Annotated in this window: 105 protein-coding genes and 2 riboswitches (2 of these 107 only partly in view); of the genes, 65 read left to right on the top strand and 40 right to left on the bottom strand. The window is 71.8% G+C overall.

Translation table 11 applies throughout. The features are described from left to right. The 3 genes from KY498_RS15245 to KY498_RS15235 all read left to right on the top strand — a co-directional run. On the top strand, positions 1-711 hold the 3' portion of the coding sequence (locus KY498_RS15245; protein WP_061782049.1) for a mannitol-1-phosphate 5-dehydrogenase. The gene continues 438 nt to the left of window position 1, outside the view; only the last 711 of its 1,149 coding nucleotides appear in the window; its start codon lies beyond the left edge, outside the window; the stop codon is at positions 709-711. 45 nt (positions 712-756) lie between these two features. Continuing rightward, complete coding sequence (locus KY498_RS15240; RefSeq protein WP_191008955.1) at positions 757-1,506, top strand: alpha/beta hydrolase; 750 nt, start codon at positions 757-759, stop codon at positions 1,504-1,506. A gap of 495 nt (positions 1,507-2,001) precedes the next feature. Beyond that, on the top strand, positions 2,002-2,916 hold the full coding sequence (locus tag KY498_RS15235; RefSeq protein ID WP_191008956.1) for a type IV toxin-antitoxin system AbiEi family antitoxin domain-containing protein: 915 nt from the start codon (positions 2,002-2,004) through the stop codon (positions 2,914-2,916). A gap of 60 nt (positions 2,917-2,976) precedes the next feature. On the opposite strand, the gene KY498_RS15230 is transcribed toward KY498_RS15235, so the two are convergent. The 8 genes from KY498_RS15230 to KY498_RS15195 form a co-directional block, all read right to left on the bottom strand. Further along, positions 2,977-4,092: an adenosine deaminase gene (locus KY498_RS15230; RefSeq protein ID WP_060960983.1), complete on the bottom strand. Its 1,116-nt coding sequence runs from the start codon at positions 4,090-4,092 to the stop codon at positions 2,977-2,979. A 42-nt stretch (positions 4,093-4,134) separates the two neighbouring features. Further along, positions 4,135-5,442: a thymidine phosphorylase gene (locus KY498_RS15225; RefSeq protein ID WP_191008957.1), complete on the bottom strand. Its 1,308-nt coding sequence runs from the start codon at positions 5,440-5,442 to the stop codon at positions 4,135-4,137. Next, positions 5,439-5,840: a cytidine deaminase gene (locus KY498_RS15220; protein ID WP_060960985.1), complete on the bottom strand. Its 402-nt coding sequence runs from the start codon at positions 5,838-5,840 to the stop codon at positions 5,439-5,441. Before KY498_RS15220 ends, KY498_RS15225 begins: the two co-directional genes overlap by 4 nt. 8 nt (positions 5,841-5,848) lie before the next feature. After that, positions 5,849-7,144 carry an ABC transporter permease gene (locus KY498_RS15215; protein ID WP_060960986.1) on the bottom strand — a complete coding sequence of 432 codons (1,296 nt, stop codon included), beginning with the start codon at positions 7,142-7,144 and terminating at the stop codon, positions 5,849-5,851. Beyond that, positions 7,141-8,472: an ABC transporter permease gene (locus tag KY498_RS15210; RefSeq protein ID WP_191008958.1), complete on the bottom strand. Its 1,332-nt coding sequence runs from the start codon at positions 8,470-8,472 to the stop codon at positions 7,141-7,143. The genes KY498_RS15215 and KY498_RS15210 overlap by 4 nt, the downstream gene beginning before the upstream one ends. After that, the gene (locus KY498_RS15205) at positions 8,469-9,983 is read right to left on the bottom strand and encodes an ABC transporter ATP-binding protein (RefSeq protein ID WP_191008959.1); all 1,515 of its coding nucleotides are present in this window, start codon (positions 9,981-9,983) and stop codon (positions 8,469-8,471) included. Before KY498_RS15205 ends, KY498_RS15210 begins: the two co-directional genes overlap by 4 nt. Positions 9,984-10,084: 101 nt before the next feature. Beyond that, complete coding sequence (locus KY498_RS15200; RefSeq protein ID WP_060960989.1) at positions 10,085-11,215, bottom strand: BMP family protein; 1,131 nt, start codon at positions 11,213-11,215, stop codon at positions 10,085-10,087. A gap of 161 nt (positions 11,216-11,376) precedes the next feature. Then, a complete protein-coding gene (locus KY498_RS15195; protein ID WP_191008960.1) occupies positions 11,377-12,492 on the bottom strand; it encodes a mannose-1-phosphate guanylyltransferase in 1,116 nt (371 codons plus the stop codon). A gap of 239 nt (positions 12,493-12,731) precedes the next feature. Here KY498_RS15195 and sdhC point away from each other — a divergent pair, with 239 nt between their 5' ends. The 7 genes from sdhC to trpS all read left to right on the top strand — a co-directional run bounded on the left by sdhC (position 12,732) and on the right by trpS (position 19,492). Next, positions 12,732-13,166, top strand: a complete 435-nt coding sequence (sdhC, locus tag KY498_RS15190) for a succinate dehydrogenase, cytochrome b556 subunit (protein WP_005048122.1) — start codon at positions 12,732-12,734, stop codon at positions 13,164-13,166. Beyond that, the gene (locus KY498_RS15185; RefSeq protein ID WP_060960991.1) at positions 13,166-13,636 is read left to right on the top strand and encodes a succinate dehydrogenase hydrophobic membrane anchor subunit; all 471 of its coding nucleotides are present in this window, start codon (positions 13,166-13,168) and stop codon (positions 13,634-13,636) included. Before sdhC ends, KY498_RS15185 begins: the two co-directional genes overlap by 1 nt. A gap of 39 nt (positions 13,637-13,675) precedes the next feature. Beyond that, entirely contained in the window at positions 13,676-15,502 is a 1,827-nt protein-coding gene (sdhA, locus tag KY498_RS15180; RefSeq protein ID WP_191008961.1) for a succinate dehydrogenase flavoprotein subunit, read from the top strand. Continuing rightward, positions 15,502-16,275: a succinate dehydrogenase iron-sulfur subunit gene (locus KY498_RS15175; RefSeq protein WP_060960993.1), complete on the top strand. Its 774-nt coding sequence runs from the start codon at positions 15,502-15,504 to the stop codon at positions 16,273-16,275. Before sdhA ends, KY498_RS15175 begins: the two co-directional genes overlap by 1 nt. A 69-nt stretch (positions 16,276-16,344) precedes the next feature. Beyond that, positions 16,345-17,535 (top strand): YihY/virulence factor BrkB family protein, encoded by a 1,191-nt coding sequence (locus KY498_RS15170; RefSeq protein ID WP_060960994.1) that lies wholly within the window; start codon positions 16,345-16,347, stop codon positions 17,533-17,535. Positions 17,536-17,587: 52 nt separating this feature from the next. Continuing rightward, positions 17,588-18,421 carry an exodeoxyribonuclease III gene (locus tag KY498_RS15165; protein ID WP_191008962.1) on the top strand — a complete coding sequence of 278 codons (834 nt, stop codon included), beginning with the start codon at positions 17,588-17,590 and terminating at the stop codon, positions 18,419-18,421. Positions 18,422-18,487: 66 nt separating this feature from the next. Then, the gene (trpS, locus tag KY498_RS15160; RefSeq protein WP_082734301.1) at positions 18,488-19,492 is read left to right on the top strand and encodes a tryptophan--tRNA ligase; all 1,005 of its coding nucleotides are present in this window, start codon (positions 18,488-18,490) and stop codon (positions 19,490-19,492) included. A gap of 118 nt (positions 19,493-19,610) precedes the next feature. On the opposite strand, the gene KY498_RS15155 is transcribed toward trpS, so the two are convergent. Then, positions 19,611-20,441, bottom strand: a complete 831-nt coding sequence (locus KY498_RS15155; RefSeq protein ID WP_191008963.1) for an endonuclease domain-containing protein — start codon at positions 20,439-20,441, stop codon at positions 19,611-19,613. Between the two features lie 284 nt (positions 20,442-20,725). On the opposite strand from KY498_RS15155, the gene KY498_RS15150 reads away from it, so the two are divergent. After that, positions 20,726-21,289 carry a GNAT family N-acetyltransferase gene (locus KY498_RS15150; RefSeq protein WP_101306749.1) on the top strand — a complete coding sequence of 188 codons (564 nt, stop codon included), beginning with the start codon at positions 20,726-20,728 and terminating at the stop codon, positions 21,287-21,289. Positions 21,290-21,322: 33 nt separating this feature from the next. After that, positions 21,323-22,186 carry an Fpg/Nei family DNA glycosylase gene (locus KY498_RS15145; protein WP_191008964.1) on the top strand — a complete coding sequence of 288 codons (864 nt, stop codon included), beginning with the start codon at positions 21,323-21,325 and terminating at the stop codon, positions 22,184-22,186. A 57-nt stretch (positions 22,187-22,243) separates the two neighbouring features. Here the strand turns inward: KY498_RS15145 and KY498_RS15140 are convergent, their stop codons facing one another. Then, the gene (locus KY498_RS15140; protein WP_191008965.1) at positions 22,244-23,995 is read right to left on the bottom strand and encodes a glycerol-3-phosphate dehydrogenase/oxidase; all 1,752 of its coding nucleotides are present in this window, start codon (positions 23,993-23,995) and stop codon (positions 22,244-22,246) included. A 131-nt stretch (positions 23,996-24,126) separates the two neighbouring features. Beyond that, positions 24,127-24,283, top strand: a riboswitch (FMN riboswitch). A 71-nt stretch (positions 24,284-24,354) separates the two neighbouring features. On the opposite strand from KY498_RS15140, the gene ribD reads away from it, so the two are divergent. Genes ribD through ribH form a run of 4 tightly spaced genes read left to right on the top strand, consistent with a single transcriptional unit; the run spans position 24,355 to position 27,825 of the window. Continuing rightward, positions 24,355-25,434 carry a bifunctional diaminohydroxyphosphoribosylaminopyrimidine deaminase/5-amino-6-(5-phosphoribosylamino)uracil reductase RibD gene (gene ribD, locus KY498_RS15135; protein ID WP_061782047.1) on the top strand — a complete coding sequence of 360 codons (1,080 nt, stop codon included), beginning with the start codon at positions 24,355-24,357 and terminating at the stop codon, positions 25,432-25,434. After that, positions 25,434-26,078, top strand: a complete 645-nt coding sequence (locus KY498_RS15130) for a riboflavin synthase (protein ID WP_101306752.1) — start codon at positions 25,434-25,436, stop codon at positions 26,076-26,078. The genes ribD and KY498_RS15130 overlap by 1 nt, the downstream gene beginning before the upstream one ends. Continuing rightward, a complete protein-coding gene (gene ribA, locus KY498_RS15125) occupies positions 26,075-27,355 on the top strand; it encodes a GTP cyclohydrolase II (protein ID WP_191008966.1) in 1,281 nt (426 codons plus the stop codon). The genes KY498_RS15130 and ribA overlap by 4 nt, the downstream gene beginning before the upstream one ends. Beyond that, complete coding sequence (ribH, locus tag KY498_RS15120; RefSeq protein WP_060961003.1) at positions 27,352-27,825, top strand: 6,7-dimethyl-8-ribityllumazine synthase; 474 nt, start codon at positions 27,352-27,354, stop codon at positions 27,823-27,825. Before ribA ends, ribH begins: the two co-directional genes overlap by 4 nt. A gap of 112 nt (positions 27,826-27,937) precedes the next feature. Here ribH and KY498_RS15115 read toward each other — a convergent pair whose 3' ends face one another. Next, on the bottom strand, positions 27,938-28,222 hold the full coding sequence (locus KY498_RS15115; RefSeq protein WP_191008967.1) for a GIY-YIG nuclease family protein: 285 nt from the start codon (positions 28,220-28,222) through the stop codon (positions 27,938-27,940). Positions 28,223-28,396: 174 nt separating this feature from the next. Between KY498_RS15115 and KY498_RS15110 the strand changes: the two genes are divergently transcribed. Beyond that, positions 28,397-28,747 (top strand): hypothetical protein, encoded by a 351-nt coding sequence (locus KY498_RS15110; protein WP_060961005.1) that lies wholly within the window; start codon positions 28,397-28,399, stop codon positions 28,745-28,747. A 157-nt stretch (positions 28,748-28,904) separates the two neighbouring features. After that, entirely contained in the window at positions 28,905-30,299 is a 1,395-nt protein-coding gene (locus KY498_RS15105) for an MFS transporter (RefSeq protein WP_191008968.1), read from the top strand. A gap of 82 nt (positions 30,300-30,381) precedes the next feature. Here the strand turns inward: KY498_RS15105 and KY498_RS15100 are convergent, their stop codons facing one another. The 3 genes from KY498_RS15100 to KY498_RS15090 are packed head-to-tail and all read right to left on the bottom strand — an operon-like array spanning position 30,382 to position 33,016. Further along, positions 30,382-31,209, bottom strand: coding sequence for an ABC transporter permease (locus KY498_RS15100; protein ID WP_060961007.1), 828 nt, complete (start codon positions 31,207-31,209; stop codon positions 30,382-30,384). Then, positions 31,206-32,078 (bottom strand): ABC transporter permease, encoded by an 873-nt coding sequence (locus tag KY498_RS15095; RefSeq protein ID WP_060961008.1) that lies wholly within the window; start codon positions 32,076-32,078, stop codon positions 31,206-31,208. Before KY498_RS15095 ends, KY498_RS15100 begins: the two co-directional genes overlap by 4 nt. Continuing rightward, positions 32,075-33,016: an ABC transporter ATP-binding protein gene (locus tag KY498_RS15090; RefSeq protein ID WP_060961009.1), complete on the bottom strand. Its 942-nt coding sequence runs from the start codon at positions 33,014-33,016 to the stop codon at positions 32,075-32,077. The genes KY498_RS15095 and KY498_RS15090 overlap by 4 nt, the downstream gene beginning before the upstream one ends. A gap of 199 nt (positions 33,017-33,215) precedes the next feature. Between KY498_RS15090 and KY498_RS15085 the strand changes: the two genes are divergently transcribed. Further along, the gene (locus KY498_RS15085) at positions 33,216-35,132 is read left to right on the top strand and encodes an ABC transporter ATP-binding protein (RefSeq protein WP_061782046.1); all 1,917 of its coding nucleotides are present in this window, start codon (positions 33,216-33,218) and stop codon (positions 35,130-35,132) included. 60 nt (positions 35,133-35,192) lie between these two features. Here KY498_RS15085 and KY498_RS15080 read toward each other — a convergent pair whose 3' ends face one another. The 6 genes from KY498_RS15080 to KY498_RS15055 form a co-directional block, all read right to left on the bottom strand. Next, entirely contained in the window at positions 35,193-35,390 is a 198-nt protein-coding gene (locus KY498_RS15080) for a CsbD family protein (RefSeq protein WP_036314858.1), read from the bottom strand. A 75-nt stretch (positions 35,391-35,465) separates the two neighbouring features. Next, entirely contained in the window at positions 35,466-36,026 is a 561-nt protein-coding gene (locus KY498_RS15075; protein WP_191008969.1) for a hypothetical protein, read from the bottom strand. After that, a complete protein-coding gene (locus KY498_RS15070) occupies positions 36,023-36,625 on the bottom strand; it encodes a DUF6286 domain-containing protein (protein ID WP_191008970.1) in 603 nt (200 codons plus the stop codon). The genes KY498_RS15075 and KY498_RS15070 overlap by 4 nt, the downstream gene beginning before the upstream one ends. Continuing rightward, a complete protein-coding gene (locus KY498_RS15065) occupies positions 36,622-36,933 on the bottom strand; it encodes a hypothetical protein (protein WP_061782043.1) in 312 nt (103 codons plus the stop codon). The genes KY498_RS15070 and KY498_RS15065 overlap by 4 nt, the downstream gene beginning before the upstream one ends. A gap of 2 nt (positions 36,934-36,935) precedes the next feature. Beyond that, positions 36,936-37,133: a DUF2273 domain-containing protein gene (locus tag KY498_RS15060; RefSeq protein ID WP_191008971.1), complete on the bottom strand. Its 198-nt coding sequence runs from the start codon at positions 37,131-37,133 to the stop codon at positions 36,936-36,938. Next, the gene (locus tag KY498_RS15055; protein WP_191008972.1) at positions 37,130-37,549 is read right to left on the bottom strand and encodes an Asp23/Gls24 family envelope stress response protein; all 420 of its coding nucleotides are present in this window, start codon (positions 37,547-37,549) and stop codon (positions 37,130-37,132) included. The genes KY498_RS15060 and KY498_RS15055 overlap by 4 nt, the downstream gene beginning before the upstream one ends. 261 nt (positions 37,550-37,810) lie before the next feature. Between KY498_RS15055 and KY498_RS15050 the strand changes: the two genes are divergently transcribed. The 3 genes from KY498_RS15050 to KY498_RS15040 are packed head-to-tail and all read left to right on the top strand — an operon-like array spanning position 37,811 to position 39,263. After that, positions 37,811-38,356 carry an RNA polymerase sigma factor gene (locus KY498_RS15050; RefSeq protein WP_060961017.1) on the top strand — a complete coding sequence of 182 codons (546 nt, stop codon included), beginning with the start codon at positions 37,811-37,813 and terminating at the stop codon, positions 38,354-38,356. Positions 38,357-38,361: 5 nt separating this feature from the next. After that, positions 38,362-38,934 (top strand): hypothetical protein, encoded by a 573-nt coding sequence (locus KY498_RS15045; protein ID WP_061782042.1) that lies wholly within the window; start codon positions 38,362-38,364, stop codon positions 38,932-38,934. Then, positions 38,931-39,263 (top strand): hypothetical protein, encoded by a 333-nt coding sequence (locus tag KY498_RS15040; RefSeq protein ID WP_060961019.1) that lies wholly within the window; start codon positions 38,931-38,933, stop codon positions 39,261-39,263. The genes KY498_RS15045 and KY498_RS15040 overlap by 4 nt, the downstream gene beginning before the upstream one ends. A 6-nt stretch (positions 39,264-39,269) precedes the next feature. On the opposite strand, the gene KY498_RS15035 is transcribed toward KY498_RS15040, so the two are convergent. After that, on the bottom strand, positions 39,270-41,162 hold the full coding sequence (locus tag KY498_RS15035; RefSeq protein ID WP_191008973.1) for a phosphoenolpyruvate carboxykinase (GTP): 1,893 nt from the start codon (positions 41,160-41,162) through the stop codon (positions 39,270-39,272). A gap of 121 nt (positions 41,163-41,283) precedes the next feature. On the opposite strand from KY498_RS15035, the gene KY498_RS15030 reads away from it, so the two are divergent. From KY498_RS15030 to efeB, 4 genes are all read left to right on the top strand, one after another. Further along, entirely contained in the window at positions 41,284-42,726 is a 1,443-nt protein-coding gene (locus tag KY498_RS15030; RefSeq protein WP_060961021.1) for an XRE family transcriptional regulator, read from the top strand. A gap of 169 nt (positions 42,727-42,895) precedes the next feature. Further along, positions 42,896-43,825, top strand: coding sequence for an iron uptake transporter permease EfeU (efeU, locus tag KY498_RS15025; protein ID WP_061782041.1), 930 nt, complete (start codon positions 42,896-42,898; stop codon positions 43,823-43,825). Next, positions 43,822-45,051 carry an iron uptake system protein EfeO gene (gene efeO / locus KY498_RS15020; protein ID WP_060961023.1) on the top strand — a complete coding sequence of 410 codons (1,230 nt, stop codon included), beginning with the start codon at positions 43,822-43,824 and terminating at the stop codon, positions 45,049-45,051. The genes efeU and efeO overlap by 4 nt, the downstream gene beginning before the upstream one ends. Next, complete coding sequence (efeB, locus tag KY498_RS15015; RefSeq protein WP_191008974.1) at positions 45,048-46,349, top strand: iron uptake transporter deferrochelatase/peroxidase subunit; 1,302 nt, start codon at positions 45,048-45,050, stop codon at positions 46,347-46,349. Before efeO ends, efeB begins: the two co-directional genes overlap by 4 nt. Positions 46,350-46,362: 13 nt before the next feature. Here the strand turns inward: efeB and KY498_RS15010 are convergent, their stop codons facing one another. Next, positions 46,363-47,436 carry a winged helix DNA-binding domain-containing protein gene (locus KY498_RS15010; RefSeq protein WP_191008975.1) on the bottom strand — a complete coding sequence of 358 codons (1,074 nt, stop codon included), beginning with the start codon at positions 47,434-47,436 and terminating at the stop codon, positions 46,363-46,365. A gap of 123 nt (positions 47,437-47,559) precedes the next feature. Here KY498_RS15010 and KY498_RS15005 point away from each other — a divergent pair, with 123 nt between their 5' ends. Continuing rightward, positions 47,560-49,590 (top strand): primary-amine oxidase, encoded by a 2,031-nt coding sequence (locus KY498_RS15005; RefSeq protein ID WP_082734233.1) that lies wholly within the window; start codon positions 47,560-47,562, stop codon positions 49,588-49,590. A gap of 5 nt (positions 49,591-49,595) precedes the next feature. Then, positions 49,596-51,278, top strand: a complete 1,683-nt coding sequence (locus KY498_RS15000) for an amidohydrolase (RefSeq protein ID WP_219879421.1) — start codon at positions 49,596-49,598, stop codon at positions 51,276-51,278. Here the strand turns inward: KY498_RS15000 and KY498_RS14995 are convergent. Then, positions 51,266-51,880, bottom strand: coding sequence for a TetR/AcrR family transcriptional regulator (locus KY498_RS14995; RefSeq protein ID WP_060960435.1), 615 nt, complete (start codon positions 51,878-51,880; stop codon positions 51,266-51,268). The two genes, KY498_RS15000 and KY498_RS14995, sit on opposite strands and share 13 nt — an antisense overlap. Positions 51,881-52,110: 230 nt before the next feature. On the opposite strand from KY498_RS14995, the gene KY498_RS14990 reads away from it, so the two are divergent. From KY498_RS14990 to KY498_RS14970, 5 genes are read left to right on the top strand one after another with little or no spacing between them, the layout of a single operon-like run. Next, positions 52,111-53,124 carry an ABC transporter substrate-binding protein gene (locus tag KY498_RS14990; RefSeq protein ID WP_101306765.1) on the top strand — a complete coding sequence of 338 codons (1,014 nt, stop codon included), beginning with the start codon at positions 52,111-52,113 and terminating at the stop codon, positions 53,122-53,124. Next, on the top strand, positions 53,124-53,897 hold the full coding sequence (locus KY498_RS14985; protein ID WP_191008977.1) for an ABC transporter permease: 774 nt from the start codon (positions 53,124-53,126) through the stop codon (positions 53,895-53,897). The genes KY498_RS14990 and KY498_RS14985 overlap by 1 nt, the downstream gene beginning before the upstream one ends. Beyond that, positions 53,897-54,736 carry an ABC transporter permease gene (locus KY498_RS14980; protein ID WP_101306767.1) on the top strand — a complete coding sequence of 280 codons (840 nt, stop codon included), beginning with the start codon at positions 53,897-53,899 and terminating at the stop codon, positions 54,734-54,736. The genes KY498_RS14985 and KY498_RS14980 overlap by 1 nt, the downstream gene beginning before the upstream one ends. Beyond that, positions 54,733-55,536, top strand: coding sequence for an ABC transporter ATP-binding protein (locus KY498_RS14975; protein ID WP_191008978.1), 804 nt, complete (start codon positions 54,733-54,735; stop codon positions 55,534-55,536). Before KY498_RS14980 ends, KY498_RS14975 begins: the two co-directional genes overlap by 4 nt. After that, positions 55,537-57,852, top strand: coding sequence for an arylsulfatase (locus KY498_RS14970; RefSeq protein WP_191008979.1), 2,316 nt, complete (start codon positions 55,537-55,539; stop codon positions 57,850-57,852). 26 nt (positions 57,853-57,878) lie between these two features. On the opposite strand, the gene KY498_RS14965 is transcribed toward KY498_RS14970, so the two are convergent. After that, positions 57,879-59,366, bottom strand: a complete 1,488-nt coding sequence (locus tag KY498_RS14965) for an APC family permease (RefSeq protein WP_060960431.1) — start codon at positions 59,364-59,366, stop codon at positions 57,879-57,881. Between the two features lie 333 nt (positions 59,367-59,699). Between KY498_RS14965 and KY498_RS14960 the strand changes: the two genes are divergently transcribed. From KY498_RS14960 to KY498_RS14940, 5 genes are all read left to right on the top strand, one after another. Then, on the top strand, positions 59,700-60,698 hold the full coding sequence (locus KY498_RS14960) for a sugar ABC transporter substrate-binding protein (RefSeq protein WP_191008980.1): 999 nt from the start codon (positions 59,700-59,702) through the stop codon (positions 60,696-60,698). A gap of 82 nt (positions 60,699-60,780) precedes the next feature. Further along, positions 60,781-62,241, top strand: coding sequence for an ATP-binding cassette domain-containing protein (locus KY498_RS14955; protein WP_191008981.1), 1,461 nt, complete (start codon positions 60,781-60,783; stop codon positions 62,239-62,241). Positions 62,242-62,246: 5 nt separating this feature from the next. Continuing rightward, positions 62,247-63,269 (top strand): ABC transporter permease, encoded by a 1,023-nt coding sequence (locus KY498_RS14950; RefSeq protein WP_258186423.1) that lies wholly within the window; start codon positions 62,247-62,249, stop codon positions 63,267-63,269. Between the two features lie 47 nt (positions 63,270-63,316). Next, the gene (locus KY498_RS14945) at positions 63,317-63,910 is read left to right on the top strand and encodes a TetR/AcrR family transcriptional regulator (RefSeq protein ID WP_061782036.1); all 594 of its coding nucleotides are present in this window, start codon (positions 63,317-63,319) and stop codon (positions 63,908-63,910) included. A 132-nt stretch (positions 63,911-64,042) separates the two neighbouring features. Beyond that, positions 64,043-65,035: a helix-turn-helix domain-containing protein gene (locus KY498_RS14940; protein ID WP_258186422.1), complete on the top strand. Its 993-nt coding sequence runs from the start codon at positions 64,043-64,045 to the stop codon at positions 65,033-65,035. 19 nt (positions 65,036-65,054) lie between these two features. On the opposite strand, the gene KY498_RS14935 is transcribed toward KY498_RS14940, so the two are convergent. Then, positions 65,055-65,864, bottom strand: coding sequence for an SDR family NAD(P)-dependent oxidoreductase (locus KY498_RS14935; protein ID WP_191008983.1), 810 nt, complete (start codon positions 65,862-65,864; stop codon positions 65,055-65,057). Between the two features lie 38 nt (positions 65,865-65,902). Next, a complete protein-coding gene (locus tag KY498_RS14930; protein ID WP_219879420.1) occupies positions 65,903-66,625 on the bottom strand; it encodes an SDR family NAD(P)-dependent oxidoreductase in 723 nt (240 codons plus the stop codon). 211 nt (positions 66,626-66,836) lie between these two features. Between KY498_RS14930 and KY498_RS14925 the strand changes: the two genes are divergently transcribed. Both KY498_RS14925 and KY498_RS14920 read left to right on the top strand, forming a co-directional pair. Further along, positions 66,837-67,676, top strand: coding sequence for a molybdenum cofactor biosynthesis F family protein (locus KY498_RS14925; protein ID WP_191008985.1), 840 nt, complete (start codon positions 66,837-66,839; stop codon positions 67,674-67,676). Position 67,677: 1 nt separating this feature from the next. Beyond that, positions 67,678-69,321: an amidohydrolase gene (locus KY498_RS14920; protein WP_191008986.1), complete on the top strand. Its 1,644-nt coding sequence runs from the start codon at positions 67,678-67,680 to the stop codon at positions 69,319-69,321. 72 nt (positions 69,322-69,393) lie between these two features. Here KY498_RS14920 and KY498_RS14915 read toward each other — a convergent pair whose 3' ends face one another. Next, positions 69,394-70,836 (bottom strand): aldehyde dehydrogenase family protein, encoded by a 1,443-nt coding sequence (locus KY498_RS14915; protein ID WP_082734230.1) that lies wholly within the window; start codon positions 70,834-70,836, stop codon positions 69,394-69,396. Positions 70,837-71,099: 263 nt separating this feature from the next. Here KY498_RS14915 and KY498_RS14910 point away from each other — a divergent pair, with 263 nt between their 5' ends. Together KY498_RS14910 and KY498_RS14905 are read left to right on the top strand one after the other, a co-directional pair. Then, positions 71,100-72,764 (top strand): thiamine pyrophosphate-binding protein, encoded by a 1,665-nt coding sequence (locus KY498_RS14910; protein WP_191008987.1) that lies wholly within the window; start codon positions 71,100-71,102, stop codon positions 72,762-72,764. Positions 72,765-73,009: 245 nt separating this feature from the next. Then, positions 73,010-74,773, top strand: a complete 1,764-nt coding sequence (locus KY498_RS14905; RefSeq protein ID WP_101306778.1) for a Na+/H+ antiporter — start codon at positions 73,010-73,012, stop codon at positions 74,771-74,773. Between the two features lie 88 nt (positions 74,774-74,861). On the opposite strand, the gene KY498_RS14900 is transcribed toward KY498_RS14905, so the two are convergent. Together KY498_RS14900 and KY498_RS14895 are read right to left on the bottom strand one after the other, a co-directional pair. Continuing rightward, positions 74,862-76,757 (bottom strand): FAD-dependent monooxygenase, encoded by a 1,896-nt coding sequence (locus KY498_RS14900; RefSeq protein ID WP_191008988.1) that lies wholly within the window; start codon positions 76,755-76,757, stop codon positions 74,862-74,864. An 18-nt stretch (positions 76,758-76,775) separates the two neighbouring features. After that, the gene (locus KY498_RS14895; RefSeq protein ID WP_060960420.1) at positions 76,776-78,164 is read right to left on the bottom strand and encodes an MFS transporter; all 1,389 of its coding nucleotides are present in this window, start codon (positions 78,162-78,164) and stop codon (positions 76,776-76,778) included. A 112-nt stretch (positions 78,165-78,276) separates the two neighbouring features. Between KY498_RS14895 and KY498_RS14890 the strand changes: the two genes are divergently transcribed. The 13 genes from KY498_RS14890 (at position 78,277) to KY498_RS14830 (ending at position 90,150) form a co-directional block, all read left to right on the top strand. Next, on the top strand, positions 78,277-79,821 hold the full coding sequence (locus KY498_RS14890; protein WP_191008989.1) for a fumarylacetoacetate hydrolase family protein: 1,545 nt from the start codon (positions 78,277-78,279) through the stop codon (positions 79,819-79,821). Further along, the gene (locus KY498_RS14885) at positions 79,818-80,486 is read left to right on the top strand and encodes a GntR family transcriptional regulator (protein ID WP_191008990.1); all 669 of its coding nucleotides are present in this window, start codon (positions 79,818-79,820) and stop codon (positions 80,484-80,486) included. The genes KY498_RS14890 and KY498_RS14885 overlap by 4 nt, the downstream gene beginning before the upstream one ends. 22 nt (positions 80,487-80,508) lie before the next feature. Next, entirely contained in the window at positions 80,509-82,029 is a 1,521-nt protein-coding gene (gene hpaE / locus KY498_RS14880) for a 5-carboxymethyl-2-hydroxymuconate semialdehyde dehydrogenase (RefSeq protein ID WP_060960417.1), read from the top strand. Between the two features lie 29 nt (positions 82,030-82,058). Continuing rightward, positions 82,059-83,222: a 3,4-dihydroxyphenylacetate 2,3-dioxygenase gene (gene hpaD, locus KY498_RS14875; protein ID WP_191008991.1), complete on the top strand. Its 1,164-nt coding sequence runs from the start codon at positions 82,059-82,061 to the stop codon at positions 83,220-83,222. A 2-nt stretch (positions 83,223-83,224) separates the two neighbouring features. Then, positions 83,225-84,007 (top strand): 2-keto-4-pentenoate hydratase, encoded by a 783-nt coding sequence (locus tag KY498_RS14870; RefSeq protein WP_375140944.1) that lies wholly within the window; start codon positions 83,225-83,227, stop codon positions 84,005-84,007. Next, positions 83,992-84,795 carry an HpcH/HpaI aldolase/citrate lyase family protein gene (locus tag KY498_RS14865; RefSeq protein ID WP_191008992.1) on the top strand — a complete coding sequence of 268 codons (804 nt, stop codon included), beginning with the start codon at positions 83,992-83,994 and terminating at the stop codon, positions 84,793-84,795. The genes KY498_RS14870 and KY498_RS14865 overlap by 16 nt, the downstream gene beginning before the upstream one ends. A 303-nt stretch (positions 84,796-85,098) precedes the next feature. Continuing rightward, positions 85,099-85,896, top strand: a complete 798-nt coding sequence (locus KY498_RS14860) for a transglutaminase family protein (protein ID WP_061781833.1) — start codon at positions 85,099-85,101, stop codon at positions 85,894-85,896. A 52-nt stretch (positions 85,897-85,948) separates the two neighbouring features. Then, a complete protein-coding gene (locus KY498_RS14855; RefSeq protein ID WP_191008993.1) occupies positions 85,949-86,401 on the top strand; it encodes a MarR family winged helix-turn-helix transcriptional regulator in 453 nt (150 codons plus the stop codon). Beyond that, complete coding sequence (locus tag KY498_RS14850; RefSeq protein WP_191008994.1) at positions 86,398-87,087, top strand: NAD(P)H-dependent oxidoreductase; 690 nt, start codon at positions 86,398-86,400, stop codon at positions 87,085-87,087. The genes KY498_RS14855 and KY498_RS14850 overlap by 4 nt, the downstream gene beginning before the upstream one ends. A 12-nt stretch (positions 87,088-87,099) precedes the next feature. Further along, positions 87,100-87,543, top strand: coding sequence for a hypothetical protein (locus KY498_RS14845; RefSeq protein WP_191008995.1), 444 nt, complete (start codon positions 87,100-87,102; stop codon positions 87,541-87,543). A gap of 117 nt (positions 87,544-87,660) precedes the next feature. Further along, the gene (locus tag KY498_RS14840) at positions 87,661-88,515 is read left to right on the top strand and encodes a transporter substrate-binding domain-containing protein (protein WP_191008996.1); all 855 of its coding nucleotides are present in this window, start codon (positions 87,661-87,663) and stop codon (positions 88,513-88,515) included. A 22-nt stretch (positions 88,516-88,537) separates the two neighbouring features. Next, complete coding sequence (locus tag KY498_RS14835; protein ID WP_101306785.1) at positions 88,538-89,395, top strand: amino acid ABC transporter permease; 858 nt, start codon at positions 88,538-88,540, stop codon at positions 89,393-89,395. Then, the gene (locus tag KY498_RS14830) at positions 89,392-90,150 is read left to right on the top strand and encodes an amino acid ABC transporter ATP-binding protein (protein WP_191008997.1); all 759 of its coding nucleotides are present in this window, start codon (positions 89,392-89,394) and stop codon (positions 90,148-90,150) included. Before KY498_RS14835 ends, KY498_RS14830 begins: the two co-directional genes overlap by 4 nt. A gap of 37 nt (positions 90,151-90,187) precedes the next feature. Here KY498_RS14830 and KY498_RS14825 read toward each other — a convergent pair whose 3' ends face one another. Further along, the gene (locus KY498_RS14825; RefSeq protein WP_223848977.1) at positions 90,188-90,838 is read right to left on the bottom strand and encodes a GntR family transcriptional regulator; all 651 of its coding nucleotides are present in this window, start codon (positions 90,836-90,838) and stop codon (positions 90,188-90,190) included. Positions 90,839-90,842: 4 nt separating this feature from the next. Then, entirely contained in the window at positions 90,843-91,793 is a 951-nt protein-coding gene (locus KY498_RS14820; RefSeq protein ID WP_191008999.1) for an EamA family transporter, read from the bottom strand. 151 nt (positions 91,794-91,944) lie between these two features. Between KY498_RS14820 and KY498_RS14815 the strand changes: the two genes are divergently transcribed. Then, positions 91,945-92,787, top strand: coding sequence for a cytochrome c oxidase assembly protein (locus KY498_RS14815; protein WP_223848978.1), 843 nt, complete (start codon positions 91,945-91,947; stop codon positions 92,785-92,787). Between the two features lie 36 nt (positions 92,788-92,823). On the opposite strand, the gene KY498_RS14810 is transcribed toward KY498_RS14815, so the two are convergent. Both KY498_RS14810 and glyA read right to left on the bottom strand, forming a co-directional pair. Beyond that, positions 92,824-93,708 (bottom strand): bifunctional methylenetetrahydrofolate dehydrogenase/methenyltetrahydrofolate cyclohydrolase, encoded by an 885-nt coding sequence (locus tag KY498_RS14810; protein WP_219879419.1) that lies wholly within the window; start codon positions 93,706-93,708, stop codon positions 92,824-92,826. 120 nt (positions 93,709-93,828) lie between these two features. Then, positions 93,829-95,103 (bottom strand): serine hydroxymethyltransferase, encoded by a 1,275-nt coding sequence (gene glyA, locus KY498_RS14805; protein WP_061781839.1) that lies wholly within the window; start codon positions 95,101-95,103, stop codon positions 93,829-93,831. Positions 95,104-95,169: 66 nt separating this feature from the next. Then, a riboswitch (ZMP/ZTP riboswitch) is annotated at positions 95,170-95,253 on the bottom strand. Positions 95,254-95,374: 121 nt separating this feature from the next. On the opposite strand from glyA, the gene KY498_RS14800 reads away from it, so the two are divergent. The 5 genes from KY498_RS14800 to KY498_RS14780 all read left to right on the top strand — a co-directional run bounded on the left by KY498_RS14800 (position 95,375) and on the right by KY498_RS14780 (position 102,162). Then, on the top strand, positions 95,375-96,985 hold the full coding sequence (locus KY498_RS14800; protein WP_191009001.1) for a family 20 glycosylhydrolase: 1,611 nt from the start codon (positions 95,375-95,377) through the stop codon (positions 96,983-96,985). Further along, positions 96,982-98,118, top strand: a complete 1,137-nt coding sequence (gene nagA / locus KY498_RS14795) for an N-acetylglucosamine-6-phosphate deacetylase (protein WP_191009002.1) — start codon at positions 96,982-96,984, stop codon at positions 98,116-98,118. The genes KY498_RS14800 and nagA overlap by 4 nt, the downstream gene beginning before the upstream one ends. A 456-nt stretch (positions 98,119-98,574) precedes the next feature. Beyond that, complete coding sequence (locus KY498_RS14790) at positions 98,575-100,326, top strand: sigma-70 family RNA polymerase sigma factor (protein WP_191009003.1); 1,752 nt, start codon at positions 98,575-98,577, stop codon at positions 100,324-100,326. A 38-nt stretch (positions 100,327-100,364) separates the two neighbouring features. After that, positions 100,365-100,787 carry a YrdB family protein gene (locus tag KY498_RS14785; RefSeq protein WP_191009004.1) on the top strand — a complete coding sequence of 141 codons (423 nt, stop codon included), beginning with the start codon at positions 100,365-100,367 and terminating at the stop codon, positions 100,785-100,787. 13 nt (positions 100,788-100,800) lie between these two features. Beyond that, positions 100,801-102,162 carry an FAD-binding oxidoreductase gene (locus tag KY498_RS14780; RefSeq protein ID WP_191009005.1) on the top strand — a complete coding sequence of 454 codons (1,362 nt, stop codon included), beginning with the start codon at positions 100,801-100,803 and terminating at the stop codon, positions 102,160-102,162. A gap of 82 nt (positions 102,163-102,244) precedes the next feature. Here the strand turns inward: KY498_RS14780 and KY498_RS14775 are convergent, their stop codons facing one another. The 6 genes from KY498_RS14775 to KY498_RS14750 all read right to left on the bottom strand — a co-directional run bounded on the left by KY498_RS14775 (position 102,245) and on the right by KY498_RS14750 (position 108,418). Then, the gene (locus KY498_RS14775) at positions 102,245-103,024 is read right to left on the bottom strand and encodes a glucosamine-6-phosphate deaminase (RefSeq protein WP_191009006.1); all 780 of its coding nucleotides are present in this window, start codon (positions 103,022-103,024) and stop codon (positions 102,245-102,247) included. Then, entirely contained in the window at positions 103,017-103,961 is a 945-nt protein-coding gene (locus KY498_RS14770) for an ROK family protein (protein WP_101306794.1), read from the bottom strand. The genes KY498_RS14775 and KY498_RS14770 overlap by 8 nt, the downstream gene beginning before the upstream one ends. Next, positions 103,961-104,800, bottom strand: coding sequence for a carbohydrate ABC transporter permease (locus tag KY498_RS14765; protein ID WP_060960741.1), 840 nt, complete (start codon positions 104,798-104,800; stop codon positions 103,961-103,963). Before KY498_RS14765 ends, KY498_RS14770 begins: the two co-directional genes overlap by 1 nt. Then, entirely contained in the window at positions 104,800-105,759 is a 960-nt protein-coding gene (locus KY498_RS14760) for a carbohydrate ABC transporter permease (RefSeq protein ID WP_060960740.1), read from the bottom strand. Before KY498_RS14760 ends, KY498_RS14765 begins: the two co-directional genes overlap by 1 nt. Before the next feature lie 140 nt (positions 105,760-105,899). Continuing rightward, positions 105,900-107,177 carry an extracellular solute-binding protein gene (locus KY498_RS14755; protein WP_060960739.1) on the bottom strand — a complete coding sequence of 426 codons (1,278 nt, stop codon included), beginning with the start codon at positions 107,175-107,177 and terminating at the stop codon, positions 105,900-105,902. A 62-nt stretch (positions 107,178-107,239) separates the two neighbouring features. Beyond that, entirely contained in the window at positions 107,240-108,418 is a 1,179-nt protein-coding gene (locus KY498_RS14750) for an ROK family transcriptional regulator (protein WP_061781844.1), read from the bottom strand. Positions 108,419-108,530: 112 nt separating this feature from the next. Between KY498_RS14750 and KY498_RS14745 the strand changes: the two genes are divergently transcribed. Both KY498_RS14745 and KY498_RS14740 read left to right on the top strand, forming a co-directional pair. Further along, positions 108,531-108,977 (top strand): hypothetical protein, encoded by a 447-nt coding sequence (locus KY498_RS14745; protein ID WP_191009007.1) that lies wholly within the window; start codon positions 108,531-108,533, stop codon positions 108,975-108,977. Between the two features lie 93 nt (positions 108,978-109,070). After that, positions 109,071-110,576, top strand: coding sequence for a L,D-transpeptidase family protein (locus tag KY498_RS14740; RefSeq protein WP_101306795.1), 1,506 nt, complete (start codon positions 109,071-109,073; stop codon positions 110,574-110,576). A gap of 196 nt (positions 110,577-110,772) precedes the next feature. Here KY498_RS14740 and KY498_RS14735 read toward each other — a convergent pair whose 3' ends face one another. Next, positions 110,773-112,989, bottom strand: coding sequence for an NADP-dependent isocitrate dehydrogenase (locus KY498_RS14735; RefSeq protein WP_191009574.1), 2,217 nt, complete (start codon positions 112,987-112,989; stop codon positions 110,773-110,775). Between the two features lie 186 nt (positions 112,990-113,175). Here KY498_RS14735 and KY498_RS14730 point away from each other — a divergent pair, with 186 nt between their 5' ends. Continuing rightward, a complete protein-coding gene (locus KY498_RS14730; RefSeq protein ID WP_060960738.1) occupies positions 113,176-113,628 on the top strand; it encodes a GNAT family N-acetyltransferase in 453 nt (150 codons plus the stop codon). 128 nt (positions 113,629-113,756) lie between these two features. Then, on the top strand, positions 113,757-113,901 hold the start of the coding sequence (locus KY498_RS14725) for a LacI family DNA-binding transcriptional regulator (protein ID WP_191009008.1). 872 nt of this gene lie beyond the right edge of the window; 145 of the gene's 1,017 nt are visible here — the first part of the coding sequence; it begins with the start codon at positions 113,757-113,759; its stop codon lies off the right edge, out of view.

Here is a 113,901-nt window from a genome sequence, read left to right as displayed (position 1 = left end):
GGACGCGCGGTCTTCGCCAACACCGCGGTGGACCGCATCGTGCCGGCCCAGCCGGAGGGGGCGGGGATCGACGTGACCGTCGAGCCCTTCTTCGAGTGGGCGATCGAGCGCCCGCCGTTCGGCGACGACCCGCCGCACATCCCCGGGGCGCATTTCGTGGACGACCTCGCGCCGTACATCGAGCGCAAGCTGTTCACCGTGAACACCGGCCACGCCGCCACCGCGTACTTCGGCGCCCAGGCCGGCGTCGACAAGATCTCCGACGCACTGGCCGAGCCGGTCATCGCCGCGAAGGTCGCCGCCGCTCTCGAGGAGACCTCGGCACTGCTGGTGGCCGTCCACGGTTGGGATGCCGCGGACCTCGCCGACTACCGGGCGACGATCCTCCGTCGGTTCGCGAACCCGGCCCTGCCCGACACGGTCGGCCGCGTCGGACGCCAGCCGCTGCGCAAGCTGTCACGCCACGAGCGTTTCGTCGGTCCGGCCGCCGCGGCGGCGGAACGCGGGCTGTCGACGTCGGCGCTCGTCGCGGCGATGGCCGCCGCCCTCGAGTTCGACGTCGCCGACGACGAGCAGTCCGTGGAACTGCAGCGACGGCTCCGCGAGGAGGACCCCGCGACGTTCACCGCCGGGGTGACGGGCCTCGAGCCCACGCATCCCCTCTTCGCATCGGTCGAGGACGTGGTGCGCGCGCGGCAGGCGCAGCTCTGACCTGACCCGGCGATCGCGCCGGCAGGTCCCGCCTAGACTGGACGCATGACTGCCCGGACCCGCCGCCGCCGCGTGTGGCGGTGGGTCTTCGGCATCCTGGGCGGCCTCGTGGTCGCCGCCGTCGCCGGCGTGCTGGTGTGGAGCCAGGTGGGCGTCATGGCCGCCGAGGCCGAACCGCTCGCCGCCGTGCGCGCGGATGAGCGCATCGCCATCAGCGACGACGCCGCCGGGATCGTGCTGGCCCCGGCATCCGGCGCGAGCGGCGAGGGCCTCGTGTTCATCCCCGGCGCCAAGGTCGACCCGTGGGCGTACGCCGCGATCCTGTCCGGGCTGGTCACCGAGGACGATCTGACCGTCGTGATCACGAAGCCGTGGCTGAACCTGGCGTTCTTCGATCCGCGTTCCCTGTCGACGTTCACCGATCTCGCCCCGGGCGTGGGCAGCTGGCTGGTCGGAGGGCATTCGCTCGGCGGCGTGCGCGCGTGCCAGCTCGCCCCCGATGCCGCCGGACTCGTGCTGTTCGGCTCGTACTGCGCGAACGACCTGTCGCAGTCGGGACTGCCCGTCGTGAGCATCAGCGGCTCCGAGGACGGCTTGTCGACGCCGCAGAAGATCGCCGACGCCCGCCCGAACCTCCCCGCCGACGCCGTGATGGTCGAGATCCCGGGCGCTGCGCACGCGTCGTTCGGCGCCTACGGCCCCCAGGCCGGCGACGGCACCCCGACGGCCACCGCGGCCGAGGTGGAGGCCGTCGTGGTCCAGCAGGTGGGCGACCTGGCCCGCGCCCTCCGCTGACCCGCCCCTCGAGCCTCGACACCCGCCGCCCCTGCCCGGCGCGGCGCCCCCTCGACTCCCCGGCCCGGCGCCCGTCGAACCTGCCCGGCCCGCCCCGGCCCGAACTCCTCCATCTCGCGCGGCAACGGCCACCTGGAGCCGGCGCGGCCCCGGCGACGGACCTGCTGGAGGAGTTCGGGCCCGGCGCCTCCGCGCCTCCCCGGCCCGGCGCCGCGGCGCCTCCGACCCGCCGCCGATCGGGCTCCCGCCCCGCCCCGGCCGGCCGCCCGTCGAACCTACGCGGCCCGGCGCGGCCCGAACTCCTCCATCTCGCGCGGCAACGGCCACCTGGAGCCGGCGCGGCCCCGGCGACGGACCTGCTGGAGGAGTTCGGGCCCGGCGGCGTCCCCGACACCCCTACCTCGAAGTCTCCTCCCCACCAGCGAGTGCCGCGGGGCTGTCCACAGATCACGTCGGGGCGCTTCTCCGCGGCGACCGCCGTGGTGCGCTGACGGGATGCCCTCGCCTCGCGACCTCGCATCCGTCCTCCTCCGCAGCCGCAGCTGGACCACCGCGCAGTTGCGTCGGCACGGCATCGGCAAACGCGATCTGCGCCGCATGGTCGACGGCGGAGCGATCCTTCGCGTGCGGCAGGGACGCTACGTCCCGGCCGACACCGATCCCGCCCTGGTCGCGGCGGCCCGGCTCGGAGCCCGGCTCGGCTGCATCTCGCTGCTGTCGGCGCTCGGCGTCTTCGTGCGCGACACGGCGACCCTGCATGTGCACATCGATCGCGGAGCGAGTCGCCTGCCCCCGCGGGATGCGCGCATCGTCGCGCACTGGCGCGAAGCGGATGCCGACGGCGAGGGCGCGCTGACGGTCGATGTCGTCAGCGCGCTCGTCCAAGCCGTGCTCTGCCAGTCCCCGCGGGATGCCGTGGCCACCCTCGACTCCGCCTGGCACCACGGCCTCGTCGACGAGGGCGGCATCGCCGAGGTGTTCCGGCGCCTCCCCCACCGGCACCGGGCGCTGCGCCCTCTCGTCGACCCGCGGAGCGAGGCGGGGACGGAGACCCTCATGCGATTGCTGCTGCGGACGCTCGGTCACGACGTGCAGGTGCAGGTGGAGATCGCCGGCGTCGGCCGCGTCGACTTGCTGGTGGACGGATGGCTGATCGTCGAGTGCGACAGCCGCGGGTTCCATGCGGACTGGGCCGCGCGGCGGCGGGACCTGCGGCGTGACCTCGCGGCGGCGCGGCTCGGGTACACGACCGTGCGGCCGCTGGCGGAGGACATCCTGTTCGCGTACGACGACCTGGTGGCCGCGATGCGCGACGTGCTCCGTCACCCCCGGGCCGCGTCGGCGCGCGGCGTCCCGAACTCCTCCAGATCGCGGCGCTCACGGCGCCGACCCTCCCCCACCGCCGAATGAACCAAGGGATGGAGGAGTGCGGGCCGGGCCCCGGAGCGCAGCCGCGCTCACCCCGCGGGGTCAGGCGTCGAAGCCCTCGCCGATGAGCTCGATGAGCTCCTCGCGCTCCTCGACCGAGAGGAACGCCCCCGCGGCGGCGTTGAGCTGGAACGCCTCGAGGTCCTCCAGGCTGTACTCGAACGTCTCCGCGAGCAGCGCCAGCTCGCGCGTCAGCGAGGTCCGGCTCATCGTGCGGTTGTCGACGTTGACCGTCACGGCGAAGCCGAGCTGGTACAGCAGGTCGAACGGGTGGTCCTCCAGGCTCGTGCCCCACGCGGCGATCGCGCCGGTCTGCAGGTTGGACGACGGCGAGAGCTCGAGCGGGATCTCGCGGTCGCGCACCCACCGGGCGAGGTCGCCGAAGGTGACCAGCACCTCCTCACCCTTCTGCTGCACGACCTCCAGGTCCTCCGCGATGCGCACGCCGTGGCCGAGGCGCAGGGCGCGGCCGTCCAGCAGCGCCGAGCGGATCGAGTCGAGACCCGCGGCCTCGCCGGCGTGCACCGTCACGGGGAAGAACTCCGACGCGAGGTAGTCGAACGCGGCGCGGTGGCGGGACGGGAGGAACCCGTCCTCCGCTCCCGCGATGTCGAAGCCGACGGCGCCGCGCCCGCGGAACGCCACGGCGAGCCGGGCGATCTCCAGCGACCGGTCGGCGTGGCGCATCGCGGTGATCAGCTGGCCGACGCGGATGTCGCGACCCGAGCGGTCGACGGCGTCCTCGCCCTCCTCGATGCCCTCCTGCACGGCTTCGACGGCCTCCTCGAGGCTGAGGCCTCCGCCGAGGTGCTGCTCGGGAGCCCACCGCACCTCGCCGTAGATCACGCCGTCGGCGGCGAGGTCCTCGACGAACTCCTTCGCGACGCGCCGCAGCCCGTCGGCGCTCTGCATGACCGCCGTCGTCAGGTCGAAGGTCTTCAGGTACTCCACCAGCGAGCCGGAGTCGCTCTGGTCCTCGAACCAGTCGGCGAGCTCGTCGGCATCCGTCGACGGGACGTCGAGACCGATCTCGTCGGCGAGCTCGATGATCGTCTGGGGGCGCAGGGCGCCGTCGAGGTGGTCGTGGAGCGACACCTTCGGGAGCGACCGGATCGAGACGCCTTCGATCTTCGGGTCTGCGTGCGGGTCGATGGCCATGAGGGCTTCCTTCTGGTGGGGTGACGCGGAGGGGGCGACGGGTCAGGCGGTGATGCGCTCGAGGACGATCGGCGCGGATGCCGGGGCGTCCGTTCCGATCTCCCAGGCGCCCTCGAGGGCGTCGAGGGCGCGCTCGAAGCGCTTCCCATCATCCGCCAGGAGGGTGAACAACGGCTGACCGGCGGTGATCGGCGCGCCGGGCTTGACGTGCAGGTCGATGCCGGCCGCGTGGACGACCGGGTCCTGGGCGCGCGCACGACCGGCGCCGAGGCGCCACGCGGCGATCCCGAAAGGCAGCGCCTCCAGACGGGTGAGCACCCCGTCGCGCGGCGCCGTGACGGTGTGGGTCTCCCGCGGGGTCGGCAGCGGCGCGTCGGGATCGCCGTCCTGGGCGCGGATCATCTCCCGCCAGGCGTCCATGGCCCGGCCGTCGCGGAGCGCCGCCTCGACGTCGGCGTCGGGCTGTCCGGCGAGGGCGAGCATCTCGCGGGCGAGCGCGACGGTCAGCTCGACGATGTCGGCGGGACCGCCGCCGGCGAGCACCTCGACCGACTCCCGCACCTCGTTGGCGTTGCCGATGGCGAGGCCGAGCGGCGTGTTCATGTCGGTGAGCAGCGCCGTGGTCGCAACTCCGGAGTCGGTGCCCAGGGCCACCATGGTGCGGGCGAGCTCGCGCGCCTTGTCGACGTCGCGCATGAACGCGCCGGAGCCGAACTTGACGTCCAGCACGAGCGCGTCGGTGCCCTCGGCGATCTTCTTGGACATGATGCTCGAGGCGATCAGCGGGATGGCCTCGACCGTGCCGGTGACGTCGCGCAGGGCGTACAGCCGCTTGTCCGCCGGCGCGAGGCCGGAACCGGCCGCGCAGATGACGGCGCCGACGTCGCGCAGCTGCGCGAACATCTCGTCGTTCGACAGCGCGGCGCGCCATCCCGGAATGGACTCGAGCTTGTCGAGCGTGCCGCCGGTGTGGCCGAGGCCCCGGCCGGACAGCTGCGGCACGGCGACGCCGAAGGCGGCGACGAGCGGCGCGAGCGGCAGGGTGATCTTGTCGCCGACCCCGCCGGTGGAGTGCTTGTCGACGGTGCGCTTGCCGAGTCCGGCGAAGCTCATCCGCTCCCCCGAGGCGATCATCGCGTCGGTCATGACGCGGATCTCGTCGCGGTTCATGCCGTTGAGCAGCACCGCCATCGCGAACGCGGCCATCTGCGAGTCGGCGACGTACTCACGCGTGTAGGCGTCGATCATCCAGCGCAGGGCGTCTTCGGGCACCGCCCCGCCGTCGCGCTTGGTGCGGATGACGTCGACGGCGTCGAACGGCTCCACGGCGGCATCCGTCGTCGAGCTCATCGCGACACCTCCTCGAGGTCGCGGGGGCCGAACGCGTCGGGCAGCACCTCGTCGATCGTGCGGATGCCGGAGACGGTCTCCAGCAGCATGCCGGGAAGGGCGAACTCGTTGAGCAGCTGGCGGCATCGCCCGCACGGCATGATCGTCTCGCCGTCGTTGTTGACGCACACGAACGCGACGAGCTGGCCGCCGCCGGACATGTGCAGATCGCCGACGAGCGCGCACTCCGCACACAGGCCCACCCCGTAGGACGCGTTCTCGACGTTGCATCCCGACACGATCCGCCCGTCGCTGACGAGCGCCGCGGCGCCCACCCGGTAGCGGGAGTACGGCGCGTAGGCGCGCTGCATCGCGTCGGTGGCGACGGCGCGCAGCTCGTCCCAGTCGATGTCGGTCATGTGAGAGGTCACTCCTTGATATAGGGCTTGCCGGATGCCGCGGGCCCGCGGATCTGGCCGGCGAAGCCGGCGACCGCGAGGATCGTCACGACGTAGGGCAGCATGAGCATGAACTCGCTGGGGATCGGTGTCTTCAGGATCGTCAGCAGGTTCTGCAGGTTGGTCGCGAAGCCGAACAGCAGCGCGGCGAGGGTCGCGCGGATCGGGTCCCAGCGACCGAAGATGACCGCCGCGAGGGCGATGAAGCCGAGTCCGGCGGTCATGTCCTTGCCGAACTGCGGCACCGAGACGAGCGTGAAGTACGCGCCGCCGATGCCGGCGATCGCGCCGGCCAGCGACACGTTCCAGAACCGGGACGTGTTCACCTTGATGCCGACCGTGTCGGCCGCCTGCGGGTGCTCGCCCACCGCGCGCAGGCGCAGGCCCCACCGCGTCCGGTAGAGGCCCCAGGCCACGAGCGGCACCGTCACGAACATGAGGTACACGATGAAGGTCTGGTTGAACAGCACCGGGCCGAGGATCGGGATCTCGCTCAGCACCGGGATCTGGATGCGGCCGAAGCGCTCGGGGGTGTTGAGCTGCTGCTCGTTGGGAGCCAGCAGCGCGCCGTACAGGAAGCCGGTCAGACCGGTCACGAGGACGTTCAGCACGACACCGACGATGACCTGGTCGACGAGGTACTTGATCGCGAACGCCGCGAGCACGAACGAGACGAGCACGCCTCCGACCATGGCGCCGAGCAGCCCGATGAACGGGTTGTGCGTGATGCTGGAGAGCACGGCGGCCGAGAACGCGCCGAGCAGCAGCTGCCCTTCGATCGCGACGTTGACCACGCCCACGCGTTCGCCGATCACACCGCCGAGCGCACCGAAGACGAGGGGCACCGAGAGCGAGACGGCGCCGAACAGCAGGCTCGAGACGGGCACGAATCCGTCGGCGGCGGCCCACACCAGGAACGCCACGACGCCGAGGACGCCGAACGCGATCGTCAGCCACAGGGACGGACGCCGGTAGGTCCACGCCCGCCAGGCCGCACCGAGGGTGAGCACGATCAGCACGGCCCACAGCGCCCAGGCGGTCGGCGCGGTGGGGACGCCCACGTCGGGCAGGCCGAAGGACTGCGACGGGTCGCCGAGGCGGAAGGTCGAGATGCCGTCGCGCGGAGCCAGGCCGAACAGCGCCGCCAGCAGCACGACGATCACCGCGAGGACGATGGGCGCCTTGAAGTGGCGCTCCCGGACGACGGCCAGCTGGATGGTGCCGTCGCTCTGCTCGATCTGGGCTGCCGGTGTCGAGGCGCTCATGCGGCCACCGCCTTCTTCGCGGCCTTCGCTCGCGCTTTGGCCGCCTTCTCTGCGTCGGTCTTGGGAAGGAAGAACACGGCGCGCAGCAGCGGCGGCGCCGCGATGAACAGCACGATCAGCGACTGCACGACGAGCACGATGTCCACGGGGATGCCCTGGGCCTGCATCGAGAAGGATCCCGCCTTGAGTGCGCCGAAGAGGATGCCGGCGGCCAGCGTCCCCCACGCGCGGCTGCGCCCGAGGAGGGCGACGGTGATCGCGTCGAAGCCGATGCCGGCGTCGATCGTCGCGCCGAAGCCCGTGGTGACGGTGCCCTGGACCTGGTTCATGGCGGCGAGTCCGGCCAGACCGCCCGCGAAGAGCATCGCGTAGATGTAGAGGCGGTCCACGCTCATGCCCGCGGCCCGGGCGGCGCGCGGGTTCTCGCCGACGGCGCGCAGCCGCAGGCCGAGGCTCGAGCGCTCGATGAGCCACCACACGAACACGGTGGCCGCGAGCACCACGACGAAGCCCCAGTCCAGCTGCGGGAAGAGCGGGCCGAGGAGGTCGGGGAACTGCGCGGAGGCGGGCGTGGGCCTCGTCTGCGGCTGGTTGGTGCCGGGCGCCTGCAGCAGCCCGGGCGTGCGCGTCATCCAGAGCAGGAGGTAGAACGCGACGTAGTTGAGCATGATCGTGAGGATCACCTCGTGCGCCCCGGTCTTGGCCTTCAGCAGGCCCACGAGGCCGCCCCAGAGCGCACCGCCGACGATGCCGGCGAGCAGCGTGAGGGGAAGGTGCAGCCACATCGGCAGATCGAGGTTGAAGGCGAACAGGCCGGCGAAGATCGCACCGACGAGCATCTGACCGCGTGCGCCGATGTTGAACAGTCCCGCACGGAAGGCGAGAGCGACGCCGAGGCCGGCCGCGATGAGCGGCGTCGCGAACCCGAGCGAGTTGGTCAGGGGGCGGATCTGCGCCGCGAAGTCGGCGCCGCGGGCGTTGAACACGGCACCCCGGAAGAGCGCCTCGTAGCCGTTGTAGACGGCCTGCCAGATCGCGACGAGGGTGTCGCCGGGCCGCGCGAAGAAGTAGGAGGATGCCGCCTGCACGTCCTTGTTGGTCACGGCGATGAGGATGCCGCCGACGATCATGGCGAGCACGATGGCCAGGAAGGTCGTCACCGCGCTGCCGCGCAGCAGCTCCTTGAGGAAGACTCCCGACCGCGTCGGAGGGAACTCCTCTCCCTCGCGGGGTGCGGGCTCGCCGGTCAGCGGACCGGTCGCGCGGGGCAGCTCGGCGTCGCCGTGCGGCGCGCCCGCGCCGTCGTTGATGGGCGTCGATCCGCTCATGCGGCCACCTCCGGGTCGTGTGCTCCGGCCATCATGAGACCGAGGGTGTCGCGGGGCGTGTCACCGGGGACGACGCCGACGATCGTGCCGCGATACATCACGGCGATGCGGTCGGCGAGCGCGCTGACCTCGTCCAGCTCGGTGGAGACGACGATGACGGGGATGCCGGAATCGCGCGTCTCGATGATGCGACGGTGGATGAACTCGATCGAGCCGACGTCGACACCGCGGGTCGGCTGGGCCACGACGAGCAGGCGGAGCTCGCGGCTCATCTCGCGGGCGATGACGACCTTCTGCTGGTTTCCGCCCGAGAGGGTGCCGGCGAGGGTGTCCGGTCCCTGCGTGCGGATGTCGTACTCCTGGATGCGGTCGCGGGCGAACGCGTCGATCGCGCCCCGGCGCAGCGTGCCGGCGGCGGCGAAGGCCGACTCCGCGGAGCGGTCCAGGATGAGGTTCTCGGCGACGGAGAACCCGCCGACGAGGCCGTCCTCCTTGCGGTCTTCGGGGACGAACCCGACGCCTTCGTCGAGGATCGCACGGACGTTCTTGCCGACGAGTTCGGTGCCGTCGAGGCTGATGGAGCCCTCGACGCGGGCGGCCAGCCCGACGATCGCCTCGACGAGCTCGGTCTGCCCGTTGCCCTGGACGCCGGCGACGGCGAGCACCTCACCGGGACGCACCTCGAGGTCGACGTCGTCGACGACGATCGCACCGGATGCCGTGAGCACGCGCAGCCCGCGCACGCTCAGCCCGCCCTCGCGCGTCCGCGGCGCCTCCTTGTGCACGGTCAGCTCGACGGCGCGTCCGACCATGAGGGAGGCGAGCTCGGCGTTCGTCGCGGTGGGCGACGCCTCGCCGACGACCTTGCCGAGGCGGATGACGGTGATGCGGTCCGCCACTTCGCGGACCTCACGCAGCTTGTGGGTGATGAAGACGATGGAGGTGCCCTCGTCGCGCAGCTGGCGCATGATCGCCATCAGCTCGTCGGTCTCCTGGGGAGTCAGCACGGCGGTCGGCTCGTCGAACACGAGCACCTTCGCGTCGCGCGAGAGCGCTTTGATGATCTCGACGCGCTGCTGCACGCCGACGGGGAGGTCGCCCACGAGGGCATCGGGGTCGATCTCGAAGCCGAAGCGCTGCGCGACGCTGCGCACGTGCGCACGGGCGGCGTTGAGGTCGAGGCGGCCGAAGGCCTTGGTGTCCTCGTGGCCGAGCATGACGTTCTCGGCGACGGTGAAGACGGGGATGAGCATGAAGTGCTGGTGGACCATGCCGATGCCCGCGGCCATGGCGTCGCCGGGGCCGCGGAAGTGCTGCGCCTGGTCGTCGAGGAGGATCTCGCCCTCGTCGGCGCGATAGAGGCCGTACAGCACGTTCATGAGCGTGGACTTGCCGGCGCCGTTCTCGCCGAGGAGCGCGTGGATCTCCCCGGATTCGACCACGAGATCGATGTGGTCGTTGGCGACGAGGCTGCCGAATCTCTTCGTGATCCCGCGGAGCTCGAGCTTCATAGATGCACCCTACCTGGGTCGGAATTTCTGGCGGAAGGCGGACGAACGGAACTCGGGGCGAGCAGCTTGCGGCTGCTCGCCCCGAGTGCGTCCGCGTCAGATCAGGAGCCGGCGGGCGAGTTCTTCGACTCGACCTTGATGGTCCCCGCGATGATGTCGTCCTGGAGCTTGGTCAGCTCGTCGGTGAGACCGGCCGGCAGCTTCGACTCGAAGTCGTGGAAGCTCGAGAGCTTGACGCCCTCGTTCTTCAGCGTGCCGACGTAGGGGGTCGGGTCGAACTCGCCCTTGGAAGCCGCGATCGTCGCATCGTACACGGCGACGTCGATGGCCTTCATGATCGAGACGAGGGTGACCGAGGCGACGTTCGGGTCGGCGACGGCGAGGTCGCTGTCGACGCCGAGCATCAGGGTGTCCTTGCCGCTGTCGGCGATCGCCGCCGCTGCGCTCTTGTAGATGGGTCCGCCGACGGGGAGGATGACGTCGACGCCCTGGTCGAGAACGCCCTGCGCGGTCTGCTTGGCCGTGTCGTTGGCGTCGAAGGCCCCGGTGAACGAGCCCTTCTGCTCAGCGCTGTCCCAACCGACGACCTGGACGTTGGCGCTCTTGTCCTCGTTGTACTTCTTCACGCCCTGCTCGTAGCCGTCCATGAAGACCGCGACGGAGGGGATCTGCATGCCGCCGAAGGTGCCGACCTTGTTCACGCCGGCCTGCGCCGACCATGCCGCGGCGGCGTAGCCGCCCAGGTAGGCCGCCTCGGCGGTGTTGAAGACGAGGGGCTTGATGTTCGGGGCGTCGGTCTTGCCGTCGAAGTCGGTGTCGGCGTAGTCGTCGATGATCGCGAAGTCCAGCGTCGGGTTCGCCTTGGCGGCCTCGACCGTGGCGGCGGCGAGCTTGAAGCCGACCGAGATGATCAGGGTGCAGCCCTCGGAGATGGCGGTCGTCATGTTCGGCGCGTAGTCGTTGTCGTTGGTCGACTCGAACTCGACGGCCTGGATGCCGAGCTCGCCGACGGCCTTGTCCATGCCGTTCTTGGCGGACTCGTTGAACGACTTGTCGTCCCAACCGCCCGCGTCCGAGACCAGGCAGGGCTTGAAACCGTCGACGACGGTGCCGCCCGCGGCTCCCGTCCCGGTGCTCGCGGCGTCAGGGGCCGAGCCGCAGCCGGCGAGGGCGATGATGAGCCCCGCGGCAGCTGTGATGCCGGCGAGCTTCTTGGTGGTCGAGATGGTCAATGCAGCCTCCACATTGATAGACCCACGGATTTCGCGGGCGCACGGATCGAAGTTACCTACTGTGACGTGGGATTTGCACGCTGCACACCCGGGTGCGGGCGAAAGGTTACAAAGACGCAATCAAGCGGACACGCAGGCGGCATCCTGCCCGTCGCCGCGACTCAGAGGACGTCGCCGCGACCCGTCAGCTTCAACGCGTCGACGACGCCCTTGACGCGCTGGGCGTGCTCGCTGGTGGTCACCAGGAGCGCGTCCGGGGTGTCGACGACGACGATGTCCTTCACGCCGATGAGGCTGATGACGCGGTTGGTGTGGCTGACGACGATGCCGCTCGCGGCATCCGAGAGGATGCGGGCGTTCTCGCCGAGGATCGCCAGATCGTTCTTGCGTCCCCCGCTGTTGAGCTTCGCAAGGCTGGCGAAGTCGCCGACGTCGTCCCAGTCGAAGTGCCCCGGCACGACGGCCAGCCGCCCCTTCTCGGCCGCCGGCTCCGCCACGACGTAGTCGATCGCGATCTTGGGCAGCTTCGGCCAGATCCGGTCGACGGCGGGTCCCCGCCGCTCGCGGTCGTCCCATGCCGCGGCCAGCTCGAGCAGTCCCGCGTGCAGCTCGGGGTTGTTGGCCGCGATCTCGGCGAGCAGCACATCGGCGCGCGAGATGAACATGCCCGCGTTCCAGAGGTAGTCGCGGTCGGCGAGGTACTTCTTCGCCGTCTCGAGGTCGGGCTTCTCCACGAAGCGCTCGACCAGCGACGCGTCCCGCGCCCCGTCGACGATCAGCTCACCGCCGCGCTTGATGTAGCCGAACCCCACGGCGGGCTCCGAGGGGGCGATTCCGACGGTGCAGATGTAGCCCTCGCGCGCGACCTCGACGGCGTCGCGGACCGCGAACTCGAACACGCGCGTGCCGCGGATCACGTGGTCGGCGGCGAACGAGCCGATGATCACGTCGGGCTCGCGGCGGTGGAGGATCGCCGCGGCCAGGCCGATCGCGGCCGCCGAGTCGCGCGGCTCGGACTCGAGGAAGACGTTGTGGTCGGGGATGCCGGGAAGCTGCTCCTCCACCGCGGCGCGATGCGCGCGCCCCGTGACGACCGCGATGCGGTCGGCGCCGGACAGCGGCGCGAGGCGGTCCCACGTGTCGCGCAGCAGCGAGTGGCCCGACCCGGTGAGGTCGTGCAGGAACTTGGGCGCATCCGCACGGGAGAGGGGCCACAGGCGGCTGCCGACACCCCCCGCGGGGATCACGGCGTAGAAGTCGTCGATCGGATCGGCCATGCAGACAGGCTAGCCGTCGGCGGGTGACGCACCCGTTTCCGAAAGAAGGCGGTTTCATTCCGGTTCTCTCGATATCGAGAGAACTTAGGGTCGCCTTCCTCGCCCATGTCTCGAACGCCGACCTAGGATATGAGTGCGCCCGTGTGCGACGCCGAGGGTCCAGTGCCGTTGTGAACCCCGGGGCCGAAGTCCTGCCCCCGCCGTACCGAGGTGTCCGTTCACACCAAGGGAGGACGACCGTGTCTGCACCAGCACGCGTCACACCGTCGGTAGCACAGACCACGTCCAAGACGCCGCGCGGAACGCTCTACCGCGGCAACGAGGGCATGTGGTCCTGGGTTCTGCACCGCATCACCGGCGTCGCCATCTTCTTCTTCCTGCTCGTGCACGTGCTCGACACCGCGCTGATCCGCCTCTCCCCCGAGGCGTACGACGCGGTCATCGGCACGTACAAGAACCCGATCATGGGCTTCGGCGAGGTCGCCCTCGTCGCGGCGATCGTCTACCACGCCTTCAACGGCCTGCGCATCATCGCGGTCGACCTGTGGCCGTGGGCGACCCGTCACCAGCGTCAGCTGTGGTGGGGCGTGCTGGGTCTGTGGGTCGTGACCGTGGGCGGCTTCGCCGCACGCCACATCCCCATCGTGCTCTCGAACATCGGAGGCGGTCACTGATGTCCACCCTCACCCCGAGCGACGAGCAGGCCATCCCGGCGCCGCGCACCCCTCAGGTGCGCAAGAAGGGCGCGAACCTGGAGAAGGCCGGCTGGATCTACATGCGCGTGTCCGGCGTGCTGCTGGTCGTGCTCATCTTCGGCCACCTCTTCGTCAACCTGATGCTGGGCGAAGGCATCCACGGCATCGACTTCGCGTTCGTGGCGGGCAAGTTCGCGAGCCCGTTCTGGCAGGTCTGGGACGTGCTGATGCTGTGGCTCGCCCTCATCCACGGCGCGAACGGCATGCGCACGATCGTCAACGACTACGTCGTCGGCGCCACCACCCGCAAGGTGCTCGTCTGGGCGCTCTGGGTCGCCGCAGGGTTCCTGATCCTGCTCGGCACCCTCGTCGTGTTCACCTTCGACCCGTGCCTGGGCGTGGAGAACTCGACGACGGACTGGCTCATCCAGATGTGCGCCGCACGCTGACACCGCACAAGACGACGCAGAAGACAAGGCATCCCTGACGTGACTACCCAGCATCCCGAGGCCGTCCTGAAGGACGGCGTGTACTACCACGAGTTCGACATCGTCATCGTGGGCGCCGGCGGCGCCGGCATGCGCGCCGCGATCGAGGCCGGGCCCGGCGCCCGCACCGCCGTCATCACCAAGCTGTACCCGACCCGCTCGCACACCGGTGCGGCCCAGGGCGGCATGGCGGCGGCGCTCGCGAACGTCGAAGAGGACTCCTGGGAGTGGCACACCTTCGACACCGTCAAGGGCGGCGACTACCTCGTCGACCAGGATGCCGCGGAGATCCTCGCCCGCGAGGCCATCGACGCCGTCATCGACCTCGAGAACATGGGCCTGCCGTTCAACCGCACCCCCGAGGGCAAGATCGACCAGCGCCGCTTCGGCGGGCACACGGCCGACCACGGCAAGACCCCGGTCCGCCGCGCGTGCTACGCCGCCGACCGCACCGGACACATGATCCTGCAGACGCTGTTCCAGAACTGCGTGCGGCTCGGCATCAACTTCTTCAACGAGTACTACGCGCTCGACCTGATCACGGTGAAGGATGCCGACGGCAACACCCAGGTCGCCGGCGTCGTCGCCTACGAGCTGGCCACGGGCGACCTGCACGTCTTCCACTCCAAGGCCGTCATCTTCGCCACGGGCGGTTTCGGCAAGATCTACAAGACGACCTCCAACGCGCACACCCTCACCGGCGACGGCGTGGGCATCGTGTGGCGCAGGGGCCTGCCGCTGGAGGACATCGAGTTCTTCCAGTTCCACCCGACCGGTCTCGCGGGTCTCGGCATCCTGCTCACCGAGGGCGCCCGCGGCGAGGGCGCGATCCTGCGCAACGCCTCCGGCGAGCGGTTCATGGAGCGCTACGCGCCGACCATCAAGGACCTCGCCCCGCGTGACATCGTCGCCCGCTGCATGGTCAAGGAGGTGCTCGAAGGCCGCGGCGCCGGTCCCCACAAGGACTACGTGTACCTGGACTGCACCCACCTCGGGGCCGAGGTGCTGGAGACCAAGCTCCCCGACATCACCGAGTTCGCGCGCACCTACCTGGGCGTCGACCCCGTCACCGAGCCGGTGCCGGTCATGCCGACGGCCCACTACGCGATGGGCGGCATCCCCACCAACAACAACGGCGAGGTGCTGCAGGACAACGACACCGTCGTGCCCGGCCTCTACGCCGCCGGCGAGTGCGCGTGCGTGTCGGTGCACGGCGCCAACCGCCTGGGCACCAACTCGCTGCTCGACATCAACGTCTTCGGCAAGCGCAGCGGCCGCAACGCCGTCGAGTACGTGCAGACGGCCGACTTCGTGCCGCTGCCCGAGGACCCGGCCAAGGAGGTCCGCGAGATGCTCGAGGGCCTGCGCGCGAACGCGGGCACCGAGCGTGTCGCGGTGTTGCGCAAGAAGCTGCAGGAGGAGATGGACGCCAACGCCCAGGTCTTCCGCACCGAGGAGACCCTCACCAACGTGATGGGCACCATCCACGACCTGCGCCAGCGCTTCAAGAACGTGCACATCGACGACAAGGGCAAGCGCTTCAACACCGACCTGCTCGAGGCCGTCGAGCTCGGCTTCCTGCTCGACCTCGCCGAGATCGTCGCGTACGCCGCCCGCAACCGCCGCGAGAGCCGCGGCGGCCACATGCGCGAGGACTACCCCGACCGCAACGACGAGCAGTACATGCAGCACACGATGGCCTACCTCACGGGCGACCCGCACTCCCCCGACCCCGAGGACCACATCAAGCTCGACTGGAAGCCCGTCGTGTTCACGAAGAACGACAAGGGCGAGTTGAACTACCCCCCGATGGAGAGGAAGTACTGATGACGACCGCCATCGTCGAACAGGACGTCGTCGCCGAGACGACCGGTGAGGCTCCGATCCAGTCGTACCTCGTCACCTTCATCATCCGTCGCTTCGACCCCGAGACCGACAGCGAGCCGCGCTGGGTCGACTACGACGTCGAGATGTACCCCACCGACCGGGTGCTCGACGCGCTGCACAAGATCAAGTGGGAGGTCGACGGCTCGCTCACCTTCCGCCGCTCGTGCGCGCACGGCATCTGCGGCTCCGACGCCATGCGCATCAACGGCCGCAACCGTCTGGCCTGCAAGACGCTGATCAAGGACCTCGACATCTCGAAGCCGATCTACGTCGAGGCGATCAAGGGCCTGCCGCTGGAGAAGGACCTCGTCGTCGACATGGAGCCGTTCTTCGCGTCGTACCGCGAGGTGCAGCCGTTCCTCATCGCCAACAGCAAGCCCGAGGCCGGCAAGGAGCGCATCCAGTCGATCGTCGACCGCGAGATCTTCGACGACACCACCAAGTGCATCCTCTGCGCCGCGTGCACGTCGTCGTGTCCCGTGTTCTGGACCGACGGGCAGTACTTCGGCCCGGCCGCGATCGTCAACGCGCACCGCTTCATCTTCGACTCGCGCGACGACGCGGCCGATGTGCGCCTGGACATCCTCAACGACAAGGAAGGCGTCTGGCGCTGCCGTACGACCTTCAACTGCACCGAGGCGTGCCCCCGCGGCATCGAGGTCACGAAGGCCATCGCCGAGGTCAAGCAGGCCGTGCTGCGCGGCGGGCGCTGAGACGACCACGGATGCCGGGTCCCGCGCCCCGGCGGGGGCCACGGCATCCACGATCGCTAATCTGAACGAGTGACGGATTCGTCGGAACGCGCGGACGCCGTGTGGCGCGCGCGCTGGGAGCAGTCGCCGCTGCGCGAGCGGCTGGACGAGCCGATCGAGCGCGCGACGAAGATCACGCGCAAGACCCTCGCGTGGTTCCCGATCCGCGTGTGGCGCCACTTCCTGAGGGCGAACGGGTTCCTGCTGGCGGCGGCGATCAGCTACCAGTCGCTGTTCGCGATCTTCGCGGTGATCTACTTCGGCTTCGCGATCGTCGGCATCTGGCTCGGCGGCAGCGAGCAGGCGATCGACGGCCTCATCCAGATCGTCAACCTGTACATCCCCGGACTCATCGGCGCGCAGGACGGGCAGGGCCTGGTCAGCGAGGCGGACGTCGCGCAGATCGCCCAGGAGTCGGCGAGCGTGCTCGCCATCACCGGTGCGGTCGCCTTCGTCGCCGCCCTGTGGACGGCGATCGGGTTCGTCACCTTCACCCGCCGCGCGGTGCGCGACATCTTCGGCCTCCCGTTCGACACCCGCAGCTACGTGCTGCTGAAGGCGCGCGACTTCCTGGCCGCCGCCCTGTTCGGTCTGGCCCTCGTCGTCGGCGCGGTGCTGGCCACCATCGCGGCCGGGGCGATCGAACTGCTCTTCCGGCTGTTCGACTGGCCCGACTACTCGGGGTGGGTGTGGGGCACCGGCCGGGTCGCCTCGGCGGCGGTCGCCTTCGCGATCAACACCGCGGCGATCGCCGCCCTCATCCGTTTCCTGACCGGGACGTCGCTGCGGTGGCGGCTCATCGCCCCGGGCGCCGCGCTCGGCGGCGCGGCGATGGTCGTGCTGCAGTACGGCGCCGGCATCCTCCTGTCGTACTCCCCCTCCAACCCGCTGCTGGCCACGTTCTCCGTGTTCGTCGGCTTCCTGCTGTGGTTCCGCCTCGTGGGGATCGTGATCCTCGTCGCCGCCTCGTGGGTGGCCCTCACGGCCCAGGACGCCGACGTCCCGATCGAGCAGCTCAGCGAGGACGAGCAGCGCCGCCGCGAGCACGCCGCACTCCTCCTCGCGGCCCGCATCCGCGTGCGCGACGCGCATCTGGCGCGCGGCGAAGCGCCCTGGTGGGGCCGGTGGAGCGCCACCCGCGAGCTGCGGCGCGCCGAGGACGACCTCGCCCGCATCGAGGCGGACACACCGCCGCCGCGCCGCGGGCTGCTGCTGGACTGACCTCGGCGTCGCCCGAGCCGGCCGTGTCGGAGACGCTGGTTAGGGTGGTCTGGTGCCTCGAAACCTCCGCGTCGCCTCGGTCAACGTCAACGGCATCCGTGCCGCCGCCCGCAAGGGGATGCGTCCCTGGCTCGAGTCCGCCGGCGTCGACGTGCTCACCCTGCAGGAGGTGCGCGGTGAGGCCGCACATCTGGCCGAGGCGCTGCCGGGCTGGCACGTCGTCAACGACGAGGCGCTGGCGAAGGGCCGCGCCGGGGTCGCGATCGCGGCGCGCGAGCCCATCGACGTCTGGCGCGTCGAGCTCGGAGACGAGGCGCTCGACTCGCGGGGCCGCTGGGTGGAGGCCGACATCGACGTGGACGGCGAGCGCCTCACGGTCGTGAGCGCGTACGTCCACACCGGCGAGGCCGACACCGCGAAGCAGCTCGCCAAGTACGCCTTCCTCGACGCGATGGAGGCGCGGATGCCGCAGCTCGGCGCGCTCGCGCTGATCACCGGCGATCTCAACGTCGGTCACCGCGAGCTCGACATCCGCAATTGGCGCGGCAACGTGAAGAAGGCGGGCTTCCTGCCGCGGGAGCGCGCGTACTTCGACCGGTTCCTCGGCCCGGCCGGTGCCGAGGTCGCCTGCATCGACGGGACCACCGGCACCGGCCTGGGCTGGGTCGACGTCGGCCGCCGCTGGGCGGGCGAGGTCGACGGACCGTACTCCTGGTGGTCGAACCGGGGGAAGGCGTTCGACACCGACACCGGATGGCGCATCGACTACCACCTCGCCAGCCCGGCGCTCGCGGAGCGGGTGGTCGACTACCGCGTGGTGCGCGCCCCCTCCTGGGACACCCGGTGGAGCGATCACGCGCCCGTCATCGCCGACTACTCGTTCTGACGGGGGCGCGGCGGGGCGGCGGCCGTCGCGGGCGGGGACCCGGCATCCGTTCTCTAGACTTGGACGATGACCAGGCCCCGCCTCTACTCCGGAATGCAGCCCTCCGCCGACTCCCTCCAGCTCGGCAACTACATCGGGGCTCTCCTGCAGTGGCGTGACCTGCAGGAGGCGTACGAGGCGTTCTTCTCGGTCGTCGACCTCCACGCGCTCACCCAGCCGAACGACCCGGCGGAGCTGCGCGAGAAGACCCGCCGCACGGCGGCGCAGTACATCGCGGCCGGCATCGAGCCGTCGAAGTCGACCCTCTACGTGCAGTCGCACGTGCGGGCGCACGCCGAGCTCGCATGGGTGCTGTCGACGATCACCGGCTTCGGCGAGGCCGGCCGCATGACGCAGTTCAAGGACAAGTCTGCCCGGTACGGCGCCGATCAGACGAATGTGGGCCTGTTCACCTATCCGGTGCTGATGGCGGCCGACATCCTGCTCTACCAGACCGACATCGTGCCGGTCGGCGACGACCAGAAGCAGCACGTCGAGCTCACCCGCGACCTCGCCGAGCGCTTCAACGGCCGGTACGGCGAGACGTTCCGGGTGCCGATGCCGGTGATCCAGAAGGACACCGCCCGCATCTACGACCTGCAGAACCCGACGTCGAAGATGAGCAAGTCCGCCGAGTCCGACGCGGGTGTGCTGTGGATGCTGGACGACCCGGCCGTGTCGGCGAAGAAGATCATGCGCGCCGTCACCGACAGCGAGGGCGCGGTGCGCTACGACAAGGAGAACAAGCCCGGCGTCTCGAACCTGCTCGTGATCTACGCGGCCCTGACCGGTCGCCAGATCCCGTCGATCGAGGACGAGTACGCGGGCCGCGGCTACGGCGACTTCAAGAAGGGTCTCGCCGAGGTGGTCGTGAACGAGTTCGGGCCGGTGCGCCGGCGCGCGCTCGAGCTGCTCGACGACCCGGCGGAGCTGGATCGCGTGCTCGCCGCCAACGCCGACCGCGCCGCGGAGGTCGCCGACGCGACCCTCGCGGACGTCTACGCCAAGGTCGGACTGCTGCGCCGCGGCTGAGCCCCCCTCCCCCGGCACCCGCCCCGCGAGCAGGCGTCGCGGGGTGGGTGCCGGTGTGGTCTGCACAACTCCGCCTGCGCGGTCACTGTAGAGGGCTGGATCCCTTCCGGCGCCCCGCTCAGGCGGAGTTGCGCCGGGACGCGGCCGCCGGTCGCCCACCCTGCACGAGGGCGCGCAGCGCGGTATACACCTCGTCGGGACGGTAGAGGATCTGCGCTGCCGTCAGGCGGAGGGTGAGGTATCCGCGGGCGGCGAGCGCGAGATCCCGTTCGCGGTCCTTGACCTGCTGACGCCAGTCCGAGTGGAACTCCCTGCTGTCGCACTCTATGACGAGCCATCCGTCGACGAGGAGATCCACGAAGCCCACCCCGCGGAAGTAGACCTGCGGGACGGCGCGCGCACCCAACTTCCAGAGCATCACGCGGACCAGACTCTCGGTGCCCGCCTGCGCGCGACCGTCGAGATGCCGGCGCAGCGTGCGATACCGCCTCGGCAGGTGCGAGAACAGCGCATCGAGGTCACTGCGACGGATCAGTCCCTTGTTGAGGGCGGAGTCCAGAGTCGCGACGGCATAGCGCGGAGGCTGGCAGAGCACGGCGTGGACCAGCGCGTCGAAGACACCCACGCACACGGTGTCGGCGTCCTCCGGACGTGCCAGCGGCATCCAGTGAAGACGCAACCCACGGCGGTCGGCCCGCTGCGGCAGCGGGCGCCGACGATCGTCGGGGGCTCGCAGTCGGCTGGCTCCGCGGGTGACGTGCACATGGAGCGCGTCGTCGGCGAACACGAAGACGCCGCGCGTCGCCAGCGCGCTGAGACAGGTGAGACGTCCACCGACGCGCACCGCCTCGACGGCGGCCGCCGGAGCCGTTGCCGGGAGATAGTGATCACGGCGGGCACGGACGATCTGGCCGCGTCGCACGGCTTCAGCGATGCGGTGTCGGGTCATTCCCCTCTCCAGGAGCTCGCGTGCGGAGAGACAGACGACCTGATCCATGCCGCAATGCTGACCAGCCTCCGGCGGCTCGCGCCCGCTGCGGAAGAACTCCTGGGCATCCGGGCGACAGGGCCGCGCTGTGGAGGATGCGGCACTCATCCGCATGACTCCATCGGAACCGGCGGCGGGTGGCCCCTGAGCAGCCCAACGGGCGACTCCGGCGGAGTCATGCAGGGCGAGGGCCCGGAGCGGGGCCCAGGGCGGGGTCCGGGGAGGGGGCGGGATAGGCTCGCTGCATGCAACCGGTGACGCTGAGGACGCAGCGGCTCGAGCTCTCGATCCCGACGGACGGCGATGTCGACGCGATCTTCGCGGCCTGCCAGGACGAGCTGATCCAGCGGTTCACCACCGTCCCCTCGCCGTACGAGCGCTCGCACGCCGAGGGGTTCGTCCGCAAGGCCGCGGGGTGGTGGGATGCCGGGACGGAGGCCACCTGGGCCGTGCGCCATGACGGACGACTGGTCGGCATGATCGGGCTGCACCGTCTGGCCGCGGGCTCCGGCGAGCTGGGCTACTGGATGACCGCGGACGCGCGTGGACGGGGGCTCGTGGTCGAGGCCGCCCGCGCGGTGCTCGACTGGGGTTTCTCGCCCGACGGCCTCGGACTCGTCCGCATCGAGTGGCGCGCCGTGGCGGAGAACCCCGCATCGCACCGCGTCGCGCAACGTCTCGGGTTCCGGTACGAAGGGCGTCAGCGCTCGGCGCTGGTCAACGGCGCGGGGATCCGCAGCGACGGCCTCGTGGCGGGTCTGCTCGCCGGCGACGATCGGGCGCCTCAGGCCTGGCCGGCATCCCCCTGACGCCGCGTCCGGGGGCCGTGGCAGGATGAGGTCATGCCCGAGATGCCGGAGGTGCAAGGTCTCGTCGACTTCCTCGGCACCCGCGCGTCCGGGCGCACCATCGTCAAGATCACGGTCGCGAACATCGCGGCCCTGAAGACCTACGATCCGCCGATCGACGCCCTCGTGGGAACGACGATCTCCGGCGCGACACGGCGCGGGAAGTTCGTCGATCTCGCGACGGATGCCGGCAGCCATCTCATCTTCCACCTCGCGAAAGCGGGCTGGCTGCGCTGGTACGACGCCGTGCCCGACACGGTGATCCGCCCCGGCAAGACGCCCATCGCGCTGCGCGTCCGCCTCGACGACGGGTCGGGCTTCGACCTCACCGAAGCCGGCACCAAGAAGTCCCTCGCGGTCTACGCGGCGCGCGAGCCCGCCGACGTCCCCGGCATCGCGCGCCTGGGACCGGACCCGCTCGCCCCCGACTTCACGCGCGACACGCTCGCCTCCCTGCTGGCGGGCCGGCGCACCCAGATCAAAGGGGTGCTCCGCGACCAGTCGATCGTCGCGGGTATCGGCAACGCCTACTCGGACGAGATCCTCCACGCCGCGCGCATGTCGCCGTACGCGCTGGCGGCGAGTCTCACCGACACGGATGTGGACCGCCTCTACGACGCGATGCGCACGACATTGACGGATGCCGTGGCCACCGCATCCGGCAAGCCTCCGGCCGACCTCAAGGATGCGAAGCGACGCGGCATGGCCGTGCACGGCCGCCGCGGCGAGGCCTGCCCGGTGTGCGGTGCCGAGGTGCGCAGCGTCTTCTTCGCCGACAACTCCCTCGAGTACTGCCCCACGTGCCAGACGGGTGGCAAGCTACTGGCCGATCGGCGGCTGTCGCGACTGCTGAAGTGACGCGACGTCCGGGAACGCGAGCGCCGTAGCGGCGGAGCCGGTGCGGTCGCCGCGCGCTCAGCGCGCCACCGCCGGCTGCCAGGCCGGATCGGCGGCGTGCACCGCGGCGAGCGCGCGATCGACCTCGGCCGCCTGCGCGGCGGCATCCCACCCCATGACCGGTGCGATCGCGTCGGCGATCTCGACGGCGACGGTCCGGTCGGCGCGGCCCCGGAAGGCGAGATCGGTGCGACGCAGGAGCACGTCCTCGAGGTGCACGACCAGTTCGGTGCGGGCGAGGTGACGCAACTCGTCGCGCGTGTAGTCCGGCGCCGTCCGCAGGGGGACGTCGTCGGCGCCCGTCGCGGCGATGACCTCCGCGGCGATCGTGCCGTAGCGATCGAGGAGGACGGCGACGCGCGCCGGGTCCACCGCGCCGGCGTGCGCCAGCACCCACTGTCGGCGGGCGCGCTCGGACGTCGGATAGCCGACGCCGCCGCCGATGGCGAGCCCCTTCGTCGTTCGTGTCCGCGGGCGGGCGAGCACCTCCAGCACCCGGTCGGTGAGGTGGGCGGCCGAGGCGCGGAAGGTGGTCCATTTGCCGCCCACGAGACTGAGGACGGTCGGCGCGTCGCTGCCGGGCATCAGCTCGGCCTCGATCCGGTAGTCGCGCGAGACGAAACCGGGGGCCACGTCGCCGTGTCCGGGCAACGGGCGCACGCCGGCGAAGCGGTGCACGATCTGCGAGCGATCGACGGCGATCGTGGGGAAGACGTGGCCGATCAACTCGAAGAAGTAGTCGATCTCGTCGTCGGTGCAGACGATCGGCGCGCCCATGTCGTGCTCGAGGTCGGTCGTGCCCACGAGCACGCGTCCCTTCAACGGGTAGATGAGCACGATGCGGCCGTCGGAGTGCTCGAAGAACAGTTCGCGGCCGGCGGTCGCCTCGAGCAGTTCCTCGTTGTCCAGCACGATGTGCGAGCCCTTGGTCCCGCCCATGTCATGCGTGTCGTCGCCGAGGACGCGATTGGTGAGGTCGGTCCACGGTCCCGACGCGTTCACGACGACGGATGCCGAGAACACGAACTCCGCTCCGGAATCGGCGTCGCGGAGCACCACCTTGCCGTCGTCGTGGCCGACGGCGGCCGTGTAGGTCGCGACGCGCGCCCGGTCGCCCGCCGCTCCGGCGCGCAGCCCGTCGCGCAGGACGTCGATCGCGAGTCGCTCCGGGTCGTGGAGGGAGGCGTCCCAATACGTCGCGGTGTAGCGGGTGGCGGGGTTGAGCCGCGGCAGCTGCCGAAGCGAGGCGGACCGGCCGTGGAACGCGTGGCGCGGCACCGCGCCTCCCCCGAAGAGTCCGCCGCCGCGGGAGAACGAGTCGTAGATCACGAGGCCGATCTTGATGAGCACCGCTCCCCGCTCCCGGCGCTTCCCGGCGCCGTGCCGGAGGAACCGCAACGGAGCCGACAGGACACCGGAGAAGGTCGAGCCGATCGGGATGGTCGTCTGCAGCGGCCGGACGTAGTGCGCCGCGGTCCGCAGCAGCGCGTTGCGCTCGGTGACGGCCTCGTGGACGAGGCGGAACTCGCCGTTCTCGAGGTAGCGGATGCCGCCGTGGATCATGTGGCTCGAGGCCGCCGATGCTCCCGAGACGACGTCTCCGCGCTCGACGAGAGTCACGTCGACGCCCTGCAGTGCGAGGTCGCGGAAGGTCGCGAGCCCGTTGATGCCGCCGCCGATGATGAGCACGTCGGCGAAGGGGCGCTCACGAAGACGAGCCGCCCCGCGCACATCGTCGCTCCCCTGCGTGCCGCTGGTGTCGTGAGCCATCGTCGCCTCCCCGTCGTGTGTGCCTCCAGGCTAGGCCGCGGGGCGGGGAGATCGCTGGGCGGCCGCGCGGAATCCTCCGACCGACACGGAATGAAATCCGCATCCGCGCGTTGACTAGGATCAAGTGCAAGAAACGTGCTCCGGGGTCGGTGTGAATCCGAACCGGCGGTGACAGTCCGCGAGCCCCCTCTCACCAGGGGGTTGATCCGGTGGGATTCCGGAACCGACGGTGATGTGCGAAGGCCCTGCGGGGCCCGAGCGCTAGTCCGGATGGGAGGCAGCACGGACGACGATCCGTACGCGGACGCGTCGTCTGCGGTGTCGAACGCGCCCCCGGAGCCTCAGGTGGAGGACGACGGATGGCAGCGACAGACCGCGACGACACGGTGATCGACCGTGCCATGCGGCGCGCCCTGGAGATCGCACGGCGGGGCCCGCGAGGGGTCAATCCCCAGGTGGGGGCCGTCATCCTCTCTCCCGACGGACAGGTGCTCGCCGAGGGCTGGCATCGCGGGGCGGGCACGGCTCACGCCGAGGTGGACGCGCTCACCCGACTGACCGCACGCTCCGGCGCGGATGCCGCGCGCGGCACCACCGCCGTGGTCACCCTCGAGCCCTGCAATCACACGGGCCGCACGGGCCCGTGCAGCGAGGCGCTCATCGCTGCCGGCGTGGCCCGCGTGGTCTATGCCGTCGACGATCCCGGCGAGCAGTCCTCGGGGGGTGCGCAGCGGCTGCGCGCCGCGGGCGTCGAGGTGATCCGCGGCGTCGGCGGGGACGAGGGCGAAGCGCTGCTCGACTCGTGGTTGACGGTGCAGCGCCTCGGCCGACCGCACGTGACGCTCAAGTGGGCACAGTCCCTCGACGGGCGCGCGGCGGCCGCCGACGGCACGAGCCAGTGGATCACCGGTGCGCAGGCGCGGGCCGACGTGCACCGCCGCCGGAGCGTCGCCGATGCGATCCTCGTCGGCACGGGCACGCTGCTCGCCGACGACCCCGCGCTGACGGCACGCCGGCCCGACGGCACGCTCTACGACGACCAGCCGCGACCCGTGGTCGTCGGCACGCGCGCCACGCCCCTGGATGCCCGCGTCCGGCGGCATCCGCGCCCGTTCATGCAGGACGAGGGCGATGACCTCGCCGACCTGCTCGACCGGCTCCGCGAGCTGGGCGCGCACCGCGTCTTCGTCGAGGGCGGACCGACCCTGGCGTCGTCGTTCGTCCGCGAGGGGCTCGTCGACGAGCTGCTCGTCTACATCGCGCCCACGCTGATCGGCGGACCGCGGCTCGCGGTCGGCGACATCGGCGTCGCGACGATCACGGGGCAGCGCCGGCTGGCCACGGCATCCGTCGAACGGCTCGGCGACGACCTGCTCATCGTCGGGCATCTGCGCTCGGCGCACGAGGCCCACACCGCGACCACGGAGGAAGAGGACTGATGTTCACCGGAATCATCGAAGAGCGCGGCGAGATCGTCGCGGTGGAACCGTCGGGCGACGGCGTGCGGATGACCGTGCGGGCGCCGCTGTCGGTGTCCGACGCCGGCCACGGCGACTCGATCGCGGTCAGCGGCGTGTGCCTGACCGTCGTCGACCAGGGCGACGACTGGTTCACGGCCGACGTCATGCGCCAGAGCCTCGACATGGCGACGCTGGGCGCTTTCGGCCCGGGAACCCGTGTCAACCTCGAACGCGCCATGGCCGCGCACGGGCGCCTCGGCGGACACATCGTGCAGGGGCACGTCGACGGCACCGGGACCGTGCTCGAGGTGCGGCCGGGTGCCGAGTGGCGCGTCATCCGCATCTCGCTGCCCGCGGAGCTCGCACCCCTCGTCGTCGACAAGGGGTCGATCGCGGTCGACGGCGTCTCGCTCACGGTGTCGAACGCCTCCGATGCCGCGGCCTCCGAGGCCTGGTTCGAAGTGTCGCTCATCCCCGAGACGCTCGAGGCGACGACGCTCGGCGACCGGGTGGCCGGCGACCGCGTCAACCTCGAGACCGACATCCTGGCGCGTCACGTCCAGCGCCTCCTCGCTTTCACCCCGACCTCTCCCGAGAACACGAACGAAGGGGGCTCACGATGAGCCTGTCGACCATCCCCGAAGCCCTCGATGCCCTCCGCGCGGGGCGGCCGGTCATCGTCGCCGATGACGAGAACCGCGAGAACGAGGGCGACATCATCCTGTCGGCGCAGCTCGCGACGCCCGAATGGCTGGCATGGACCATCCGCTGGTCGAGCGGGTTCATCTGCGCGCCGATGCCCGCCGAGTGGGCGGACCGTCTCGACCTGCCGCCGATGGTCGCGGTCAACGAGGACGCCCGCGGGACCGCCTACACGGTCAGCGTCGACGCCGCCGACCGTGTCTCGACCGGGATCAGCGCCACCGACCGCTCGCACACCCTCAACGTGCTCGCCGACCCGGCATCCGTGCCGTCGTCGGTGATCCGACCGGGGCACATCCTGCCGCTGCGCGCCGTCGACGGCGGCGTGCGCGAGCGGGCCGGCCACACCGAGGCCGGAGTCGAGCTCATGCGCCTCGCGGGCCTGCAGCCGGTCGCCGCGATCGGCGAGGTGGTCGCTGAGGACGGGTCGATGATGCGGCTTCCGGGTCTGCTCGAGATGGGCGCTCGCGAAGGCGTGCCCGTCATCACGATCGAGCAGCTCATCGGCTACCTCGACGAGGTCGAGCCCGCGGCCATCGCGGCGCCCTCTCCCGCGGCGCAGAAGCGCCGGGTGAGCCTGCGCGCCGAGGCGACCGTTCCCACCTCGCACGGCACGTTCCGCTTCCTCGCCTACAAGGATCGCGTCACCGGCACCGACCACATCGCCGTCGTCTCCGGCGACCTCACCGAGGACGCCCCGCTCGTGCGCGTGCACTCGGAGTGCCTGACGGGCGAGGCCTTCGGCTCGCTCAAGTGCGAGTGCGGACCGCAGCTGGACGCGGCGCTGGATCGCATCGAGAAGGACGGCGGGGTCGTCGTCTACATGCGCGGACACGAGGGCCGGGGCATCGGTCTCATCAACAAGCTGCGTGCGTACAGCCTGCAGGAGCGGGGGCTCGACACCGTCGACGCGAACCTGGCTCTGGGACTTCCCGCCGATGCGCGCGACTACGCGGCGGCCGGCGGCATCCTCGCCGATCTGGGCGTGGACCGCATCCGCCTGCTGACGAACAACTCCGACAAGGTCAAGCAGCTGCGCGAGCTCGGACTGGATATCGTCGAGCAGGTGCCGCTGCTGGTCGGCGTCGGCGCCAACAACCACCAGTACCTGGCCACCAAGCGCGATCGCATGGGCCACATCATCAGCGCGGACGAGCTCGACGCGGCTCTCGCGCACAGCACGGAGGAGCACGCATGAGCGGCCACGGAGCCCCCCAGACCGCCCCGATCGACGCCACGGGACTGCGGGTCGTCGTCATCGCGGGCCTCTGGCACGACGTCATCACCGACGGCCTCATCGCCGGCGCGGAGCGCGTGCTCTCGGCATCCGGCGCGTCGTGGAGCCTCGAACGCGTCCCCGGCTCGTTCGAGCTGCCCGTCGCGGCGAAGGCGGCGCTGGACGCCGGTGCCGACGCGGTGGTGGCGCTCGGCGTGATCATCCGTGGCGGCACGCCGCACTTCGAGTTCGTCTCGTCCGCGGCCACCGACGGGCTCACCCGCGTCGCCCTCGACACCGGCAAGCCGGTCGGGTTCGGGGTGCTCACCCTGGACGACGAGCAGCAGGGCCTCGACCGCGCGGGTCTTCCCGCGTCGAAGGAAGACAAGGGCGCCGAGGCGGCGGATGCCGCGCTGCGGACGGCCCTGCTGCTGCGGCGCCTGCGCGGCTGACGCGCTGCGCGGGGGAACGCGTTTCGACTCGCTCCGCTCGCTCAACGACCGGGGGTGCGGACCTCTCCCCCCGGTCGTTGAGCGAGGCCCGCAGGGCCGAGTCGAAACGCCCTCAGTCGCCGCGATGGCGGGCACTCCACCGCCGCACCGCCTCGATACCGCCCTCGGCGTAGGCGAGACGTTTCGCGTGACTCCACCCCTGCAGCCGCTTCTCCCAGGCGAACGCGTCCGCGACGCGCGCCATCTTCTCGCTCCAGATCAGCTCCACGGGCAGACGCCGGCGCGTGTACACGGCTCCCTCTCCCGCCGCATGCTGCGCGACGCGCCGATCGAGATCGATCGTGCTGCCCACGTAGAGCGTGCCGTCGGCGCACCGCAGCATGTAGACGAACGGCATCCCGCGACGGTACCGGGGGCCGTGCGGATGCCGGGAGCGTTGTCCACAGCCCGGGAACGCGTTTCGACTCGCTGCGCTCGCTCAACGACCGGGGAGAGGGAACACGTTCGACTCGCTGTGCTCGCGCGGCGGGCGGGGGGCGCGGATCCGCACGCCATCAGTTAGGCTGAAGGCATGGAGATCCTGCGTCACGCCGTCGTCCTCGTCCACCTCACCGGTTTCGCGATCCTCTTCGGCGCCTGGGTCGTGGAGGCGGTGGGCCAGCGGCGCATCACGCGACTGATGACGTGGGGCATGGTCATCGCCGCCGTCGCGGGGCTCGCCCTCGCCGCCCCGTGGGGCATCGACCACCCGCTGAACTACACCAAGCTCGGCGTGAAGCTCATCGTGCTGCTCGCGATCGGCGCCGTCCTGGGCATCGGCACCGCGCGCCAGCGCAAGGCCGGCGCGGCACCGGCGGCACTGTTCTGGCTCGTCGGCATCCTCACCTTCCTCAACGCGGCCCTGGCCGTGCTCTGGCGCTGACCCGGCGTAGACTCGATGGCCGTGCGCCGGGAACCTGCCGGCGCCCCGGTGCCCCCATCGTCGCGGCGCCCGCCGCACACACCCCTGCCCCGGACGCCCACCACCGGCGCGTCCCACGAGGACCTTCGACACCCCATCGATAGGTAGCTCACTCCGCATGTCCGCAGCCACCGCGGCCCCCGCCGCACCCGCCAACTCCCGCGCCCGCGTCATCACCGCGAGCCTCGTCGGCACCACCATCGAGTTCTACGACTTCTACGTCTACGCGACCGCCGCGGTTCTCGTGTTCCCGGTGCTCTTCTTCCCGACCGGCGACGAGACCACCGCCCTGCTGTCGTCGTTCGCCGTCTTCGGCGCCGCGATGATCGCCCGCCCGATCGGCGCCGTCGTCTTCGGTCACTTCGGCGACCGCTTCGGCCGCAAGGCCACGCTCGTCGCGTCTCTGCTCACGATGGGCATCGCGACCTTCCTCATCGGATGCCTGCCCACCTATGCCGGCATCGGCTGGTGGGCGGCCTTCCTGCTGCTGATCCTGCGCCTCTTCCAGGGCTTCGCCCTCGGCGGCGAGTGGTCGGGCGCCGCCCTCGTGGCCACCGAGAACGCCCCGAAGGGCAAGCGCGCGTGGTACGGCACGTTCCCGCAGCTGGGCGCCCCCATCGGCTTCATCATCGCCAACACCCTGTTCCTCGTGATCAACTTCGCCCTCCCCCACCCCGACGGCCCCCTGCAGCGCTCGGACGCCTTCCTCTCCTGGGGCTGGCGCGTGCCGTTCCTGTTCTCGGCGGTGATGGTGATCATCGGTCTCTGGGTGCGTCTGAAGCTCGTGGAGTCGACGACGTTCACCGCGGCCGAGAAGAAGGGCGCGATCCGCCGGTTCCCGCTGGGCGAGGTCGTCCGCGGGCACGGGAAGAACCTGGTCCTCGGCACGTTCATCATGCTCGCCACCTACGTGCTCTTCTATCTGATGACGAGCTTCACCCTCGCCTACGGCACGAAGGCCGCCGACGCCCCCGTCCCCGGGCTCGGCTTCGGCTACACCGACTTCGTGATCATGCAGATCATCGGTGTCGTGTTCTTCGGCGTCTTCACGCTGCTGTCGGGTCCCATCGCGGATGCCGTGGGGCGGCGGAAGCTCCTCATCTGGGTGACCGCGCTGATCGGTGTGCTCGGACTCACCTTCAACGTGTTCCTCCTCCCGGCCGTCGACCCGAAGTTCACCGGCGCGCTCGTGCAGGCCTTCCTCGTGTTCGGCTTCATGCTGATGGGGGCCACCTTCGGGCCGATGGGCGCCGTGCTGCCGGAGCTCTTCCCGACCAATGTCCGCTACACCGGCTCGGCGATCGCGTACAACGTCTCGTCGATCCTCGGCGCGGCCATCGCCCCCTCGATCGCTCTCGCCCTCTGGGCCGCGGCCGGCGGCGAGCCGTGGCTGGTCGGCCTGTATCTGTCGGGCTCGGCGGTGCTCACCCTCATCGCCCTGGTGCTGTCCCGCGAGACCAAGGACGTCGACTACGAGACGAACATCGGCCTGGGCGAGACCGGCTCGCTCTGAGCCTTCGGCGACGACCGGCGGATGCCGCGGCCCGGGGGGACCGCGGCATCCGTCGTCTCACGTCGTGCGTGCCGCGGCGAGCTCAGTCGAGGAACAGCGCGCGCAGCCGTTTGGTCGTGAACACGAGCCCGATCGCGATCATGACGAGGTAGTAGAGCACGTGCCAGAGCATGTCGACGCTCAGGATGCCGGTCGTGAGCCCGCGGATCAGCTCCACCCCGTGCCACAGCGGCAGGGCCATGACGATCTGCTGCACCCAGCCGGGGTAGACCGTGATCGGGTAGAACGTGGCGGAGAACAGGAACATCGGCAGGAGCACGAAGTTGATCCAGTCCATCTGCTGGAACGTCTTCATGTAGCTCGTGACGGCCATGCCGAGGCTCGCGAAGCCGAAGGCGATCAGCACGACCGCGGGCAGGGCGAGCACCGCGGTCCAGGCGAGGTTGAGCCCGAGGACCTGCATGATGATCATGAACCCGGTCGCGTAGGCGAGTCCGCGCAGCAGCGCGTAGAGGATCTCGCCCAGGGCGACGTCGAGCGGTCCGAGCGACGTCGCGAGCATCCCCTCGTAGAGCTTGCCGTAGTTGAGCTTGAAGAAGACGTTCCACGTGGAGTCGTAGATGGCGCCGTTCATCGCCGACACCGCCAGCAGCGCCGGGGCGATGAAGGCGGCGTAGCTGACGCTCGCGCCCTGGGTGGTCTCGACGTCACCGATGAGCGCGCCGAGGCCGATGCCCATCGAGGCCAGGTAGAACACCGGCTCGAAGAAGCCGGAGAGCACGACCGCCCAACTCGACGACCGGGCCGCGATGAGCCCGCGTTGCACGACGGCGCCCGGGTTGCCCGCCCACAGCGCGCGGACGCCGCCGCGGCGGGCCGCGGTGGAGGGCACCTCGACGACGGCGCTCATTTCGCGAGCCTCTCGGTGAAGACGCGGCGGGCGAACAGGTAGCCGACCACCGCGAGGGCGAGCAGGTAGACGAGGTGGACCGCGACCATCACCGGGTCCACCGCCGCACCGTAGGTGGCGACGCGACCGAGTTCGGCGCCGTGCCAGAGCGGCGAGACCCACCCGATCCACTGCAACCACAGCGGCAGCGAGTCCAGCGGGTAGAACGTGCCGGAGAACAGGAACATCGGCATGAAGAGGAAGCGCTGCACGAGGGCGAACTGCCCCTTGTCGTCTTCGATCGACCCCGCGTACGCCATGAGCGGGATGCCGAAGGCGAGCCCCGCCAGCACACCGGCGAACACCGCGAGCCACCCCGTCGCGGGATGCGGCACCGCCCCGAACGGCAGCAGCCAGACGATCAGGTAGTACGCGGCCGAGGCGACGACCATGCGCGCCGTCGCCCCCGCGACCACGCCGTTCGCGATCTGCGGGCTCGACAGCGGCGACGCGTTGAAGCCGTAGAAGTAGCGCCGCCACTTGAAACCCGCCATGACCGGATACGTCAGCTCCTCGCTGGCCACCGAGATCGTCGCCGTCGCCAGCAGCGCCGGCGCGACGAACATCAGGTAGCTGACCTCCTGCCCGTGGTCGACGATCGGCACGCGGATGAGCGCGGCCAGGCCCACCGCGAGGCCGAGGAGGTACAGGATCGGCTGCCCGACGGCGCCGACGATGATCGTCCAGCCGTAGGCGCGCATCGCGCGCACCATGTGCTCCGTGACGTACCAGCTGCCGCGCCGGCGGGGCTTGCGTCCCCACGCCATCGCCTCGGCACGCAGCTCGTCGAGGCTCGGATGCGTCCCGGCATCCGTCTGCGGCGCGCTCATTCGATCAGCGACCTTCCCGTGAGCCGCAGGAACACGTCCTCCAGCGACGAACGACGAACGAGCGAGGTGATCGGCTCCAGACCCTGGGCGGTGACGCGCTCGAGGGCCGCCTCGCCGTCGTCGGCGTAGATCAGGATGCGGTCGGGGAGCACCTCGACGCGGTCGCCGATGCCGGCGAGGCTCTCGGCGACGACGGCGTTGCGATCGGAGCCGAAGCGCACCTCCAGCACCTCGCGGCTCGAGTGCGCGCGGATGAGGGATGCCGGGGTGCCCTCGGCCATGATGCGTCCCTTGTCGACGACGATGAGCCGGTCGCACAACTGCTCGGCCTCGTCCATGTAGTGCGTGGTCAGCACGAGTGTCGTGCCGCGCTCCTTGAGACGGAACAGGCGATCCCACAGCACGTGGCGCGCCTGCGGGTCGAGGCCCGTCGTCGGCTCGTCCAGCAGGAGGATGCGAGGGTCGTTGATGAGTCCGCGGGCGATCGTGAGGCGGCGCTTCATGCCGCCGGAGAGCTGGTCGACCTTGTTCTTCGCCTTGTCCTCGAGCTGCGCGAAGGCGAGCAGCTCATCGGCCTTCTCGTGGCAGACCTTGCCGGGAAGACCGAAGTACCGCCCGTAGATGTAGAGGTTCTCGCGGGCGTTGAGCTCCCCGTCGAGGTTGTCCTGCTGCGGGACGACGCCGAGCCGCGAGCGGATCTCGGGGCCGTATCGGTCGGGGTCGAGTCCGAGGATCTGCAGCTCGCCCGCGGTGCGGGTGGAGACGGCGCCGATCATCTTCATGGTCGTCGACTTGCCGGCCCCGTTCGGGCCCAGCAGACCGAACGACTCCCCCGGCGCGACCTCGAAGCTGAGACCGTCGACGGCGACGAAGTCGGGCTTCCCCTTGACCTTGTAGGACTTCACGAGGTGACGAGCGGAGATGACAGGAGCGGGCACCGGTCCACCCTATCCGCGGCCTCCGACAGGGCACGCACCGTTCATCCGTCCCGCGATGTCGCGAGCGACGGCGGGTGGCGACACCGGGGGACGGATGGGCGTCACTCGGCATCCGGATGTGCGGGAAGCGGGAGGGTGACCCCGCGCGGCGCCGCCGAGAGAGAAGATAGAGGCACCCGAACACCGCCCGAAAGCTCCCATGTCTTCTGCCAGCACCACCCGCCCGTCCCGCAGCCGCCGCCGTCCCGCCGACGATGGGCCCCGCGCGAGCCTGCGACAGCTCCTCCCCTTCGTCTTCGAGCAGAAGGGTGTGCTCGTCGTCGTGGCCGTGCTCAGCGTGCTCGCCGCGGTCGCGACGCTCGCCCAGCCGCTCGTCGTCGGCCAGGTCATCGACCGGGTGCAGAAGGAGGATCCGCTCGGGGTGCTCGTCTGGGTGCTGGTGGGCCTCGTCGTCGCGTCGTCGGTGATCAGCGGCATCCAGCACTTCCTGCTGCAGCGCACGGGCACCGCGGTCGTCTACTCGAGCCGCCGCCGCCTCATCGCCCAGCTGCTGCACCTGCCGGTGCAGGAGTACGACGCGCGTCGCACGGGAGACCTCGTCTCGCGCGTCGGCACCGATACGACGCTGCTGTACGCCGTGCTCACCCAGGGCCTCGCCGACTCGATCGGCAATGCGCTCATCTTCGTCGGCGCGATCGTCGCGATGCTCATCATCGATCCGGTGCTGCTGGCGCTCATCCTCGTCGTCGTGGGGGCGTCGGTCGCGGTCGTGGTGGCCCTCAGCGGGCGCATCCGTCGCGCGACCGCCGTGCAGCAGGAGAAGGTCGGCGAGCTGGCCTCGGGCGTCGAGCGCGCGGTCGGATCGATTCGCACGATCCGCGCTTCGGGGGCCTCGGAGCGCGAGCGCGAGAGCATCGAGCACACCGCGCGGGGCGCGTACGAGGCCGGCGTGCAGGTCGCGAAGGCGTCGGCGTTCGTCGTGCCGGTCGCCGGCGTCGCGCTGCAGCTGTCGCTGCTGGTGGTCCTGGGCGTCGGCGGGTTCCGCGTCGCCTCGGGCGCCATCACGATCGCCGGGCTGGTCACGTTCGTGATGTTCCTCTTCTTCCTCGTCCAGCCCCTGGGCTCGTTCTTCGGGGCGATCACCTCCGTCGGACAGGCCCTCGGCGCGCTGGGGCGCATCCAGGAGGTGCTGGATCTGCGCACCGAGACCGCGTGCGACGCGGAGGTCGCGGCATCCGTCGCCGTCGGCACCTCGCCGATCTCGACGGCCGCCGCGCACGAGGACCAGACGCCGCCGGCGACGATCGAGTTCCGCGACGTCCGGTTCTCCTACCCGGATGCCGTGGTCAGCGCGCGCCGCCGCTCGGAGGCGGAAGCCGCGGCCCTGCTCGCCGAGGCGCACGCCGACGCCACCGTCGAGGTGTCGGACACCCCGGGCGAAGTGCTGCGGGGCGTGTCCTTCCGTGTCCCGCGCGGCGCCCGCGTCGCCCTCGTCGGGCCGTCCGGAGCCGGCAAGTCGACCACCCTGGCCCTCATCGAACGCTTCTACGACCCCACCGGCGGGGCGATCCTGCTCGACGGCGTCGACCTCCGCGGCATCGACCGCACGCGACTGCGTGCCCAGCTCGGCTACGTCGAGCAGGATGCGCCGACCCTCGCCGGCACCATCGCCGACAACCTCCGGCTGGCGTCGCCGACGGCCTCCGACGAGGACTGCGAGCGGGTGCTGCGCGCCGTCAACCTCGGCGACGTGCTGGAGCGCTCCCCCCTCGGACTCGAGGCCCCCGTCGGCGAGGCGGGCGTCATGCTCTCCGGCGGCGAGCGCCAGCGCCTCGCGATCGCGCGGGCGCTGCTGGCCGCTCCCCCGGTGCTGCTGCTGGACGAGTCCACCTCGTCGCTGGACGGGCTGAACGAGCAGCGCATGCGCGAGGCGATCGACGCCGTCGCGACCGGCCGCACGCTCGTGGTCATCGCCCACCGCCTGTCGACCGTCGTCGACAGCGACCTGATCGTGGTGATGGACCACGGCCGCGTGGTGGGCCAGGGCACGCACTCCGAGCTCGTGGAGACCGTGCCGCTGTATCGCGACCTGGCGAAGCACCAGCTGCTGGTCTGATCCGCCGACACGACGAAGGGCCCGCCGACGTCGGCGGGCCCTTCGCGTGTCACGGTCGGCTCACTTGCCGCCGAGCGCGTCCTTCGCGTCCTTCGCCGCGTCCTTGACGTCGGCGGCCGCGTCCTTCGCGTGGGCCTTGACCTGGTCGGCCTTGCCCTCGGCGACGAGCTTGTCGTTGTCGGTGAGGTTGCCGATGGCCTCCTTGGCCTTGCCGGTCAGGTTCTCGGCGGTGTTCTTGATGTCGTCTGCGAGGCCCATGGGGGTCTCCTTTCTCTGTGGTGGTTCTGGGTGTTCTTCTCAGGGATCCCCGGCAGTCGGGGACGTTCGACGGCGTCAGGCGACGCGGCGCTCGTGGGCGAAGGCGGACCGCAGCCCGCCCGTGAGCTGGACGACCAGCGGGAGGGCGAGCCCCAGGCGCCGATCGGTGTCGGCCACGGCGGCGGACACGCGACGCTGGACGAGTGCCAGGTCGGCGCGGGGGCGCACCTGCACGCGGACGCGCACGAGACGGCCGCGACGACGACGGAGGGTGACCGCCGACACCGTCAGCACATCGGGCACGTCGGCCAGCGAGCGCCGCAGCAGGTCGGCGACGACGCCGTCGTCGATGGCGATCCCCCCGTCGTCGACGGCCGCACGCACGTGGCGCTCGCCACGGGTGAGGACGATCGCGAGAGCGATCACGACGCCCAGGGCCAGGATGCCGGCGGCGATCCCGGCCTGCGCGCGGGGAGCGAGCCCCATGCTGCGGACGGCGTCGGCGATCGGTGCCAGCAGCGGCATCGGCTGCCCGCCCGCCAGGACAGGCCAGGCGGCGGTGACGGCGACCGCGCCGGCGACGAGTGCGAGCAGGAGCAGGATCGCGCGATTGAGGACGCGGGCCCCGAGAGTCATGAGAGTCGTCCTTCCGCGGCGACGTCGATCCGCGCCGTCAGACGCGGCGCGGCGCCGAGTTCGGTGAGCAGGTCGTCGGCCGCGCGCGACACCCGCTCACGGTCGACCGGGAAGCCGGTGGACGGGGCGAGCGAGACCCGGGCGCGGCGACCGCCGAGCCGGGTGGTCACGTGGGAGGCGGCCACCGCCGCGGCGCTGCCGGCCGTGCGGGACAGCGCGCCCGCCATGACGGCGTCGTCGACGACCAGGGGCACCCGCCCGGCGGCGAGGGCCCGGCGGTGCGTGCGCCCGGGGGCGAGTGCACCCCAGAGGCACAGGAGGCCGAACACCGCGGCGGTCGCGGCGACGATCGTCCCCGTCGTCCCGCCGCCGGTCAGCGCGGCGCCGATGGCGTCCGGGGCGACGAGCGCGGGCGGCTGCCCGAGCGCGGCGAGCACCGCCTCCACGGCGAGCAGGACCGCGACCGCGGCGGCGACCAGCAGCGCGACGGCCACCCAGACGGCGCGCGAGCGCCCCTGCAGACGCTTCGCAGCGGCCCGCTCGACGCGGTCGGGACGTTCCGCCGGGACGGCGTCCGCCGTCGTCGGTGTCGTGTTCACGAGCCGCTCCTTTCTTCGGTCACGAGATGTGTGATGCGCAGTCGGATCTCGCCGACGCGGGCACCGGTGAGCTCGGTCACGCGCTCGCCGGTGCGGGTGCGCGCCGATGCGGCGCCGGTGGCGATGGGCTCGGCGTCGCCGCGGATGCCGCTGGTGAGATCCAGGGCGAGCGCCCCGCCCGCGTCGCGCACGCTCGCGCGGGCCGCGCGAGCGGGGACGCCCAGCTCATCGGCGAGCACCGCCGCCGCGACGCGCTCGTAGGCCCGTGTGGCGATGGTGACCCGACCGGGGATCCGTGCGGCATCCATGATCAGCCCACCCGCCGTCCGCGGGCCGCGTCGATCGCCGCGCGCAGGTCGATGCGGCCCGACACCGCGGCGCCGATGAGACCGCCGAGGGCGGCGAGCACCGCCACGAGCACCATGCCCCAGAACCCGTACGCCAGGACGGCGAAGGCCAGGACGGCGCCCGCGACGGCGCCCCACACCGTGGGGCTCGCGCCGGTCACTGGACGCGCTCCGGGGCGGGCGCGTCGTCGTCACCCGGGATGTGGACGTCCACGACGGTCACGTTGACCTCGGTGACCTCCATGCCGGCCAGCTCCGTGATGGCGTCGGCGACGGCCGCGCGGACGCCGGAGGCCACGCGCTGCAGCTGCTCGGGGTACTCGGCGACGATCGTGATGTCGGCGGCGACCTGCTTCTCGCCGACCTCGACGTTCACGCCCTGGCCGAGGTCCTTCGCGCCGACGGCCTCGCGGATGCTGCCGATCACGCGGGCGGCGCCGCCGCCGAGGGCGTGCACGCCGGGGACGGAGGATGCCGCGATGCCGGCGATCTTCGCGATCACGGGGTCGACGATGACGGTCTTGCCGCCGCCGGCGACGGGAGCCGCGTTCGGGGTGGGGGTGGTCGTGGTGGCCATGATCTGTGTCCTTTCCGCACCCTCGGGTGAGGGCGTTCACGAGTGTGACGGGCGCCGCGGCCCGATCGTCACGGTCGATTCCCTGGCAGTTCGCTGAGTGCCGTGACGCCGATGCCGGACGCGACCCCGACACCGTCCGCATAGACGCTGCGGGAGGCCGCGCGCAACCCCTTGGCGCGCCGCCGCGTTCGTGGCACGGTCGTCGTAGACCGGGGGGACCGTGCCGCTGCGGCACGAGGGAGCACAGGGGAAGGAGCGCGTGTGGAGACGCTGACGCTCGTCGAGGACGGCGTGCTCGCGGCGCGCGCCGCCGACGGGGACGAGCGCGCCTTCGCCGTGCTCGTGCGTCGCCACAGCGGGTACCTGATCGGCTTCGCGACGCGCCTGCTCGGCTCGCGCGCCGACGCCGACGACTGCGTGCAGGAGGCGCTCATCGTCGCCTGGCGGCGACTGCCCGAACTGCGCGAGCCCGCACGCGTGCGCTCCTGGCTGTCGACGATCGTGGCCCGCAAGGCCACCGACCGGCTGCGCTCGGCGCGCCCCTCGACGCCCATCGAGGATGCCGAGCCCGAAGCGCTGCAGCCGACGCCCGACGAGTCCGCCGTGGCATCCTCTCAATTGGACACGCTGCGGCGCGTGCTGGACGACCTGCCGGTCGAGCAGCGCACCGTGTGGCTGTTGCGCGAGGTCAGCGGGTACGGCTACGACGAGATCGCCCGCGAGCTCGGCGTCTCGGCCACGGCCGTCCGCGGCCGCCTGGCGCGCGCACGCGCGACCATCTACGACCGCATGCAGGACTGGAGGTGAACGAGATGACACGCGAGGAGATCGGAGAGTCGGGCCACACCCTCGAGGAGCTCGCCGCGTACCACGACCGTGGGCGCACCCCGGCGATCGCCGCCATCGAGGGCGATCCGCAGTGCCGCGCCGTCCTCGACTCGATGGATCGGCTCGGGGCGCTGTCGCGCGAGCTGGTCGAGCACGACGCCCGCACCGACGTGTCGGAGTCATGGTTCCAGCAGATCCTCGGCGAGGTGGCTCGCGAGTCGCGGGCCGGACGCGACCTGCCGCTGATCGACGACGAGCCCGTTCGCATCGTCGTCACCGAGGGCGCGGTGCGCGGACTCGTCCGCGACGCGGGAGACGACGTGGAGGGCGTGCTCGTGGAGCGCGTCGACGTGGACGTCGACACCGCCGCGCGGGTCGACGTGCGGATGACGATCAGCGTGCTGCACGCCGTCGTCCTGCGCGGCGACGGGCTGCCGGGCGTCGCCGACCGGGTGCGCACGCGCGTGCGGCACGCGCTGGAGGAGTACGCCGAGTGGACGGTGGGCGAGATCGACGTGGTCGTCGACTCGCTGCGGGTGCGGGAGGACGAGCGATGAGCGACCTGTCGATCCCCGCGGCGGACGGCCTGCGCCCTTCCGACCTGGCGGCGACCGTGGATGCCGCCGCGCGCGCCGTCGCCGGCGTCGCGGAGCTGTACTACGCCGCGCCCCTGCCCGCACGCCTGTGGCGGGCGACCGTCGCGCCGGACGGCGCCTACAGCGTCGTCGTGCGTCGTGCCGACGCCGTCGAGGCGACGGTGAGCATCGGCGTGACCGGGGGGCGCGTCGCCGAGGTGTCCCGCGAGGTCGCCGCACGCGTTCGCGACGCGATCGGCGACCCCGATGCCCGGGTCACGGTGCGCGTCAGCCGGATCACCCCCGGCTGAGCCCGCTCACGCCTCCCGCCGGAGGCGGTAGCGCAGGGCCGCGAGCTCGGCGTAGAGCGCGGCCGGGACGCGGCCCTCGAAGGTGCGGTAGAACTCCTCGGTGAGGTCGGTCTCCTGCAGCCACAGGTCGCGGTCGATCTCGAAGAGGGCGTCCAGATCGCGCTGCGGCACCTCGATGCCGGCGAGGTTGAGGTCGTCCGTGAGCGGCAGCCGCCCGATGGGGCTGTCCACGGCGGACACCCGGCCCTCGATGCGGCGGATGATCCAGTCGATGACGCGCGCGTTGTCGCCGAAGCCGGGCCAGAGGAAGCGGCCGTCGTCGCCCTTGCGGAACCAGTTCACCTGGAAGATGCGCGGCGCGCGGTCGAACCGCAGCTGCTGGCCGACCGCGAGCCAGTGGCCGAAGTAGTCCGCCATGTTGTAGCCGCAGAACGGCAGCATCGCGAAGGGATCGCGGCGCAGCTCGCCGACGGTCCCCTCGGCGGCGGCGGTGCGCTCGGAGGAGATGTTGGAGCCGAGGAAGACGCCGTGCGTCCAGTCGGTGGCCTCGACCACCAGCGGCACGTTGGTGGCCCGGCGTCCGCCGAAGAGGATGCCGTCCAGCGGCACGCCCTCGGGGGCCTCCCAGTCGGGAGCGATCTGCGGGCACTGACCCGCGCTCACCGTGAAGCGCGAGTTCGGGTGCGCCGCGGGCCGCCCGGACGCGGGCGTCCAGGGGTTGCCCTCCCAGTCGGTGAGCTCGTCCGGCACCTCGTCGGTGAGGCCCTCCCACCACACGTCGCCGTCGGGGCGCAGCGCGACGTTCGTGAAGATCGTGTTGCCCCAGAGCGTCTCCACGGCCGCGACGTTCGTCGACTGTCCCGTGCCGGGCGCGACCCCGAAGAAGCCCGCCTCGGGGTTGATCGCCCAGAGCCGGCCGTCCTCGCCGGGGCGCAGCCACGCGATGTCGTCGCCCAGGGTCTCCACGCGCCAGCCCGGGATGGTCGGACGCAGCATCGCGAGGTTCGTCTTGCCGCACGCCGAGGGGAAGGCCGCCGCGAGGTGGAAGCTGCGCCCCTCCGGGCTGATGACGCGGATGAGGAGCATGTGCTCGGCGAGCCAGCCCTCGTCGCGTCCGATGACGGAGGCGATGCGCAGGGCGAAGCACTTCTTGGCCAGGATCGCGTTCCCGCCGTAGCCGGAGCCGAACGACCACACCTCGAGCGTGTCGGGGAAGTGCACGATGTACTTCTCGTCGTTGCACGGCCACGGCACGTCCTGCTGGCCCGGGGCCAGCGGGGCTCCGACCGAGTGGACCGTCTTCACCCACGGCTTGCCGTCGGCGATCTGCTCCAGCACGGCGGTGCCGACGCGGGTCATGATCCCGATCGAGGTGACCGCGTAGGCGCTGTCGGTGACCTGGACGCCGATGTGCGAGAGCGGCCCGCCGACGGCTCCCATCGAGAAGGGGACGACGTACATCGTGCGCCCGCGCATCGATCCCTCGAACAGCGGCGTGATCGTCGCGCGGATCTCCTCCGGGGCGACCCAGTTGTTCGTGGGGCCGGCATCCTCCTCCCGCGCCGACGCGATGAAGGTGCGCGCCTCGGTGCGGGCGACGTCGCTCGGGTGCGAGCGGGCGAGGTACGAGCCGGGGCGCCACTCGGGGTTGAGCTTGATGAGCTTGCCCTCCTCCACCTGCTCGCGCAGCAGCGCCTCGTTCTCGGCGCGCGAGCCGTCGACCCAGTGGATGCGGGCCGGTTGCGTGAGAGCGGCGATCTCGTCGACCCAGGCGAAGAGCTCCTCGAGACCCGCGCCGGCGGCCGTGGGGCGCCGTCCGAACCGGGCGGGCGCAGCGGGTGCGCTCCCGCCCGCGGGAAGAACGGCGGTGGGGCGGGTGAACAGGTCGGCGATGGCCATGTCAGCTCCTTCGGCGTGGCAGCGGATGTCTGGTGCGTCCCTTCCACTGTGCGGGCTGAATGCGCCCGATTATCAGCCACCTCGGCGTCAAGAATCGCTTTTCTTTCGCTATGCTCAAGGAATGGCGCCCACCCCCCTCGAGCTGTCGACCCTCGGACACCGCATCCGTCACCAGCGCGTCTCGCACGGCCTGACCCTCGACGAGCTGGGCGGCCTGGTCGGTGTCGCCGGCAGCCAGCTCAGCCTGATCGAGAACGGCAAGCGCGAGCCCAAGCTCTCGCTGCTGCAGGCGATCGCCGGCGCGACCGGCACCGACGTCACCGATCTGCTCTCCCCGGAGCCGCCGAACCGCCGGGCGGCCCTCGAGCTCGAACTGGAACGCGCTCAGGCCTCGCCGGTGTTCCGGGCCCTCGGCATCCCGTCGATCCGGGTGACGAAGGCGACCACCGACGAGACGATCGAGTCGGTGCTCGGCCTGCACCGCGAACTGCAGCGTCGCGAGCGTGCCGCCATCGCGACGCCCGAGGAGGCGCGCCGCGCCAACACCGAGCTGCGCCTGCGCATGCGGGCGAAGGACAACTACCTGCCCGATGTCGAGAAGCTCGCGGAGAAGCAGCTGAAGGCGGCCGGCCACGTCACGGGGGCCCTGACCCACCGCACGGTGAGCATCATGGCCTCCCAGCTGGGCTTCGAGCTCATCTACGTCGACGACCTGCCACATTCGGCGCGCTCGGTGACCGATCTCGAGAACGGACGCATCTACCTGCCGCCCGCCTCGATCCCCGGCGGCCACGGACTGCGCTCGATGGCGCTCCAGGCGATGGCGCACCGCCTCCTGGGGCACACGCCGCCCACCGACTACGCCGACTTCCTGCAGCAGCGGCTCGAGATCAACTACTTCGCGGCCTGCTGCCTGATGCCCGAGACGGCCTCGGTCGCCTTCCTGGCCCAGGCCAAGAAGGACCGCAACCTCGCCGTCGAAGACTTCCGCGACGCGTTCGGCGTCACCCACGAGGCGGCCGGGATGCGGCTGACGAACCTTCTGACGCAGCACATCGGCATCCGCCTGCACTTCCTGCGCGTCGACGGGTCGGGGGCGATCAGCCGCGCGTACGAGAACGACGGGCTGCCGCTGCCGCTGGATGTCACGGGGTCGGTCGAGGGCCAGGTCGTCTGCCGGCGCTTCGCCGCGCGGTCCGCCTTCGCGGAGCAGAACCGCACCGTCGAGCACTACCAGTACACCGACACCCCGGCGGGGACGTTCTGGTGCTCGAGCCAGACGGGCCGCACGGCCGACGGCGAGTATTCGATCACCGTGGGCGTCCCGTTCGACGACGCCCGCTGGTTCCGCGGACGCGAGACGCAGAAGCGCGCGAGCTCCACGTGCCCCGACGAGTCGTGCTGCCGCCGGCCGGATGCCGCGCTCACCGAGCGCTGGGCCGGCCGCGCCTGGCCGAGCGCGCGGGTGCACATGCAGATGTTCTCGCCGCTGCCGCGGGGAGCCTTCCCCGGCGTCGACGACGGAGAGGTCTACGCCTTCCTCGACCGGCACGCGCAGGGCTGAGGCTCGGCCGCGCGACGGGCGCGGGTTGAGCGTCGCCGCGCGGGCGGTGTACCCTCGCATCTTGTGAGGTTCGCCTAACCTCACCGGATCCTCCGTCAACGGGGGCCCGGTGGGACTGCGATGGGGCAGCGGGCACCGGCCTCTCTTCTCCTCACCCGAAGAAGCATCTGTGCTCGCCACCTTCCTCATCGGCCTCCGCGAGGGCCTCGAAGCCGCGCTGGTCGTCGGCATCCTCGTCGCCTACCTGGGCCGCATCGGCCGACGCGACGTGCTGCCGCGACTGTGGATCGGCGTCGGGCTGGCCATCGCCCTCGCCGTCGGCATCGGCGCCGTCCTCACCTTCGGCGCGTACGCCCTGACCTTCACGGCGCAGGAGCTGATCGGCGGCCTGCTCTCGCTGGTCGCCGTCGGGATGGTCACCTGGATGATCTTCTGGATGCAGCGCACCGCGCGCACCATGAAGGCCACGCTGGAGGGCGGCATCGACCGCGCGCTCGCCACGGGCGGGCTGTGGGGCATCGTGCTGATCGGGTTCGTGTCGGTCGCGCGCGAGGGCATCGAGACGACCCTCCTGCTGTGGTCGATGGTGCAGTCCTTCGGCGACACCCCGACGGCGCTCGCGGGCGCCCTGCTCGGACTCGCGGTCGCCGTGCTGCTGGGGTGGCTGCTCGCGCGCGGCATGGTGCGGCTCGACCTGCGCGTGTTCTTCGGCTGGACGGGGGCGTTCCTCGTCATCGTCGCCGCCGGGGTGCTCGCCTACGCCGTCCACGATCTGCAGGAGGCCGGCGCCCTTCCCGGACCGTTCTCCGCCCTCGCCCCGGTCGACGCGGCCGGCAACGTCGCTGTCGGCCTGTCGGCCTTCCCCTTCGGCTGGGCGTTCGACGTCAGCGCGGCCATCACGCCGAGCGGCCCGCTCGCCGTCCTCCTCCAGGCGACCGTCGGCTTCATGCCGCAGATGTCCTGGCTGCAGGTCGTCGCCTGGGTGCTCTACCTCGCCGTCGTCGGCACCCTCTTCGTCCGCGGCCTGCGCCGCCGGCCCGCCCGTTCCGCGGCATCCCCCGTGATCCCGCCCGTTCCGCACCACCAAGGAGCATCATGACCCGCATGCGTACCTGGGGCGCCGTCGCCGCACTCGGCGCCGTCTCCCTCGTGCTGGCCGGCTGCGTCGCGAAGAGCGACGTCACGGCCTCCGACGCACTCACCGTCACCTCGACCGACACGTCGTGCGAGGTGTCCACGGCGACCGCGACGAGCGGGACCCTGACGTTCTCGGTGAGCAACGCGAGCTCGCAGGTGACGGAGTTCTACCTGCTCGCCGACGACGGGCTGCGCATCGTGGGAGAGGTCGAGAACATCGCGCCCGGCGCGTCGCGCACCCTGACCCTCGTCGCGCAGCCGGGGGACTACTTCACGCTCTGCAAGCCGGGGATGGTGGGCGAGGGCGTCGGCCGGGCCGGCTTCTCGGTCACGGGCGACGCCGTGACGGCGGCCGGTGACGACGCGGAGCAGAAGCAGAAGGCCGTCGGCCTCTACGCGGCGTTCGTGAAGGACCAGGTCGAGCAGCTCGTGCCCGCCGTCGACGCATTCGTGGCGGCCTACGTCGCGGGCGACGACGAGAAGGCGCGGTCGCTGTTCGCGAGCACGCGCGCGTTCTACGAGCGCATCGAGCCGGTCGCGGAATCGCTCGGCGACCTCGACCCGCGCATCGACTACCGCGAGGTGGATGCCGTCGCGGAGGGTCTCGAGTGGACGGGCTTCCACCGCATCGAGAAGGACCTCTGGGTGCCGGCACAGGACGCGCTCAACTCCGACGGCGCCACGTCGGCGTGGAAGGACTGGGCTCCGTCCACCGCCGCCGAGCGCGCGACTCACGGCGACAAGCTGATCGCCGACGTCGCCGAGCTGAACGCGTACGTGCACTCCGACGCCTTCCAGACGGCACTGGACGAGCAGGGCGTCGCCGGCATCTCCAACGGGGCGATCGCCCTGCTCGACGAGGTCGCGACGGGCAAGATCAGCGGCGAGGAGGACTGGTGGAGCGGCACCGACCTCGCCGACTTCGCGGCCAACGTCGAAGGCTCGAAGATGGCGTTCTCGCTCGTCAAGGACTTCGCCGTCTCCTCGGGCGACGAGGGCACGCAGCTCGCGGGACGGATCGAGGCCGGGTACGCCGACCTCGAGGCGGCGCTCGCGACGCACGGCTCGCTCAGCGCCGGCTTCGTGAACTACCGCGAGCTCAGCGAGAGCGACAAGCGTCAGCTCACCGATCTCATCAACGCGCTGGCGGAGCCGCTGTCCAAGCTCACGTCCGCCATCCTGCAGTGAGCGGGGAGCTCACCGACGACGCCGCGTCGCCGCGCGCAGGCCTGAGCCGTCGGGGCCTCCTGGGCCTCGCCGCGGGCGTCGGCGCCGCCGGTCTCGCCGTCGGCGCCGGAGCGGGCGCCGCCGCCGGTGTCGCGGTCGGCCGGGCGCGCGGCGCGGCCGGCACCGCCTCGCCCTACGCGTTCTACGGCGCGCACCAGGCGGGCATCACGACGCCCGTGCAGGACCACCTGCACTTCGCCTCGTTCGACATGATGGACCGCACCACGCGCGCGGACCTCATCGAGCTGCTGCAGGACTGGTCGTACGCCGCATCCCGGATGACCCAGGGACTCGACGTCTCGGCGAGCGGGGCCGTCGGAGGCTCCCCCGAAGCGCCGCCGGACGACACCGGCGAGGCGCTGGGGCTCGCCGCGAACGGGCTCACGATCACGTTCGGCTTCGGCCCGACGCTGTTCACCGCCGCGGACGGCACCGACCGCTACGGCATCGCCGACCGCGCGCCGGCCCTGCTGACGACGCTGCCGCCGTTCCTCGGCGAGGACCTCTCCCCCGACCACACGGGCGGCGACCTCTGCATCCAGGCGTGCGCGGACGATCCGCAGGTGGCGGTGCACGCGATCCGCAACCTCAGCCGCATCGCCTTCGGCCGCGCCCGGCTGCGCTGGTCGCAGCTGGGGTTCGGCAAGACCTCGAAGACGACCGCCGACCAGGCGACACCGCGGAACCTCTTCGGGTTCAAGGACGGCACCGCCAACATCCTCGCCGACGACCAGGCCGCCCTCGACGCCCATGTGTGGGTCGGCGACGGCGACGGGCCCGCCTGGCTGACGGGCGGCTCCTACCTGGTGGCGCGCAAGATCGCCATGCTCATCGAGACCTGGGATCGCGTGCGGCTGAGCGAGCAGGAGCGCATCACCGGTCGGGACAAGGCCCACGGCGCTCCCCTGTCGGGAGGCGAGGAGCAGAGCGCTCCGGACTTCTCCGCGGTCGGCGCGACCGGCCGGCCGGCGATCGACGCGCGCAGCCACGTGCGGCTCGCGCACCCCGACCTCAACGGCGGCATCCGCATCCTGCGGCGCGGGTACAACTACGTCGACGGCAACACCGAGCTCGGCCGGCTCGACGCGGGCCTGTTCTTCCTCGCGTACCAGCGCTCACCCGAGCAGTTCGTCACGCTGCAGCGAGCGCTGTCGACGGACCTGCTCAACGAGTACATCCGCCACATCGGCTCCGGCCTCTGGGCCGTTCCTCCGGGAGCCGCCGCGGGCTCGTACGTGGGCGCCGGCCTCTTCGCCTAGCGTCGGGCGCCGCTCAGGCGCGCAGGAAGCGCGCGAACCGCGCGAGCGCGTCGTCGACGGATGCCGCGTCCACCCCGTCGGCGAACGGCTCGGGCACGGGGTCGAGATGGTGGCGGCCGACGGCCGTCGAGTGACGCCAGGTGCCGACGACCTCGCCGTCGACGACGAGGACGGGGCGCACCAGGCCGTTCAGCGTGGGCCCCACGGCGGCCAGGTGGCCCGGCGGGCAGACGAGCGAGCGGTCGGTGTACGACAGGTAATACTCGTCGAACGGGGGAAGCGCCAGCGCGGCGCCGGGCGGCGGCACGGACGACGGGGACGGCGGACGGTGCGTCGCGTCGAGAAGTTCGTCGTCGAGCTCGACCACCCGCTCCCCCGCCCCCTCCCGCGCCGCACGCGCCAGGCCGATGGGCAGACCCGCCCACCAGCCGAAGTCGGCGAGACCGGCGGGGCCGTGCCCGGCCAGGTAGCGCACGAGGAGCTCCGCGAGCGGATCGGCCGGGGGCGCGGCATCCGGGAGCCAGTCCTCGGCCGCGACGAGGTACTGCTCCCGCGTGGGCGCGCCCGCGCGCGGGACGACGGGCCCGAGCACCACGACCCCGCGGACGGCGAGCGCGGACAGCAGGTGGTTGCCGCGCGAGGCGCTGACGTCGCCGCCGGACGCGGAGACCAGGTCGGCGAACTCGGCGCGGGTCAGCCGGTTGCCGCCCGCCAGCGCGGCGCGCGCGGCCCGCTCGGCGCGGTCGATCGCGTCGGCGTCGATGCCGAGGCGGCGGTGCATCGCCGCGGACTGGCGCTGCTGGCGCTCGCGGGTGACGGACAGGATCCACGCGAGGTCTTCGGCGGCGACGATGTGAAGCGTCCCCCGCTGCGTCCAGGAACGCACGAGCGCGCCGCGCGCGAACGCGTCGTCGACGTCGGCGAGCGTCGGCGAGCCGGCCGTGCGGATGCCGAGGGCCCAGCGTCCCGCCCAGAACTCCTGGGCCTGGGTCGCCGCCAGCCGCCGCGCAGCGGCGGCGGGGTCGGGCTGCGCGGCGGGCAGGGCGTGCGCGGCCAGTCGAGCGGCGCGCAGCGGGTGCGGGTGCATGTGCTCATCCTGCCCCGCTCCGCCGACACGGTGCGCATCGACGGTCACGGAGTCTGCGCACCGCGTCAAGACCGGCCGGCGCCGACGCCGCACACTGGAGTGAGGACGATCGAGGAGACCGCCATGTCCCACCACGAACACCACGACGCCGCGGGCGGCAACCCGGACCTGATCCCGATCCGGGTCGCCGATGCGACGCCGCGCCATCCGCTCGACCCGCTCACCGCCGCCGAGATCGAGCGCGCCCGCGAGATCCTGGTCGACGCCGGACTGCTCACCGAGACGGTGCGCGTGCCGATGCTGCTGCCCGACGAGTACGACCGGGCGGAGCTGGCTGCGTGGTCGCCCGGCGACGAGATCGATCGGCGGGTGGACGTCACACTGCTGGATGCCGCGACGGGCGCGGTCACGGAGGCGATCGTCTCGATCACCCGCGGCGCGGTCGTCTCGCAGCGCGCGCACGACCCGTCGGCGGCGCCGTACGGTCAGCCGCAGTATCTCTTCGAGGAGTACGAGCGCGCCGCGGAGATCGTCAAGGCCTCCCCCGAATGGCGTGCCGCGATGACCCGGCGCGGTCTCGCCGACCGCATGGAGCTCGCGTTCTGCGGCCCGCTCGCCCCCGGTTTCGTCGGACGGGCGAACGAGGTCGGGCGCCGCGTGATCCGCTCGCTCACGTTCCTGCGCGACAGCGAGGACGACAGCCCCTGGGCCCACCCCGTCGAAGGCCTGATCGTGCACGTCGACCTCGTGAGCGACGAGGTGATCGGCATCGAGGACGACGGCGACATCCCGGTTCCCGCCGGCAGCGGCAACTACACCCCGGATGCCGTGGGCCCCGCACGCCGGAGCCTGAAGCCGATCGAGATCGTCCAGCCGGAGGGGCCGAGCTTCCACGTGGACGGCCACCACGTGCAGTGGGAGAACTGGACGCTGCGCGTCGACTTCAACGCCCGCGAAGGTCTCGTCCTGCACGACGTGCGCTTCGACGACCGCCCCGTCCTCGCGCGGGCAAGCGTGCCGGAGATGGTGGTCCCCTACGGCGACACGACGCCGACGCGTTTCTGGATCAGCTACTTCGACGCCGGCGAATACCTGCTCGGCAAGAACGCGAACCACCTCGAGCTCGGCTGCGACTGCCTCGGGGTCATCCGCTACTTCGACGGCTACGTCGCCGACGACCACGGCCACGCGGTGCAGATCCCGAACGTCGTGTGCATGCACGAGGAGGACTACGGCGTGCTCTGGAAGCACACCGAGCCCGGTCCCATCGGCGCGCACGTGCGCCGCTCCCGCCGGCTGGTGGTGTCGTACTTCTCGACGATCGGCAACTACGACTACGGGTTCTTCTGGTACTTCTACCTCGACGGCTCGATCCAGGTGGAGGCGAAGGCGACGGGCATCGTCTTCGTCGGCGCCGGCATCCCGGGCTCGACCAACCCGCACGCGGCCGAGATCGCCCCGGGCGTCTTCGCGCCCGTCCACCAGCACCTGTTCTCGGCGCGGCTCGACGTGGCCGTCGACGGCGTCGACAACCGTCTGGTCGAGATCGACGCGGCGCGTATCCCCATGGGAGCGGACAACCCCTTCGGCAACGCGTTCACCTGGACCGAGACGCCGCTGCGCACCGAGCGGGAGGCGCAGCGCCTCGCCGACACCTCGGTCGCGCGCGTCTGGGAGGTGCGCTCGGCATCCCGGACGAACTACGTCGGCAAACCGACCGCGTACCACCTCATCCCCCAGCCGACGGCGCTGCTGATGGCCGACCCCGCCTCCTCGGTGGCCGCGCGCGCCGCGTTCGCGACGAGACACCTGTGGGCGAGCGCCTACGACCGCGACGAGCGGTGGCCGGCCGGCCGGTACCCGAACGCCCATCAGGGCGGCGCGGGTCTTCCGGCCTACACGGCCGACGACCGCTCGATCGACGGCACCGACCTGGTGCTCTGGCACACGTTCGGCCTCACCCACATCCCGCGCCCCGAGGACTGGCCCATCATGCCGGTGGACTACGCCGGGTTCTGGTTCAAGCCGTACGGGTTCCTCGACGTCAATCCGGCGATGGACGTGCCGGAGTCGAGTCAGGCGCACGCGGTCGGCACGGCGACGACCGGAGACGGCGGCTGCGGCCGCGGCGAAGACTGCACCTGCGGTCGGTGAACGACATGACGGCCGACGTCGTCCTGCGCGGCGGGACGGTGCTCACGCTGGACGGGTGGGCACCGGGCCGGACCGGTCGCGTCGCGGACGCCGTCGCGATCCGCGGCGGGGTCGTCTGCGCGCTCGGCGCGGCGGCCCGCGAGATGATCGGTCCCGGCACGCGGGTGATCGAACTGGACGGGCGCACGGTCGTCCCCGGACTCAACGACACCCACCTCCACCTCGCCTGTTACGCGATGGGACGCCACGGCCTGCGCGACGCGTCGCCCGAGCGCATCGGATCGTGGAGCGGGCTTTCCGAGGTGCTCACGCGCGACGCGATCGGTCCGGACGGCTGGATCCGAGCGCGCGGCTGGGACAGCGCGCGCATGGGCCGTGCACCGACCCGCACGGACGTCGACGCGGCGCTGGCGGCGAACGCGCTGTCCGGCACGCCCGCGGTGCTCTTCGACGCGACCGGTCACGAACTCCTCGTCGGCTCGGCCGCACTCGAGCGGTGCGGAATCGATGCGCGCACGCCCACCCCCGACGGCGGTGCCGTCTCCCGCGCGGCCGACGACACCCCGACCGGCGTCTTCTCCGACGCCGCCACCAGACTGGTGCTCTCCGCCCTGCCCGTCATCGGACGCGATGCCCTGACCGCGGTGCTGCGAACGGCGCTGCAGGATCTCGCACGGCTCGGCATCACGTCGGTCACCGACCCGGCGATCGGGCCGGGTCACGCGACGCTGTTCGACGGGTCGGCCTCCTACGAGGCGCTGGAGGCGCTGCGGCGGCTGTCCGCGCAGGACCGGCTCACCGTCCGCACCCAGGTGCTGCTGCTCTTCTCCGGTACGGGCGGCGAGACCGCGCGCACGGTCCGCGAGGGGATCGCCGGCGCACCGCGCCTCGCCGCGGGGGAGGAGCGTCGCCTGCGCATCGCCGGGGTGAAGGTCTTCGCCGACGGCATCCCCCGCAGCGCAACCGCCTGGCACCGGGAGCCGTACGGCGACCCGCACACCCGGGGCCGCCTGGCCGTCGCGGGCGACACGGACCAGGCCCGCCTGCGCGAGCTCGACGACATCCTGGGCGTCATCGCCGAGGCGGGACTGCAGGCCGGTGTGCACGCCACGGGAGACGCCGCGTCGGATGCCGTCGTGTCGAGCCTCGCGAACCGCCCGGCGACGAGGGCGACCCGCCCGTACCTCATCCACGGCGACTTCCTCGCGGCGGACGGGATGGACGCGCTCGCCGCCGCCGGGATCGGGTGGACGGCCAACCCCGTCATCTCCACGGCGGTGTGCCATCTCGGCCATCGGCTGTTCGGGCGGGAGCGCCAGGAGCAGCGCCAGCCACTGGCGAGCGCCCTGCGGGCCGGCGTCGCCGTCACGCTGTCCTCGGACGCCCCCGTCGTGGATCCCGACTGGCGCCCGGCGATCATCGCCGCCGTCGAGCGCACCCAGATCGACGGGGCCCGCCGCGCGGGCGATCCGGAGGCGGTCACCGGGATGGACGCGCTGGCCATGATGACCGTGAACGCGGCGCGACTGGACGGTGCCGAGAGCTGGAAGGGGCGGCTGGCGCCCGGGTTCGCGGCGGATCTGGTGGTGCTCTCCGGCGAATGGCCCCCGGATGAGGAGATCGGCGCGCTCGCCGACCTGCGCACGGATCTGACGATGGTCGGTGGACGGGTCGTCTACGAGGGCTGAGGCACCGCCCGGTGCGGACGCAGGCCGTCCAGCAGATCGTCCAGCGCCGCGACCTGGCGCTCGGGCGTGGTGGTGTCGGGCATGAGCAGGCACATGATCTGCAGGCCGGCGTTGAAGCTCGTGATCTGGTCGATGACGACGTCGATGTCGACGTCGTCACGGATCTCCCCGTCCTCACGGGCCTCGGCGAGCGAGGCGGCCATCTGCCGTCGCCAGGCCAGCGCGTTCGCGCGGTGCGCGTCCCAGAGCTCCTCGTCCTGCACGGCGCGATCCCAGAAGGCGACGACCACGCGCGCCTCGAGGGTGCGCTCGACACCGAGCGGCATGATCTCGTGACACAGGGTGCGCAGGGCCGTCAGCCCGCGCTGACGGGCGAGCGCCTCCCGGGAACGCTCGTTCGTGCGGGTGTGCGCACGGACGAAGGCCGCGGCCAGGAGGCTCTCCTTGTTCGGGAAGTACCGCTGCAGGGCCCCGTGGGCGAAGCCCGCCTCCGCCGCGATCTCCCGCATGGTGGCGCGTTCGAATCCGCCCCGCTCGATGAGACGCCACGTCGCATCGACGATGAGCTCGCGACGCTGGTCATGATCGACGATCTTCGGCACAGAAGCCCTCCGTTCTCCCCGCATCCTACGGCGCCCGCTTTTTCGTCTCCAATTGGTTACAAACCGTTACCCGAACGTAATACCACCCCGACAGAATCGGGACTAGCTTTTAGTCACCACATGGTGACGAAAGCAAGGAAGCCTCGTCCCCACCGCTGTCCGCCGTCACGACGCATCCTCGCGATGCCGACGCCCGACCCGCACCATCCGCACCCTCGAAGGAGATCCCCATGACCTTGCTCTCCCGCCGCGGCCGCACGCTCCTCGCCGCCACCACCGCCGCCGCGCTCGCGATCGCCCTGAGCGCCTGCGGCTCCTCCCCCGCCGACACCGGCGCGACCTCCGGAGGAGGCGCGTCCACCACGCTGAAGGTCGCCACGATCGGCCTGCTCGCCGACGGGGCCCTCCACCTCGGGGTCGAGAAGGGCTTCTTCGCCGAGGAGGGTCTGGAGATCGAGACCTCGGTCGTCGCGAATCCGCCGGCCGGTCTCGCCGCCGCGCAGGGCGGCCAGGTCGACCTCGCCTACGCCCCGAGCATCCCGGTGCTCAACGCCCTCAGCCAGGGCGTCCCGCTGAAGATCGTCGCCGCCGCGGACGGTTACCGCGACGGCGCCGCCGACGAAGCGGACGCCGCCAGCCTCGACGACAGCGGGCTCTACGCGAGCGCGCAGAGCGGCATCACGAGCCTCGACCAGCTGGCCGGCAAGACCATCGCCGTCCCGGCCCGCAAGGCGCAGCTGGAGGTCACGATCTCGGCGGCCCTCGAGGATGCGGGGGTCGATCCCGCGTCGATCAACTGGGTCGTGCTCGACTTCACCTCGGCCGCGGCGGCGCTCGCGGCGGGCAGTGTGGATGCCGCGGGACTCGTGACGCCGTTCACCGACCAGGCCGCGGCCGCGGGAGCGCACCTGGTGGCCTCCCCCGGCATCCAGTTCTTCCGCGAGGGCGCCGTCGGGCTGTGGACGGCGGGCGCGTCCACCGTGTCGGGCAAGGCCGACGCGATCGCGGCCTTCCAGCGCGCGATCGCCAAGGCGAACGCCTACGCGAACGAGCACCCCGAAGAAGCGGTCCAGGCCGGCATCGACGCCGTGAAGTCGTCCGTGTCCGTCGCCGATGCGACCGTGCCGTACTGGCCCACCGAGGTGCGCGAGGCCGACATCCAGCGCGTCGACGACACGCTCGTCACCCTCGGCTTCCTTCCCGCGCCGGTCTCGCTGTCGGGCGTCATCGTCCCCGCACCGTGATGAGCACCCTCGCCAAGCAGGCCGCCGTCGGCGCGGCGGGCGTGATCACCGCCCTCGGCGCGTGGCAGTACGCCGCCATCGGGCCGCTCGCCGGGTCGCCGCTGCCGCCCGCCACGGACGCGATCGCCGCGGCCGTGGGGCTGCTGGGGACGGCCGATCTCTGGTCGGCCGTCGCCAGCACCCTGGCGATGGCCCTCGGGGGGCTGGCCCTGGCCGCGGTCGTCGGCATCGCCGTCGGCATCGGCATCGGCACCTCGCCGCTCGCGCTGCACGCCACCCGCGTGCCGCTCGAGTTCCTCAAGCCGATCCCGCCGATCGTGATCCTGCCGGTCGTGGTGCTGGTGCTCGGCCCCACGGCGAGCATGGGGATCTTCCTCGTCTTCTTCGGCTGCGTCTTCGCGATCGCGATGCAGACCTCGGCGGGTGTGTTCGACACCGATCCCGTCGCCCTGGCGACGTCGCGCTCCTACGGCATGGGTCGCGGCGAGATCCTCCTGCGGGTCGTGCTGCCCAGCGCCCTGCCCTATGTGGGCACCGCGATGCGGGTCGCCGCGCCGACCGCGCTGATCGTCGCGGTGGTCGCGGGCCTCCTCGGCGGCGGTCCGGGGCTCGGCCAGAGCCTGCTGCTCGCGCAGCTCTCCGGCAGCCGGACGGCGCTGTTCGCCTATGTGCTGATCCTCGGCGCACTGGGCCTCGTCGTCGCCGGGGTCAGCCAGTGGGCCGAACGCCGGCTCCTGCACTGGCACCCGCAATACCGCGAGGGGGCGCGCTGATGGCGGCCTCGGTGCCCACCGGGCACATCAGCACGGCGCGCCTGCGACGCACCCGGGCCCGCCGCGTGCCGCGCGGCGTCCTGGTCGCGGTCGAAGCCGCCGTCCCGATCCTGCTCGTCGCGGCGTGGTGGGTGGCCTCGGCATCCTCCACGAACGCGTTCTTCCCGCCGCTGCAGACCATCCTCCGCCGCCTCGTGGAGATGTCCGCCGCGCCCCGGTTCTGGCTGGACGTCGGATCCTCCCTCGGCAACCTGTTCCTGTCGTTCGCGCTGGCCTCGGTGCTCGGCATCGTGCTCGGCACGGTGTTCGGGCTCGTCCGCCCGGTCTCCTGGTTCGTCGATCCGGTCCTGCACTTCTTCCGCGCGATCCCGCCCGTGGCGCTCGTGCCGATCTTCGTGTCACTGATCGGCTTCGGCAACGAGACCCGCATCGTGTCCATCACCCTGGCCGCCCTGTTCCCCACGCTGATCGCCACGATCGACGGCGTGCGCGCGGTGGACCCGGTGCTGAAGATGGTCGTGCGCGCCTACCGGATGCCGCTGCCCACGCGCGTCGCGCTGGTCACCCTGCCGGCGGCGAGCCCCCGCATCCTCTCCGGGATGCAGGTCAGCCTCGTCACCGCCTTCATCGTCATGATCGCGAGCGAGATGCTCGGCTCGTCGAGCGGGCTCGGCGCCGCGACGCTGCTGGCCCAGCAGTCGTTCGCCATCGCCGACATGTGGGCCGGCATCCTCCTGCTCGGCGTCATCGGATACGCCACCTCCGCGCTCTTCGGCCTCCTGCGCAGGGGCGTCCTGCGCTGGTACATCGCCGCTCAGCAGATGGGAAGAGAACTGTGAACACCCTCAACGCCGGCTCCCGCCGCGCCGACACCGCGCGTCTGTCCGTCCGGAGCCTCTCGAAGTCGTACCCGACCAAACGGGGCGAGGTCCTCGTCATCGACGATCTGAGCTTCGACGTCGGCGCGGGCGAGATCGCCTGCATCGTCGGCCCCTCGGGAGTCGGCAAGACGACGCTGCTGACGTGTCTGGCCGGCCTGCAGCATCCGAGCTCGGGCGCCGCCTTCGTCGACGGCGCCGAGATCGACGGCCCTCCGCGCGAGATGGCGCTCGTGTTCCAGGAGTACACCCGCTCGCTCATGCCCTGGCTGACGGTGACGCGCAACATCGCCATGCCGCTCGCGCACCTGGGCCTGTCGCGGGCCGAACGGGCCGCGCGTATCGCCGCGGCCGTGCGCGCGGTGGGCCTGTCGGGCGCCGAGGACAAGTACCCGTGGCAGCTCTCGGGCGGCATGCAGCAGCGCGTCGCCATCGCCCGCGCGGTCGCCTACCGTCCGGAGGTGCTCGTGATGGACGAGCCCTTCGCCTCGGTCGACGCCCAGACCCGGTTCGAGCTGGAGGATCTGTGCCTGCGGATCCGCGACGAGTTCGGGATGACGATCGTCGTCGTGACCCACGACATCGACGAGGCCGTCTACCTCTCCGACCGCGTCATCGTCCTGGGCAGCAAGCCCGCCACGGTCTCCCGGATCCTCGAGGTGCACTTCCCCGAACCGCGGGACCAGATCTCCACCCGCGCCCAGCCGGCGTTCGCCGAGCTGCGCGGAGAGATCCTCGCGCTCATCCGCGGGGCGCGCTGAATGACCGCGCACGCCCGCGGGTACGAACGCTTCCGCGGCCGGGCCGCGGAGTTCACGTCGCAGTCGACCCCGTCGTGGAACGCTCCGGCGTCGGCGCGCGCCGGAGCGCCGAACGTGATCGTCATGCTGATCGACGACCTCGGCTTCAGCGATCTGGGACCGTTCGGCAGCGAGATCGACACCCCGCACATCGACCGACTGGCACGGGACGGCTGGGTGTTCACGAACTACCACACCGCCCCCATGTGCTCACCGTCGCGCGCCGCGCTGCTGACGGGGCTCAGCCCGCACCGGGCCGGCTTCGGCTACGTCGCCCACATCGATCCGGGCTATCCGGGGTTCGCGGGCGAGCTGCCGGCGGATGCCGCGACGCTCGCCGAGTCCCTCCGGGCGGGCGGCTATGCGACGTTCATGGTCGGCAAGTGGCACCTGACGGTGGAGTCGCGTCTGCACGACGGCGCGGACAAGTCGTCGTGGCCGCTCCAGCGCGGCTTCGACCGGTACTTCGGCAGCATGGACGGCTTCACGTCGCTGCACCACCCGCATCGCCTGGTGGCGGACAACTCGCCCGTCGACGTCCCCGCCTTCCCGGAGGGCTACTTCCTCACCGACGACCTCACCGACCGCGCCCTCGGGATGATCGACGATCTGCGCGCCAACGACGCGACCAAGCCGTTCTTCCTCTACTTCGCCCACACGTCGGTGCACGGGCCGATCCAGGCCAAGGCGGTCGACATCGAGAAGTACCGCGGCCGCTACGAGGCCGGCTGGCAGCGCGTGCGCGAGGAGCGGTTCGCCCGCCAGCGCGCCGAGGGGATCGTCGGCGCCGACGCCGCACTGCCCGGCGACGACCTGCCGGATGCCGCGGGCATCCCCGCGTGGGAGGAGCTGACGGCCGAGGACCGGGCGCTGTTCGCGCGCCACATGGAGGTGTACGCGGCGGCGGTCGACGAGATCGATCAGAGCGTCGGACGGCTCGTGGCACGGCTGGAGGAGCTCGGCGAGCGCGAGGACACGATCATCATCGTCACGAGCGACAACGGCGGCACCGCGGAGGGCGGCCCGCACGGCACCCGCAGCTACTTCGCACAGTTCGGCGCCGACCTCGCCCTGCCGCCCGACTGGGTGCGCGACGTGCCGCGGGATCCCGAGCTGATCGGCGGCCCCCGCCTGTTCAGCCAGTACCCCGCGGGCTGGGCCCGGGTCTCGAACACGCCGTTTCGGGCGTTCAAGTCGTCGACGTACGAAGGCGGCGTCCACGCCCCGCTGATCCTGTCGTGGCCCCATGCCCCCGAGGGGGCGACCACCGGCATCCGTCGGCAGTTCGTGTTCGTGTCGGACCTGGCGCCCACCGTCCTGCAGCTGACCGGCACGCCCGCACTCGCGCACCGTCAGGGCGCACCGACGGTCGAGATCGACGGATCGTCGTTCGCGGCGACGCTGTACGACGCCGATGCCGCCGGTCGGCAGCGCCAGTACTTCGAGTGCGTCGGTCGCCGCGCGCTGTACGACACCGGGCTCAAAGCGGTCGCGCCGGCCGCACCGACGCGCGCCGAGGGCGCCGCGGGCGGCGTCTGGGAGCTGTACGACCTCGACCGCGATCCCACGGAGACGCGCGACATCGCCGGCGACCACCCGCACGTCGTCCGTCGCCTGGCGCAGCGCTGGCGCGACGAGGCCTGGCGCAACACGGTGTTCCCCCTCGACGACGACGGCACGCTCTACAGCGTGCGCCCCGCGTCGGAGGGCGCACTGTCCGAGCCCGTCGTCGTGCCCGCGTTCCGTCCGCCGCTGGAACGCTACCGGTCGGCGCGGCTGACGGTGCTGCGCTCGTTCCACGTCGTGATCGACGTCACCGTGACCGCCGCCTCGCGCGGCGTGCTCCTCGCGCACGGCGATCAGGGCGGCGGGTACACGATCTTCGTCGACGACGAGGGCCTGCACCTCGCCTACAACGCCTACGGCGCGATGCACCGGTGCCCGTCCGCGCCGCTGCGACCGGGATGCCGCCGCATCCGTCTGGACGTGACCGAACTGCCCGGACTGCGCTGCCGCCTCGCCGTGACCGTCGACGCGGAGCCGGCCGGGAGCATCGCCGAGGTGCCGCTGCTGTTCGGAATGGCGCCGTTCACGGGGATCAGCGTCGGCTACGACTACGGCAGCCCCGTCGACTGGGAGCGCTACGAGCGCTCCGGGCCCGGCCGCTGGGAGGGCGGCGGCCTGAGCGGCGCCCGCTACGTCCCGGGCCCGCGCTCGGCGCACGACACGACCGTGCTGCGCGCGATCGAGGCGGCGGTGGCCGTCATCGGGGATTGACGACGATGACGGCCACCGCCCGGCACTCAGAGCTCCGCGAGCTCCTCGAAGTTCTCGAGGTCCGCCGACAGCCCGGCGTACACCTCGGGCTTCTTCGCCTTGAGGTACGCGGCGTAGGCGACGCCGCCGACGAGCGCCAGCACGAGCAGCCACGGCATGAGCTGGACGTACAGGGCGTCCGAGCCGGCGACGAGGGTGAAGTTCAGCAGCGCCATGATGCTGAAGGTGAACAGGGCGACGAAACCCAGGCCCGGCGCGATGAAGGTGCTCCACAGCCGCGGGTCGCGCTTGCGGCGGAAGTGGACGACGACCGCCAGCGCGGCGATGGCCTGCACGATCATGACCGCGAGGGTGCCGAAGCCGAGTCCGACCGGCACGAGCGTGAGCACCGGCGGCAGCGGGTTGCCGTCCGCGTCGGGCTGGACGACGACCGCGAAGACGGCGGCCACGAGGATCGCGAAGACGAGGTTCACCAGCAGCGCGCGCTGGGGCGCCCCGTTGCGGTTGGTCTGCGCGAGCCAGGCGGGCAGCACCCGCGCCCGCCCCAGGGCGTAGAGGTAGCGCGCCGCCGAGTTGTGGAACGCGAGCTGCGCGGCGAAGAGGCTCACCACCAGCAGGACGAGCGTGATCGCACCGACGACCGGACCCAGGTAGCGGTCGATGAGGACGAGGGTCATGTCGCCGGCGGCGAGGTGGTCGAGGGCGTCCGCCTGCGCCTGGGGGACGCCCACGGCGCTGACGATCGCCCAGCCGACGATCGCGTGCAGGACGCCGATGATCACGATCGCGGCGTAGGTGGCCCGCGGGATCGTCGTGCGCGGCTCGCGCGCCTCCTCACCGAACAGCGCCGTCGCCTCGAAGCCGATGAACGCCGTCGCGACGAGCAGCAGGCCGATCCAGATCGAGCCGCCGACGAGGATCTCGGGGCTGAAGGCCTGGGTGAAGGCGTCCAGGCTGAAACCGGTGTTGACCAGCACCGACACCGCGAAGGCGAGCAGGATCAGGGTCTCCAGGACGAGCGCGACGCCCAGCACGGCCGCGCTGACGTGGATGCCGGCGCGCGCCAGGAGGAAGACCACGACGAACAGCACGACGGCGCACAGGAACCAATTCAGCTCGATGCCGAACAGCGCCGGCAGCACCACCGCTCCCGTGAAGAAGCCGATCGTGCCGAGGGCCCCCGCGACGAAGAAGTTGTAGCCGAGGGTCGCGATCATCCCCGTCACGAGCCCCGCCGTGCGGCCGAGACCCTTCACGGCGATGGCGTAGAAGCCGCCGGCGTTGACGAGGTCGCGGGTCATCTGGGCGTAGCCCACGGCGAACAGCAGCAGCGCGACCGCGACGATCAGGACGGCGACGGGGATGCCGCCGCCGTTGCCGAAGCCGATCGCGAGCGGCATCACGACGATCGCGACGGTGAGCGGGGCGACGGCGGCGAGCACGAGGAAGACGATCGCGGGCACGCCCAGCTGATTCGCCTTCAGCGTGCCGGTGCCGGTGTCGGATGCGGACATGCGGACTCCTGTCGAACGGGTGGACGTGGCCGCCGCGTCTCGGGGAACGCGGCCCGCCACGGGTTGCGAGCGAGTATGACGGACCCGCGCCCGCGCCGGGTTGCCGGGCGATGCGGGTGAGTTGACGACGCGCGCACGCCGTACGGCATCCGGCCGGCGCTCTTGCCTGGACGGGCACGTGCGTTGACTTCGGGCGCCCGATGCGTCGCCCCTCGTTGAGCCCGCCCCGTCGGCGGGCGAAAGTGGCCGCACGTTCCCGACGTCGCACGCCCGACCGGGCGGAACGGGCAGACCGATGCCCGATGCGACGCGACCTCCGAGAGGACAGCACTCATGATGAACACCGCGCTGATGAAGGGGCTCGGCCGCACCGCCGCCCTCCTCGCGGCCACCGGCCTCGCCGTGACGATGGCCGGCTGCTCCGCCTCGTCCGACGCCGCGGGAGGCTCCACCGCCGGCGCTTCCCAGGGCGCCATCGCGTGGAGCTTCGCCTCGCAGGACGTGGCGATCTGGGCCTCGCAGCTGGAGCTGATGAAGCCGATGATCGAGGACGCCGGCTACGAGTTCCTGACCGACAACCCGTCCTTCGACGTGCAGACCCAGGTCGGCGACTGGCAGTCGTGGATCACGCGCGGTGACGTCAAGGCGATCGGCGGGTTCCCCGTGGACCCCGCGTCGATGGTGTCGGTCACGAGCGATGCGACGGCCGCCGGCATCCCCGTGGTCAGCTATGCGGTGACCTGGGACGGGGTGACGGCGACGACCGAGATCTCCAACTACGACGCGGGCTTCGCCGTCGGCAAGGCCGCGGGTGAGTGGATCGCGACGGAGTACGGCTCGACGACCGTGTCGGTGGCCCTCCTCGCCGACACGCAGACGGGCCTCGGGATCGATCAGCTCAAGGGTCTCACCGAGGGCGTGCAGTCCACGAAGGCTTCCGTGAAGCTGTACCCCCTCGAGGCCACCACGCGCGACGTCGGCTACAGCGTCGCCCAGAGCCAGCTCACCGCCGACCCCGACACGAAGGTCTGGCTCGGCATCGGCGCCGACATGGTGCTCGGCGCCCGGCAGGCCCTGCTCGACTCCGGAGTCTCGGCGACGGATGCCGGGTACTACGTGTCGGCGACCGACGCGAACAAGGAGGTGCTCGGGCTCATCGAGAGCGGCACCGACATCTGGCGCACGTCGTTCGCGTGGAAGGCGCAGGACCTCGCCAAGGCGAACGTCGACCTGCTGCTCGCCGCCGCGAAGGGCGAGAAGCCGCAGAACATCGAGGTCGGCGTGACGCAGGTGACGGCCGACAACGTGGCCGACTTCGCCGCGAACGGCTGAGCGCGGGGCGCCGGGACGGGGATCCTCTCCGTCCCGGCGTCCTCTTCCCCCTCCCCCGTCGTATCCCCCTCCGAGGAGACTCATGTCCCGCATCGCCTTCCGCGGCGTCACCGTCGACTTCGGCGCCACCCGCGCCCTCGACGACATCACGGTCGCGATGGATGCCGGGGAGATCGTGGGCCTGCTCGGCCACAACGGCGCCGGCAAGTCGACCGTCATCAACGTCGCGGCCGGCGTCGTGAAGCCGACGGCCGGCCACTACGAGCTGGACGACGAGGTGGTGGCCGCCCCCACGCCCGCCGCCGTCGCGGCCCGCGGCGTCACCGTGGTCAGCCAGGAGCCCGCGCTCGTGGGCACCCTCTCGGTGCTCGACAACCTCTTCCTCGGGCAGAGCCACGTCGCCCGCGGGGACCGGCGCGAGCTCGCCCGTGCGGCGCTCGGCCGCGTCGGCCTGGCCGACCTCGACACGGCGACACTCGTCGGCGTGCTGCCCGTGGGTCAGCGCCAGCTCGTCGACCTCGCCCGCGGCCTGGTGCGCGGCGACATGAAGGTGCTGTTCCTCGACGAGCCGACGGCCGCGCTCGGAGCCGCCGAGACCGCGACGCTGCACGCGCTCATCCGTCGCTTCGCGGCGGAGGGGACCACCGTCGTGTACGTCTCGCATCGCCTGCCCGACATCCTCGACGTGTGCACCCGGGTCGTGGTGTTCAATGCCGGGCGGCTCGTGCGCGACGAGCCCGCGGCGACCCTCGGCATCCGCGATCTGGCCGTCGCGCTCGCCCCCGACTTCCACGACCTGGAGGAGCACACGCCCGCCGCGCGCGGGGCGGAGGTGCTGCGGGTCGCCGGGGCCATGGAGCTGTCGTTCCACGAGGGCGAGATCGTCGGGCTGTTCGGCATGGCCGCGGGCGGGCAGTTCGCCGTCCTCGAGAGCGTCTTCGGCTGGCGGCACGACGCGGTGGCGGGAGAGCTGTCGTACACGCTCGACGGCAGGCGGTTCGCGCCCCGGCATCCGGCGGCGGCCATCGCCGCGGGCGTGTTCATGTCCCCCGCCGACCGCGAGTCGGACGGCCTGGTGAAGAACCTCACGGCGCGCGAGAACACCCTGCTGCCGTGGCTGCGCGGCCTGTCGCGCTTCGGCTGGATCGGCGCGCGCACCGGTGAGGCGCCGTATCGGGCGGCACGCGAGTCGCTGAAGATGATCGGACCCGGCGGCGGCGCACCGATCGGCGCGTTCTCCGGCGGCAACAAGCAGAAGCACCTGCTCGCGCGGTGGATGTTCCCCCGGACGCCGCGCGTGCTCCTGCTCAACCAACCCACCCAGGGCGTCGACATCGGCGCGAAGAACGACATCGTGCGCGCGCTGCGCGCACTCGCGGCGAGCGGCGTGACCGTCGTGGTCGCGTCATCCGAGTCCGACGAGATCGCCCGCATGTGCGACCGCGCCTACACCATCTATTCCGACCGCGCCGCGGAGATCGCCCACGGCCCACACATGGAGGAGGAGCTGCTGCGCTCGTTGCTCGAGCTCGCCGCAGCGTGACGACTATGCCCCGCATCACCGCCGAGAGAATCCGTCTCCTGCTCGTGCAGAACGGGGTGCTCATCGCCCTCGTCCTGCTGATCGCGCTGTTCGCGATCCTCAATCCGCGCTTCATCTCCGTCGGCAACCTGCAGACCATCGTGCTCCAGATCGCCGAACTCGGCCTGATCGCCCTGCCGGTGGCCTTCCTCATCATGCAGGCGAACGTCGACCTCTCGGTCGGCTCCGTGGCGACCCTGTCGGCCGTCGTGGGCGGGCTGACCATGGTGGGCACCGGCAGCCCGGTGGCCGGCATCGTCGTCGGGGTGGCGGTCGGCGCGTGCGCCGGGCTCGTCAACGGCACCCTGGTCTCCGTGCTCGGGCTGAACTCCTTCGTCGTGACCCTCGGGTTCATGAGCGCGTGGAGCGGGCTCGCACTGTTCCTCACCAACGGCAAGACGGTGAGCGGCCTGCCGTCCTCGTTCACGTCCCTCGGTTCGTTCGCCCCGTTCGGGGTGCGGATCCAGATCATCCTGCTGGTCGCCGCGATCGTGGTGGCCTGGTGGGTGCTCAACCACACGGCACGCGGCCGCGAGATCCTGGCCGTCGGCGGCAACCTGCGCGCGTCGCAGCTGATGGGTCTGAGGATCAACCGCATCCGCGTCAGCACCTACGTCGTGACGGGTGCCGTCGCCGGGTTCGTCGGGCTGCTGCTCGCCGCGAAGCTCGGCGCCGTCAGCCCGATCGTCGGACAGGGGATGGAGCTGGACGCACTGACGGTGGTCCTGCTCGGCGGCGTCGCGTTCGAGGGAGGATCCGGGCGCATCCGCAGTGTCCTCTACGGCCTCGCCTTCGTCGGCGTGCTCAAGAACGGGCTCGTCATCCTCGGCATCTCCCCGTACATCCAGACGATCCTCGTCGGCCTGACGCTCGTGATCGCGGTCGGCCTCGACCGGGGGATCCAGCAGGCGGTCGCGCGCTCGATCGCGTCGAGCGCGCGACGCCGCCAGCGCCGCTACCAGCAGGAGCTCAGCCAGACGAGCGCCTAGAGTGGGCACAACGCCGCCCGCCACCGCCCAGATCCGAAGGGGAGACCGTGCCTCGACTCGTCGACCACGAGGCGATGCGCACCGAGATCATCCGCGCGACCTGGCGCCTCATCGCCGAGCGCGGGATCGCCGCCATGACGATGCGCGAGCTCGCGCGTGAGCTCGGGTTCGCCAACGGCAGCATCACGCACTACTTCCCCAACAAGTCGGCGATCCTCACGGCGGCGTTCGAGCTCGTGTACGAGGCCACCAACACGCGCTACCTCGCCGCGATCGCCCAGACCCACGCGACCGGCGTCGCGGCGCTGCGGCAGTTTCTCGTGCAGACCCTGCCGGTCGACGAGGAGCGACTGCTCGAGGCGCGGATCGTCATCCCCTTCCTCGAGCACGCCGCCGCCGACGACGAGATGGCGGAGCTGTTCCGGGCGATGATGACGCAGTGGCGCGCGCACTTCGACGCGCTCCTCGCCGAGGCCGCGGCGTCCGGCGAGCTGCGGCCGGGACTCGATCCCCGCGCCGCCGGCGATGCCCTGCTGGCCCTGCTCACCGGCGTCCAGGGCACCGGGATCCTCCTGCCCGACTCGCGCGAGCCCGCGCGCATGGAGGCCATGCTCGACACGGCCCTGCAGATGCTCCGCTGACGCCCCGTCCGGCACGACGGGGGCGCGGCGGCGACACGGCGGCGCGCGTCACACCGATTTTTCACGGCGCATTGTCACAGCACGGTAACAATCCCGACATTATGGTCCTCCAAGCGTCGGATAAAAAGGATCATGGCAATCACCCGACAGCACCACCGCAACGAGGCGAGGTCATCCATGTCAGCGAGCCCGGCGGCGCCCAGCGCCACACTCCATCGTTTCGACAGCATCGATCGGTTCCGCACCGCCGTGAACGACTCCTTCGTGCCGCTGCGGGTCGAATCGGCCCGCCCCGGCCTGCGCGCCTACATCCGCGGCTGCGCGTCCGACGGCATCCACCTCACCGAGGTGGGCGCCACCGCCCACCGCGTCGAGCGCACCGACGATCTCATCGCCCGCTCGCCGCGCGCCGCCTTCAAGGTGAGCCTCATGCTCTCGGGCACCGGCATCCTCGTGCAGGACGGCCGGCACGCCATGCTCCGCGAGGGCGACTTCGCCATCTATGACACCAGCCGCCCCTACACGCTGAGCTTCGACGACGACTTCCGCAATCTCGTCCTCATGTTCGGGCACGACGCCGTGAGCCTGCCGCCCGAGGTCATGCGTCAGATCACCGCGACCCGCATCGCGGGAGACGGCGGCATCGGCTCGGTGGTCGCTCCGTTCCTCGCCCGCCTCGGCGGCCGCATGAGCGAGTTCGCCGGGGCGACGGGCGTGCGTCTGGCCCGCTGCGGCGTCGACCTGATCACGACGGCCGTCGTGCGCGAGCTCGGTCTGGACACCACGGCATCCGACCCGCACCGCGCCCTCCTGAACCGCATCCACCTCTACATCGACGAGAACCTCGACTCCCCCGAGCTGTCTCCGGGGACCATCGCCGCGGCGCACTACATCTCCGTGCGACACCTGCACACGCTGTTCCAGGAGTCGGGCACGACGGTGTCCGCCGTCGTGCGACAGCGCCGTCTCGAACGCTGCCGGCGCGACCTGCTCGACCCGATGCTCGCGGAGCGGCCCGTCGCGGCCGTCGGCGCGCGGTGGGGGTTCCCCGACGCGGCCCACTTCAGCCGCGCGTTCAAAGCGGCCTTCGACGTCTCCCCGAACGCCTACCGCCGCGCCAACTGAGCCCGCCGCCCCGGGGCCGTCACATGCCCGCGTGATCGAACGCGATCGTCGGCACATCCACGATGTGGGCGCCGCCGTCGGCGACGAGCACGGCGCCCGTGAGGAACGACGACTCGGCCGAACCGAGGAACCGCACGACCGCGGCGATCTCCGCGGGCTCCGCCGCCCGCCCCAGCGGGACGTCGCGCGTCACGACGCCGTACGCCTCCTCCCGCGAGGCGAGACCGGCGTGTGCGGCGAACTCGTCCATCTCGGCATCCGCCATCGGCGTGCGCACCCACCCGGGGCACACGGCGTTGACTCGCACACCGCGGCGCCCGTAGTCGCGCGCCATCGACCGCGTGAGACCGATCAGCGCGTGCTTGCCGACCGTGTAGCCCGCCACCGACGGGCCCGCGAACAGCCCCGCGATCGAGGAGACCACCACGATCTGCCCGCGACTGTCGAGGAGCGCGGGAAGGGCGGCGCGCGCCATGACGAACGCCGTGTCGAGGTTCGCCCGCAGCGCGTCGTGCCATGCGACGTCTCCGGTGTCGAGGACCGTGGAGAAGCCGTGGCCCCCGGCGTTGGCCACGAGCACGTCGATCCGCCCGAACCGGGCCAGGGTCTCGGCGACCGCCGCTGCCGCCGCGTCCGCGTCGGCGGCGTCCGCGACGACCGCGACGGCTCCCGTGGCGGCGGCGACCGCGGCGAGCGGCTCGGGGCGACGGCCGACGACCACGACGTGCGCGGCGTCGTCGGCGTAGCGGCGTGCGATCGCGGCGCCGATGCCGGTGCCGCCGCCGGTGATGACGACCACCGGGGTGGGGGGCTGCTCGTGCTCGGTCATGACGGTGTCCTTTCGGGCGGGCCGGAGGCGCCGGCGACTCAGGCGGGGAAGGCCGATCGGGCGCTGAATCCGAAGTCGGAGACGATGCCGGTGCCGGCGATGGCCCGCGCCGCCGGCGAGAGGAGGTAGACGATCGTCCCCGCGAGCTCGTCGGCGCTCTGCACGGGATACGCGACATCGGCGAAACCGGTCGCGAGGTCGAGATCGCCCCGACTCATCGGGGTGTCCACGATCGACGGGCAGACGGCGGCGACGCGGATGCCGTCCGGCTGCAGTTCCACCGCGGCGGCGCGCGCCAGCTGCAGCACGGCCGCTTTCGAGGCGCCGTAGGGGACCATGCCGCCCGTGGCGACGAAGGCCGAGTCGCTCGCGACGATCACGACCGCCGCCTGCGCGGAGGCTGCGAGCCACGGCAGGGCGCTGCGCAGCATGAGGAAGGTGCCCGTGACGTTGACCGCCATGACCGCGTCCCAGTCGGCGAGGGAGGTGCGCCCCAGCGGCGTGCCGACGGGACCGGAGATGCCCGCGGCGCACACGAGCAGATCGATGCCGCCGAGCCGCGCCGCGGCGGTGTCGACGGCCGCCGCGACCGCAGCCTCGTCGCGGATGTCGGCGACGACCGACAGGCGACCGGGCACGGCGACGCGATCGATCACGGCGACGACCGCGCCCTCGGCCTCGAGGGTGCGGACCACGGCCGCACCGATCCCACCGGCCCCGCCGGAGACGACGGCGCGAAGCCCTCCGATGTGCAGATCCACGACGCCCTCCCCCCGGCGATCCGTTGCCGCCACTGGCATCCTGCCGGAGCGCGCGGCGGGCGAGCGGGGCTCTGCACGCAGGACACACCGCCGCGCACTCGCCGTCAACCATCCCGCCCGCGCACGCCGCACAATCGCAGAGACGGCGCGCGACGCCCCGTCGGGCCGGGCCGACCCCTGCCCGCCGCGACCACCGAGAGGACCTCGCCTGATGAGCGAAACGATCAACCTGTCCGACACGTCGACCTGGCTCCCCCTGGACGGCCTCGCCCCCGGGTTCGACGCGGGCAAGGCCGAGCCGACCTCCGACCTCGCGGGCCGCACGTTCACGATCGTGGACGAGCGCGGCACCCGCATCCGCCACACCTTCGGCGAGGGCACCGTGTCGTGGGACTACCGGCCCGGGGAGGGCGATGAGACGGCGCCGTCGGCGCAGACCGACGCGTGCGAGGTGATCCGCGTCGACGAGGACCTCTACTACGCGCAGTTCCACCACACCCACCTCCCCGAGGAGGCCGTTTCGCTCTTCCTCGACCTCCGCTCGGGTCGGGCCCTGTCGGTCATCTCCCTGCTGGGGACGGCGGCGACCGGCACGACGGCCGTGCGCCACCTGTTCGCCCCGGGCTCGATCGTCGAGGTGGACACCGTCGGCGAGGCCCCCGCCCCGACCGGCGAGCTGATCGGCCGCCGCGTCCTCTGGGTGTACTCCAGCGTGCACGCGTACGAGCACGTCTACCTGTCGCCGCACTGGTACACCTGGCAGTGCCTCGCCGGCCCCGAGCAGGGCCTCGCCGACACCGACGAGAACACCGTGTGGCGGCTGCGTCCCGGCATCTACGTCTTCACGTGGCGCGAGAAGGTCATCCCCTGCGGGTCGGTCACCGTCGCCGACCACCGCGATGCGAAGGCGCTGCGCGCCCACGGCGTGCTCTTCGGCACCGACGAGTCGGGCGCGGGACAGACCCACTTCACCTTCGGTGCCCACGGACGCCTGCTGTCCAACACCGTCCACCCCGCCGAGTACGACCCTTCGCGTCCGCTGGAGCGCTGAGGTGAGCGCCGAACTCATCCTGACCGGAGCGACCGTCCGCACCGCCGACGCCGAGCGCCCCCGCGCCGAGGCCGTGGCCGTCGCGGGCGGCCGCATCCTGGCGGTCGGATCGGCCGCCGAGATCGAGGCCCATCGCGGTCCCGACACGCTCGTGCGGGACCTCGCGGGGGCGGCGCTCTACCCCGGATTCATCGACGTGCACAACCACCACGCGATCGCCGGCATCACCGACCTGTTCGAGCTGTCGTTCGGCTCCGCGCTCGGCCTCGACGAGATCCTGGCGCTCGTCCGCGAGCGCGCCCGCACCCTGCCCGCCGGGGCGTGGATCACGGGCGGCTCGTGGGCCAGCACGCTCATGGACGAGCTGTCGTCGTCGGCCACGCGCGCGCGTCTCGACGAGGCGTCGGACGGGCATCCCGTCATGCTCTCCGACGACAGCCGACACAACCGCTGGGCCAACACCCGCGCCCTGGAGCTGGCGGGCATCGACGCCGGGCACCTGCCCGACGGCGGCGTGACGGTGCTCGACCCCGGCGACGGGCATCCCACCGGGGTGCTCCTGGAGGCGGCGGGCATCCCCGTCGCGCAGGCCCACGCGCGCGACGGGGCGCTCACCGCGGCGCAGCACCGGAGCGCGTCGCGCCGTGGGATCGAGCTGCTCGCGAGCTACGGCATCACGGCCTTCCAGGACGCGGCCGTCTCGCTGGAGATCCTCGAGGCGCTGCGCTCCCTGGACGAGGCGGGCGAGCTGGATGCCTGGGTGGTGTCGAGCCTGACGATCAACGACGACATCTTCGGGTTCGATCCCGTGGGACGGGCGCTGATCGACGCCGGCGAGCGCTTCCGCACGCGGCACCATCGCCCCGACTTCGTGAAGATCTTCCTCGACGGCGTGCCGCCCGCGCGCACCGCCTGCTTCCTCCATCCGTACCTGCCCGACACCGAGCACGGCGACGGCTTCACCGGCACCACGACGATGACCGGCGACGAGCTGTACGGATGGCTGCGACTGGTCGCCGACCGCGGCCTCGGCGCGAAGGTCCACTGCACCGGCGACGGCTCGGCGCGGCTGTTCCTCGACACCGTCGCGCGGCTGCGGGCCGAGGGTTTCACCGACACCCGATTCCAGATCGCGCACGGCCAGTACCTCGCCGACGACGACATCGGCCGGATGGCGTCGCTGCGGGTCGTCGCCGACATCTCCCCGTTCATCTGGTTCCCCGGGGTCATCCCGCAGGCGCTCGCGGCGGTGCTCGGCGAGGATCGCGCCGCGCAGCTGCAGCCCAACCGCGCCCTGCTGGATGCCGGGGCGCTGGTCGCCGGCGGCTCCGATTGGCCCGTCAGCGAGTCGCCGAACCCGCTCGAGGGCATGCAGGGCCTCGTCACCCGCGCCGACCCGCTGCGCCGCGCGCCCGGCGTCCTCTGGCCGGAGCAGGCGATCACCCCCGACGAGGCGCTCGAGGCCTTCACGATCAGCGCCGCGCGGGCGATGGGGATCGACCACGAGACCGGCAGCCTCACGCCCGGAAAGTCGGCGGACTTCGTCATCCTCGACCGCGACGCCGTCGGCGGCGACCCCGACGCCATGATCGACGCCCGGGTCGTGGAGACCTGGTTCGCCGGTCGGCGCGTCTTCGCGGCCTGAGCGGCGTCGGCTCCCGGGGCGCGCACGAAGAAGGGGCGGATGCCACGGCATCCGCCCCTTCTTCGTGCGCGGTCAGGAGGTGCGGCCGGGGGTGCTCACGACCTGCGGCACGGCGACCGACTTCAGGCCCTCGACGCCGAACTCGAGGCCGTAGCCGGAGGCCTTCACGCCGCCGAACGGGACCATCGGGTGCAGCCCGCCGTGCGAGTTGACCCAGACGGTGCCCGACTGCATGCGCGTCGCGTAGGAGGCGGCCTCGGCCGGGTCGCTCGACCACACCGACGCGCCCAGTCCCACCTCGGCCGCGTTGGCGCGGGCGAAGGCGTCGTCGATGTCGCTGTAGCGGATGACGGGGAGCACGGGACCGAACTGCTCCTCGTCGACGAGCGCGATGCCGTCGGTCACATCGGCGACGATCGTCGGGCGGTAGAACAGCTCGCCGAGCTCGGGGGCCGCCTCGCCGCCGGTGACGACCCGGCCGCCGTGGGCGCGGGCGTCGTCGACGAGCTGGGCGACCAGGTCGAATTGGGCCTTGTTCTGCACCGGGCCGAGGACGTTGCGCTCGTCGAGGCCGGGGCCCATGGGTGTGCGCGCCGCGATCTCGGCGAGCGCGTCGACGACCTCGTCGTAGACGGAGTCGTGCACGTACAGCCGCTTCATCGCGGCGCACGTCTGCCCCGTGTTGATGAACGCGCCCCAGAAGAGGTCGTCGGCGATCGCGCTGACGTCGGTGTCCGGCAGCACGATGCCGGCGTCGTTGCCGCCGAGCTCGAGCGTCAGGCGCGCGAAGTTGCCCGCCGAGCTCTCGATGATCTGGCGCCCGACCTCCGTCGAGCCGGTGAACATCACCTTCGCGACGTCGGGGTGGGCGGCCAGGCGCCCGCCCACCGCGCCGGGGCCCGACACGGCGATGAGCACGTCGGCGGGGAGCACCTCGTTCATCACCGAGACCAGCGCGAGCACGCTGAGCGGCGTGTTGCTGCTGGGCTTGATCACGACCGTGTTGCCCATCCGCAGCGACGGGCCGATCTGCCAGATCGAGATCATCATCGGCCAGTTCCAGGGGCTGATCGCACCGACGACGCCGGCCGCCTTGTAGACCAGCTCGGCGTGCAGGTTCGCGTCGTCGACGAGCACCTGGGGCTCCAGAACGGTGGCCGCGTTCGTGCGCAGCCAGGCGGAGCACGCCCCCACCTCGAACCGCGCGTTCGGACCGTTGAGCGGCTTGCCCTGCTCGCGCGAGAGGAGCCGTGCGAGCGCTTCCGCGTTGGCGTCGATCGCGTCGGCGGCGGCGTTCAGCAGGGCGGAGCGCTCCGCGTGGCCGAGGGCGTCCCACGCGGGCTGGGCGGCCTTGGCACGTGCGACCGCCGCGTCGAGCTCCTCCTCCGACTGGACGGGGGCGCGCCCGATGACCTCACGGGTGGCGGCGTCGAGGATCTCGCGCCCCTCCCCTTCGGGGGCCTGGACGCGCGCGAGCAGCGCGGCCTCGTCGAGCATGGTCGGTGAGTCGGACATCGATGTCTCCTTCGTGGATCCGAGCGCGGCGGTGCGGCGCGATGACTCTCATTGTCGGCGGCGGCGCCCCGCGCGGATTGTCGCCGGGCGCGCGGGGGTTGCCCGTGCGAGAGGGGATCGGCGACGCGGTCCCGGGCCGTACTCCCCGGCATCCCCGCCCCTATAATCGACACGTCCGGACGCGACGCGGCATCCGGTGCTCGAAAAAGGGGCACGCGAGACACATACGGCATCCATTCACCGTCCCGTCTCCCGGAGGACCCATGCCCACCGTGTCCGCGCACGTCGCCCAGACCCTCGCCGCCCACATCGACCACGTCTTCGGGGTGATGGGAAACGGCAACGCCCACGTCCTCGACGCGCTGGAGCGCTCCACCGACGTGCACTACACGGCGGTCCGCCACGAGGCGGGCGGCGTCGTCGCCGCCGACGCCTATCACCGCGCGTGCGGGCGGCTCGCCGCCGCGACCGCCACCTACGGCGCCGGCTTCACCAACACGCTCACGGCTCTCGCGGAGTCCGTGCAGGCGCACGTGCCGCTCGTGCTCGTCGTCGGCGACGAGCCCACCTCCGGGCCGCGGCCCTGGGGCGTCGACCAGATCGCGCTCGCGTCGGCCGTCGGCGCCCGCACGTACACGGTGGGTCGCACGGATGCCGCGGCCACCACCGTCATCGCGATCGAGCACGCCTTGACCTATCGGGTGCCGACCGTGCTCGCGATCCCCTACGACGTCGCGAAGCTCGACGCGGGGCCCGTGCCCGCGGCGCCCCAGCCGGTGCTCCCCGCCCCTCTCGCGCCCTCCCCGTTCGCCCGCGCCGCCATCGCCGACCTGGGCCGGGCGCTGGCCGCCGCCGAGCGTCCCGTCCTCCTCGCCGGCCGCGGCGCATGGATCGCGGGTGCGGGCGCGGCCCTGGGCCGCCTCGCGGACGCGACCGGCGCCGTCACGGCGACCACGGCCCTCGGGCGAGGCATCTTCCCGCGCGGCGAGTTCGACCTGGGCGTCACGGGCGGCTTCGGCGCCGAAGGAGCGATGAAGCTCCTCTCCACCGCGGACGTCGCCGTCGTCTTCGGCGCGGGACTCAACCAGTTCACGATGCGCTTCGGCGCGCTGTTCGCGCCCGGCACGCGCGTCGTCCAGGTCGACATCGCCCCCGCGGCGACGCATCCCCACGTCGGCGGGTACATCCGCGCCGACGCGCGGCTGGTCGCCGAGGCGCTGTGCGCGGAGCTCGACGCCCTCGGCGGGACGCCGAGCGGCTGGCGCGAGAGCATCGATCTCGCGGCCCTGCGGGGGCGCGAGGACGGCGACCGCCTCGCTCCCGACGGACGCCTCGACCCGCGCGCCGTCGCCGCGCGCATCGGCGAGCTGCTGGAGAGCGCGCCGTCGACGCGCGACCGGGTCGTCGTCACCGACGGCGGCCACTTCCTCGGGTGGCCCAACATGTACTGGCCCGTGGCATCGCCCGACCGGATGATGATGGTCGGCACGGCGTACCAGTCGATCGGGCTCGGCTTCCCCTCGGTGCCGGGCGCCGCGATGGCGAAGCCGGATGCCACCGTCGTGCTGTGCACGGGAGACGGCGGCGGGCTGATGGCGCTCGCCGACCTCGAATCCGCCGTGCGCGTCGCCGCGGGCCGCGGGCTGGCCGTCGTGTGGAACGACGCCGCCTACGGCGCCGAGGTCAACCTCTACGGCCTGCAGGGGCTGGCGCGCGGACCGATGCTCATCCCCGAGGTGGACTTCGCCGGCCTCGCCGCCGCGGTCGGAGCCCGCGGCGTCGTCGTGCGCACGCTCGACGATCTGGACGTGCTCGGGGAATGGGCCGCGGCCCCGGCATCCGACCGGCCGTTCCTGCTGCTCGACTGCCGCATCTCCGGCGCGGTCATCGCCCCCTACCAGCAGGAGATCATCCGCGTGAACTCCTGACCCCGCCCCTGGGCTCCCATTCGTCGGCGCGTGCCGTACTCCGTCTGCGCACGCACCAGCCGCGACCGCGACCGCGGAATCCCGCGGCCGACCCGAGCCGAGCCCGGCGTCGAGACTGAATACGGAAGGGACGGGGCGAGGACGCGGGCGGGAATGCCGGGGCCTGTCGGAACGCTGTGTCTGTGGCGCACACTGGGGTTCGACGGGAAAGCCGTCGGCGAACGCGCGCGCGGAAACGGGGTGCCATGGAAGGCCTGGAGGTCACGGTCCTGCTGGGGCTCGCGGTGCTGGCGGGGACGATCCTCGCGCCGCGGCTGCGCGTGGCGACACCGTTGGTGCTGCTCGTCATCGGGCTGCTGCTCGGATTCGTCCCGGCGCTGCGGCAGATCGAGCTGCCGCCCGAGACCGTCCTGCTGCTGTTCCTTCCGGTCATGCTGTTCTGGGAGAGCCTGACGACATCGCTGCGCGGCGTGCGCCGGTCGCTGCGGTACATCATCCCGATGAGCACGCTGCTGGTGGTCGCCTCGGCGTTCGCCGTCGCCTGGGTCGCGACGATGTTCGGCCTGCCCTGGCCCGCCGCGATGATCCTCGGCGCGGCGGTGGCCCCGCCCGACGCGACCGCCGTCGCGGCCCTCGGACGCCTGCTGCCGCAGCGCACGTTCATGAAGCTCAAGGCCGAGAGCCTGACCAACGACGGCACGGCCCTCGTGCTCTACGCGATCGCGATCTCGGTCGCCCTCGGCGACACCGTCACCGGCTGGTCGATCACCGCGACGGTGCTGATGTCGTATCTGGGCGGCGCGGCGGCGGGCATCGCGGTGGCGGCGCTCGCCTACGTGTCGCTGCGGCGGATGCGCAACGCCCTGTCGATCAACGTCACCCTGCTGCTGGTCCCGTTCACGGCCTTCCTGCTCGCCGAGCTCGTCAACGCCTCGGGGGTGCTCGCCGTCGTCTTCGCGGGCCTCATCATCGCCTGGGCCTCCCCGCGCATCACGACGGCGGCCTCGCGCCGCACCGCGACGGCGGCGTGGCCGTTCGGGGTGTATCTGCTCAACGGGGCGCTCTTCGTGCTCATCGGGCTCGAGGTGCAGCTCGTCCTCCACGAGATCTCCCCCGGCGAGCTGTGGGGGCTCGTCCTGCTCACGATCGCCGCGTGGGCGGCGCTGCTGGTGGTCCGGTACGTCTTCCAGCTGCTGGTCTCCCCGTTCTCGCGACCGCGCACGCCCGGTCTGTCCGCCCGGACCGGCCCGGGCTCGCTCAACCGCGCCCGCATCGTCAGCACCGTCGCGGGCTTCCGCGGCGCCGTCTCGCTCGCGATCGCGCTGTCCGTCCCCCTCACGACGTCGGCCGGCGACCCCCTCACCGGGCGGGATGCCGTCGTGTTCGTGACCGCCGGAGTGATCGTGCTGAGCCTGCTCGTGCAGGGTCCGCTGCTGCCCGCGGTCGTGCGGTGGGCGCAGCTGCCGAGCGACGAGTGGGCGGCCGACGAGCTGGAGCTCGCTCAGCGCACGATCACGGGTGCCGCCATCGCGGCCCTCGACGACATCGCCGCCGAGCACGGCATCAGCGACGAGGTCCGCGAACGCGCGCGCCGCGACGGCTACGACATGCTCGAGCTGGCCAACGCCCGTGCCTTCGCCCGGGCGCAGGCCGCCTCGGATGCCGATCAGATCGCCCAGCTCGAGGGTATGGTCGCCGCCCCGTCGGCTCCCGACACGGGCGCGCAGGCCGTCGTGGATGCCGCGGCATCCCCCGCCGAGGCGGCCTCGGAGAGCGTGACGGCCCTGACGATGCTGGCCGCGTCGACGGGGATCGATCTCACGCAGCGCTCGCCGCTGACCCGGTTCGAGGAGATGACCCGGCTCAAGCTCGCGCTGCTCGACCGCAAGCGGGAGGTGCTGCTGCGCCTGCGTCGCGAGGGCACGGTGGACGACCTGCTCGCCCGGCGGCTCGAGGCCCACCTCGATGCGGAGGAGCTGCGCCTGAGCGGTTTCGACGACCTCGACTGACGGACCGGGAGAGCGCCCCGGCCGTTGAGCGAGCGCAGCGAGTCGAGACGCCCCACGCCGGCCGACACCACCGACCCCACGGGGCCGGTCACGCCACGGGCAGCATCCACTCCGCGAAGAACGATGCCAGCTCGTCCGTCGCTTCCAGGGGCAGGACGGCCGCGACGTACTGGTCGGGGCGCACGACGACCAGCACACCGTCCCGCGACAGTCCGCGCGCGTCGAAGATGTCCACGTCGTTCCAGCGGTTCGGTGCTGCGGCGAACACCTTCTCCCAGTCGGTGAGGGCGAGGGCACCGGATCGGGGCCGGAAGATCGCGGGGGCCCGGGTGACGTCGATCTCCTCGAACCCCTCCTGATAGACCACCTTGGCGTCGAAGATCGCGTCGACGTCGCTCCCGTGCGGGGTGTAGCGGCGCACGGGCGAGTCCGGCGCCTCGGCCAGCCACCGCGCGAAGCCGGCGACGGCGGAGTCGGCCCGCGTGCCGGCGGCGTCGGCGAAGGCGTACAGGCGCCAGCGGCCGTCGGCCTTCGCGTGATGACCGAGGTGCACCACGTTGCCGTCCGCCGCGAGCGTCACGGGTGCGCTCTTGAACCGCTTGCCGACCGGGAAGCCCGTCGCGAGGTGCTGGTACGCGTCGCTCGCCACGACGCCCGCACCGACGGTGTAGGTCGTCATGAATCCGGACGGGAACTCGGCCGTCGCCAGGTAGTAGGTCGCGAGGTCGGTGGGGTCGGAGATCTCCTCCGGCTTCCTCGCCATCAACGACGACCACTCCTTGTCGAAGTCGATGAGCTGCTGCGCGACCGGACGCCGTTCGGCGCCGTACGTCGACAGCAGGGATGCCGGGCTCAGCCCGGTGAGCACCGAGCCGAGCTTCCAGCCGAGGTTGAACCCGTCCTGCATCGACACGTTCATGCCCTGTCCGGCCTTGGCGCTGTGGGTGTGGCAGGCATCCCCGGTGAGGAAGACCCGCGGGTCGCGGCCGCCGTCGAGCACGTCGTCGAAGCCGTCGGTGACCCGGTGGCCCACCTCGTACACGCTGTGCCAGGCCACGCTCTTCACATCGAGCGTGTACGGATGGAGGATCTCGCCTGCGCGCCGGATGATCTCCTCGATCGGCGTCTGGCGCACCCGGTGGTCGTCGTCCGCGGCGACCGCGCCGAGATCCACGTAGACGCGGCTGAGATAGCCGCCCTCGCGCGGGATGTGGAGGATGTTGCCCGCTTCGGCGTTGATCGCGCACTTGATGCGCCAGTCGGGGAAGTCGGTCTCGACCAGCACGTCCATGACGCCCCAGGCGTGCTGCGAGATGTCGCCGACGTGCACGCGCCCGATCGCCGCCCGCACGCCGCTGCGCGCCCCGTCGCATCCGACGACGTATCTGGCGCGCACGACCCGCTCGTCTCCCGCGTCCGGCCCGGCCACGACCCGCAGCCCCACCTCGACGGGATACTCCCCCGTGTCGTGGACGGTGAGCCCGGTGAACTCGATGCCGTAGTCGGGGACGATCCGCCCGGGCCCGTGGGCCGCCGCCTCGGCGAAGTAGTCGAGCACGCGCGCCTGGTTGACGATGAGGTGCGGGAACTCGCTGATGTCGTACGCGTAGTCGGCGGTGCGCGAACGGCGCACGATGGCGCGCGGGTTCTCGGGGTCGGGCCCCCAGAAGTTCATCCAGCCGATGTTGTAGGCCTCGGCGATGATGCGTTCGGCGAAGCCGAACGCCTGGAACGTCTCGACGCTGCGCGGCTGGATGCCGTCGGCCTGACCGAGCGGCAGGCGTCCGCTGCGCCGCTCCACGATGCGGGTGACGACATCGGGGTACTGCGACAGCTGCGCGGCCAGCAGCATCCCTGCCGGACCCGAGCCCACGATGAGCACGTCGATCTCGTCGGGCAGCGCGGCGGGACGGTCGAGGCCCGTGCCGGCGGCGGGGAGCACCCGCGGATCCTCCGAGACGTACCCGTGGTGATGGAACTGCATCGTCGTCGCCTTTCCGGCTCACGCCTTCGACATGCCGTAGAGGGGACTCACGGCTTGCTCCGCCTCGTGGTCGGGACCGAGCGGGATGCCGCTGCGGTCGCGCAGCAGCAGGGTCGCGACGAGGCCCAGCACCGTCATGCCGGCGAGGTACCAGGTCACGCCCGTGGTCGACCCCGTCGCCTGGACGATCGCCTGGGCGATCGTGGGTGCGAACGCCCCGCCGAGGATGGCCCCGATCGCGTAGGAGATGGAGACTCCCGAGAAGCGGATGGATGCCGGGAACAGCTCGGCGTACAGCGCGGCCTGCGGGCCGTAGGTGAACCCGAGGCCGACGGTGAGGATCACCAGACCGACGGTCAGCGTCACGATCGATCCCGTGTCGACGAGCGGGAACAGGAGGAACACGCCGATCAGCTGCAGCACCCAGCCGATCAGGTAGGTGGTGCGGCGCCCGATGCGGTCGGAGATCCAGCCGGACAGGAACGTGAACAGCAGCCAGGTGATCGCCGACAGGGTGACGGCGCCCAGCACGTCGGCCGTCGCGAGGCCGATCGGCCCCTTGGGGTCGGTGGCGTAGCGCTGGATGTAGCCGCCGGTGGTCATGTAGCCGACGGCGTTGTTGCCGGCGAAGACGAGCGCGGCGACGATCACGAGGAGCGCGTGACGACGGAACAGCTGCACGATCGGCATCCGGGTCTCCTCCTTGCGTTCGGCGAGCTCGGTGAACACGGGGCTCTCCTCGACCCGGCGGCGCACGTAGGAGCCGATGACGATCAGGACGAACGACAGCAGGAACGGCACCCGCCACCCCCACTGCAGGAAGGCTTCCCCCGGCGCGATGAGCGCCATCAGGGCGAGCATGCCCGACGCGAGGAGCAGTCCGAGGGGAACGCCCATCTGCGGCGAGGCGCCGAAGACCCCGCGGCGCGTCTTGGGCGCGTGCTCGACGGCCATGAGCACCGCGCCGCCCCACTCGCCGCCGGCCGAGATGCCCTGGAGGATGCGCAGGAGGACGAGGAGGATCGGCGCGGCCATGCCGATCGCGGCATACGTGGGCAGCAACCCCACGAGCGTCGTCGCGATGCCCATCAGGACGAGCGTCACCATGAGGACGAGGCGGCGGCCGTACTTGTCGCCGAAGTGGCCGGCGAGGAAGGCTCCGAAGGGCCGGAACAGGAAGCTGATGCCCACCGTGATGAACGAGAGCACCTGGGCGAAGCCCTCGCCGGCGGGCGCGAAGAACAGCTGGCCGAAGACGAGGCCGGCCGCCGAGGCGTAGATGAAGAAGTCGTACCACTCGACCGTCGTGCCCACGATGGTGGCGAACACCACCCGGCGGCGATCGGTGTGGGCGGCGATCGTGCCGGTCGGGGTGAACCCGCCGGCCTGGCTCGGGGATGCGCTCATCGGTGTGTGACTCCCGTGTCGTGTGACGTCTCTGTCGTGCGGAGAAGCGATGCTTGCTCCGGTGCGAACGATCATATACGATTTCGGATACGACGCAAGGGCGAGGGAGCTCATGACCATCGACCACCCCACGGTGACTGACAACGACACGGCGGATGCCGTCGACACCCGTTTCGCCGCGCTGCCGAGCCGGCCGGGGAAGATCGTCGCCGTCCACCTCAGCTACGAGTCGCGGGCCGCCCAGCGCGGCCGCCGACCCGCCGCCCCCTCCTACTTCTTCAAGGCGTCCAGCTCCGTCGCCGCCTCGGGCGGTGTCGTGGAACGGCCCGCCGGCACCGAGCTGCTGGCGTTCGAGGGCGAGATCGCACTCGTCATCGGCACCGCCGCCCGACGGGTCGGCGTGGACGACGCCTGGCGGCACGTCGGCTGGGTCACCGCGGCCAACGACCTCGGCCTCTACGACCTGCGCGCCAACGACAAGGGCTCCAACGTCCGCTCCAAGGGCGGCGACGGGTTCACGCCCATCGGGCCGACGCTGCTGCCCGCCGCCGACCTCGACCCCACCGCCCTCCGCGTGCGCACCTGGGTGGACGGCCGGCTGCGGCAGGAGGGCACCACCGACGACCTCCTCTTCCCGCTCGCGCAGCTCGTCGCCGACCTCTCGCAGCACTTCACGCTGGAGTCCGGCGACATCATCCTGACGGGCACACCGGCCGGCTCCTCCGTCGTCGTCCCCGGCGAGGTCGTCGAGGTCGAAGTCGACGTGCCGGCGACCGGCGCGAGCACCGGACGCCTGATCACCACGGTGGTCGACGGTCCTGACATCCCGTTCGACGAGACGCTCGGATCGCTGCCGGCCGTCGACGATCTGCAGCGCGAGGAGGCCTGGGGCTCGCGGGAGGCCGCCGGCCTGGCGGGTGACGGCGTGTCGGCTCAGGGTTCCGCCGGGCCGGAGGGCCGCGTCGGAGGGCCGCTGAGCCCGCAGCTGCGCGACAAACTCCTGCGCACCCCGGTGGCCGCACTGTCGCAGCAGCTGCGCAAGCGCGGACTCGACAACGTCACGATCGACGGCGTGCGCCCCCTGCACCCCGCGAGCAAGCTCGTCGGCACCGCGAAGACGCTGCGGTTCGTCCCGGGCCGCGAAGACCTCTTCGCCAGCCACGGCGGCGGCTACAACGCGCAGAAGCGCGCCTTCGACACCGTCGCGGACGGCGAGGTCATCGTGATCGAGGCCCGCGGCGAGGCGGGGTCGGGAACGCTCGGCGACGTCCTCGCCATCCGCGCCCACGCCCGCGGCGCCGCCGGCATCGTCACGGACGGCGGCGTGCGCGACATCGCCGCCGTGGCGGACGTGGGCATCCCGGTCTACACCGTCGGCGGGCACCCGGCCGTGCTCGGCCGCAAGCACGTGCCCTGGGACGTGAACGTCACGATCGCCTGCGGCGGCACGACCGTGCAGCCCGGCGACATCCTCGTCGGCGATGCCGACGGCGTCATCGTCATCCCTCCGGCACGGGCTCAGGAGATCGCGGACGCGGCACTCCTCCAGGAGGAGGAGGACGCGTGGATCGCCGCCCGGGTCGCCGAAGGCCATCCCGTGGAGGGCCTGTTCCCGATGAACGCGCACTGGCGCGCCATCTACGAGGAGTCGCGATGACCACGGTCGCCACCGGCAGCAAGTCGGAGATCGCCTACGACTGGATCCGCGAGCGCATCCACCGCCACGAGTACGGGCCCGGCTACCGGCTGGTGCTCGGCGCCATCGCCGCGGAGCTGGAGATGAGCGTGGTGCCGGTGCGCGAGGCGATCCGCCGCCTCGAGGCGGAACATCTGGTCACGTTCGAGAAGAACGTCGGCGCGCGGGTGTCGGTGGTCGACGAGGAGGCCTACGTCCACACGATGCAGACGCTGAGCCTCGTCGAGGGCTACGCGACGCGCCTCGCCGCGCCGTTCGTGACGGCGGACGACCTCGCCGCGGCATCCGAGATCAACGCACGCATGCACCGGCTGCTCGACGACTTCGACGCGCACACGTACACCCAGCTCAACCAGCGCTTCCACGCCGTGCTGTTCGACCGCTGCCCCAACCCGCACATCCTCGACCTCGTCGATCGCGGCTGGTCGCGCCTGGCGGGTCTTCGCGACACCTCCTTCGCGCTCATCCCGGGGCGCCCGCGCCACTCCGTGGAGGAGCACGATCGCATCCTCGACCTCATCCGCGGCCAGGCCGACCCGGACGAGCTGGAGATGTTCACCCGCACCCACCGCCTGCGCACGCTCGACGCGTTCCTGCAGGCCCGACACGACACCCCCGGGCGTTGACCCGCCATCGATCGGAGAGACCATGACCGACACGACGACTCCGGCCCTGGACACGCGGCATGTACCCGCCGACCTGCCCGACCGCATCCGCCACTACATCGACGGACGCTTCGTGGATGCGGTCGACGGCGACACGTTCGAGGTGCTCGAGCCGGTCAGCAACGAGGTCTACGTGCGGGCCGCGGCCGGCAAGAAGGCCGACATCGACCTCGCCGTCGCCGCGGCGCGACGCGCCTTCACCGAGGGGCCCTGGCCGCGGATGCTGCCGCGCGAGCGCTCCCGCATCCTGCACCGCATCGCGGACATCGTCGAGTCGCGCGACGCCCGTCTCGCCGAGCTCGAATCCTTCGACTCGGGCCTTCCCATCACCCAGGCCCTCGGTCAGGCACGGCGAGCCGCGGAGAACTTCCGCTTCTTCGCGGACCTCATCGTCGCCCAGTCCGACGACACCTTCAAGGTGCCGGGCCGGCAGATCAACTACGTCAACCGCAAGCCGATCGGCGTGGCGGGGCTGATCACGCCCTGGAACACCCCGTTCATGCTCGAGTCGTGGAAGCTCGGCCCCGCCCTGGCGACCGGCAACACCGTCGTGCTCAAGCCCGCGGAGTTCACGCCGCTGTCGGCATCCCTCTGGGCGGGGATCTTCGAGGAGGCGGGCCTGCCGCAGGGCGTCTTCAACCTCGTCAACGGCCTCGGCGAAGACGCGGGCGATGCCCTCGTGAAGCACCCCGACGTGCCCCTCATCTCCTTCACGGGCGAGAGCCGCACGGGCCAGATCATCTTCGGCAACGCGGCGCCGTTCCTGAAGGGCCTGTCGATGGAGCTCGGTGGCAAGAGCCCGGCGATCGTCTTCGCCGACGCCGACCTGGATGCCGCGATCGACGCGACCATCTTCGGCGTGTTCTCCCTCAACGGCGAGCGCTGCACGGCCGGCAGCCGCATCCTCGTCCAGCGGGGCGTCTACGACGAGTTCGTGGAGCGCTACGCGGCGCAGGCGTCGCGCGTGAAGGTCGGCTACCCGCACGACCCGGCGACCGAGGTCGGCGCGCTCGTGCACCCCGAGCACTTCGCGAAGGTGATGGGCTACGTCGAGATCGGCAAGACCGAGGGGCGCCTGGTCGCCGGAGGCGGACGGCCCGAGGGCTTCGCGTTCGGCAACTTCGTCGCCCCGACGGTGTTCGCCGACGTCGCCCCCGACGCCCGCATCTTCCAGGAGGAGATCTTCGGTCCGGTCGTCGCGATCACGCCGTTCGACACCGACGAGGAGGCCCTCGCGCTCGCCAACGACACGCGCTACGGGCTCGCCGCCTACGTCTGGACCAACGACCTCAGACGCGCGCACAACTTCGCCCAGGCGGTGGAGGCCGGCATGGTCTGGCTCAACTCGAACAACGTCCGCGACCTGCGCACCCCGTTCGGCGGGGTGAAGGCGTCGGGCCTCGGCCACGAGGGCGGCTACCGCTCCATCGACTTCTACACCGACCAGCAGGCCGTGCACATCACGCTCGGCGCGGTCCACAACCCGACATTCGGCAAGAACTGACCCACCCCTCATCACGCAAGGACGCTGACATGACCGACCGCTCGACCATGACGAAGACCTCGTCCGGGTTCTTCGTCTCGCCCGAGGCGCCCATCGCCTCGGACAACCCCGTCGCCACCCCGACGTCGCCGGCCCCCGACATCCTGCGCTGCGCCTACATGGAGCTCGTCGTCACCGATCTGGCGCGCTCCCGCGAGTTCTACGTGGACGTCCTGGGGCTGACGGTCACCGAGGAGGACGAGGACACCGTCTACCTGCGCTCGCTCGAGGAGTTCATCCACCACAACCTCGTCCTGCGCCGGGGGCCGATCGCCGCCGTGGCCGCGTTCAGCTACCGGGTGCGCTCCGCGGACGACCTCGACCGCGCCGTCGCCTTCTACACCGAGCTCGGCTGCGACGTGCGCCGCAACCCGGAGGGCTTCACGAAGGGCATCGGCGACGCCGTCCGGGTCGTCGACCCCCTCGGCTTCCCGTACGAGTTCTTCTACGAGACGGAGCACGTCGAGCGGCTCGCCTGGCGGTACGACCTGTACACACCGGGAGCGCTCGTGCGCCTCGACCACTTCAACCAGGTGACGCCCGACGTCCCCCGGGCGGTGCGCCACTACCAGGACCTCGGCTTCCGCGTGACGGAGGACATCCAGGACGAGGAGGGAACGGTCTACGCCGCCTGGATGCGCCGCAAGCCCACCGTGCACGACACGGCGACGACCGGCGGCGACGGCCCGCGGATGCACCACGTCGCGTTCTCGACCCACGAGAAGCACAACATCCTCGCGATCTGCGACAAGCTCGGCGCCCTCCGCCGCAGCGACATGATCGAGCGCGGGCCGGGCCGCCACGGCGTCAGCAACGCGTTCTACCTGTACCTGCGCGACCCCGACGGCCACCGCGTCGAGATCTACACGCAGGACTACTACACCGGCGACCCGGACAACCCCGTCGTCACGTGGGACGTGCACGACAACCAGCGCCGCGACTGGTGGGGCACCCCGGTCGTGCCGTCCTGGTACACCGATGCGTCGCTCGTGCTCGACCTGGACGGCAACCCGCAGCCCGTCGTCACCCGCACCGACGCCTCGGAGATGGCCGTGACGATCGGCGCCGACGGCTTCAGCTACACCCGCGGCGACGACGAGTCGTCACTGCCGGAATGGAAGCAGGGCGAGTACAAGCTGGGCCACCAGCTCTGATCATGGATGCCGAGACCATCGCCGGCCTCGCCGAGGAGCTGGCCGAAGCCGACCGCACCCACACCGTCATCCCCCGGATCACGGCGCGACACCCCGAGGCGACGATCGACGACTCCTACGCGATCCAGGGCGTCTGGCGCGACCGCATGATCGCGGCCGGACGCACTCTCGTGGGCCGCAAGATCGGACTCACCTCGAAGGCGATGCAGCAGGCCACCGGCATCACCGAGCCCGACTACGGCGTCATGTTCGACGACACCGTCTACCCGACGGGAGCGGCCATCCCGGTGGACCACTTCTCGAACGTGCGCATCGAGGTCGAGCTGGCCTTCGTGCTGAAAACCCCGCTCGCGGGGCCGGGCTGCACGCTCGAGGACGCGCTCGCGGCGATCGACTACGCGGTGCCCGCGCTGGAGGTGCTCAATTCGCACATCGAGCTGGAGGGCCGCACGATCGTCGACACGATCAGCGACAACGCCGCGTACGGCGCGATGGTGCTCGGCGACGTCCATCGCCGGCCCGACGAGATCGACCTGCGCTGGGTGCCCGGCGTGCTCAGCCGCAACGGCGAGATCGAGGAGACGGGTGTCGCCGCCGGCGTCCTCGGCCATCCCGCGGCGGGCGTGGCGTGGCTCGCCGACAAGTTCGCGCAGCACGGTGCCAGACTCGAGGCGGGCGAGATCATCCTCGCCGGGTCGTTCACGCGGCCCATGTGGGTCCGACGCGGCGACGAGGTGCGCTGCGACTTCGGCGAGATGGGGGTCATCGAGTGTCGTTTCGTCTGAGCCCGACCTTCCGCGACCGGCTGGCCGCGGCATCCCGCCCCCTCGCCGGAGGCTGGGTGTGCTCCGGCTCCGCGCTCGTCGCCGAGATCATGGCGGGCTCGGGCCTGGACTGGCTGCTCATCGACATGGAGCACGGGCCGAACACCCTCGCCTCCGTGCGGGAGCAGCTGCAGGCCGTCGAGGGGTCGCCCGCGACGGCGGTGGTGCGCCTGCCGATCGGCGACGTCGTGACCATCAAGCAGGTGCTCGACCTGGGCGCGCAGAACATCCTCGTGCCGATGGTGTCGTCGGCCGCCGAGGCACGCGCCGTCGTGGAGGCCACCCGCTATCCCCCGCGCGGCCGGCGGGGCGTCGGCTCCGCGCTCGCGCGTTCCGCCCGCTGGAACCGCGTCGAGGACTACCTCCCGAACGCCGACGCGTACGTCTCGGTGTTCGTGCAGGTCGAGACGGCCGAGGGCGTCGACGCGGCCGCCGAGATCGCCGCGGTCGACGGCATCGACGGGGTCTTCGTGGGGCCGAGCGACCTGGCCGCCTCGATGGGGCTGCTCGGTCAGCAGACCCATCCCGACGTCACGGCCGCCGTGATCCGCGCCTTCGAGGCGGTGCGGTCGACGGGCACACCCGTGGGCGTCAATGCGTTCGACCCGCGCGTGGCCCAGTCGTATCTGGATGCCGGGGCCGTCTTCGTCCTCGTCGGCGCCGACGTGGCGCTGCTCGCGCGGGGGTCGGAGGCGCTCGCGGCGCGGTGGGTGCCCGCGGCGGACGACACGGTACGCGGCTCGTACTGAGCCGCCCCCGCCCCACCCCCGGTCGTTGAGCGAGCGCAGCGAGTCGAAACGCCCCCACCCCACCCCGGTCGTTGAGCGAGCGCAGCGAGTCGAAACGCCCCCGCCCCCGCACCCCCGGTCGTTGAGCGAGCGCAGCGAGTCGAAACGCCCCCACCCCACCCCGGTCGTTGAGCGAGCGCAGCGAGTCGAAACGCCCCGCCCCCGCACCCCCGGTCGTTGAGCGAGCGCAGCGAGTCGAAACGCCCCGCCCGCGGCGATGTCAACCCCCGCGCACCCGCCCCCGGCGCGTGCGAGGCTGGGCCCATGCAGAGGACCGTCACCGCACACATCGAGCTGAGCGTCACCGAGCCCGCCGACCTCGTGTTCGCGGTCGCCGTGTCCGCGGCGTACGCCCCGGCATCCGAGGCGCTGAGCGTCAGCGTCGACGGCGCCCCCGTGCCGGTGCGGGAGCTCGCCGACGCGCACGGCGGACGCCTGCACCGCGTGCACGCCCCGACCGGAACGCTCCGGCTCGACTACGGGGCGACGATCGACGGCACGGCCGCGCCGCTGACCGCCGACGAGACCGAGCTGCTGGTCTACGGCCGCCCCAGCCGCTACGCCGAGTCCGACGCGCTCGCGCCCACCGCGGGGGCGGAGTTCGCCGGCATCGACGACGCCGCCGCGCTGCTGCTCGCGGTGTCGTCGTGGGTGGGCACGGAGCTGTCGTACGTGAGCGGATCGAGCCTGCCCACCGACGGCGCCACCCGCACGCTGCTCGCCCGCCAGGGCGTGTGCCGCGACTACAGCCACCTGTGCGTCGCCCTGCTGCGCGCCCGCGGCATCCCCGCACGGCTCGTCGCGGTCTACGCACCCGGTCTGGACCCCATGGACTTCCACGCGGTCACGGAGGCCTGGATCGACGGGGCGTGGCGCATCGTCGACGCCACCACCCTGGCGCCGCGAGACACGCTCGTGCGCATCGCGACGGGGCGGGATGCCGCCGACACGGCGTTCCTCAACGTGTTGAGCGGCCGCGCCGACCTCGTCGACGTGCGGGTCACGGCCACCGCCGACGTCCTGCCCGGCGACGACCTCGACCGTCTCGTCCGTCTGCAGTGACCCCCGAGTCAACCAGTTGACACATCACCATGTCAACTGGTTGACTCGTAGCATGGCCGACCGCATCACCGTCACCCTCCACGAGCTCGTGGGCGAGCTCGACCTGTTCGCGGACGCCTGGCTGCGCGAGCGGCACGGGGTGAGCTTCAACCTCTTCGAGGTGCTCGCCACCCTCGCCGAGCGCGCCCCCATCGACATCACGGGCCTCGCCCACTGCCTGCGGGTGACGAAGGCCGCCGTCAGCAAGCGCGTGCCCGCACTCGTCGCCGACGGCTGGATCACGGCCACGCCCGGCGACGGCCGGCGCGTCGTGCTCGCCCTCACCGCCCGTGGGGCGGAGCTGGTGCGCGTCGCGGGCGGAGAGCTCGAAGCGGCGTTCACCGAGATGCTCGCCGACCCCCGTCTCGACCCCGCGCACTCCCCCACCGGCATCGAGCCCGCCGGCCTCAACGCCCACCTCAGCATCCTCACCGAGATCGTCATCGCGAAAGGTCGCACCACATGAACCGCCGTCTGCTCGTCATCGTCGGCACTCCCCTGCCCGACACCCTCACCCACGCCCTCGCCGGCTCCTACGTCGACGCGGCGCGCGCCGCGGGCGCCGAGGTCCGCGTCATCGACCTCGCACACGATCCCATCCCCGACCACCCGCGCTCGCGCGACCAGCTGCGCGCCCCGCGCGCCGACCGCCCCGACGACCTGCCGCTGGACGCGGACGTCGCCCGTTACCTCGACGACGTGTTCTGGGCCGATCACCTCGTGATCTTCCACCCGCAGTGGTGGGGAACGACCCCCGCGGCACTGAAGGCCTTCATCGACCGCGTCTTCCTCTCCGGCGCGACCTTCCGCTATCGCGAGCGCTCGGCGCTGTCCGAGCGCCTCCTCGCGGGGAGGACCGCGCGCATCGTCATGACGATGGACTCGCCGCGCTTCTGGAACCGGCTGGTGTACCGCGGGGCCGCGGAGGCCTCCCTCACGCGCGCGACGCTCGGGTACTGCGGCGTGCGCACCGTCGGCATCTCCCGCTTCACCCCCGTCCGCTTCAGCGACGACACGGCACGGCGCGGCTGGATCGACCGTGTCGCCGACCACGGGCGGACCGACGCCGCGTCGCGCCGGCGGGCACCGCGCGCGGCGACCGCGGGCGCCGCTGCGGCGGATACCGAACTCGCCAACTCGTCGCAGACGTGACACGCTGACGGGATGAAGGCCTGGATCGTCCGGTTCGCGTCGCTGTACGTGTTCAACCTCGTCGTGCTGCTGCTGATCGGCCTGCTGACCCCCGCGCGCGTCGGCGTCGCCGCGATCTGGGCCTCGGTCGTGCTCTCCCTCGCCGAGATCGTCGTCAAGCCGATCGCCGAGAAGGGGTTCCGTTCGGCGGCCGCACGGTCGGCCTCCGAGCGCACCCGCGCGGGCGAGGCCCTCGTCCAGGGCGCGATCGTGCTGGCGGTCGCGGCCATCGTCTGGGTCATCACGCTCCTGCTGACCCGGGTCAACGCCGGCGGAAGCTGGTTCTGGGCCGCCGTGCTGCCGCCGATCATCATCGCGATCGGCTGGCTGGTGTACGCGAAGATCGACGAGAGGATCGAGGCGCGCGCCGGCCGGTACTACGACCGCGCCGCCGAGCGCCTCGGTCGCAAAGAGTGAAGACCTCGTAACAAAGCGTCGCCCGACGCCGCCCCCGCACGCGGGTCCGGCGAAGATGGAGGTCGCGGCATCCGCGCACAGCATCCCGCGTGCCGCCCATCCCACCCGGAGGTCTCCATGACGCGTCCCATCCTGCGCACCGCCCTCGCCGCCACCGCGGCGGCCCTCGCCCTCGCCCTCGCCGGCTGCGCCGGCGGCACGGGCGGCACCGCTTCGGGCTCGGCGGACGCGGATGCCGGCTACATCACGCCCGGCAAGCTCACCGTCGCCACGGGCGAGACGGCGTACGAGCCCTACGTGTACGACGACGACCCCGCCTCGGGCAAGGGCTTCGAAGCCGCCGTCGCCTACGCCGTGGCGGAGCAGCTCGGCTTCGCCAAGGAGGACGTCGTGTGGGTGCGCACCTCTTTCGAGTCGGCCATCGCCCCGGGGCCGAAGAACTTCGACATCAACATCCAGCAGTACACGATCACCGACGAGCGCAAGCAGGCGGTCGACTTCTCCACGCCGTACTACGAGGCCAGCCAGTCGGTCGTGGCGCTCAAGGGCGGGAAGGCGCAGGGGATCACCGACATCGCGGGCCTCAAGGCGCTCGCGATCGGCGCGATGACCGGCTCGACGAGCGCCGCCACCCTCGAGAAGGCGATCGCCCCGGCCACGGCGCCCTCGCTCTACAACTCCAACGAGGATGCGGTGGCCGCCCTCAAGGCGGGGCAGATCGACGCGATCGTCCTGGACACCCCCACGGCCTACGTCGCCGTCAACGCGCCCTACATCGAGAACTCGTTCGTCGTGGGCGAGCTGCCCGCCGCCGGCATCCCCGACCAGTGGGGACTGCTGCTGGCCAAGGACTCGCCGCTCACCGCGAAGGTGAGCGCGGCCGTCGACACGCTGCGCGAGAACGGCACCCTCGACGAGCTGAAGAAGACGTGGCTGTCGGTGCTGACCGAGGGCGTGCCCCAGCTGCAGTGACCGGCTCGGGTAACGTCGCTCTGTGACCAGTCACTCGACCACCCGCGCGCCGAGCGCGCTCGAGCTCGAGCGGCGCGCCTTCCGGCGCGGCCGCGAGCGCCGGTCGGTGCTCGTCGCGGTCGCCTCGAGCCTCGTGTTCGCCGCGATCGTCTGGGCCACCGTCATCGACACGCCCGGCTGGGCGAGCGTGCAGCGGGCGTTCTTCGATCCGCAGATCGCCCTGCAGTCGTTGCCCAAGATCTGGGACGGGTTCCTCATCAACCTGCAGGTGCTCGGCATTTCGCTCGTCACGGTGTCGGCGGTGGCGCTGGTCATCGCCGTGCTGCGCACCGTCCGCGGCCCGGTGTTCTTCCCGCTGCGCGTGCTGGCCGCCGGGTACACCGACCTGTTCCGCGGGCTGCCGTTCATCATCGTGCTCTACCTCATCGGCTTCGGCGTGCCGACGATCATGAACACACGGATCCCGGTGGTCGTGCTCGGCGTCGTCGCGGTCACGCTCACCTACTCGTCGTACGTCGCCGAGGTGCTGCGCGCCGGCATCGAGGCCGTCCACCCCTCGCAGCGCCTCGCGGCGCGGGCACTCGGGCTCGGCTACGTGCAGACCCTCCGCCGTGTCGTGCTCCCCCAGGCGGTGCGCAAGGTCACCCCGGCGCTGATGAACGACTTCATCTCCATGCAGAAGGACGTGGGCCTCATCTCCATCCTCGGGGCGATCGACGCCATCGCCGCCGCCCGGTCGGCGGCATCGCTGAGCTACAACTTCACGCCGTACGTCGTCGCCGGCATCCTGTTCATCCTGCTGGCGATCCCGACCATCCGCCTCACGGACTGGTACACGGCGCGGCTGCGCGAACGCGAGCAGCAGGGATCGATCCTGTGACCGGGCCCGCCGACGGCCCCGGCGCGCCCGTGCTGCGCGCCGACGACCTGTGGAAGTCGTTCGGCGACCGCGACGTGCTGCGCGGCGTCTCGGTGTCGCTCTCGGCGCACGAGGTGGTCGCCCTCATCGGCGCATCGGGGTCGGGAAAGTCCACGCTGCTGCGCTGCCTGGGCCTGCTCGAGCCCATCGACGACGGACGCATCTGGCTGGGCGCGCAGGACATCTCCGACCCGCGCGTCGACGGCAACCGCGTGCGGGCGCGACTGGGCGCCGTGTTCCAGAGCTACAACCTCTTCCCGCACCTGTCCGTGCTCGACAACGTGACCCTCGCGTCGCGCGTCGTGCACCGGCTGCCGCGGGCGCAGGCCGAGGACCGCGCGCGCGACCTGCTCGCCCGCGTCGGCCTCGCCGACTTCGCGAAGGCCCACCCCGACCGCCTCTCCGGCGGCCAGCAGCAGCGCGCCGCCATCGTGCGCGCCATCGCGACCGATCCCGAGGTGCTCCTGCTCGACGAGATCACCTCGGCTCTCGATCCGGAGCTCGTCGGCGAGGTGCTCGAGCTCGTGCGCGCCCTCGCCGCGGAGGGGACGACGATCCTCATGGCGACCCACGAGATGGCCTTCGCCCGCGACGTCGCCGACCGGGTGGTCTTCCTCGACGACGGCGTCATCGTGGAGGAGGGCGCCGCGGCATCCGTCTTCGCCGCCCCGCAGCACCCGCGCACCCGGGCGTTCCTCTCCCGCTTCTCCGGCTGAGCGGCGGGCGATCCCCCTCGGCCGCGTCAGCGGCGCCTCAGCGGGATGCCGCGGCGGCCCGGGCGGCGCGGATCAGCTGCGTCGAGTGGTCGAGGTGGGCGCGGACGGCCGCGCCGCCGCCCCGGCGGATCTCGTCGACGTACGCGCGGTGCTCGGCGGCCAGCGCGCCGGGACCGTAGTGCGGACGCACGTGCGTGAGCAGGAGGAGCACCTCGGACTCGAGCGCGGCGTGGGTCTGCACGATCCGCGGGCTTCCCGACGCCGCGACGACGGCCCGATGCACGGCGGCGTGGGCGCGGATCGTCGCGGGCCAGTCGGCGCGCGCCTCGGCATCCGCGAGCTCGTCGATGGCCGCGTCGATCGGCGCACGCACCTCCGCCGGCCATCGGGCGCCGTGGGCGGCGGAGATCATCCGCACCGCCTCGGACTCCAGGGCGGCCCGCAGCTGCTGCAGCCCGACGAGCTCGTCGTCGTCGAGCGCCGAGACCCGTGCCCCCGCGTAGGGGACGATCTGCACGAGCCGCTCCGCGCCGAGGGTCGCCAGCGCCGCCCGCACGGTGTGACGCGACACGTCGTGGGCGCGGGCGATCTCCTCTTCGCGCAGCGGCGATCCGGGGGCCGCCGCACCCGAGAGGATCTCCGCGCGCAGGGCGTCGGCCAGCCGTGAGTCGGCGGTCGGACGCGACACCGGCTCACGCCGCCGCGGAGACACGCGACCCCCGTTCGCGCACGGGAACGGCGACGATCGCCAGGCCCACGGCGATGACGGCGAGCCCGGCGATCGACGCCGGTGCCAGCTGCTCGTGGAGCACGAGGAGCCCCAGCACCGTCGCACCGAGCGGCTCGGCGAGGGTCAGGGTCGACACCGTGGCCGGGCTGAGCCGGCGAAGGCCCGCGCCGAACAGCAGGTAGGCGACGGTGACCGTGACCACGCCGAGCCAGAGCGCCAGGGCGATCCCGGCGGTGGTCGCGAGCCACGCGGTCGCCGTCGACAGCAGCACGGGCAGGCTGAGCACGGCGGCCGAGCCGAAGACGGCGCCCATTGCGGCCGGCGCCGTCCAGCCGCGATCGAGCAGCAGCTTGCTCGCGATCGCGTACAGCGCGTAGGAGGCCCCCGCCCCCACGGAGGCCGCGACCCCGACGGGCGTGATCGCGGCGATGCCCGCCGCTCCACCCGAGAACACCCCCGAGACCAGCACGAGACCGAGCACGGCGACGGTCGTGGCGATCAGCCAGCGGATGCCGGGGCGTCGACGACGCACGAGCGCGTCCAGCACGCCGGTGACGACGGGCGCCGATCCCAAGGCCACGACCGTACCGACGGCGACGCCGTTGAGCCCGGTGCCGGTGAAGAACGTGGGCTGGTAGGCCAGCACGCCGGACGCGCCCACGAGCACGATGACGATGCTCGGCATCCGCCTCCCCGTGCCGGACGGGGCGAGAGCGGCGGGCGGCGCGTCGGCGCGGAACCGCCGGCGCCGGGCGAGGGCGATCAGGCCGAGCAGCCCGCCGCCGATGAGCACGCGCGCCGCGCCGATCGAGACGGCGTCGGCATCCACGTCGGCGAGGGCGCGGGCGGTGCCGGTCGTCGCGAAGCAGAGCGCGGCCACGAGGACGGCGACGACCGAGAGCGAGCGGGACATGGGGCATATTGTTACACAATCTTGCGCCTGGTGGAGCGCGGGGAAGCCGACCGGGCGCGGCGCACGCTCACCGCCGACGCATAGGCACGCGACCTACGCTGGCCGCACGCCTCCCCTCGATGCCCTTCTCACCACTTGGCGCGCCGACCCCGTGACGATCGCGGTGCTGGTCGGCGCGGCGCTGCTCTACGCCCTCGGGATGCGCCGGGCGGCGCGGCGCGGCGTCGCCTGGCCCGCCCACCGTGCCGTGCTCTTCTTCACGCTCGGCCTGGGCTCGTACGCCGTCATCGAGCTCGGCTTCCTCGGCACGTGGTCGGCCGAGCTCCGCTGGGCGTTCGTCGCGCGCATCGCGCTGCTGCTGATGGCCGTACCGGGGCTCGTCTCGCTGGGCCGGCCGCTCGATCTGCTGCGCGCCGGGCTCTCCGCCGACGGACGCCGACGCCTGGATGCGATCCTCGACGGCCGCGTGTTCCGCGTGCTCGGCAACGCGATGTTCGCGACGCTGTTCGTCGCGGTCGTGTTCTGCGTCTTCCTCACCCCGCTCGCCGGCATCCTGCGCACCTCGCCGGTGATCGGCGAGGCGATCGGCGTCGTCGCCCTCGTCATCGGGCTGCTGCTGGTGGTGCCGCTCATGGCGCTCACCGGCATCCACACCAGCACCTTCCTGGCGGTCGAGTTCCTCCTGGCCTTCGTCGAGCTCGTGATCGACTCGATCCCCGGCATCCTGCTGCGCCTCAACGACACCGTCGTCGACGGCGTCGCGGCCGCCACCGGCGCGGGCTGGTGGCCGAACCCGCTGCACGACCAGCATCTCGCCGGCGACCTCCTGTGGTTCATCGCCGAGGTCGCCGACGTGCCGATCCTCATCATCCTGCTCGTGCGCTGGGGGCGCCGCGACCGCGTCGAGGCGGCCGGCTTCGACGCCCTCACCGACGAGGAGCACGACGCGCTCGTGCAGGCGCACCTGCGCGGAGACCGCACGGCCGACGCCTGACCGTCGCGCCGGGCGTTGCGGCCGGAGCCCGCTCGCTCAGGCCGAGACGGCGCGCTCCGCGGCCTCGACGACGTTCGTCATGAGCAGCGCCACGGTCATCGGACCCACCCCGCCGGGGTTCGGCGAGAGCCAGCCCGCGACGTCCTCGACGCCCGGGGCGATGTCGCCGTAGACCTTCGCCTTGCCGGTCTCGGGGTCGCTCTCGCGGGTGACGCCGACGTCGAGCACGGCGGCACCGGGCTTCACGTCCTCCGGGCGCACGAGGTGCTTGACCCCCGCGGCGCCGACGATCACGTCGGCCTGTCGCAGGTAGGAGGGCAGGTCGCGGGTTCCCGTGTGGGTGAGCGTGACCGTCGCGTTGACCGCGCGCCGCGTGAGCAGCAGCCCGATCGAGCGGCCGATGGTGACGCCACGGCCGACGACCACGACGTGCGTGCCGGCGAGGGCGAACCCGTTGCGCTCCAGCAGCTCGATCACCGCGCGCGGCGTGCACGGCAGCGGCGAGGTGATCTCGTCGTTGACGTTGAGCACGAGCTTGCCGAGGTTGGTCGGGTGCAGGCCGTCGGCATCCTTCGCGGGATCGATCCGCTCGAGGATGCGATCGGTGTCGAGGTGTCGCGGCAGCGGGAGCTGGACGATGTAGCCGTGGCAGGTCGAATCGGCGTTGAGGCGGTCGATCTCGGCTTCGACCTCCTCCTGCGTGGCCTCGGCGGGCAGCTCGACCTGGATCGAGTTCATGCCGATCGCCTCGGACTCGCGGTGCTTCATCCCGACGTAGAGCTGGGATGCCGGGTCGGCGCCGACGAGCACCGTCGCGATGCCGGGGGTCACGCCCAGCGCCTTCAGCTTCGCGACCCGCTCGGCCAGCTCCGCCTTGATCGCCGCGGCGGTCGCCCGCCCGTCGAGTTTCTGTGCCGTCATGTTCTCTCCTCAGAAATCGTCCCGCGAGAAACCACTCCCGCACCGAGACACACGTCGGCAGACGGTGTCTCGGTGCGAAGGTGGTGTCTCGCGGACAGGGGATGCCGGAATGGCGAGCCGTTACTGGGCGAGGCCGGGGTACAGCGGGAACGCGGCGGTCAGCGCGGCCACGCGGGTACGCAGGGCCTCGACGTCGGCGTCCGGAAGCAGCGCGAGCGCGATGACGTCGGCGACCTCGGTGAACTCGGCGTCGCCGAAGCCGCGGGTCGCGAGCGCCGGGGTGCCGATGCGCAGACCCGACGTCACCATCGGCGGACGCGGGTCGTTGGGCACCGCGTTGCGGTTGACGGTGATGTGGATCTCGTGCAGCAGATCTTCGGCCTGCTTGCCGTCGATCGCGGCGTCGCGGAGGTCGACGAGCACCAGGTGCACGTCGGTGCCGCCGGAGCGCACCGAGATCCCGGCATCCTTCACGTCCTGCTGCGACAGGCGCTCGGCGAGGATCGCCGCACCGCGCACGACGCGCTCCTGGCGCTCCTTGAACTCCGGGGTCGCGGCGAGCTTGAACGCGGTCGCCTTCGCGGCGATGACGTGCATGAGCGGGCCGCCCTGCTGGCCCGGGAAGACGGCCGAGTTGATCTTCTTCGCCAGGTCGGCGTCGTTGGTGAGGATGAAGCCCGAGCGGGGGCCGCCGATCGTCTTGTGCACCGTCGAGCTCACGACGTGCGCGTGCGGCACCGGCGACGGGTGCAGACCCGCGGCGACGAGACCGGCGAAGTGCGCCATGTCGACCCACAGCAGCGCGCCCACCTTGTCGGCGATGGCGCGGAAGCGGGCGAAGTCGAGCTGGCGCGGGTAGGCCGACCAGCCGGCGATGATGACCTTCGGCTGGTGCTCGACGGCGAGGCGCTCGACCTCGTCCATGTCGATCGTCGAGGTCTCGGGGTCGACGCCGTAGGCGACGATGTTGTAGAGCCGGCCGGAGAAGTTGATCTTCATGCCGTGCGTCAGGTGGCCGCCGTGGTCGAGCGAGAGGCCCAGCAGGGTGTCGCCGGGGCGCGCGATCGCGTGCAGCACGGCCGCGTTGGCGGAGGCGCCCGAGTGCGGCTGGACGTTCGCGAACTCGGCGCCGAACAGGGCCTTGGCGCGCTGGATGGCGAGCTCCTCGGCGACGTCGACCTCCTCGCAGCCGCCGTAGTAGCGACGGCCGGGGTAACCCTCGGCGTACTTGTTCGTCAGCACCGAGCCCTGCGACTGCAGCACGGAGACGGGGACGAAGTTCTCCGAGGCGATCATCTCGAGGTAGCCGCGCTGACGCTCGAGCTCACGCTCGAGGACCTGCGCGATCTCGGGGTCGACCTCGGCGAGCGGGGCGTTGAAGTAGGGATCGGTCATGACGGTCTCCTGCCATTCGTCGGGTGGATGCCGGTGTGCGCTGTGCGCACGCCGCTGTATCAAACGAAGGCCGGCCCAGGCGTGCGGTCGATTGCCGTGATCGTCGCTCCCCGATGGTGACCCACCTCAACGCCAGTCGCGACAGTGCGAGCATATCGGATGCGGCGACCCGGGCACACGGCTAAGCTGGCCCCGCCGGATTTGTTAGGGCTCCTTACAGAGCACATCGCCCCTGGTCTCGGTCCCGACACCCGCGCAGAATGGAGAGACCGTGTCGCAGCCCGCCCTCGTCCCCGCCCCCGCGCGGCTCGTCGTCGCCGACAGCGCCCCCTTCCTGCTCACGAGCGACGTCGAGATCCTCGCCGAGACGGAGGCCGCCGCGCCCGCCGCCGCGTTGCGCCGGCTGATCGAGGTGCGCACCGGCATCCGGCTGACCTCCACGGCGGCCGCCGGCGTCGCGTCGGGTCGCAGCATCCGCCTGGCGCTCGGCCACGACGGGCCCGCCGAGTCGTACCGGCTGCACAGCGGCGAGAGCGCCGTCGAGGTGGTCGGCGCCGACGCCGCGGGCCTCTTCTACGGCGTGCAGACGCTCGTGCAGGCGATCTCGGTCGGGCCCGCGGGTGCGCATGTCGCGGCGATGGAGATCGACGACGCCCCCCGTTTCGCCTATCGCGGGGTGATGCTCGACGTCGCCCGCCACTTCCTCGACGTCGAGACCGTGTGCGGATACATCGACCGGGCGGCGGGTCTGAAGTTCAACGCGCTGCACCTGCACCTGACCGACGACCAGGGCTGGCGGCTGCAGCTGGAGTCCCGACCGCTGCTCACCCAGAAGGCGGCGACGACAGCGGTCGGCGGTGACGCCGGAGGCTTCTACACGCACGACGACTACCGCGCCATCGTCGCGTACGCCGCCGCCCGTCACATGATCGTGGTGCCGGAGATCGACGGCCCGAGCCACACGCACGCGGTCTCGCTCGCCTACCCCGAGCTGTGCGAGGAGCCGGTGCTGAGCGCCGAACTGGAGGAGCTCGCGCAGGCGGACGCCAGCGCACTGCCCGTCAGCGGCACCCCGTACGAGGGCATCGGGGTGGGGTTCTCGTCGCTGCGCATCCGCGACGAGCGGACCTACGCCTTCCTCGCCGACGTCCTCACCGAGCTGGCGGCCCTCACGCCCGGGCCCTATCTGCACATCGGCGGCGACGAGGCGCTCGGGACGGATGCCGAGGACTACGCCCACTACATCGAGCGCACCTCGCGCCTCGTGCTCGACGCCGGCAAGACCCCCATCGCCTGGCACGAGGCGGGGGCCTCCCCCACCCTCGCCGCGGGCACGATCGGGCAGTACTGGGGTTTCGTGTCTCCCACCGACGGCATGGACGAGAAGACCCGCGGGTTCGTCCGTCGCGGCGGACAGGTGATCCTCTCCCCCGCCGACGCGATCTACCTCGACATGAAGTTCGACCCCGACTCGCCGCTCGGACTCACCTGGGCGCACGGTGTGACCACCGTCCGTCGCGCCTACGACTGGGACCCCGCCCGCGTCGTCGACGGCATCGGCGACGACGACATCCTCGGCGTCGAAGCGCCGCTGTGGGGCGAGACCGCCCGCACGGCCGACGACATGGACGCCCTCGCCTTCCCGCGCATCGCCGCCGCCGCGGAGGCGGCGTGGTCGCCCGCCCTCGGGGCGACGCCCCTGCGATCCTGGGAGTCGTTCCGCACCCGCGTCGGCGGACTCGGTCCCCTGTGGGCGGCGCTCGGCATCCGCTTCACCACCTCGCCCGAGATCGACTGGATGCCCGTCGCGGCCGCCCCGGCCCGCGATGCCGGCCGCGGCGAAGGACCGCTCAGCGAGGCGGCCGACGGGGGGACGGCATGACGACGGTGATCCGCGCCGTCCGGCTCGTCGACGGGGGCGCCGCCACCGACGACGCCTGGATCGCGTTCGCCGACGGACGCGTCCGCGACCGCGGCACGGGCGACGGGTGGCGCGCGGTGGCGGCGGACCGTGTCATCGACGGCGCGGGCGGCGTGCTCACGCCCGGTTTCATCGACATCCACGGACACGGCGGCGGCGGCGCGTCGTTCGACGACGGCGCCGAGGCGATCGCCACGGCCCGCGCGCTGCACCGCGCCCACGGCACGACCCGCGCCGTGGTGTCACTCGTCACGGCATCCCTCGACGACCTCGCCGCACGGGTCGCCGTCGTCGCCGGGCTCGCCGCGGCCGACGCGACGATCCTCGGCTCGCACCTCGAGGGGCCGTTCCTCGACGTCGGCCACAAGGGCGCCCACACCCCGGGCCTGCTGCGTCCGCCGGATGCCGCGGGCGTCGCACGCCTCATCGATGCCGGGCGCGGCACCGTGCGGCAGGTGACGCTCGCCCCCGAGCTTCCCGGCGGGCTCGCCGCCGTGTCGCAGTTCGCCGCGGCGGGTGTCGCGGTCGCCGTCGGGCACACGAACGCGACGGAGGACGAGGCGTTCGCCGCCTTCGACGCGGGCGCGACGATCCTGACGCACGCGTTCAACGCCATGCCCGGCATCCACCACCGCGAGCCCGGACCCGTCGTCGCAGCCCTCCGCGACGAGCGCGTCACGCTGGAGATCATCGCGGACGGGGTGCACGTGCATCCGGATGTCGTGGCGCTCGCGTTCACGCAGGCGCCCGGTCGCATCGCCCTCATCACCGATGCGATGGCCGCCGCCGGCGCCGCCGACGGCCACTACACGCTGGGCGGACTCGCCGTCACGGTGACCGACGGCACCGCGCGTCTCGACGTCGGCGGTGCGATCGCGGGATCGACCCTCACCCAGGACGCCGCCCTGCGCCTCGCGGTGCGCGCGGGTGTCCGGCTCGCCACCGCGGTCGGCGCGCTCACGCACGTCCCGGCGCGGGCCGTCGGCGTCGCGGACCGATTCGGTTCGCTCGCCGTGGGCCGCGCCGCCGACGCCGTGCTGCTCGATGAGCGGCTGACGGTGCGGTCGGTGTGGGTCGACGGCATCCCCGTCTGACCCCGCCGGCGCCCCACCCGAACCGGCACCGTCGACGAAGCTCTCGACGAGAAGCGGGGCGGACGGCGCCCCCACGCCGTCCGCCCCGCTCTACCCCCTCCACCGGTACCGCGCAGGTCCTCCCCCGAGATCCCGCGCTTCCGGTCCGTGGCCACGGATCGCTCCGTTCCCCTGGCCGTTCCCGACCGCGCTGCTCCTGAATCCCCCTGGAGAGCACGTGTCGGGAAGTCCTTCACCAGTAAGAGAGCGGGACTCACGCGGTCTATTACGCGAGTTGCGAGATTTTTCTCGACCTTTTTGCGAGAGCATGCCGGCGGCGTGTTCCGGCCATCGGCCGTTGCCCAGCCGGACCTGCGAAAATACGGGTGGGATGACGCGACCCGCGTCATAATCCGCCGCCGCGAGCGTCTCTCTCGATGAAGACGAACGACACGCCCGCCTCGACAGGACACCGCCATGGACACCCCCGATCAGCCGCGCCCCGACGTGGCCGACGTCGCCGACGCCGACCTCGTGCTGCGCACGCGTTCCGGCGACCGGCAGGCGTTCGCCGAACTGTGGCGTCGCCACTACCGTTCGGGGCTGACGGTCGCGTCGTCGATCACCTCGAGTTTCGACGCCGACGATCTGGTCCAGGAGGCGTATTCGCGCATCTATCAGGCCATCGCCAAGGGCGGCGGGCCCACGGGCTCCTTCCGCGCGTACCTGTTCACGAGCATCCGCAACACCGCGGCCGGCTGGGGCCGCGCCCGCCGTGAGACGGCGATCGACGAGCTCGAAGCGCTCCCCGATCCGGATGCCGACGCGCACTCCACCGATGAGGCGCTCGATCGGAGCCTCACGCATCGCGCGTTCCGCAGCCTTCCGACCCGCTGGCAGGAGGTGCTCTGGTACACCGAGATCGAGCAGATGAAGCCGGCCGAGATCGCCCCTCTGCTGGGCATGAAGGCCACCGCCGTCGCGCAGCTCGCCTTCCGCGCGCGCGAAGGGCTGCGCGAGGCGTGGATCCAGGCCCACCTGCAGAGCGTCACCGACGGCTCCGACTGCCAGTGGACGATCGAGCGCCTCGGCGCGTACGCGCGCAACAACCTCGGCACGCGTGACCACAAGAAGCTCGAGGCGCACCTGGCGGAGTGCGCGCGCTGCACCATCGTCGCCGCCGAGGCCACCGAGGTCTCGCACCGTCTGGCCCTGGTGCTCCTGCCGCTGACGATCGGCGCCGGCGCCGCGACCGCCTACCTCGCCACCCTCCAAGGCGGCTCCGCACCGTTGGTCGCCCTCGCGGCGGGCGCCTCGGGCACCGTGCCGGGCGCGGTGACCGTGGGCCCCGGATCGGCCCCGGTGATGGGGGCGGCCGGCGCAGCCGGCGCCGGATCGGGAGCGGCCGGCGGTGGCGGTACGGGCGGAGCGGGCGGCTCGGCGGGCGCCGCGGCCGGCGGCTCGGCGGCGGCCGGGGGCGGCGGACTCGCCGCCGGAGCCGTGGTCGGGCTGGTCGCGGCCGGTGTGCTCGTCGCCGGTGCGGCCGTTGCTGCCGCGATCGTCGTGCCCCAGGTGATCGCGAACAGCGCCTCCGCTCCGGCCGACGGTTCGGGCACGACCGGCGCAGGAGCGAGCGACGGCGGGGATGCCGCAGCCGCCCCGCCCGCTGCGGCGCCCACACCGAGCACCCTGCCCTCCGCCGATCCCACGTCGACGCCGGTGCCCACGGCATCCGTGCGGCCCGACACCGTCTCGACGTCCGCGCCGACGCGCCGTGCCACGCCGACGGCGCCCGCCGCCCCGGCGGCCCCGCCGGCGACCCCGACGCCGGCCCCGTCGCCGACCCCGAGCGCGACGCCGACCCCGACACCGACACCGACACCGACACCCACACCGACCCCCACACCGACACCGACGCCCACGCCCACGCCCACGGCGGACCCCTCGCCGCGGTTCGTCAGCGGCGAGTTCACGCCGAGCCCCGACACTCCGCTGACGGGCACTCTCGACCTGGTCGTCACGGGAACACCGGGCGAGACGGTCCGACTGGTCGTCGGGGGGATCGAGCGCGGTCGCCAGGTCTTGAACGAAGACGGCCGGACGACCTTCTCCTTCTCCGCGGTCTACCGGGAGATCCTGCACGCGCCGGCCACCATCCAGTACGTCGACGGCGAGCGACTGGGCCCGGAGTACACCGTCTTCCTCTGGGGCCCGCCTCCCGCCCCCTGAGCCGCAGCCCACCCCGGCCCCCGCGTAAACTGACAGGCATGTCCGACCTGCCGCCCGTACGACCCGCCGCCCCCGAAGCTCCGCGCGCGGACAGCGGTGCCGGCGCTCTTCCGGCGGGCATGCGACCGTCGCTCGACGCGCTCGACGTGCTCGCGTTCCTGACCGAGCTGTTCGCGTTCATCACGCTCGCGGTCTGGGGATTCACGGCGTGGCCGTTCCCGTGGAACATCGTCGCCGGAATCGGCACGCCGCTGATCGCGATCCTCCTGTGGGCCCTGTTCGTCTCCCCGCGCGCGGTGTTCGCGGTGCACCCGTTCGTGCGCGCGCTGGTCGAGCTGCTCGTGTACGCGTCCGCGACCATCGTGTGGTGGACCAGCGGCAACGCCTGGATCGGCGTCGCCTACGCGGTCGTCGCCGTCACGGTCGGGCTCGTCGTCGGTCGACGACGCCTCGCCGCCTAGACGGGAGACCGCGATGACGACCGTCCTGGACCTCCTGCGCGCCGAGCTGGCCGACCGCATCGACACGGACCCGGCCGCCCTCGACGCGGCGCGGGCCGACAAGTCCGGTCACGCCGCCGTCGGCGCACCGGTGGCCATCGTGCACGCGGCATCCGTGGCCGACGTCCAGGCGACCATGCGCATCGCGACGGCGACGCGCACCCCGGTCGTCGTGCGGGGCGCCGGCACGGGCCTCGCGGGCGGCGCGAACGCGGGTGCCGGCGAGATCGTCCTGTCGATGCGCGCGATGGACCGCATCCTCGAGGTGCGCGCCGATGACCTCCTGGCGGTCGTCGAGCCCGGCATCCTCAACGCCGATCTCAACGACGCCCTCGCCGCGCACGGGCTGTGGTGGTCTCCCGACCCGGCGAGCCGCGCCATCTCGACCGTCGGCGGCAACATCGCCACCGGCGCCGGGGGCCTGCTGTGCGCGAAGTACGGTGTCGTGCGCGACGCCGTCCTCGGCGTCGACGTCGTGCTCGCCGACGGGCGGCTGCTGCACCTCGGACACCGCAGCGTCAAGGGCGTGACCGGGCTCGACCTGACGGCCCTCGTGATCGGCTCGGAGGGCACCCTCGGCGTCGTCGTGGGGGCGACCCTGAAGCTGCGCCGCCTCGTTCCCGGCCGCACGCGCACCCTCACGGCGCTGTTCCCCGACGTCCGCGCGGCAGCCGCGGCCGCCTCCGCGGTGACCGCGGCGGGCGCGCAGCCCTCGATCATGGAGCTGATGGATGCCGCGTGCCTCGCCGCCGTCCACCGGCTCCTCTCACTGCCCGCGCCGCCCGCCGGCGCCGCGCAGCTGACGGTGCAGACCGACGGCCCGTCGGCATCCGACGAGGCCGAGGCGATCGCCGCCACCCTCGCCGCCGCCGGCGGCGAGGTCCGTACGGCCCGCGACGATGCGGACGCCGAGCTGCTGTGGACGATCCGTCGCTCGATGCATCCGGCGATGGAGGCGATGGGCACGACCCTCATCGAGGACGTCTCGGTGCCCCGCAGCGCCCTGCCGGCGATGTTCGACGAGATCGCGCGCATCGAGCGCGAGTACGACCTCGTGATCCCGACGGTCTGCCACGCGGGCGACGGCAATCTGCACCCCAACTTCGTCTTCGACGGCGACGAGGTGCCGGAGGTCGTCTGGCGGGCGGCCGACGATCTGTTCCGCTCGGCGCTGCGCCTCGGCGGCACGCTCACCGGAGAGCACGGTGTCGGCGTCCTCAAGCGCCGCTGGCTGGTCGACGAGCTCGGCGACGACCAGTGGGAGCTGCAGCGTCAGATCACCCGCGTGTTCGACCCCCTCGGCATCCTGAACCCGGGCAAGGTCTTCACGCCCTGAGCCGCCCGTTCATCCGTCCCTCGTTGTCGCCATCCGCGCGTGGACGCGACCGCAGGGGACGGATGAAGCGCGCTGGGCGGCGTCAGAGGCCCTGCCAGGCCGGCTTGTTCGCGAAGGCGTAGCGGTAGTAGTCGGCGTGCTCCAGGCGGGATGCCGCGGCCTCGTCGACCACGACGGTCACGTGCGGGTGCAGCTGGATGGCCGAGCCCGGCAGCGACGACGTCACGGGACCCTCCACGGCACCCGCGACGGCGGCGGCCTTGCCCTCGCCGAACGCGAGCAGGAAGAGGTGCCGGGCGGAGAGGATCGTGCCGAGCCCCTGCGTGATGCAGTGCATCGGCACGTCGTCGACCGAGTCGAAGAAGCGCGCGTTGTCGCGCCGCGTCTGCTCGATGAGGGTCTTCACGCGCGTACGCGAGGCGAACGAGGACCCGGGCTCGTTGAAGCCGATGTGGCCCGACGTGCCGATCCCGAGGATCTGCAGGTCGATGCCGCCCGCATCGGCGATCGCCCGCTCGTAGTCGTCGCCCGCGTGCGCGATGGTCGCGAGGTCGCCGTTGGGGGTGTGGATGCGGTCGGGATCGAGCCCGAGCGGCTCCACGACCTCCTTCGTGATCACGGAGCGGTAGCTCTCGGGATGCCGCGGGTCGATGCCCACGTACTCGTCGAGCGCGAACCCGCGCACCCGCGAGACGTCGAGGCCTTCCAGCCGGGGACGCAGGGCCTCGTACACGGGCAGCGGGGTCGAGCCGGTCGCGAGGCCCAGCACGGCGTCGGGCCGCGCCGCGATCAGGCGCACGATCTCGTCGGCGACGAGGGCGCCCGCGTCGGCGGCGGACGGGACGATGACGACTTCAGCCATGGAAGACAGCCTCCTGCTCAGAGTCGGCGCCGACGATCGCGGCGCCCAGGGCCGCCGCCGGAGAACCGGGCGGCAGCAGGTCGACGCGCTCGCTCAGTCGCAGCGAGCGCAGGAACGGGGATGCGGCGGCGCTCTCCTCGAGCTCGGTCAGCACAGGCCTCAGCATACGGTCGCCGAGCGCGGTGACGCCTCCCCCCAGCACGACGGCGTCGACGTCGCCGGCGAGCACGATCACGCGGATCGCCGAGGCCACGCCGTAGGCGAGACCGCGGCGGAGCGCGATCGCCTCGGCATCCCCCGCGTCGGCGGCGTCGAAGACGTCGCGCACCGGCAGGGCGCCGGGACGCGCCCAGCGTTCGGCGACGGCCGCGCCGCCGCTGAACGCCTCGATGCAGCCGCGCTGACCGCAGCGGCAGAGCGGGCCGGCCGGGTCGACGGAGATGTGGCCGACCTCCCCCGCCGATCCGTGCACTCCGCGCCAGAGGCGCCCGCCGCGCACGAAGCCGGCGGCGATCCCCGTCCCGAGGTTGAGGTAGGCCATCGCGCTCGATCCGGCGGCGCCGTGCAGCGCGTACGCACCGACGGCCGCCGCCTTCACGTCGTTCTCCGCGCGCACGGGGATGCCGAGGCGCGGCCCGATCGCGAGTGCGAGGTCGAGCTCGTCGATGCCGAGGTTGACGGCGTGCGTGACCGTGGACCCGCCGGGGGCGACCTGCCCGGGCATGCCGACGCCGATCGAGCTGAACACCGACGCGGGACGGCCCACGGCGTCCGCCAGCTCGTCGACCATCGTGAGGATCGTCGCGACGACGGCATCCGCTCCCCACCCGGTCGGACGTCGCAGGCGCGCGAGGATGTGCTCGCCGCGGTCCCCGCCGCCGGACGCGACGACCACGGCGTCGGTCTTGGTGCCCCCGACGTCGAATCCGAGTCGCATCAGCCCTTCACCGCTCCCGACACCAGGCCGCTCGTCATCTTGCCCTGCACGATGAGGAAGAAGACGATGACCGGGATCGCCATGAGGGTTGATCCGGCCATGACGACCGCCCAGTCTGTGGCCTTCGTCGCCTGCACGAAGCTGCGCAGCCAGATCGGCAACGTCTGCGACTCGGGGCGGGTCATGATGACGAGGGCGAAGATGAACTCGTTCCACGCCTGGATGAAGGCGAAGATGCCGGTCGAGACGAGCCCCGGTGCCAGCAGGGGGAAGGTCACCCGCCAGAAGGCCTGCGTGCGGCTGCAGCCGTCGATCATCGCCGCCTCCTCGAGGTCGGCGGGGATGCCGTTGACGAAGCCGCGCAGCGTCCAGATCGTGAACGGCAGCACCATCGCGATGTACACGGCCGACAGGCCGATCACCGTGTTGAGCAGGTGCCAGCCGTCGAGCACGCGGAAGGTCGAGATGATCATCGCCTCGGCCGGGATCATCTGGATCACGAGGATCGCCACGATGAAGCTCTTGCGCGAGCGGAACCGGTAGCGCGACACGGCGATCGAGGCGAGGAACGCGAACACCAGCGCGGCGACGACGGTGAGCAGCGTCACGGCCAGCGACACCCACAGCGCCGGTACGAACCCGCCCTCCCACGCCGCCTGGAAGCTGCGCAGCGTGAACTGGTCGGGCCAGAAGTGCGGGGTCTCGCTCTTGACCGCCGACCCCGGGAGGAAGGCCGTGTTGACCATCCAGTACACCGGGAAGACCGAGCAGACGAAGACGACGACGGCGGCGAGGTTCAGGAAGACGCGCCCGGTGGCGCGCCTCGTGCGGGCGCTCATCAGTCGTCCTCCGAGGTCAGCATGGTGCGGATGTAGTAGGCCGAGATGGCGAGCAGCACGATGACGAGGATCACCGAGATCGCCCCTCCCGAGCCCAGGTCGCCGGTCGCCATCGAGACGCTGTAGATGTAGACGCCGATGGTATTGGTGTCGGCGCGGATGCCGCCGACGGTCTGCAGCGCGTAGATCTGTGCGAACACGCGGAGATCCCAGATGACCTGGAGGATCAACAGCACGACCAGGATCGAGCGGATGTACGGCACGACGATGTACCGGAAGCGCTGCCAGGCGCTCGAACCGTCGAGGGATGCCGCCTCCAGCACCTCGTCGGGCACCTGCGAGAGCCCCGCGTACGTCGAGAAGGCGACGAACGGGATCGCGCCCCACGTGATGATGATGGCCGCGACGCCGAAGAAGCTGAGCGGATCGGACAGCCAGCTGTGACCGATCCAGTTCTGCCCGGTGATCCGGGTGAGCACGTAGTTGACGAGGCCGTAGGACGTGTCGAAGATCCAGCCCCACACGATCGTGCCCGTGAGCGCGGGCATCGCCCACGCCAGCAGCAGCCCGACCGACACGACCGTGCGCATCACCCGTCCGAGCGACTTCATCATGAGCGCGATCGCGACGCCCAGGACCATCGTGGCCGCGGCGCAGACGATCATCAGGCCGAAGCTGCGGCCCAGCACGACCCAGAACTGCGCGTCGGTGAGCACCCGCACGTAGTTGTCGAACCAGACGAACTCGGCGGGCTTGCCGAAGATCTGCTCGCGCCCGTACTTCTGGAACGACATGACGATCAGCTGCAGCAGGGGCCAGCCGATGAAGACGGCGAGCATCACCAGTGCGGGCAGCAGCAGCGCGAGCGGTGTGCGGTCCCGGCGACGGCGCCGGCGCGGCGCGGGCGCGGACGGGCGGTCGGTCTCGGGAGAGCGACGGGAGATCAGCGTGGTGGCCATCGCCGGGTCTCCTTTCGTGGTGGTGATGAGGGGCGTTTCGACGCGCTGCGCTCGCTCAACGACCGGGGAGGCGATGCCCCCACCGGTCGTTGAGCGCGGAGCGCAGCGACGAGTCGAAACGCCGGCGAGTCGAAGTGGACTCAGCCGTTGAGGATGGCGTCGATCTGCTCGTCCAGCGCGGTGGCGAGCGTCTTGACGTCGCCGCCGGCGGCGACCTGGACGAAGAAGTCCTGCAGCAGGCCCTTCGCCTCGACATCCGCCCACTTCGGGGAGGCGGGGGTCAGCTTGGCGTTCGCCGCGGCATCCGCGATGATCTTCGCGAGCTCCGGGGTGGCCGCCGCGACCTCGCCGCCCAGCGACTTCTTGGCGGGCACGAGACCGGCCTTGGCCAGGATCGACTGGTACTCGTCGCTGAGCATGATCTCCAGCGCGCTCTTGGCGAGCTCCGGGTTGGCCGACTTCGCCGCGATCCCGATGTTCGAGCCGCCGGCGAAGACCTTCGCCGCGCCGCCGTCCTTGCCGGGGAGCGCGTAGTAGCCGACGGTCTTGCTCAGCGCCGTCTCGGCCTTGTCCTCATCGGCGACGATCGACCAGTACGCCCAGCTCGGCGCCGACAGCGTGGCGGCCTTCTCGGTGCGGAAGGGCACCCACGCCTCGGTCTCGTCGCCGTCCTTCGGGGCGAGGGAGGCCTTCGTCATGAGCTGCTGCACCTGCTCGATGCCCTTGACCGACGCGTCACTGGACATCTGCGCCTCCCACTTGCCGTCCTTCTGCACGGCGACCTCGCCGCCGTTCTCCCAGATGAACGGGAGGGCGTTGTACCAGTCCTTGCCGGGGAAGTAGACGCCGGAGACGCCGGGGAGCGCCTGCGCGAGCTTCTCTCCGCCCGCGACGTACTCGTCGAGGGTCGTCGGCACCTGCACACCCGCCGTGGCGTACTGGGTGGTGTTGTAGAAGACGATGCGGGCGCCCGAGTAGTACGGCGCCGCGTAGAGCTTGCCGTCCCACGAGCCGGCCTCGACGAATCCGGGCAGGAGGTCGTCCCCGCCGATCTGATCCTTGATGTCGGAGATGTCCAGGAGTGCACCGCTGGAGGTGAAGGCGGCCGCCTGCGTGTTGCCCATCTCGACGATGTCGGGGGTGTCGTTGGACGACAGGCTCGTGGTCAGCTTGTCGACGAGCCCGGTCCACTGCTGCTCCTCGATGACGAGCGTCGAGCCGGGGTTGTCGGCTTCGAACGTCTTCTTGAGGTAGTCGCGGGCATCCTGAGGCGTGTCGGTGCCGACGAGCCAGACCCGCAGCTGCGCCGCTGCAGGCGTGCCCGAGGCGTCGGTGCCGCCCGAGCTTCCGCCCGCGCAGCCGGCGAGAACGACAGCCGAAGCGCCGAGGAGCGCGAGGGCTCCGAGCTTCTTGTTCATGGTGTCTTCCTTTGTCTCTCTTGGTGGTATCGGGGCACGGTGACCCATCCGTGGATGAGGGGTCAGGACACCCCGAGTTGTCCTGACAGGACCATGACGGCCGCACCGCGGAGGACGATGTCCTCCCCCTGCGCCGTCATCCGCACCTGCACGCCGTCGTGGAACTCGGCGAGCGTCCGGGTGCGCAGTGTCTCGACGGTCGCGGTCGCGAGGGGTCCGTCGAGAAGTTCTGGGATGCCGGAGAGCACGATCTCCGACAGGTCGAGCACGCCCACGATGGGGGCGAGTGCGATGCCGAGACGCGCACCGGCGTCGCGGAGCACGGCGTCGCGGTCCGCGTCGGGCTCCGCGAGCCGCGCCTCGAGGGCGGGCACCGACAGCCACGATTCGAGGCAGCCGATCTTGCCGCAGACGCAGCGCGGCCCGCCGTCGGTGCCGACCGTGACGTGGCCGATCTCGCCCGCGGCGAAGCGCGAGCCGCGCATGGGCTGTCCGCCGGCGAGCAGCCCCGAGCCGACGCCGCGGCCGACGCGAACGAGGAGCACGTCGTCGGCGGCGCCGCCGAAGGTGTACTCGGCGAGGACGGCCGCGTTGGCGTCGTTGGCCACGAGCACGGGAAGTCCGAGCTCGGCACGCAGCACCCCTTCGAGGTCGACGTCGTGCCAGCCGAGGTTCGGCGCCGTGAGCACGACGCCGCGGTCGTCGACGATGCCGGGACTGCCGACGCCGATGCCGAGGACGGGAGCGTGCGCATCCGCGACCAGGCGTCGGGCGAGATCGATGACGACGGCGAGGATGTCGGCGGGATCGGCGGGCACGTCGACGTCGAGGCGCGCGACGATCTCGCCGTCGAGGGTGAGCACGGCGCCGAGGAAGCGGTCGGTGCCGGAGAGGTCGAGCCCGACGATGCGGTGCCCCTCGCGGTCGAGGTCGACGAGGATCGCGGGCTTGCCCGGACCGGTCACCTCGCGCAGGCCGCGTTCGGCGACGTAGCCGTCGTCGATCAGCTCTGCCACGAGATCCGAGATCGTCACCCGGGTCAGGCCGGTCTCCCGGGAAAGGTCCGCCCGACTCATGGCACCCTGGTGGAAGAGGGTCTGCAGCACGAGGGAGCGGTTGTGCGCGCGAGCGTGCTCCGGCAGGACCTTCGCCGCGTGACGCAGCGCGCGGCCTGCGCTGAACGACCGGCCCGCGAGGGCGGCCGTCTCGGGGGCGGTGCGCTGCACATCGGATCCGGACATGTTTGTTAGTAGACCTTACGAATCTCCGTTCCGCAAGCGCGGAACGCAATTCGGCAGGACCGTTTACAAAACCGTTACATTGCCCGTCGCGGGCGATCACAGGAGGAGAGACATGACCGCCATGCCGCCGCGCCGCCGCGCCCCGCTCGCCGCCGTGATCCTCGCCGGCGCTCTGGCCCTCGCCGGCTGCGCGGCATCCTCCCCTGCCCCCACGCCGTCCGACGGCGACACGCAGACCGTCGCGGAGGCGTGCGACACCGTGCGCGCCGGCGTCGAGGATGCCGCGGCCCAGCTGCAGACGCTCGACCCCGGCGACCCGCGCGCCGCGGTCGACGCCCTCGGCGGGGTCGCGGAACGGCTCGGCGCCGCCGCCGGAACCGTCGGCAACCACGAGGTGGCCGCGCTGCTGCCGCCGCTGCAGACCGGGTTCGCCTCGGCATCCGACACCCTCGCGGCGATCGCGGGCGGGGATCTGTCCCGTCTCACGGCCCTGCAGACCACCACCGACGACATCCGGTCTGCGCTGGCCGCGTTCACCCGGATCTGCTCCGGGGGCTGAGCACACGAGCCTCGACGAACGTCTCTGCCGAGCCGGCCGCACCATCCCGTACCATAGGAGGGCGCGGCCGCGCAGAACACGGGGGTGTTGCAAGTGACCGATCCTGGCACGGGGCGAGAGGCGGACCACACGCCCGAGCCCTCGTCGGCGACGCCGACGACCGCCGCGACGGCCGTTCTCGACGGTCCCGTGGACCCGTTCGACGGCGCGGCGCCTCCGTCCGAAGCCCCTCCCGTGCAGTGGGCCCCGGCCGAGCCGGCGCCGAAGAAGAAGCGCCTCTGGCTGTGGATCGGCGTTCCCGCCGGTGCGCTCGCCGTCGGTGTCGTGGCCGCCTCGCTCGTGCTCATCGCCCCCGGCACGGCCGTCGCCGGCGTTCCCGTGGGCTTCCTCACGGCCGGCGCCGCGACCGATGCGATCAGTCAGCGGCTCGGCGCCACCACGCTCGTGCTGGGTGAGGGCGGGCCCACCGTGACGGGCGCTCAGCTCGGTGCGACGGTCGACGCCCGCGCGCTCGCCGACGCCGCCTTCGACGAACGCCCCCTGTGGAATGTGACGCAGTGGTTCGGCGACGCCGTCGATGCCCCCCTGACCCTGGATGCCGAGAAGGCCACCGCGGCGCTGCGCGCGGCCCTCCCCGGAAGCTTCGTCGACCCCGTCCCCGCAGGCGTCGCGTTCGCCGGCACCGCCTACACCGTCACGCCCGCCGTCGACGGGACGGGTCTCGACCTCGACGCCATCAGCGCGGCGCTCCACGACGCGTTCGTCTCGGGGCAGAGCTCCGTGGTCGTCCCGACGACGACGGTCCCGGTCGCCGCACCCGCCTCGACCGAGAAGGCGCAGGCCGCCGCCGACCAGCTCAACGGCATGCTGCAGACCATCGGCTTCTACGTCGGCGACGAGCGCACCGTGCCGGTCGACGCCGCGACCGCTGCGTCGTGGCTCACCGTGACCCCCGACGCCGCGGGGAGCTTCGCGATCACCGCGGACGCCGACAAGATCCAGGCGGCCGTGTCGGGCCTCGCCGCCCTCGTCGACCGCGCACCGGCGAACGGCACGGTGATCACCAACTCCGATGGCACCGTGCTCGACACCAGCGTGCCCGGCGCCGACGGCCGCACGCTCGGCGACACCAGCGGCGTCGCACAGGAGTTCGCGACGCAGCTCGCTTCAGGCAAAGCGGCGTTCGCCCTCCCGGTGACGGTGACCCCGGCATCCACGACGACGCTGCAGCGCCTGCTCGAGGTGAACCTCAGCGAGCAGATGCTCTACCTGAAGGAGAACGGCGCGGTCGTCGACTCGTGGCCGATCTCCAGCGGTCTGCCGGCGTCTCCCACCTACACGGGGCACTTCCGCATCAACAGCCACATCCGCTCGCAGACGATGACGAGCACCGACCCGAACAACCCGTACTGGAACTACGACGTGCCCAACGTCGAGTGGGTCATGTACTTCAACGGCGACGAGGCCTTCCACGGCGTGTACTGGCACAACAACTTCGGCACGCCGCAGAGCCACGGCTGCGTCGGCATGCCCAACTATCGCGCGAAGCAGATCTACGACTGGTCCCCGACCGGCGTGGACGTGTGGATCCACGACTGAGCCCGGGCTCGGCGCGTTTCGACTCCTCGCTGCGCTCGTCGCTCAACGACCGGGGGCCGCGCTCTCACCGGTCGTTGAGCGAGGCGCGGGCACCGCGCTCTCACCGGTCGTTGAGCGAGGCGCGAAGCGCCGAGTCGAAACGCCCCACGCCGGCAACGCCGAAGGCGCGGGCCGCAGCCCGCGCCTTCGGTGAGGATCACAGCGCGTCGATGACCGCGTTCAGCGTCGCCGACGGACGCATGACGGCGGTGACCTTCGCCACGTCGGGGTGGTAGTAGCCGCCGATGTCGACGGGGTGCCCCTGGACACCGTTGAGCTCGGCCACGATCTCCTGCTCCGCCGCCGCGAGCTTCTCGGCCACGGGCGCGAACGCGGCCGCGAGCTCGGCATCCGCGCTCTGGCGCGCCAGCTCCTGGGCCCAGTACAGACCGAGGTAGAAGTGGCTGCCGCGGTTGTCGATGGTCCCGAGCGAGCGCCCCGGCGAGCGGTCCTCCTCGAGGAACGTGCCGGTCGCGGCATCCAGCGTGTCCGCGAGCACCTTGGCCTTCGCGTTGCCGGTGAACTCGGCGAGGTGCTCGAAGGATGCCGCGAGCGCGAAGAACTCGCCGAGCGAGTCCCACCGCAGGTAGTCCTCTTCGAGGAGCTGCTGCACGTGCTTGGGGGCCGAGCCGCCCGCGCCGGTCTCGAAGAGGCCGCCGCCGGCGAGCAGGGGGACGATCGAGAGCATCTTGGCCGACGTGCCGACCTCGAGGATCGGGAAGAGGTCGGTCAGGTAGTCGCGCAGCACGTTGCCCGTCACCGAGATCGTGTCCTCGCCCTTGCGCAGGCGCGCGAGCGTGTACCGCGTCGCCTCCTCGGGCGGGAGGATGACGATCGTGATGTCACCGGTGTCGAGCGTCGCGAGCGCCTGGTGCACCTTGCCGATGAGCTGGGCGTCGTGGGCGCGGTTGACGTCGAGCCAGAAGACGGCGGGCACGCCGGTGGCGCGGGCGCGGGAGACGGCCAGGCGCACCCAGTCCATGATCGCGATGTGCTTCGCCTGGGTCGCGCGCCAGATGTCGCCCTTCTCGACGTGGTGCTCGATGAGCACGGTGCCGGCGGAGTCGAGCACCTCGACGACGCCGTCCGCCGGGATCTCGAAGGTCTTGTCGTGGCTGCCGTACTCCTCGGCGGCCTGGGCCATGAGGCCGACGTTCGGCACGGTGCCGATGGTCGCGGGGTCGAGCGGGCCGTTCGCGATCACGTCGTCGATGACGGCCTGGTAGACGCCGGCGTACGAGGAGTCGGGGATGACGGCGATGGTGTCGTCCTCGGCGCCGTCGACGCCCCACAGCTTTCCGCCGTTGCGCACGAGGGCGGGCATCGAGGCGTCGACGATGACGTCGGACGGCACGTGCAGGTTGGTGATGCCCTTGTCGCTGTTGACGTAGCTGAGACGGGGGCCCGACGCGAGGTCCTGCGCGATGCGGGCGGAGATCGCGTCGCCGTCGGCGAGGTCGCCCAGCCCGGCGAGGATCGACCCGAGGCCGTTGTTGCCGTCGAGACCGGCGGCCGAGAGCTGCGCGCCGTAGGTGTCGAAGACGTCGGCGAAGAACGCGCGGACGACGTGGCCGAAGATGATGGGGTCGCTGACCTTCATCATCGTGGCCTTCAGGTGCACGGAGTACAGCACGTTCTCCGCCTTGGCCTGGGCGATGGTGTCGGCGAGGAAGGCGTCGAGCGCCTTGGCCGAGAGGAAGGTGGCGTCGACGACCTCGCGCGGCAGCACCTTGAGGCCGTCCTTGAGAACGGTGACGGTGCCGTCGACGGCGGTGTGACGGATGCTGAGGACGTCGTCGTGGGCGGCGATCCAGCTCTTCTCGTTGCTCTTGAAGTCGTCGTGGCCCATGGTGGCGACGCGGGTCTTGGACCCGGCGGCGAAGGGCTTGTTGCGGTGGGGGTGCTTCTTCGCGTAGTTCTTGACCGCCAGCGGCGCGCGGCGGTCGCTGTTGCCCTCGCGCAGCACGGGGTTCACGGCCGATCCCTTGATGCGGTCGTAGCGGGCGCGGATGTCCTTCTCCTCCACCGTGGCGGCGTCGTCCGGGTAGTCGGGGATGTCGTAGCCCTGCGACTGGAGCTCGGCGATCGCGGCCTTCAGCTGCGGGATGGATGCCGAGATGTTCGGCAGCTTGATGATGTTCGCCTCGGGCAGGGTGGCGAGACCGCCGAGCTCGGCGAGCGCGTCGCCCACCTGCTGCTCGGGCGAGAGACGCTGCGGGAAGGCGGCGAGGATGCGGCCCGCGAGGGAGATGTCGCGGGTGTCGATCTCGACGCCCGCCTGCCCCGCGAAAGCCCTCACGATCGGCAGAAAAGAGGCCGTCGCCAGCGCCGGCGCCTCGTCGGTGTGCGTGTAGATGATGGTGGACTCGGGCACGTGTGATCTCTCCGTCGTGAGCGTCGTCGTGGGCGTCGTGGTGAGCGTCGCGGGGTCACCCACCAGGCTATCGCATCACCGGAATATATCTTGACGTCAAGATATCTCCGCCCCCGCTGCCGTGTTGGCGTTTTCTCACCGTTCGGAGGGTGCCGACCATGACCGCGCGCGAGGTAGCCTGATCACATGACCGAGCTGCGCCTCGAGGAACTGTCGGCCGCCACCATCGTGGCGGTGAACACCATGTCGCTCAAGCCGGGTCAGGAGCAGTACCTCGCCCCCACGAGCTACGCCGTCGCCGGGACCGTGGCCAATCCGAGCACCGCGTGGCAGCGGGTGGTGCTCGACGGCGACGAGGTCGTCGGCTTCGTCAGCGCGAACTTCGATCCCGACGCGCTGCACGAGCACTTCCGCTCCGTGCTCTGGCGCATCAACGTCGACGCCGACGACCAGGGCCGGGGCGTCGGCCGCTTCGCGGTGGAGCAGCTTCTCGAGGAGGCCCGCGCCCGCGGAATGGACCACGTGCACGTGATCTACGAAGAGGGCCAGGGCGGCCCCGACGCCTTCTTCCGTCGCGTGGGGTTCACTCCGGTCGATGAGACCGAGTTCGGCGAGGTCGTCGCCGAGATCCGCCTGTAGGCGCCCGCGTCGTTCGCACGTCACCGTTTGTTGCCAATATCCACAAACCTCTTGCGTCGATGGCGCGGAGGGCTCTATCGTGATCTCCAGCTTCGCTCGAAGCGCTTCGATACGACAGAGGAGTCGGCATGGCACGCATCGACGAGGTGGCTGCGGCCGCTGGCGTGTCCATCAGCACCGTGTCCTACGCGCTGAGCGGCAAGCGCCCCATCTCCCCTGACACGCGCCGCCGCGTCATCGACGCCGCACACCGGCTCGGGTACGCCCCGAACG

Source organism: Microbacterium sp. PAMC21962 (genome assembly GCF_019443465.1).
In the GTDB taxonomy this organism is placed as follows: domain Bacteria; phylum Actinomycetota; class Actinomycetes; order Actinomycetales; family Microbacteriaceae; genus Microbacterium; species Microbacterium hominis.
This window is presented reverse-complemented; position numbering and strand designations above follow the sequence as displayed.

Bases quoted from the DNA above. Each gene is read 5' to 3' on its own strand.
- KY498_RS15005 (WP_082734233.1), top strand. From the start codon at position 47,560: ATGTCCCACCACGAACACCACGACGCCGCGGGCGGCAACCCGGACCTG.
- hpaD (WP_191008991.1), top strand. From the start codon at position 82,059: ATGACCGACCGCTCGACCATGACGAAGACCTCGTCCGGGTTCTTCGTC.
- KY498_RS15035 (WP_191008973.1), bottom strand. From the start codon at position 41,162: ATGGCCATCGCCGACCTGTTCACCCGCCCCACCGCCGTTCTTCCCGCG.
- KY498_RS14890 (WP_191008989.1), top strand. From the start codon at position 78,277: ATGACCATCGACCACCCCACGGTGACTGACAACGACACGGCGGATGCC.
- hpaE (WP_060960417.1), top strand. From the start codon at position 80,509: ATGACCGACACGACGACTCCGGCCCTGGACACGCGGCATGTACCCGCC.
- KY498_RS14885 (WP_191008990.1), top strand. From the start codon at position 79,818: ATGACCACGGTCGCCACCGGCAGCAAGTCGGAGATCGCCTACGACTGG.
- KY498_RS15110 (WP_060961005.1), top strand. From the start codon at position 28,397: ATGGAGATCCTGCGTCACGCCGTCGTCCTCGTCCACCTCACCGGTTTC.
- KY498_RS15210 (WP_191008958.1), bottom strand. From the start codon at position 8,472: ATGAGCGGATCGACGCCCATCAACGACGGCGCGGGCGCGCCGCACGGC.
- KY498_RS15140 (WP_191008965.1), bottom strand. From the start codon at position 23,995: ATGGCTCACGACACCAGCGGCACGCAGGGGAGCGACGATGTGCGCGGG.
- KY498_RS15195 (WP_191008960.1), bottom strand. From the start codon at position 12,492: ATGGCCGATCCGATCGACGACTTCTACGCCGTGATCCCCGCGGGGGGT.
- KY498_RS15065 (WP_061782043.1), bottom strand. From the start codon at position 36,933: ATGGATGCCGCACGGATCCCCGGTCGGGTCACCATCGCCACACGGGCC.
- KY498_RS14985 (WP_191008977.1), top strand. From the start codon at position 53,124: ATGAGCACCCTCGCCAAGCAGGCCGCCGTCGGCGCGGCGGGCGTGATC.
- KY498_RS15230 (WP_060960983.1), bottom strand. From the start codon at position 4,092: ATGGCCATCGACCCGCACGCAGACCCGAAGATCGAAGGCGTCTCGATC.
- KY498_RS14745 (WP_191009007.1), top strand. From the start codon at position 108,531: ATGACCGCCATGCCGCCGCGCCGCCGCGCCCCGCTCGCCGCCGTGATC.
- ribH (WP_060961003.1), top strand. From the start codon at position 27,352: ATGAGCGGCCACGGAGCCCCCCAGACCGCCCCGATCGACGCCACGGGA.
- KY498_RS14850 (WP_191008994.1), top strand. From the start codon at position 86,398: ATGAACCGCCGTCTGCTCGTCATCGTCGGCACTCCCCTGCCCGACACC.
- trpS (WP_082734301.1), top strand. From the start codon at position 18,488: ATGACCAGGCCCCGCCTCTACTCCGGAATGCAGCCCTCCGCCGACTCC.
- KY498_RS15150 (WP_101306749.1), top strand. From the start codon at position 20,726: ATGCAACCGGTGACGCTGAGGACGCAGCGGCTCGAGCTCTCGATCCCG.
- KY498_RS15075 (WP_191008969.1), bottom strand. From the start codon at position 36,026: ATGACTCTCGGGGCCCGCGTCCTCAATCGCGCGATCCTGCTCCTGCTC.
- efeO (WP_060961023.1), top strand. From the start codon at position 43,822: ATGACCCGCATGCGTACCTGGGGCGCCGTCGCCGCACTCGGCGCCGTC.
- KY498_RS14915 (WP_082734230.1), bottom strand. From the start codon at position 70,836: ATGTCCGACTCACCGACCATGCTCGACGAGGCCGCGCTGCTCGCGCGC.
- ribD (WP_061782047.1), top strand. From the start codon at position 24,355: ATGGCAGCGACAGACCGCGACGACACGGTGATCGACCGTGCCATGCGG.
- KY498_RS15155 (WP_191008963.1), bottom strand. From the start codon at position 20,441: ATGACCCGACACCGCATCGCTGAAGCCGTGCGACGCGGCCAGATCGTC.
- KY498_RS14870 (WP_375140944.1), top strand. From the start codon at position 83,225: ATGGATGCCGAGACCATCGCCGGCCTCGCCGAGGAGCTGGCCGAAGCC.
- KY498_RS14990 (WP_101306765.1), top strand. From the start codon at position 52,111: ATGACCTTGCTCTCCCGCCGCGGCCGCACGCTCCTCGCCGCCACCACC.
- KY498_RS14980 (WP_101306767.1), top strand. From the start codon at position 53,897: ATGGCGGCCTCGGTGCCCACCGGGCACATCAGCACGGCGCGCCTGCGA.
- KY498_RS14970 (WP_191008979.1), top strand. From the start codon at position 55,537: ATGACCGCGCACGCCCGCGGGTACGAACGCTTCCGCGGCCGGGCCGCG.
- KY498_RS15055 (WP_191008972.1), bottom strand. From the start codon at position 37,549: ATGGCCACCACGACCACCCCCACCCCGAACGCGGCTCCCGTCGCCGGC.
- KY498_RS15000 (WP_219879421.1), top strand. From the start codon at position 49,596: ATGACGGCCGACGTCGTCCTGCGCGGCGGGACGGTGCTCACGCTGGAC.
- KY498_RS14770 (WP_101306794.1), bottom strand. From the start codon at position 103,961: ATGCGACTCGGATTCGACGTCGGGGGCACCAAGACCGACGCCGTGGTC.
- KY498_RS15105 (WP_191008968.1), top strand. From the start codon at position 28,905: ATGTCCGCAGCCACCGCGGCCCCCGCCGCACCCGCCAACTCCCGCGCC.
- KY498_RS15100 (WP_060961007.1), bottom strand. From the start codon at position 31,209: ATGAGCGCCGTCGTCGAGGTGCCCTCCACCGCGGCCCGCCGCGGCGGC.
- KY498_RS15085 (WP_061782046.1), top strand. From the start codon at position 33,216: ATGTCTTCTGCCAGCACCACCCGCCCGTCCCGCAGCCGCCGCCGTCCC.
- KY498_RS14955 (WP_191008981.1), top strand. From the start codon at position 60,781: ATGTCCCGCATCGCCTTCCGCGGCGTCACCGTCGACTTCGGCGCCACC.
- KY498_RS15235 (WP_191008956.1), top strand. From the start codon at position 2,002: ATGCCCTCGCCTCGCGACCTCGCATCCGTCCTCCTCCGCAGCCGCAGC.
- KY498_RS14935 (WP_191008983.1), bottom strand. From the start codon at position 65,864: ATGACCGAGCACGAGCAGCCCCCCACCCCGGTGGTCGTCATCACCGGC.
- KY498_RS15145 (WP_191008964.1), top strand. From the start codon at position 21,323: ATGCCCGAGATGCCGGAGGTGCAAGGTCTCGTCGACTTCCTCGGCACC.
- KY498_RS15030 (WP_060961021.1), top strand. From the start codon at position 41,284: ATGGCGCCCACCCCCCTCGAGCTGTCGACCCTCGGACACCGCATCCGT.
- KY498_RS14765 (WP_060960741.1), bottom strand. From the start codon at position 104,800: ATGAGCGCCCGCACGAGGCGCGCCACCGGGCGCGTCTTCCTGAACCTC.
- KY498_RS14940 (WP_258186422.1), top strand. From the start codon at position 64,043: ATGGCAATCACCCGACAGCACCACCGCAACGAGGCGAGGTCATCCATG.
- KY498_RS14855 (WP_191008993.1), top strand. From the start codon at position 85,949: ATGGCCGACCGCATCACCGTCACCCTCCACGAGCTCGTGGGCGAGCTC.
- glyA (WP_061781839.1), bottom strand. From the start codon at position 95,103: ATGACCGATCCCTACTTCAACGCCCCGCTCGCCGAGGTCGACCCCGAG.
- KY498_RS15010 (WP_191008975.1), bottom strand. From the start codon at position 47,436: ATGCACCCGCACCCGCTGCGCGCCGCTCGACTGGCCGCGCACGCCCTG.
- KY498_RS14965 (WP_060960431.1), bottom strand. From the start codon at position 59,366: ATGTCCGCATCCGACACCGGCACCGGCACGCTGAAGGCGAATCAGCTG.
- KY498_RS14860 (WP_061781833.1), top strand. From the start codon at position 85,099: ATGCAGAGGACCGTCACCGCACACATCGAGCTGAGCGTCACCGAGCCC.
- KY498_RS15205 (WP_191008959.1), bottom strand. From the start codon at position 9,983: ATGAAGCTCGAGCTCCGCGGGATCACGAAGAGATTCGGCAGCCTCGTC.
- KY498_RS15240 (WP_191008955.1), top strand. From the start codon at position 757: ATGACTGCCCGGACCCGCCGCCGCCGCGTGTGGCGGTGGGTCTTCGGC.
- KY498_RS15045 (WP_061782042.1), top strand. From the start codon at position 38,362: ATGACACGCGAGGAGATCGGAGAGTCGGGCCACACCCTCGAGGAGCTC.
- KY498_RS14950 (WP_258186423.1), top strand. From the start codon at position 62,247: ATGCCCCGCATCACCGCCGAGAGAATCCGTCTCCTGCTCGTGCAGAAC.
- KY498_RS14900 (WP_191008988.1), bottom strand. From the start codon at position 76,757: ATGCAGTTCCATCACCACGGGTACGTCTCGGAGGATCCGCGGGTGCTC.
- KY498_RS15215 (WP_060960986.1), bottom strand. From the start codon at position 7,144: ATGAGCGCCTCGACACCGGCAGCCCAGATCGAGCAGAGCGACGGCACC.
- KY498_RS14910 (WP_191008987.1), top strand. From the start codon at position 71,100: ATGCCCACCGTGTCCGCGCACGTCGCCCAGACCCTCGCCGCCCACATC.
- KY498_RS14960 (WP_191008980.1), top strand. From the start codon at position 59,700: ATGATGAACACCGCGCTGATGAAGGGGCTCGGCCGCACCGCCGCCCTC.
- KY498_RS15080 (WP_036314858.1), bottom strand. From the start codon at position 35,390: ATGGGCCTCGCAGACGACATCAAGAACACCGCCGAGAACCTGACCGGC.
- KY498_RS14730 (WP_060960738.1), top strand. From the start codon at position 113,176: ATGACCGAGCTGCGCCTCGAGGAACTGTCGGCCGCCACCATCGTGGCG.
- KY498_RS15225 (WP_191008957.1), bottom strand. From the start codon at position 5,442: ATGAGCTCGACGACGGATGCCGCCGTGGAGCCGTTCGACGCCGTCGAC.
- ribA (WP_191008966.1), top strand. From the start codon at position 26,075: ATGAGCCTGTCGACCATCCCCGAAGCCCTCGATGCCCTCCGCGCGGGG.
- KY498_RS14750 (WP_061781844.1), bottom strand. From the start codon at position 108,418: ATGTCCGGATCCGATGTGCAGCGCACCGCCCCCGAGACGGCCGCCCTC.
- KY498_RS14925 (WP_191008985.1), top strand. From the start codon at position 66,837: ATGAGCGAAACGATCAACCTGTCCGACACGTCGACCTGGCTCCCCCTG.
- KY498_RS15115 (WP_191008967.1), bottom strand. From the start codon at position 28,222: ATGCCGTTCGTCTACATGCTGCGGTGCGCCGACGGCACGCTCTACGTG.
- KY498_RS15040 (WP_060961019.1), top strand. From the start codon at position 38,931: ATGAGCGACCTGTCGATCCCCGCGGCGGACGGCCTGCGCCCTTCCGAC.
- KY498_RS14790 (WP_191009003.1), top strand. From the start codon at position 98,575: ATGGACACCCCCGATCAGCCGCGCCCCGACGTGGCCGACGTCGCCGAC.
- KY498_RS15185 (WP_060960991.1), top strand. From the start codon at position 13,166: ATGTCCACCCTCACCCCGAGCGACGAGCAGGCCATCCCGGCGCCGCGC.
- KY498_RS14775 (WP_191009006.1), bottom strand. From the start codon at position 103,024: ATGGCTGAAGTCGTCATCGTCCCGTCCGCCGCCGACGCGGGCGCCCTC.
- KY498_RS15220 (WP_060960985.1), bottom strand. From the start codon at position 5,840: ATGACCGACATCGACTGGGACGAGCTGCGCGCCGTCGCCACCGACGCG.
- KY498_RS14760 (WP_060960740.1), bottom strand. From the start codon at position 105,759: ATGGCCACCACGCTGATCTCCCGTCGCTCTCCCGAGACCGACCGCCCG.
- KY498_RS15095 (WP_060961008.1), bottom strand. From the start codon at position 32,078: ATGAGCGCGCCGCAGACGGATGCCGGGACGCATCCGAGCCTCGACGAG.
- KY498_RS15130 (WP_101306752.1), top strand. From the start codon at position 25,434: ATGTTCACCGGAATCATCGAAGAGCGCGGCGAGATCGTCGCGGTGGAA.
- nagA (WP_191009002.1), top strand. From the start codon at position 96,982: ATGACGACGGTGATCCGCGCCGTCCGGCTCGTCGACGGGGGCGCCGCC.
- KY498_RS14845 (WP_191008995.1), top strand. From the start codon at position 87,100: ATGAAGGCCTGGATCGTCCGGTTCGCGTCGCTGTACGTGTTCAACCTC.
- KY498_RS14785 (WP_191009004.1), top strand. From the start codon at position 100,365: ATGTCCGACCTGCCGCCCGTACGACCCGCCGCCCCCGAAGCTCCGCGC.
- KY498_RS14840 (WP_191008996.1), top strand. From the start codon at position 87,661: ATGACGCGTCCCATCCTGCGCACCGCCCTCGCCGCCACCGCGGCGGCC.
- KY498_RS14905 (WP_101306778.1), top strand. From the start codon at position 73,010: ATGGAAGGCCTGGAGGTCACGGTCCTGCTGGGGCTCGCGGTGCTGGCG.
- KY498_RS14820 (WP_191008999.1), bottom strand. From the start codon at position 91,793: ATGTCCCGCTCGCTCTCGGTCGTCGCCGTCCTCGTGGCCGCGCTCTGC.
- KY498_RS14755 (WP_060960739.1), bottom strand. From the start codon at position 107,177: ATGAACAAGAAGCTCGGAGCCCTCGCGCTCCTCGGCGCTTCGGCTGTC.
- KY498_RS14895 (WP_060960420.1), bottom strand. From the start codon at position 78,164: ATGAGCGCATCCCCGAGCCAGGCCGGCGGGTTCACCCCGACCGGCACG.
- KY498_RS15175 (WP_060960993.1), top strand. From the start codon at position 15,502: ATGACGACCGCCATCGTCGAACAGGACGTCGTCGCCGAGACGACCGGT.
- KY498_RS14780 (WP_191009005.1), top strand. From the start codon at position 100,801: ATGACGACCGTCCTGGACCTCCTGCGCGCCGAGCTGGCCGACCGCATC.
- KY498_RS14810 (WP_219879419.1), bottom strand. From the start codon at position 93,708: ATGACGGCACAGAAACTCGACGGGCGGGCGACCGCCGCGGCGATCAAG.